The following is a 115343-nucleotide window of genomic DNA, read 5'->3' on the forward strand; positions in this document are numbered from 1 at the left end:
GACGGAAAGACCCCGTGAACCTTTACTATAGCTTGGCACTGAACATTGACCCTACATGTGTAGGATAGGTGGGAGACTTTGAAGCGGGAACGCCAGTTCTCGTGGAGTCAACCTTGAAATACCACCCTTGTAGTGTTGATGTTCTAACCTCGGTCCATGAATCTGGACTAGGGACAGTGCCTGGTGGGTAGTTTGACTGGGGCGGTCTCCTCCCAAAGAGTAACGGAGGAGCACGAAGGTTGGCTAAACACGGTCGGACATCGTGTGGTTAGTGTAATGGCACAAGCCAGCTTAACTGCGAGACAGACACGTCGAGCAGGTACGAAAGTAGGTCATAGTGATCCGGTGGTTCTGCATGGAAGGGCCATCGCTCAACGGATAAAAGGTACTCCGGGGATAACAGGCTGATACCGCCCAAGAGTTCATATCGACGGCGGTGTTTGGCACCTCGATGTCGGCTCATCACATCCTGGGGCTGAAGTCGGTCCCAAGGGTATGGCTGTTCGCCATTTAAAGTGGTACGCGAGCTGGGTTCAGAACGTCGTGAGACAGTTCGGTCCCTATCTGCCGTGGGCGTTGGAAGATTGAGGGGGGTTGCTCCTAGTACGAGAGGACCGGAGTGAACGAACCGCTGGTGTTCGGGTTGTCATGCCAATGGCATTGCCCGGTAGCTACGTTCGGAATCGATAACCGCTGAAAGCATCTAAGCGGGAAGCGAGCCCCAAGATGAGTCTTCCCTTGGACCTTGAGTCCACTGAAGAGCCGTCCGAGACCAGGACGTTGATAGGCAGGGTGTGTAAGCGTTGTGAGGCGTTGAGCTAACCTGTACTAATGACTCGTGCGGCTTAACCATACAACCCAGATGGGTTTCAGATGGTAGTAGATAGTCTTGAAGAGACCAGACTTGATTGAAGTGATAACTCAAGCTCGATAGAGCATCAGCTTTCTAAATTACCTGGTTCAGAATTGTATCAAGTACATCCATGTACTTGACCCTAACGGGCGCACTGAAGTGCGTGAAATTTTGTTCCGGACAAAATTTTGCTTGGTGACAATAGCGCTCTGGTCCCACCTGATCCCATTCCGAACTCAGTAGTGAAACGGAGCAGCGCCGATGGTAGTGTGGGGTCTCCCCATGTGAGAGTAGGTCATTGCCAAGCGCCTAATAAGACGAAGAGGCCACCCTAACGGGTGGCCTTTTTGCATTTGCTTTACCGCTCGATTATTTCAATTGCGTGCGGCAGTTGGCACTATTGCGGTTCAGAACTGAGTGAATTTGCTTTCATCGGTATAATCGGAGAAACGGAAGTGGAATGTCGTTTGGGTTGTGGTGCCTGCTGTATCGCCCCCTCTATCAGTAGCCCCATTCCGGGGATGCCTGATGGTAAGCCCGCTGGTGTGCGTTGTGTTCAGCTAAGCGATGACAACCTGTGCCTTATCTTCGGCCACGCCGACAGGCCTGACGTCTGTTGTGACTTTAAAGCCACGAGAGATGTATGTGGCAGCAACAATGCCGAAGCACTTTGGATTATTACTTCCCTCGAGACACAAACCAGCTGATTGTAGGTGAGCTAAATGCAACTGACCCGCTATACGGATTTTGGGATTCGCACCCTGATGTATATGGCTGTTCAACCTGAGCGGACAGCCCTGTTCCGGATTGCCGAGATCACTGAAGTATTTGATTTGTCGCCCAACCATGTATCCAAAATTATTCATCATCTGGGTAAAGCCGGTTATTTGCAGACCGTCAGGGGCAAGGCTGGCGGGTTTAGGCTTGCCAAGCCTGCAGCAGAGATAAACCTTGGTGCATTGGTGCGCGAGCTGGAGCATTCCTTAGCGCCGATCAATTGCAGCAAACCCGTTTGCAGATTGCTCCCAGCCTGCCAGTTAAAGGGAGTATTGGCGAATGCGGTGCAGGCATATCTGGCGGTGCTGGATCAGTACCAGTTGGCGGATATAGTGACAAACAGGGATGAACTGTTGGCGTTGTTGCCGGACTCGACTATTTCAATCTTACAGCTGGGCTAGTCCCTTGCTTCTGGGCGAGGCGATATGGCAGCAGCTCAGACGTAGGTACCAGATTTATCCCTTCATCCCGGAGCCGGTGTAGGTTGGCATTGAGGAATTTTACCGTTGCGGGATGAGGGTGAGCGATAGCCACTACAAATCCCTGCTGGTGAGCCTGCTCCATCATAAGTTTGAATTGCTTTTCCAGGCCGCGTTTACTGGTGTCATTATCGAGAAACACGTGGCGTTTAAGTAAAGGCACTCCCACCTGTTCGGCTTTAGCCCCGGCCTTGCTGTACCTGGTCGTTAAGCTGTCGACAAAATACAAATTGTTGTGTTTCAGCCGCTCCATCACCCACAGCATATGGCTGTCGAGCTGTGTCAACATGCTACCCATGTGGTTATTTGCCCCCTTGGCAAAGGGAATTCTCACCATGGCATCATCCACTTTGCGCTTGATTTCCTGTTCATCCATATCACTGGTAAGCCCGCCCTGACCCAAAGGTCTGGCGTTCAATGATTGCATGGGGAGGTGGAGCATGATCTCGTGGCCCCTTTGATGTCCTTTACTGGCAAGTTTGACGCCGAGGGGGCTCGATGGGATTACGGAAAGGGTAATATCTTTTGGAAGTGACAGGACATCCTCATCGGTATGACGATAACCGATATCGTCGATGATGATAGCCAGTTGTGCCCCATGGGCTGTAAACATACCTGCTGCAAGCAGCAAACCAATCAAATAGCGCACTAAGTTATCGTTATTATGTAGTTATTTTTGGTTTTCAATCCAGGCGATGGCCGATGCCAAGGTCTGATCTTCAAGTTGTGTTTTACGTTGTTCTGAGCCGATTATAGGCATATCACCCGCATCTTTAACAGTATTCTGAGCGGCAATTTTAATATCAGGCTCTATCCCTTTGGCATGAATATCATGGCCTTTTGGGGTGTTGTAATGGGCTATGGTCAACTTTATTGCACTGTCCATGTTAAGGGTGGGGATAAGACTTTGTACTGTGCCTTTGCCAAAGCTGGTCTCACCGATAAGCAGAGCCCTGCCATTTTCCTGCAGCGCCGCAGCAAGCACTTCCGAAGCCGAGGCAGACCCCTTATTGATAAGCACCATCATGGGCACATTGGTCATCAGGGTTTGGGGCGAGGCGAAGTAGTCAGAATTCGCATCGAAGTAGCGTCCTGAGGTTGAGACTATGCGCCCCTTTGCCAGAAACAGGTCCGCAATTCTGATGGCTTGGTCCAGCAGGCCACCCGGGTTATTGCGTAAATCCAGGATAAGTCCCTTGGGCGAATTCCATTGGCTGAGCTGCTTTACCAGATCTTCTGTGGTGTTGTCCTGGAAGCTGGTGAGCCGCACGTAGGCAATTTCACCCTCTAACCAACGTCCCTGAACTGACGCAACTGAAATGGTCGCAGGCCTCAGGGTGACCTGATAGCTGATTTTGTCACTGTGTTCCAGAGTCAGGGTTAGCGGCAGGTTATTCAGACTGTGGTAGCGGATTTCAGCGAGCACGGCATTGAGGTCCATGTCAGCCACTTGGTGCGAGTTGACGGCGATAATGGTATCGCCAGCGATAATGCCGGCTTTGTCAGCGGGAGAGTCGGAAAAAGGTGACACAATACGGATGAGGTTATCGTCAGACGCGATTTCGAAGCCGTAGCCGAAATATTCCCCCCGGTTTGTATCGCGGATATTGATCAGATCCTGATGAGACAGGTAGCCCGAGTAGGGGTCGAGCTTTTTGAACATGCCCTCGATGGCACCTTCGATAAGTTCATCCCTGCTTATCTGATTCACATAGTAGGTCTCAATGGTATCCATAATGTCTACCAGCAGAGGGTAGTCATATTGGCTGAGCACCGAGCGGGCGTTTTCCTGCCCGGAGAGGCTTACGGAAATGCCCAGCGCCAAACCGAACACCGTCGCGCCGAGATAACGGATGAACTGCTTCATAAAGGCCCCCTGTTCAGTGGGAGCCTGATATCAACGCCTGCAGTAGTTTGCCGGGTCGACAGCCTGCCCCTTGTGCCTTATTTCAAAGTATAGGCCAGGCTGAGTTTGACCACCGGAACGTCCTACCAGTGCGATGGTTTCGCCGCTGTTGACCGTGTCCCCAGGGCTTTTAAGCAGCGCCTGAGCATGGCCATAAAGGCTCATGTAGCCCTGGCCGTGATCAAGTACCAATACCATACCAAAACCTTTTAGCCAGTCGGCGTATATGACTTTTCCATCTGCAATTGCGTTTATGCTCTGTCCTTCCGGCGCAGAGAGCAGCACGCCTTTCCATTTGATTTGTCCCGAACGGGTATTGCCAAAGGCTTCACTTAAACGTCCCTTGGTTGGCCAGTTCAGTTTGCCACGCTGGTTACCCAGGCCTATCAGCTTAGGGCTCGCCTTAACTGCTTTTACAGCCTGTTCCAATACCCGTTTAAGGCTGGCCTCTTCTATTTGCAATTGCTCCAGTTCAGCGCCCCGAGAGCTTAAGGTTTTTTGCAGCTCTTTCAGTGTTGCCTGGCGCTGAGCCTGCTCTGACTCGAGCTTTTTCACCTGAGCTTGCTGCTCAATGGCCAGCTGACTGAGCTTTTCTTGCTCATCAAGCTGCTGTGCATGGTTTTGTCTCAGCTCATCCATGGTCTGTTTCAGCTCATTGATGGCCTTGATGCGGGCGTTATTGAGGTACTGGTAATAGGCCAGCATGCGCTCTATGGTGGCGGGGTTTTGCTGGCTCAGCAGCATCTTGGTGTAGTCGTGGTTCCCGGCAAGGTAGGCACTCGCCAGTTGTTTGGAGAGAGTCTCCTGCTGGGTGGCTTTCTGAGCGTTGAGGGTTTTACTGCGGCTCTTGAGGCCATCAAGCTTACCGTCGACGGCTTTGAGATTAGCTTGGGTGATTGCCATTGCCTTGGCGACGTTGGCGATGGCCTGCTCATCCTCTTTAAGCAGTCCCAGCAACTTTTCCCGCTGTTTACTGGTGTCTTTGAGTGCACTTTGTTGTTTGGCTATCTGACTTTGCAGTGATTTAAGCTCGGCCTGACGCCGCGCCAGATCATCGGCCTGGAGCGGCGGTGATAGCAAAAGAAAGCCAGCGATTACGCCGGCTTTCCACAGTAAGTGCTGTGACAAATGGCTTACTCTTTGATGGTGATGAGCACACGACCGGTCATTTCTGCCGGAATGTCCTGTCCCATAAGGTTCAGCATGGTGGGTGCGATGTCGCTCAGACGACCACCTTCGGCGATGCTGGCATCCCGTCCAACATAAATGAAGGGTACCAGTTCGCTGGTGTGGGCGGTATGTGCCTGGCCTGTCGATGGGTCACGCATCTGCTCGGCGTTACCGTGGTCGGCAGTAATAAGACACTCACCGCCTACTTTGGCCAGCGCGTCCACCACACGGCCTATACAGGTATCTACGGCTTCACAGGCTTTAACGGCGGCATCAAAATTACCTGTGTGTCCGACCATGTCCCCATTGGGATAGTTACAGATGATGACATCATACTTAGCAGATTCAATCGCTTCCACCAATTTATCCGTCAGCTCTGTTGAACTCATCTCGGGTTGCAAGTCATAGGTTGCTACCTTGGGAGAGTTAATGAGGATACGGTCTTCGCCGTCGAATGGCTGTTCTTTGCCGCCATTGAAAAAGAAGGTGACGTGGGCATATTTCTCTGTTTCGGAGATGCGCAGCTGCGTCTTGCCGCTGTTTTGCAGTACTTCACCCAGCGTGTTCACCAGGTCTTCCGATGGGAAGGCTATGTCGCCCTGAATGTCGCCGGCGTATTCGGTCAGCATCACAAAGTGCGTTTTTGGCGTTACGGCACGCTCGAATCCGGCAAAGGCAGGATCGGTAAAGCTGCGGCTGATTTGACGGGCACGGTCAGCACGGAAGTTCATGAAAATCAGCGCATCATTGTCGTTAAGGGATACGCTGTCACCATTGGCATCCACAATGGCTGTGGGCGCGACAAACTCATCGTTCTCGTCACGGGCGTAGGCCGCTTCCAGTGCATCGACGGCATTGGTGGCCGAGTGCTTGCCCTTACCCTGAGTGATGAGGTCATAGGCCTGCACGACGCGATCCCAACGGTTGTCTCTGTCCATAGCAAAGTAACGGCCAACGATAGAGGCAATACGGCCCGCGTTCAATGAGGCAAACAGTTCAGTGAAGTGCGCCAGGCTGCCTTTTGCACTGCGTGGTGGTGTGTCCCGGCCATCGAGGAAGGCATGCAGGTACACCTTGGTGGCGCCACGCTTGGCCGCCATGCGGATCATGGCTTCTATGTGTTCTTCGTGGCTGTGTACGCCACCGGGTGACAGTAGCCCCATGATGTGCACGGCGCCATTGGCGGCGATGGCAGCATCCACGGCTTTGCACAGGGCCGGATTGTCATCAAACTCACCATCTTCGATGGCTTTGCTGATGCGGGTCAGCTCCTGATACACGATTCGACCGGAGCCCAGATTGATGTGGCCTACTTCAGAATTACCCATCTGGCCGTCGGGCAGACCCACATCGTGGCCAGAGCCGGAGATCAAGCCGTTGGGGTAGTTGGCTTTCAGGTTATCCAGCACCGGAGTGTTGGCGTGGAAAATGGCATTGCTTTCCTGATCTTCACGATAGCCCCAGCCATCGAGGATCAGTAATGCCAGAGGACGTTTGGCTGTCATCTTGGAGTTAACCTCAAAATTGATAATTGGAAGAAGTGTTGGAATCGGAAAATTGTTCAAATATTACTACGACAGCTCCCGGGGGACAAAGGCATTTGCCCCGATTGCGACCATCGGCGGATTTTGTGAAAGAGTCGGGCTTATTGACTGACTGCCGGGGCGATTTGCTGCATTCTGGTGTCTTGATGGTATACTCACTGCCCACATTGTTTCAGGTATCCTTACAGACGGAATATCATGCAAGAATACATCGAGTTTTTCAGGGCAAACCCCATGCTCAGCCTGGCTTGGCTGGGTCTGTTTTTGGCTGTGGTGATTACAACCGTTAAGTCTATGACTTCCAAGGTGAAGCACATCAGCACCCAGGAGCTGGTTCAGCTGGTTAACAAACAAAATGCCAAGGTGGTAGACGTTCGCGGTAAAGAAGAATTCCGCAAAGGTCATATCGTCGATGCGATGAACATCAGCATGTCAGAAATCAAAAATAATCAGATTTCTGCCCTTGAAAGCGCCAAGAAGAGCCCCATTATATTGGTATGCAACGCTGGCATGACGTCTGCTCAGGCGGCGCAGTTGCTGGTTGCTCAAGGTTTTGAGCAGGTATACAGCCTCAAAGGCGGTATGGGTGACTGGCAAGCGGCCAACCTGCCGGTAAAGAAGCGCTAAGCACTGCACCACAGGTTGTTTGGGGAGCGACACTGACGTCGCTCTCGCGGGTACATCCGTTACCCTTTTAGTCGGCGAAGGCTTTTGAAGTTTTTTTAGCTGGCAAGATCTGAACCGGGACGGTACTGAGATCCTTTGCGGCCTCAAAAGCCCAGCCCATAACTATATGGCTTTCAATGAAAAAGCCGACTTAACAGATTGATTGATAGGTAGGAAATTATGGCTGAAGTAGCAAATAACGAACAACAAGCCCCACAGTTCAACATTCAACGTATTTACACCAAGGATGTGTCTTTTGAGACTCCAAACAGCCCGGCTGTATTCCAGAAAGAATGGAATCCAGAAGTGAAGCTGGATCTGGATACCCGCAGCACCAAGCTGGCTGATGACATCTTTGAAGTGGTTCTGTCTGTGACAGTGACTGCCAAAAACGGCGACGAAACCGCCTTCCTGTGTGAAGTACAACAAGCCGGTATTTTCCACATCGGTGGTTTGACCGAGCCGCAACTGGCGCATTCTCTGGGTGCATACTGCCCCAACATCCTGTTCCCATATGCCCGTGAATCTGTGGCCAGCATGGTTTCCCGCGGTACCTTCCCTCAGCTGAACCTGGCACCGGTAAACTTTGATGCTCTGTTTGCCCAGTACGTGCAACAGCGCGCCGCTGCTGCGCAGCCGACTGAAGAAGCCAACGCGTAACAAGCGATGAAAGACACTGCCGATATTACGGTACTGGGGGCGGGCTCTTATGGCACCGCCCTTGCCATTTCTTTGGCCAGTAACGGACACAAGACTTTGCTGTGGGGTCATGACCCCGAGCATATCGCCACTCTCAGCCGCGAGCGCTGCAACGCCGCCTTTTTGCCCGGAATAAGCTTCCCAGATTGTTTGGTGATGGAGGCCGATTTAGGCAAGGCGCTGGCCGCATCGCGCAACGTGTTGGTGGTGGTTCCGAGCCATGTGTTTGGTGATGTATTGCGTCAGGCCAAGTCTTTGCTCCGTGCCGATGCCCGTATCGTATGGGCCACGAAAGGCCTGGAGCCTGAAACTGGCCGCTTGCTGCAGGATGTCGCCCGCGATGCATTGGGTGATGCTTTCCCGCTGGCGGTTTTGTCTGGCCCCACCTTTGCCAAAGAGTTGGCCGCTGGCTTGCCAACAGCAATATCGGTTGCAGGCACAGATGCCGGCTTTACCGCAGATTTAGTGGAGTTACTCCATAGCCCCAAACGCCTTCGGGTGTATGCCAATGACGACTTTATCGGCTTGCAACTGGGAGGCGCAGTCAAAAACGTGATTGCCATCGGCGCCGGTATGAGTGACGGCATAGGCTTTGGTGCCAACGCCCGTACAGCGCTCATCACCCGTGGTTTGGTTGAACTCAGCCGCCTCGGCGAGGCTCTGGGTGCCCAGCAGGCGACCTTTATGGGGATGGCCGGTCTTGGGGATCTGGTGCTGACCTGTACCGACAACCAGTCGCGCAACCGTCGCTTTGGTTTGGCTCTGGGCAAGGGCTGTGATGTGAATACCGCCCAGAGCGAAATCGGTCAGGTGGTTGAAGGTTATCGCAACACCAAGGAAGTCTTCACTCTGGCGAAACGTCTTGGGGTTGAAATGCCCATCACAGAGCAAATCTACGCAGTACTTTACCAGGGCAAATCCCCGCTGGATGCCGCCAAAGAATTATTGGCCCGCGAGAAAAAATCCGAGACAGCTGCGGCCGATTAAAAGCCGTACTGAGGCCGAAAAAGGATGCTAGAATTGGCGTCCTTTTTTTATGTCCGGGAGTAGCAGGCGGATGTCGGAGTGCAAGCATCATCAGGTCATCATTATCGGCGCTGGAGCTGCGGGGCTTATGTGTGCCCTGACGGCAGGTTACCGTGGCCGGGATGTGCTGCTGCTGGACAACGCCAAGCAGCTTGGGCGTAAAATTCTTATCAGTGGCGGTGGGCGCTGTAACTTCACCAATCTGCAAACCCAGCCTTCGGCATATCTCTGTGCCAACCCACACTTTGTAAAATCGGCTCTGGCGCGCTTCACCCAGTGGGATTTTATTGCCATGGTGGAGCGCCACGGTATCGCCTATCACGAAAAGACCCTTGGGCAGCTGTTTTGCGATGAGTCGGCCAAAGAGATAGTGGAGATGCTGACCACGGAATGTGACTGGGCTGGCGTAAAGATTCAACTGCGCACCGAGGTGCTTACCGTGAGCAAAACGGAAACCGGCTTTGAACTGCACACCAGCGAAGGCCACTTCAGCTGCGAGTCTCTGGTGATTGCAACCGGCGGCTTGTCGATGCCAAAGCTTGGTGCGACCCCCTTCGGTTTCAAGCTGGCGCAGCAGTTTGGTTTGCGGGTGCTGCCTACGACCGCTGGCTTGGTGCCCTTTACCCTGCAGCCGGAAGACAAGAGCCACTTTGAGTGTCTGGCCGGGGTGAGTTTGCCGGTGACTGTTACCTCGGCTTCTGGCCAGTCCTTCTCAGAGGCGCTGCTATTTACTCACAGAGGGATTTCCGGGCCTGCCATATTGCAAATCTCTTCATACTGGAAACCGGGAGAAGCTGTGAGCATAGATCTGTTGCCCGGATTGAACTTTGTCGATTGGTACAAAACAATCAGTATTGAATCACCAAAATTGTCAATCAAGAATGCGCTATCTCGATTGCTGCCGAAACGGTTTGTGGAGCGGTTACAGGAAATAGGTGCCATTCCAGATAAGGCACTGAATCAGTTTTCCAAGGCGGAAGTGGAGGCCTTGGCGGACTATTTTGCCAACTGGTCCATCGCTCCAGGTGGCACTGAGGGTTATCGCACAGCCGAAGTGACTCTGGGGGGCGTCTGTACCGATGAACTCTCTTCCAAAACGCTGGAAGCCAAGGCCTGCAAGGGGCTCTATTTCATTGGGGAAGTGGTTGATGTTACCGGCTGGCTCGGCGGCTACAATTTTCAATGGGCGTGGAGCTCAGGTCATGCTGCAGGGGAGGCTGTTTAACAGTCTTCCGTTTTACGTTTTTACCTTTCCGGCCACTGGCAAGCTGCGAGGCCTCTCATAGGGTTGTGATGGCTTTGCGTTGTCTGTGTGTTGCCCACTGAGGCTTGAAGGTGCCCCTGCTGAATGGGGCCAAGCCCAACATGCTCACCTTAATCACCTCTGCCACAAGTGATTCAGCAAACTGATGAAAACAGGTAAGCGGTGTCGCGGGGCTTTGCTTTTTTCAATTCTTACCACCTGATTTACAACATTAAATTCTTTAGTTACTCCGCGCTGGCGGATTCAGTGAGGGCTGAATTCCTTGAAAGCTTAGGTGTGATTCCTCGTCTTCTGAAACTTACTCCCTATTGCTTCTGACTCTGCTCGGGCTGCTTTCCTTTTTACTGTTCTTCTGAGCGCTGGCGTTATATGACTATGCATTTAGCCATGCCTTCGCTGTGGTAATACGTCGGGAGTTGGCATTTTCCCAATAAAATAAAGGCGTTTACCCATAGGGTTCTGTATCTGCTGCTACACTTTTTCAGACAGGGAGTAACAGGGATGCAGCTCAGGAGCAGACAGTTGAGATGATGGAGCCTTACACAGTACTCGTCGTTGACGATGTTAAAACCAACCTGATGATAATGGGCCAAAGTCTCAAGGGACTTTACCAAATTCTCGAGGCAAGTAGCGGCGCCCAATGCCTGAAGCTCGCCCGCAGCGAGCCTCAGCCCGATCTGATTTTGTTGGACGTGGTAATGCCTGACCTCGATGGTTATGAGGTTTGCAGAGCGCTAAAGAGCGACCCCGCAACCGCTGAGATCCCCATCATTTTCGTGACCGGCAAAGACTCTGATGAAGATGAGCAGTATGGGCTGGAGCTCGGTGCCGTCGATTACATCACCAAGCCAATCAGACCGGCCATAGTGCGCGCCCGGGTCTGCGCCCACATACAGCTCAAGCAGCAGCGAGACAGGTTGCAGTCAATGGCGATGCACGACCAACTCACCGGGCTATATAACCGTCACTTTTTGATTGAATGCGCATCACAACGTTTGGCCAGGGTGGCACGCCATCGTAATCCCATGACGCTGGTGTTAATGGATGTGGACCATTTCAAGCGGGTAAACGATAACTATGGCCACCATGTTGGCGACAAGGTACTGATTGAGGTTGCCCGCTTGCTCAGCACCAACATGCGCCGGGAGGATGTCGTCGCCCGTTTAGGAGGGGAAGAGTTTGTGATGCTGATGGACTGTAGCCTCGATAATGCTGCTGCCAAGGTTGAGCATCTGAGACACCTGCTGGAGGCTTTAGAGCCAGACGGCATTAAAGTTACCGGCAGCTTTGGGTTGGTAGAGGCAAGCCCCTATAACGCTGACTTCTCCCATTTGTTGGTGTTGGCCGATGATGGGGTGTATCGCGCCAAAACACAGGGACGAAACTGTGTTGTGTGTCACCGGGCTGAGGCGCCGGCCCTGCGGGGCAAGGTCTCGACTGATTAACGGGGTGCCAAGGCATGGGAAGAATTTGTCTGTTGCTGATGATCGCTCTGCTGTTTTGTGGTTGCAGTGAGCCCAAGGAAAAAATCATCATCGCCATCAATCCCTGGCCGGGATACGAGGTGCTTTACCTGGCTCAGCAACAAGGCTTTTATGAGGCTGCGGGGCTCAATGTGGGATTTGTCCAGGTGGCGACTCTGTCTGATGCCCAGCGCGCCTATCTGTCCGGTAGGGTTGCTGGTTTTACCAGCACCATGATTGAGGCAGTCCAGGTTGAGGCGTTTGGAGGTAAACGGGTCAAAGTAGTATTGGCTGCAGACTACTCTGATGGTGGCGATGTGATACTCGCCAAAACAGAGTATGGCGATATTCCTTCTTTAAAAGGCAAAACCATAGGCTGTGAGGTGAGCTCGCTGGGAATTTTTATCCTCGCTAGGGCCCTGGCGGCCAATGGCCTGACATTGGATGACGTCACTGTGATGAATGTTGAGCAGGGTGATGGTCCCCGCCACTTGCAGCTTGGCCTTATCGACGCCATGGTTACCTATCCGCCTTATTCTCTGGCCGCCATGAAGCAAGAGGGGGTGCATCAGGTGTTTTCTACCAAGGAGATCCCCGGCGAGATACTCGATACTTTGTCGATTTCCGCCGAAACGCTTGCCCGTCACCCAGACTTTGTTCCCAAGCTCAGAGTGGTATGGCAGCAGGCACTGGACTACGTTCAAGAGCATCCCACTGAAGCGATAGCCATTATGGCACGGCGAGAAGGCATCCCCCCCGAAGAGTTCAGGCAAGTACTCAATGATATCCATTTGTTGAATACCAAAGAAAATCAGGTGATGTTCGATGACATTGCCGGATTGGAAAACATGGCAAGATCCGTGTGCACTACGTTAAGGAGGATTGATGTGCTGGAGAGTGATTGTAGCCACGTTATTGGAATGTTTGATATTGCCGGGAGCCGTTGATGAAGTGGCTTGGCGGCGGCAAGAGTTTGGGTTACAAGCTGAATATGGCTACGGCGTTACTTGCCATAGGCGTGTGTTTGCTGGTGGGACTCTATTATCAAAACGATGTCAGTGAACGAATTCGGGACGTTGCGCGACACGAGATGGCCGACTTGGTCAATAGTCTTAATCTGGCGCTTGAAACCAAAGCCAATCGCAGCGATGTGCAGCGTGTAATGGGAGCGTTATCAACCAAGGAGTCCATTCGCCGTATCAGTCTCATCGAAGGCGAAAAAATTACCGCCGATAATCACGCTCAACATATTGGCCGCACAGTGGCCGAAAGTTTTGGCAGCCAGGTTCAACAACTCATCCGTAACACTCGCACCAAAAACAGCGACGATCCCTTTTTGGAAAAAGACGGTGTAATCCACCAAACAGCACTCCTGTACCTTATCTCCCCCGAGCGTCAGCGACTGAGACCGTTTGTGCTTTATGTTGCTTATGATCCCGCCGCCCTTGAACAGGCCGCGCAAAAGGGATTTATGGAGTTCATCCTGATCCAGTCGTTGGGCTTTATGTTGTTGCTGTTCATCAACACCCTGGTGCAACAGAAGGTAGTACTCGGGCCCATTAATGCCATTCGGCGTCAGATAGAGGCCGATCCCCAATCGGAACTTGCGCTCAAAGCCGACGATGAGTTGGGCCTGCTGGTTGAAAGCTACAATGCCTCAATTCGTCAGCGCATAATGCAGGCCAAAGAGCTGGAGGATTCGCGCCGTTACATAGACACAGTCATTAATGTTATTCCGGTCCAACTGGCGTATGTGGATGCCTCACGCTGCTACCGTTTTATCAATCGTCGTTATTTGGTTTGGCTGGGCAAAAGTGAAGCTGAGGTTTTGGGCCGCTCAGTGACAGACGTGTTGCCCCCACCGGTCGAAGAGTTGATAGTGCCTTATCAATTGAGAGCGCTGCAGGGGAATCAGCAAGTATTCGATGCCGAGTTTGACGACAAATACTTTCAGGCAACCTATGTTCCGGATGTGACCAATGATGGCGAAGTGGTGGGATTTTTTGCCTGTGTGGAAGACCTGACGCCCATCAAAGCCAACGAGCGTAAAATTGAATCTTATGCGTTGGAGTTGGAGCATAAAAACGCCGATTTAGTCGAGGCACGGGAAAAAGCCGAGGCGGCATCCAGGATCAAAGCGGATTTTCTCGCGTGCATGAGCCATGAAATACGCACACCCATGAATGGCGTGCTTGGTATCCTCTCTTTGCTGGAGAAAACCGAGCTGTCGATTCAGCAAAAACATTATTTGGATGTGGCTTCTACCAGCGCCGAATCGTTACTGACCCTGCTCAACGATATTCTCGACTTTTCCAAGATCGAATCAGGTAAGTTTGAAATTGATGAGGTGCCATTCGATCTTATTCAGTTACTGGATGACTTTATCCAGCCCTTTGCGATTCGGGCCGAAGCCAAAGGGTTGAAGCTGTTGCTGGACATTTCCGGTATCCATCTGCGTTGGGTGCGAGGTGACCCCGGCAGGATCAGACAGGTGTTGGTCAATTTGGTGAGTAATGCCATTAAGTTTACTGAGGTCGGCTGGATAGCCGTGCGGGTGCAGGCGTCTGAAGATACTGCAAACGGCGTGTCACTGATGGTGAGTATTGAAGACACGGGGATTGGGATATCCAAGGACAAGCAGGAAGTACTGTTCTCGCCCTTTACCCAAGCCGACTCTACGACTACCCGCCATTTCGGTGGTACCGGACTTGGGCTTTCAATTGCCAAACGTTTGTGTGAACTCATGGATGGCGATATTCGGGTCATCAGTGCTGAAGATGCCGGCAGTACCTTCAAGTTCCATTTACGGCTTAAGTCCGAGGCGGCTTCAGGTGCCGAGTGGCCGCCTGCGCTGAATTGCCGCGCACCTTTGCTCGCGGGCGAGCTTGGTGCTTCTGAGCGAATGTTGTTCGAATTACTCGATTCATGGCAGTTAAGGCCAGCACTTCTGGAATCCAATACGGAGTTGGCACAAACGCCGGCGCTGGCGGCTGCGGATTGGCTCATTTATTCGGTACCAGAGCACCTGGTGTCTATCACACAAGAGCTGCAAAAGATGGCGGCATTCGCCACCGAAAAAGGGCTTAAGTTTTTAGCCATCATTTCCCACAGACAACAGATTGGATTGGCCCCCACAATCTTAAGCAGTTGCCACTATCTGTGTCGGCCTATGCAGGCACTTAAGCTGGTGGACATATTAAGCGATAGTGATGGCAACGACGTGGTGTTGCCGGATGACACACAAAGCCAGCTCAACGATTCAGCCCAGATACTGCTGGTGGAAGATAATAAGGTGAATCAGATGGTCGCTCTGGGCATGCTCAGAAACCTTGGGCTTAAGCATGTGGAAGTGGTCACCAACGGTTTGCAGGCACTTGCGGCACTGCAACATCGGCAATACGACCTTATTTTGATGGATTGCCTGATGCCGGAAATGGATGGCTATCAGGCCACCCAAGCAATTAGAAAAGGTGAGGCTGGACAGAAACATAAAGATATCAAAATCGTCGCTATGACAGCCAATGCCATGAAAGGCGACCGGGAAACCTGCCTTGAGGCAGGTATGAATGATTATATCGCCAAGCCACTACACCAAGCGGAGGTTGCCAGGGTGCTCGAGCGCTATATTCCCCTCGACAGCACATCCTGTGCACCGTCAAACCCTTTGTCGGCAGACACCTTATTGTTTGACCGTCACTGTGCCCTTGAGCTGATGTCTGGTGATAGCGAGCTGCTGGGTGATATCCTCAAGGTGTTTGCCGAAGAAATGGCCGTGTATCTCGAGGCGTTTGAGAGCGCCATGGGCCGCAGGGACTTCGCAGCGGTGCGCACTGCCGTACACGCCATCAAGGGGGCTGCGGGCAATCTGTGTATGTCGCCGTTGGCCGGGGTCGCCAAAGAAATGGAAATGGCCGCCCGCCGCCTGGATTGGGTGTACCTGGAGGCGCATCAGGCGGAATTTATCGACGTATTACGACGTACACTGGAACAAAGCCAATTGCCGACAGCATAATTTGACCATGGTCGTCTTATTTGGCGAAGAAACTTGGGTGTGCCGGTGAATATGTTATTTTAGGCAACTGTTAAGTTGCCGTACCGGCAGCCATTTCTCGCCAGAAGGAAGCTCTCATGGCCAAAGCCAAAATCGGGATTGTTACCGTCAGTGACCGCGCAAGCGCCGGCATTTACGAAGACCTGTCGGGTCACGCCATTATTGAAACCCTCAATGCCTATCTGACCAGCGAATGGGAAAGCCTGTATCGTGTGATACCGGACGAGCAGGCCGACATAGAGGCGACTCTGATTGACCTGGCAGACAATGAGGGTTGCTGCCTGATTGTCACCACCGGTGGAACCGGCCCCGCAAAACGGGATGTGACACCGGAGGCCACCGAGGCCGTGTGTCATCGCATGATGCCGGGTTTTGGTGAGCTGATGCGGGCCGAATCGCTGAAATTTGTACCCACAGCTATTTTGTCACGGCAAACGGCAGGTCTGCGGGATGACACGCTGATAGTGAATCTGCCCGGCAAGCCCAAGTCCATTCGTGAATGCCTGGATGCGGTGTTTCCGGCCATTCCTTACTGTATTGACTTGATGGACGGTCCTTTCCTGGAATGCGATGAGTCAGTTATCAAGCCATTCCGCCCTAAAAAGTAGGCGATTAGGGCAAATGAATACTGCCATGGTCAGGAGAGTCGCATGCATGCTGCTGGCCATGGTGGTGATTGGCTGCAGCTCCCGCCCCGAGCGAGCGCCGCCTGAGGCGATACAGGTAAGTCAGCCGCTGTCTCAAGCGCGGCTCCTCGCGTTCTACAGTGAATGGCAGGGCGTGCCTTATCGCCTTGGCGGCATGAATAAGCGCGGTATCGATTGCTCCGCTTTCAGCTTTTTGGTTTATCGTGACCTTGCCGGATTGAGTCTGCCCCGCACGGTCGAGGATCAACTGGCCCTGGGGCGCAGGGTATCAGAGGATGAGATACAAAGTGGCGACCTGGTGTTTTTTAAAACCGGCTGGACACTGTGGCACGTTGGGGTTTCTCTTGGGGACAGGCGCTTTGTGCATGCATCGACCAGCCAGGGCGTGATAATTTCCACCCTCGATAACGGCTACTGGCAGCAAAAATTCCGCCAGATACGTCGATATCATTGAGAAGAACCAACACAAGACCAATTCCTTGGTCCCGGGAGAGATATCAGGGCTGCGGAAAGCGGCAGCCAATGGCGAACGCCACCAAATCGCTTGGTGCCTCGGCGAGTAGATTCAGCGGCGTAGAGGAAATTATCAGCGGATGGTCGCTGCTCAGCTGGATGTCACCGATACTGACCTGGCCACTGCGCAGGAACACCCCGTAAACACTCGCGCCCGCTTCGGCAGCCTGATGCCAGCGCTGATGTTCAGCCAGTTGTTGCCGGCTTGCCAATTTCAGTCTTCCCTTGGGCACAAACAGGTTAAAGTCTTCCACCACAGCCGTTGTCAGTTCGGCATGCACACTCAAACCACCATCGAAGGCCCAGGGACTGCTATCGGCGTGCTGAACCCGGGCTTCGGACAGAGCGTTGCCACTCAACTTCATGGCACCTTCCAATACAAGTAGCAGGCGATCGTAACCACTGAAATCACTGAATTGACCGGATTGTTCAACCCGGGCACAGCTTAGACGGAATTCAAAGTCACGGGCAGCCAAACTGCTGCCTTTGGGGTGGATAAGCAGCTGAGTTGTGCTGCCACCGGCCCAATCATTGGTCACGAAATCTTTGGCTGCCACCAGATGTATCGGCATTGGGTTTCCTTCAACCGCATGTCTTAGAGGAATTTTTGAACGTACCAACAGCTGGCGTGAATGTCGAGCCCCTGCTTCCTGGCCCATTCCAGCCCGTAGCGGACCAGTTTTTCGGCCAGACCTTGCCCCCTGAGCTCAGGAGGAACGAAGGTGCGATTGAAGTCGATACAGTCACCCTGGCGGTGGTACTCCAGCCTGGCTTCCACGCCGTTGGCCGCTAATAAAAATACCTGATTGGTTTTATCGTGGATCACAGCATCCATGTTATGCCTTGTTATTACGCTCACGCTTGCGTTGTTCTTTATAAGTTTTGGCGGAGTCAGGCAGTGGGCTGACTTTACCGGTTTCGAGCCATTTTTTCAGGCGTCCGGCATCGCCGAGGTGGGTTTGTTTACCGAAAGAGTCGAGCACCACAAAGGCCACATCCCGTTTGGCCATCTTGGTCAACATCACCAGGCAGTGTCCGGCGGCATCGGTGAAACCGGTTTTGGTTAAGCGAATGTCCCAATTGTCTTTGTTGACCAGTCGGTTGGTGTTGTAAAACGCCAAACTGTATCTGGGTTTGCCAAAGGTTACCGACTTACTTGGTGTCGAAGAGAGCTGGCCCAGTAGAGGGTAATCCTGCGCGGCCTTGAGCAGCTTCACCAAATCGGCGGCGGTAGACACGTTGTGTACCGACAATCCTGTGGGCTCAACAAAGCGGGTGTTGGTCATACCCAATGCCTTGGCCTTGGCATTCATCGCCTTCACAAAGGCCTGATATCCTCCGGGGTAATGATGGGCAAGGGTGGTGGCGGCGCGGTTTTCCGACGACATCAGGGTGAGCAACATGGCTTCTTTACGGCTCAGGGTGCTGCCAAGCCGGATGCGGGAAACGACGTTTTTCATCTCGGGGTTGTCTTTGACTTCAACCGCGATTTTTTCCCCGAGCGGGAGCTTGGCATCCAGGGTCACCATGGCAGTCATCAGCTTGGAGATCGAGGCAATAGGAACAACCTGATGGGGGTTACTGGCATAGAGCACTTCGTTGGTTTTGGTATCGACCAGGAGTGCACTGTATGAAGCCAGTTCCTGAGTGGGTTTGGCGTCTGATTTTACCGCGCCCTGAGCACTGGTCGCCGAGAGCAGGCCGAGCATCAGCAGAGGGCTGATGTACTTGAACAATTTGGATTTCATGCGCAATGCCAATGATAAAGTGATTGTTTGCTTGCCGTCTGCGCGGCAATACCTCAAGTGTAATCAAGGGTGAGACAATCACAAGCCGTCAAGGTTCGCTTTTTGAAAGATTTTTCAGCGTTGCCAACATTTCTGACGGCATATCGGCTTTGCGTCCCAACTTGAAATCAAACATCACCGCAATGGAGCTGCCGGTGGTGGTGATGGCCTGTTGAGCCTCGCTGAATACCTCGTAGTGCAAGGTAAAGCGATCCGGGTGTATATCGCTCACCCGCACACCCACATGCAACACGTCCGGATAGGTCACGGGTCGCTTGTATCTGGCCTGGTTTTCGCTGATCACGGGGCCAAGACCATGGCGATACATGCTTTCCAGCGGGAAGTGCTGTTCAAAAAAGCCGATGCGGGCGGTTTCGAAGTAGCGGAAATAGGCTACGTTATTCACGTGCTGCAGGGCATCCATTTCGCCCCAGGCAACGGTGATTTTGCTGATGTGGGTACAGAGGTCTGAGACAGATTTCATAATTCAAACGATTGTTTAACAAAATTCGAGCTTAACAGGGGTCTGCCCGGTGCTCAAGAACAACAAAAACGCCCCGCTGTGCGGGGCGTTTTCAGAACCATGAACTTATTCGAAATTAAGTTCGCTGAAGCTCTGAATAATCCGGTACTTACCGGTGCGCTGAGAGGGTTCGCGCACCATTTGGCACGTGATCATGCCAGCGGCTTCGGCGGCTTTCAGCTCTTCAACCACATCGGAAACAAAGAGGATCTGCCTTGGTGTCAGGCTGATGGTGTTAACAATGTTGGCATAGGCCTGTTTGTCGAGCTTGTTGCCGGTGCGGGTATCGAAGTGGCCATTGAACAACTCGGTCAGATCGCCGCTGTCGCTGTGGCTGAACAGCAGCTTTTGGGCATCCACTGAGCCTGAAGAAAAGCTGTAGACCCGTAAACCCTGGGCACGATAGGTTTTTATGGCATCGATAAAGTCAGGGTAAATGTGTCCCTTGAACTCATCGTTGGCATAACCCTGCTTCCAAATCAGGCCCTGGAGGGTTTTCAGCGGCGTCACCTTACGGTCTTCGGCAATCCACTGCACCAAAATCTCGGCCACTCGATCGATGTCGGCATCGGTTTCGAGGGCGATATCACGCACATCGCCGATGCAATAGTCCACCAATGGATTGTGCTGATGTTCGCGCAGAAAATCGGCCATGACTTTGGCGGAGTAAGGGAACAGGGTTTGCTGAATAAAGTTGAGATCCGTGGTGGTGCCGGCGGTGTCTACGACTATGGCTCTGATACCCATGATATTGATACTCCACTAACTGCTGCCAAAAGACAGTGCCCAAGATGCAGGCAGATCCTAAAGTGAATTGCGCCCCTTTGCCAGAGAATTCGGTCAGTTGAACGGCTGAAATCCCTGTGGCGCTGGCCCCGATGCAGACTTTTCAGTTGCGATGCCCTGGCTGCTACTTTAGCTTGAACGCGGATAAGGATAAAAAAACGCCAATACAGGACATTCAATGAGAATAATCATCACTTTATTGCTTGGCAGCTTGCTGAGTGTTTGTGCTCTTTCGCCACAGGTTCAGGCGGCAGCACGCCTTTCGTCAGACTCGATTGAGATTCGCTCGCCGCTGCTGGGGGATGAGCCCGCCACCTTTACTATCACCTTGCCTGCAAACTATGGCGAAGATAACACCCAGAAATACGTGCTGATGCTCGACTGGCACCCCCGCGCACAGCCGCTGCTGGCAGGAATGCAGGACTGGATGAGTCACAATGGAGGCTGGCCGTGGGTGGAAACCATAGTGATCACTCCGCCCAATGGCCATCAAGGCTTGGGCAAGCTTAAATCGGCAGCCATTGAAACCGGTGATGAAGCTCTGCTGGATTTCGTTGAACGAGCACTGCTTCCCGCCATTGAGGCCAAATACCCAACCAATGGCTTTAAGATAGTCAGCGGCTTTACCGGCAATGGCGGCCTGGTGTTGCACGCATTGCTCAGGCGGCCTGCGCTGTTCAACGCTTATATCGCCATCAGCCCGGTGCTGAGTGAAGACTTTGCCAAGGTGTTGTCGCAGGCGAAAAACCGGCTTAAAGGCCTGGATAAATCCCTTGCCGGCAAGACCCGCTTTTTGCAACTCTCCACCAGTGACAGCGATTTTGAGCGTGGCGAGCTGGACGCCTTCGCCGAGCTGGAAGCTGTGCTCAAGGCCAATGCGCCAGCCAGCCTTAAGTGGCAAAGCCTCAGGTTCGATGGCAGCTATTACATGACTCAGCCGGTGCTGGGCGTGGCCCGTGGCATAGAGTTTGTGTTTGACGAGGTGCATAAGCCTCTGGCTGCCGACAGCGCCATCAGTCGGCAGGGTGTAGCCGCAATCCTTGCGCATTACCTGCGTCTGTCCAGGGAGGTTTATGGCTTTGATGTCTCAGCTGAGGGGGCCTTGATAGCGCTGGCCAAGGCCTCGTTGCCGGACGCACCGCAACGGGCGATGGCGGTGCTGACCGAGTCTGTTACAGCATTGCCGGGCAATCACAGCCTTAAGTTTGAGCTTGCCACCATCCAGGCATCCTTGGGGAAAAACAAGGATGCAGCCGGGCAGCTTGAGCAGGCGCTGACGCTGACCAATCATCCCTTCTGGCAGCGTCATTACCAGCGAATGCTGATTCAGCTCCGGGCAAGCAGGGAGGGCGAATCGGTTCGGCTGAGCTTGCGAGACTAATATAAAGCCCCGCAGAGCCGGGGCTTTCATCCTACCACCCTAAATCAGCCTTGCTGTGTGCCCTGTGTGGAATGGCGTGTTGAATGGGGCACGCTTGGGTTTGGATACAAACTCAGCAATATGGGTCAGGCAGGGGTGATTGAGATTTGGCACACTGGGGCCGTCGAAATGCAACCCCTTTTGGGGACGGGGGAATACAAGGGTGCCTGGAGAAGTGAGAAGCGAGCGCAGAAAGTGAAGTCACTACAGAAGTCATCAAGTTCAACTGTAACGCTTGAAAGTGCCCTGGCAGACACTGTGCCGACTGGACTGGACCCAAGACTTGCAAGGGTGTGTGACTACATCAGCCGCCATCTGGATGAAGAACTCAGCCTCGAGCGTTTGAGCCGGGTGGGACACTTGTCGCGATTTCACTTTCATCGGCTGTTTGCAGCCGGGCTTGGCATTCCGCTGGGGCGCTTTGTGCAGCTGCAACGGCTGAAACGGGCGTCGTTCCGCCTTGGGTTCGAGCATTCATTGCGGGTGCTCGATATCGCGTTGGAGGCCGGGTTCGATAGCGCCGAGGCCTTCAGCCGCGCTTTTAAGCGTGAGCTTGGTCTCAGCCCTTCGGCATTTCGACAAACACCTGACTGGGTGCTGTTGCACTCGGTGATGGAGCTTATCAAGGTGCCCCAGCGAGGGTTAACAGGAGCCAACATGGACATAAAATTGATTGAGATGCCGAGCCTGTCAGTGGCCTGGCTGGAACATCAGGGTAATCCGGCGCGGGTGCTGGATACCAGTGCCCGTTTTATCGAATGGCGCAAGCAAACCGGGCTGTCACCTATAGCCAGCTCGCGCACCTTTGGCATTCCCAATGGCGACCCGGCCACCATGCCGGCCCAGGATTTTCGCTTTAAGGTAGCGGGCAGTATTAATGTGCCCGTACCGGCAAATCCACAGGGCGTGGAAAATGGTGAAATCGCTGGTGGCCGCTACGCCGTTATCCGTCATCTTGGCAGCCAGGCGAATATGGATACCAGCATCTACAGCTTTTTCCGCGACTGGCTGCCCCACAGCGGTGAAAACGTACGGGAAGCGCCACTGTTTTTCGAATACCTGAACTTTGTGCACCAGGTAGACGAGTGCGACCTTATCACAGACATTTATGTGCCACTGAACTAAGACCAAGGCCGCTCTGCGTCGCGAGCGTTTCAGCATTGCTATGCAGAGCGAATTTCAGAATAGGCAAAAACCCCGCTACAGTGAGAAACCCTGAGCGGAGGGAATTTGCCGATAATCGGAGGAATGGGCGGTTAAAAGGTTAACCCCGTTTTTGCAGCACGAAGAACTGATAGCCAAACTGGCCGAGGAAGCGGCTGAAAATACCAAGCTCCCGCTGCACATTGGCTAACGCCTGCGAGCCTGCCAGCTGCTCTGAAACCTCATCCACCCGCGCTGCCAGTGGGCCGGTAAAGCTCTTCCAGGCCTCATTACTGAGGCTGAAGCTGTCAATAACCTCAAAACCCGCCGCCTGCATTTGCGCCATTCTCGCCTCGACTGAGGTCATGGCGGGGTAGTCCTGCTGCCAGAAGGCCACGGCCTCAGGTGCTTTGTCGTCTGTCAGCCACACCAGATCGCTGAGGACCAGCACGCCGTTATCGACCAGCAACTTACGCCATGACTTGAGCGCCTGCTCGACCCCCATGATATAAGCGCTGCCTTCGGCCCAAATAAGATCGGCGCTCGCCGCCGGTAGTGGTATGTCCGTCATGCTGGCGCACAGGGTGCTGACCCGGCTGGCCAGATTGCGGTGCTGAAGGTGCTGTTGCAGCTCAGTGAGGGCGTCTTCCTCGTTATCGATGGCGGTGATGCTGGCTTTCGTGTGCTTCGCCAGCATTCGGGTCGCAAGGCCTTTGCCGCAGCCTATGTCGAGAATCCGTGTTGGCGTCAGCGGCACGGATGCCAGCGCTTTTAAGGTGTCGGCCTCGCTGCCCGGCGCCCAGCGTGTCAGCGGGGAGAAAATCTGCATAAAGTCGGCCATAAATTTGTCGTGTTCGTTCATATCTTTAGATAGCCATGTCAGGTGCAGCGCTTCTTTTTCGCTGAAGCCCTGGGTTTGTAACCAATCCAGATGCGCCTCGGGCGCTTCCTTTGTGAGGGACTCGTGCCACGCCTTCAAATCGCCTTCGCCCAGAAGGGCTGCCAGCAAAGTCCGCGAAGCCTGCTTTTGGGCAATGTCGGCGTCCAGCTCGGCAAGCCGGGTTTGCAGCAGCGCTTTGTCAATGCGTGCATCGAGGCAGGCCAGGCACTCTTTTAAGGTGAGACCGCCCGCCTGCAGCTTTTGGATCAAGATCAGTCGCTGCAGGTCATTTTCGCTGTATACCCGATAGCCGTTATCCAATCGTCTGCCGCGGATAAGCCCCTGTTTCTCGTAATACAGCAGGGTCGATCGCGATAATCCGAACTTTTGTGCCAGTTGTGAAATACGCAGTGTCATCGGCTGCTTCCGTTTTTGTTGTTTGGGAACCGGCTATTGGAGGCTATGGTTCTCGTCGAGATACGAAAACTTAAACTATGAAGCTATAGACAGGTCAACAGCATGTGCGGCTTTTTTGATAATGAGCGGCGCGCTCGCCCCGGTGCGAAAATGCAACAGGTGTGTCGATAATCTATCCATCCTGTCTACCGCAGGCATTGCGGCAAAAGCGGAGGTGGATAATCATTAAGCGCATGATATTGATGAAAAAATGTGAGGCGTGAGTGTTTTTTTGAAGTCACTGGCTGTACCCTGCTTGCTGCTGTGTACTAGCGGTATGGCGTTCGCCTTACCTTTTTCAGGATATCTGGCTGCTCTTCCACGAAAATCTGCGTGCCGCGCCGCGCATCCAACTCTCGATGGACGCCTGCACCGCAAGCGTGATTTGATAGCAGGTCGCCTGACTTAGCCTGGTATTTGTTGGCACCTGAGTTACGCCTTTTCTAGCAGTACTCTGTCATTGGTTGGTGTTTTGTTTAATTTGTGTAAAATCATGGGCTCACTCAGTGGTAGCAGTGATTTATATATATGGTTCTGCTTAAGGACAAGCCGTTGATGTTGTTCGAGGTATAACCCTGACAGACGCTGGTTAAGGATGATGCTAGATGAAAGTGATGATGACCATAGTGCTATCGCTTATATGGATGTGGGTGAGCCCCACCGCCCACGCCTATACGCAATTAACAAAAGACGACTTTATCAGTGACCCTCTCATCTACGACGCCGAATTTTCACCGGATGGTCGTTATCTGGCGTTTATTCGCCAGGCAGGTAAGAGCCGCGATGTTGTCATCCGGGACTTTTCTCAGGAAGGGGCGCCTATCACCGGGATATTGCAGGATGAATTTATTCGCGCCGACTCTATTAGTTGGGCAAATAACACTCGGGTGATTGTGAATCTGATGGTGCCCTACGAGCGTATCTCCAAATTAAAAAAGAAGGCGGAGAAAGACCCGGAGTTCGACCTCGATGAGTACGATTACTTCAGGCGTTCCATTTCCATGGATGTGCACTGTCAGGATAGGGTGGTGCTGCTCAACCATAAAAAATACAGCCGCAAAAACTTAAACCTGTCCAGAGTCAGTAACCTGCTGGTGGATGACGAGCAGCATATTCTTATGCCCGCCTGGGGCCATAAAGGCCTCGAAATCATGAAAGTGAATGTGTACACGGGGAAGGGTGAAGTGGTGCTGGAGGGCGGAAGGCGCACCTACAACATTTTAACCGACAAACAGGGCCAGCCTACGTTCAGGCTGGACTATTACTATTACAGCCGCAGTGTGCAAGTGTACGAATACACTCAGGAAGGCGAATGGGTTCCCATCGACCGTATCTATTTCGAGCAAAATGAAGATGGCGAATTCGACTTTGAAGGCTTGGTAGGTATTGGTAAGGAAGGCGAGCTGATATACCGCAAGCGCAATGAAACGAGCGGCTATTATGAAATCGTCAAATATAAAAAAGGCAGCAAAGAGAAGCAGGTTGTCGCCTCGCTGCCTGAAGAAGATATTTACTCTCCCATGTTTGACGCCTTCACCGGCGAATATCTGGGTTACCAGGTGCAGCGGGACCTCATCCGTAATGTGTATTTGGATAAGAGTTATCAGGCCCACTACGACAAGGTGGCTGAAGACATAGGGCACAGCAACTTCTCTTTCTGGGCTTCGAGCACCAGTAAAAACCGTGTGGTGGTAAAAAGCAGCGGTGCAGACCATCTGGGCAAATTCTATGTTTACGACTACAAGACCCAGGCCCTGACATGGCTGGGGGATGTACATAATCAACTGGTGCCCGAGAATCTCGGGTTGCCCGCCAAGGTGAATTACAGTACCAGAGACGGGCAAAAGCTGCGTATGTACCTGCTATTCCCACCCAATTATGACGACACCAAAGCCTACCCTATGGTGGTGTTACCCCACGGCGGCCCACAATCCCGTGACAGTGCCAGCTTTGATTTCTTCGCCCAGTTCATTGCTACCCGGGGTTATATCGTCATACAGCCAAACTTCCGCGGTTCTACCGGTTATGGACTGGAATTTGAGAAAGCTGGCTACAAACAGTGGGGACAGCGGATGCAGGACGATGTGTCAGACGCCGTCACCTACATGACCCAAAATGGCTACGCGGATAAGTCCAGGGTGTGCATTGTGGGGGCCTCCTATGGTGGTTATGCCGCGCTGATGGGCGCCATTAAAACCCCTGAGCTGTACCGTTGCAGCATCAGTATTAACGGGGTGACCCACCTTAAAGATCAAATCGCGTTTGACGTGGATTCCGCAGAAATAAACGAAGACAGAATTGAAGAGATACTCTACGAACGCATTGGTCATCCCATCCGGGACGCCAAAATGTTGGATGACAATTCACCGGCGTTACTTGCATCAAAAGTGAGCTTACCACTGCTGATTATCGCCGGAGACAGCGATCAAATCGTGCCCTACACCCAGGCTGAAGTCATGGTTGAGGCACTGGCGAAGTCGAAGAAAGACTTTAAGTTTGTCGAACTGACAGACACAGGCCATAACCCCTTTATCCTGAAAGACAGCGCCGCCAAGGTGTATCAGGAAGTTGAGCAGTTCCTGAAAACTCACCTTGGGGAATAGGAGCTGCGGGCTGGGTTTTGTTTGAGTGGTGTGGATTAGCGTTTGTTTGAGGCTTGCCCACACCACTCAGATCAGGGCTTATTACCTGTGGATGCAGGCAACAGATACTTGAGTCCATGGGTAAAGCCGCGCGGTGCCACGCTCAGGTGATCTTCGTCGTTCAGCACATCCAACCTTAGCTGCAGCGACGGGTACCGGCGAGACATGAGCGTTTTCTCGAAATAGCGCGCATCCGTGACCATGTTGTAACGGGTGGCATATCGTGTATCGCCGGGCTTCATATCTTCATATTCCCCGACATACAGATACACCTTCGCGGATAAATCCTTGTTGGCTTTGGCGTAGCGCTGTTCGAAAGACCACATGACTTTGTTGTCATACCAAAATGACGGACTGCCAAGCACATACCCGGCAAACATCCTGGGATCAGTCAACAGCGCCTGTGCCCCCAAGAGTCCGCCGTAGGAGTGGCCGAGGAACAGCCGTTGTGCCTCATCGGTGCGGTATTTATCCGCTACGAAGGGAATTGCAACGTGCTTGAGGTACTCAAGATAGGTTTGTCCCTCTCCATGGACGCCCTTTGTGGCATCCGCCCCCGGGCCGTTGGGTGTGGGGGTGTAGTCGCGTCGGCGGCTTGGTACGCCATGGTCACCGACCGAATAAGACAGTCCTACCAAAATAAAGTCTTCAATGGCCGGACCGTGACCATTCAGACGCCTTGCTATCTGTTTCACCAAGGGAAAAGCATAATCCGCATCGGTGACGTAGAGCACTGGATAGCGCCGTGAAGGCTCCTTTTCATAGGATGCCGGCAGCGCCACAAATACCTGATAGTGTCGTCCGCTGCCGGGGTCCGGTACATCCCAAACCTGGGTATCCACTATTTCATAGAGCAGTCCATTGCCACGTTGCCCGCCAAGCTGGGAGGCAACATGCCTATCGACAGTTGTGTGTAGCTCATGCGAGTCAGCTGTGGCATCTGAGGCCGTTGTAGCATTTGCAAACTGAGCGCAGCAGGCGAGTAAGAGAGCACATATCCTTGTCATGCAAATCATCCTTTTATGGTGGGAGGTCGGCGTGGCGCTGTGTGGAATGTAATGCAGGCGTTTTTCAAGTTTCAACCATCCGCCTGTTGGAGGTGATGAGGTTATAAATGATTGAAATGGTTGTGGTGACAGTACCAACTAAGTTGAAGTTAATAGGGGAGCGCAAGATTAAAACGTGCCTTGGCTCCCGAAACAATTCCGGGCCCTTATTGATGAATTAGCCTGCCACCTTTCACCACATCCACCAGTGGATTTACGCCATAGGAGTATGCCAGCTCCGCCGGGGTGGAGATACGCCACAGGCAGAAGTCGGCCTCCATACCTTCACGTAACACGCCCACGCGCTGGTCACGGCCAAGGGCGCGGGCGGCGTTACGGGTTACGCCGGCAAGGGCCTCTTCCGGCGTCAGACGGAACAGGGTGCAGCCCATGTTCAGCATCAGCAGGGTCGAGCAGATAGGTGATGAACCGGGGTTAAAATCGCTGGCAAGCACCATGGGCACCTGATACTGACGCAAAAGGTCGATGGGAGGCAGCTTGGTTTCCCGCAGGAAGTAGAAGGCGCCCGGCAACAGCACGGCGCAGGTGCCGCTTTGGGCAATGGCCTTTACGCCGGCTTCGTCGAGGTATTCGATATGGTCAACCGACTTGGCGCCAAGACGCGCGGCCAGTTCACTGCCTCCGAGGTTGCTGAGCTGCTCGGCGTGCAGCTTGATATCCAGCCCCAAAGTTTTGGCGGCGCTCAGAACCCGCTCGGTTTGCTCTAGGTTAAAGGCGATGTTTTCGCAGAATACGTCGGCGGCATCGGCAAGGTTCTCGGCCACCACGGCGGGCAGCATTTCGTTGACCACCAGATCCACATAGGCATCGGTTCCGGCTTCGCCCAGGGTTTTGAACTCAGGGGGCACGGCATGGGCACCGAGGAAGGTGGTGACTACATCCACGTGGTGGTGCTGGCCAAGCTCGCGGGCAACCCGCAGTAGCTTAAGCTCGGTATCCAAATCCAGGCCGTAGCCTGATTTGATTTCCACCGTGGTAACCCCTTCCTTTGCCAACGCATTCAGGCGGCGACGGGCGAGGTCAAACAGCTCGGCTTCGTCGGCGTCGCGGCAGGCTTTTACTGTGCTGACAATGCCGCCGCCGGCGCGGGCGATTTCTTCGTAGCTTGCGCCCTGCAGACGCAGCTCAAATTCGTTGGCGCGATTACCGGCAAATACCAGGTGAGTGTGGGCATCAATCAGGCCGGGGGTCAGCCAGCCGCCATGGCCGCGGTGTACAGGGGTGGCCAGCACATCGAATTCGGGCAGGTCGCTGCGCTTGCCAAGCCAGGCTATTTTGCCGTCTTTTACCGCCAGCGCCGCATCGGTAATGGCGCCATAAGCCTCGTTCATGGATGGGTCCATGGTGGCAATATTGATATCAATCCAAACCTGATCCCAAGACATGCTGACTCCTGCTGTGGCTGTTATGTAGGCTTTTTGTGTACCGTCGTTATAAAAATAGGTCGCGGCAACTGACTAATCTATTGTTTCTATTGTTACGGCTTGATCTTCTGCCAATCAGCCAGTATCTACTTGTATATACAAGTTTGGATTATAGCCGACACTCAGGCGGGAAAGACAGCCGCAAACCGTTACCGGCGGAAATTAAGGGACCCAAATGGCCACAGCCAAGTTTGCCGAAATCAAAGAATACATACGGCGCCACATTGAAGCGGGCGAATGGGAAGAAAATACCCGGGTGCCCTCGGAGAACCAGCTCGCCGAGCAGTTTGGCTGCAGCCGTATGACCGCCCGCCGCGCGCTGACTGAATTGGTTGAGGCAGGGGTGTTGGAGCGCTCTCAGGGGCTAGGTACCTTTGTGGCGTCACTCAAGTCCCAGTCAAGCATGTTGTCTATTCGCAATATCGCTGATGAAATCAAGGGGCGCGGTCATGGCCACAGTGTGCAGGTGGTGGAATTGGCCGCTATCAATGCCATCCCCCCGATCGCTATTGCCCTTGGGCTGGAGGAGGGCACTGAAGTGTTTTACTCATTGCTGGTGCATTGCGAACAGGGAATACCCCTGCAACTGGAGGAGCGTTTTGTTAATCCCAGTCTGGCGCCCGGGTATCTTAGGCAGGATTTCAGCCAACTGACACCCCATGAGTATCTGTCGCACGTCGCCCCGCTGACGGAGGCGCGTCATACCATAGAGGCGATTATGCCTAAAGAGCAGATCCGGAACAGCCTGAATATACCCGAAGGCGAACCCTGCCTGCAGATCATCCGTCGTACCTGGTCCCGTCAGGGGGTAGTGAGTTTTGCCCGCTTGGTTCATCCCGGCAGTCGTTTTCGTCTTGGTGGCCACCTTACCTTTAAATAGAAGCTTTTTTGGCAATACTCTGGCATAGCAAAAGAGTCTCAGTGTGCGGTTTTGCGAAAAACACCGTTTCAGTCGAAGGTTGAACAAGCTTAAATCTTTTTGTATTTCATATTGTTAATTTGGCTATTTTTCCTCTGTCGATGAATGGTCTTTTGCCAAGATCCCGGATTGTGGATAGCATAGGGGTTCATTGGTTTTTGTTTGCTGGATAACGCTTTGCCAAGACTGCCGCGCCTGTCACTGGCCTTAATGGCACCTCTGTGTCTGATACTGCTCTACCTGAGTCTGGTAGGGGCAGAGTTTTACTATGAAAAATCTCTCAAGCAGGAGCAGGTGGCAGAAGCCCAGTTGGCGCAGGTCAGACAGCAAATGTTCCGCTTGCAGCACATCGTCTCAGAGGCCATGGCGTTACAGGATACCGACCGTATCGCTCAGGAGGTGTCACTGGCAGCGACTGACCTGGAGTTGATGGTGCTGGTACTGGTGGACCCGGGCAGCAACATTCGTTATGCCAACCATCTGGTGTGGCAGGGCAGTCGCGCCAGTCAGGTCATCGACGGTTATGAAACGGCGCGTCATCAGCAGACGGTGGCCGCCAAAAAGCCATGGGTACAGGTTAACTCCGACCGCCTATCGATTCAGGCTTACTACCCTGTTAACCACAGTGGTGTTCCCCGCTATAGCGAAATCAACCTAATCTATCTGGAATACGACCTCTCGGGTGCCTACAGCCGTGCCATAAGCGAATTGCAGCAACGCTTTTTGCAGATATGGGGTGGCGGCGCCTTACTGATCCTGATGTTTTTAACCGTGTTTCATTATGTGGGCGTCAGACCGCTTCGCAGTTTGCTGCGTTTGGCCCGCCTGAAGCAGGCGGAGCCTTTGGCGCAGACTGTGCCCATGGCCTCCAGCGAAGTCGCCAAATTGCAGCAGTACATGTACCAGACTGAACTCAAGCTCAAGCGCACCCTCAAGCAGCTGCGAGACTCGGAGCAGCGCTGGTTGTTTGCGGTGGAAGGTTCGCAAACCGGTATTTGGGATTGGCAGATAAGCAGTGGCGAACTGTTTTTGTCTGACCGCTGGAAAGAAATGCTGGGTTATGGCCCCACTGAGCTGAAAAACGAGTACAGCTCTTGGGAAGGCCGCTTGCACCCGGATGATAAAGCACGGGTGCTGGAGCGACTGCAAAGCTATCTCAAGGGCGAAGCCGATGTTTACGAGAGCCGCCATCGCCTGAAACACAGGCAGGGGCACTATATTTGGGTGCTCGATCGCGGCATGGTGGTGGAATGGCAAGAGGATGGTCGACCGGCACGGGTGATAGGCAGCCAGCGTGATGTATCGGAAGATATGCGTAATCAGCAGGCCATCGCCCATCAGGCCAACCACGACTCCCTGACCAACCTGGCCAACCGCCGGGCAGTGATGGACGCCCTGTTTGAGTTTCAGCAAGCGGGTCCCGGCAGCATGTTACGCTTGGGCGCCCTGCTACTGATTGATTTGGACAACTTTAAACTCGTCAACGATGCTCTGGGTCATCACCATGGCGACCGCCTGCTGATTCAGGCCGCAGCCAGACTGTCGGGCTTTTTCAGCGGTAATGCCCTTGTGGCACGGTTGGGCGGCGATGAGTTCGCGATTATGGTTCTCGACCTGGCGACCGACACTGAGCAGGCAGCTCATCAGGCGATGCAGCTGGGAGCCGAGCTGAAACAGCAGATTGCCCGCAGTTTTCAGCTCTCGGATCAGCAAATCAATGTCACCGCCTCCGTGGGCGTGTGCCTGTTTGATAATCATCATCCGGTTGAGCCGGCGCAGCTGCTTAAGCATGCAGATATGGCCATGTACGCGGCCAAAGACGGTGGCCGCAACGGTTGTGCCCTTTACAGTGACGAACTGGAAGATAAGGCAACAGAAAACCTGTGGCTGCAAAACGAGTTGCGGCATGCCATCGAGCGTGAACAATTGTCTTTGGTGTTTCAGCCCATCTTTAATCACGATGGTGAGCTGGTATGCTGTGAAGCCCTGTGCCGCTGGCATCATCCTGAACGCGGTCCTATTTCACCGGCACAATTTATTCCGGTGGCCGAAGATTCGGGTCTTATCATCGGCATTGGCCAATGGGTATTGCTGGAAGTATGTCGCACGCTAAAGGCCATGTCAGAAAAGGGCACCCCCATGCCGGCGGTGGCCGTGAACATCAGTGCGAGGCACTTCAACCAGATTGATTTTGTCGAACGCCTGCTGGCCCTGCTCAAAGCGCATCAGGTGTCGCCAGCACAGATTGAACTTGAGCTGACTGAATACGCGCTGTTGTCCAACCTCAATGCCATCAGCGAGCGGATGCAGCGACTGCGCAGCGCCGGGTTTTCCATCGCCATCGATGACTTTGGTACCGGCTATTCGTCACTGAGTTATCTGCAGAGTCTGCCGCTCTCCAGGCTGAAGCTGGACGCCGCCTTTGTCGGCCGTATCGGTACCGAAGCGGGTAATGCCATAGTGCGGGCCATTGTGGACATGGCCCACAGCCTCATGTTGAAGGTGGTGGCAGAAGGGGTAGAGACCGAGGCTCAGCAGGCCTATCTCTCAAGCCTGGAGTGTGACTTCTTCCAGGGGTATTTGCTTGGCAAACCTATGCCAGCCTCAGAGTTGGTTGCACGGCGTATCGCCCCCAGCGCCCAAAGCGCCAGTCGCCGTAGCTGACGCACCAAATCAAGGTTTGGCAAGACGCGGCCTGAAGATATCAGGCCTGCATATCAGCGCTGCTTGGCATGGCTGGCAAAAAAGCCCAGCATCGCCTCTATCGCCTTGGTGCGTGGGCCGTCGCATTCCATCAAAATCTCATGGCGGGCGTCGTTAATCTGCAAGCATTCGCACAGTCCACCCATGGCCCTGTTCTGGGCTTTGTTGTCAACTATGGTGTCTTCACTCGCCTGCAACACCAGCAAAGGGATTTTGCTCTCCCGCGCCGCCAATACCGCTTCGTCACAGGCATCCAATGCTTCCAGCAGCCAGCGGTTGGTGGGCGAGCCCAGTTGCAATTGCGGGTTTTGCTCATAGAGCTCGCGGTAGGCCTGATAACGGGCCTCGCTTTTGGTGAGGTCGTTTTTGGCAAAGGGGGCCGGATGATAGTCCTTGCCCCCGAGAATGTAGTTGGGTAGCCCTTTAGCGCTGGCATCCAGCTTTTGCGCCAGCCAGCGCACAAACACCTTGTTCATGGGCAGGCAGATGCCGTACATGGGGGCCGAGAAACAGGCGGCACTGAAGAGGCCCGAATGCGCCTGCAAATACAGGGTGCCTATGGCGCCGCCCATGGAGTGGCCAGCCAGAAACAGCGGCGCTTTGGCTCGGGGGCGCACAACCTGGTCTATAAAATGATTGAAGTCAGTGACATAGTCACTGAAGTGCGCCACATGGCCCATATGGCGGTTGGGCGTAAGACGGCTCGATAGACCCTGACCGCGATGGTCCAGTGCGTAGACACTGTAGCCAGCGTCATAAAAATCCTGGTACAGCTCCAGATACTTGAGAAAGGCCTCAACCCGGCCATTGGAAAAAACAATGCTGCCCTTAGGACTGGGGTGTTCCAGTGCCAGCCAGGCGATGTCGACGCCGGGGCTGGTGGCGAGGCTGCCCAGCTCACAGCGCTGATACAGCGCCTTAAGGGCAGGTGGAATTGTCAAAGATGTATTCAAAGCTGGTGTATGCATGCGATCTGATAAAAATGCCGGGGCCAGCGGCCCCGGACTGGGTTCAGGCCGCTTTGGCGGCGGCGATAAAGTCGTTGATTTGCTGCTCCAGCACCGACAGGGGCACGCTGCCATGGGCCAGCACGGCATCGTGGAAAGCGCGGATGTCGAATTTTTCACCCAACTCGGCTTCGGCCTTGGCCCGCAGACGCTTGATGGTGAGCTCGCCAATCTTGTACGACACCGCCTGGCCCGGCCAGGAGATGTAACGGTCGATTTCGGTATTCACGTTGTGCAGCGACAGCGCCGTGTTACCCGCCATAAAGTCGATGGCCTGCTGACGGCTCCATCCCTTGGCGTGCATCCCTGTGTCCACCACCAAACGGGCGGCGCGCCACATTTCATAGGTCAGGCGGCCAAAGTTGCTGTAGGGGTCAGTGTAGAATCCGCCTTCCAGTCCAAGGTATTCGCTGTACAGACCCCAACCTTCGCCGAAGGCTGAGATATAGCTGTAGCGGCGGAAGTTGGGCAGCTGGTCCAGTTCCTGATTGAGGGCAATTTGCAGGTGATGCCCAGGAACGGCCTCGTGCAGGGTCAGGGCTTCCATTTCATACAGTGGACGCTTGTCCAGCGCATAGGTGTTGACCCAGTAGTAACCGGCTTTGTCCGGTGCGGAGGAACCGGAATAGCGCCCCGTGGTGTACTTGGGGGCGATTTCGGCCGGTACCGGCTCTATGCCATAGGGCTGACGTGGCAGCTTGCCAAAGAACTTCGGCAGCATGGCGTCGGCCTTCTTGGCGATATAGGCGGCTTCTTTCAGCAGTTGCTCCGGCGTGGTTGCATAGAAGCGCGGATCGGTGCGCAGGAAGTGCAGGAACTCATCGAAGCTGCCCTTAAAGCCGGTGCTCTTGATGACGGCTTCCATTTCGGCGCGGATGCGGGCGACTTCTTTCAGACCAAGCTGATGTACTTCGTCTGAGGTCATGTCGAGGGTCGTGTAATAACGCACCCGGTTCTCGTAGAAGTCCTGGCCGTTTGGCATGTCGTAGGCGGCAATGGTTTCTCGGGCGTTTGGCATGTACTCGCCGGTCATAAAGTCATAGAAGGCCTGATACTGGGGCAGTACTTTCTCCGCCACGGCCTTGCGACCAGCTTGAGTCAGCTCTGCTTTTTCGGCGGCGCTGAAATGGGCCGGAAATTCCTTAAAGGGGGCGAAATAGGTGCTGTCTTCCACTGGCACCATAAAAGCGCTGATGCTGTCTTCAAAGCCCTTGAGGGTGACCTTGGGTGGGGTGATACCACTCGTCAACCCCTGACGCAGCCAGAACGTTTGCTGGGCAAAGTACTGAGGCAGGGCATTCAGCTTGGCGAGGTAATTGTCGTAGTCTTCGCGGGTCTTGAAGCTGCCCTTGGCCATGGAGGCAATGTAGGCGTGGAAGCCGCCTTCGGAGGAAATGGGCATGTAGTGGTCTTTAAACTGATACATGTCGACATCGTTCTGAATTTGCCCCTGAAGAATATCGGCATTGATGCGGTCTTCCTTGGACAGCTTGCTGCGATCCAGCGCCTTCAGCGAGGCCAGAAGGCTTTGGCGTTTCAGCTGAGTCTCGGCCAGACGTTCTGGTGACAGGTCAGCCAGCTTACCCGCCGCAGACTTATCGCCCTGGTCGTAGGCCAGTGAGGGGCTGATTTCCAAATCCAGCTGCCAGGCTTTATCGATAATGCTTTGCAGGTTTTTATCAAGAATGACCGGAGCGGCTTTGACCTCTGCAGCTTTGGGCTCTTCGGCAGCGGGGCGCTGCTGCGCACGATTGGCATCGTAAGAATACCTGTAGGCATCGCTGGCGGTGGTGTTGACGTTGCAACCGGCGAGGGTGCCGGCAAGAGCCAGAGCGAGCAGTGACGGTTTGAAGAGCTTGTGCATGCCGTTGTCCTTTTGATTTTGTGTTATCCAACGAGGGATTATGCCTGACTGTTGCCGCCTTGCCAGCCCGAAGCCTTAACTTTAGCCACTAAGTTTGTCAGAAATTGTTGATTTTGAGAGCAGATTGAACATTACTCAGATTTAAGCCTGCAATTGCGTGTTAAACTTCATCGCAGCCCAAGACCAGGAATAAAAACACAATTGGCGGGGCTTTCAAACAGGGGTTAACTATGATTGATAACAAGATTCCACTGGTGGACCTCCACCGGCATCTTGACGGCAATGTCAGGGTGCAAACCATTTGGGAGCTGGGTCATCAGCACGGTATCGCCTTACCGGCGGACTCGCTGGAGACGTTGGCGCCTTTCGTTCAAATTCAGGGTAAGGAAACCAGCCTGGTCGCGTTTTTGAAAAAGCTCGACTGGATGGTGGCCGTGCTCGCAGATCTGGATGCAGTGCAGCGGGTGGCCCGTGAAAACGTGGCCGATGCAGCGCTGTCAGGCCTCGATTATGCCGAGCTGCGTTTCAGCCCTTACTACATGGCGATGAACCACAAGCTGCCGATTGAAGGTGTGGTGGAGGCCGTGATTGACGGTGTGAATCAGGGATTGAAAGCGCATCCCCAGGTGAAGATTAACCTGATTGGCATCATGTCCCGCTCTTTTGGCGTGGATGCCTGCACCGCTGAGCTGAATGGCCTTTTGGCCCACCGCGACAAGCTGGTGGCCATCGACCTGGCCGGTGACGAACTGGGTTTCCCCGGCAGCCTGTTTAACGATCACTTCAAGCGGGTGCGTGACTCGGGGCTGAATATTACAGTACACGCAGGTGAAGCCGCTGGCGCCGAGAGCATGTGGCAGGCGATTCAGGAACTGGGTGCCACCCGTATCGGTCATGGCGTGAAGGCGGTACAGGATCCCAAGCTGATGGAGTATCTCGCCAAGCACCGCATTGGAATCGAGTCATGCCCCACTTCTAATCTGCAAACCTCCACCGTGAAGTCGCTGGCTGAGCATCCGCTGCGCACCTTCGTGGATGCCGGTGTGTTGGTGTGTCTGAATACCGACGACCCGGGCGTGAGCAATATCGACATCAAGCACGAGTACAGACTTGCCCATAACGAGATGGGTTTCAGTGCTGCCGAGCTTGCCAAACTGCAGGCCAATGGTGTGGAGATGGCATTTATCTCTGATTCAGACCGAAAAGCGCTTTACGCCGCCAAAGCCTGACTCAGCGAACATTGTAGATAAAAAAACCGGCCCAGTGGCCGGTTTTTTTGTTGGCTGAATCGGACTGGAACGCCCTTTTCCAAGCCTTAAATTACCCGTGAGAACTGCTGCTGACGGGCCTTCTCGCGGAAGTACACGTCAAAGCACATACAGATATTACGGATAAGCAGACGGCCGGTATCAGACACATGAATACGACGGTTCTCAATGGTCACCAGCTTGTCGTCGATAAAGGTCTGCAGCAGTTTCAAATCCTGAGCGAAGTAGTCTTCGAAGGTGAAGCCAAACTTCTCATCGATAACAGCCATATCCAGGTCGAAATGACAGATCAGCTGCTTGATGACCACCCGGCGGATTTCGTCGTCGTGGTTCAGTTTGCAACCCTTCCACAGCGCATGGCCATGGTCGTCTATGGCTTCGTAGTATGGGCGGATATCTTTCTGGTTTTGGGCGTAGCAATCGCCAATCTGGCTGATGGACGATACACCCAGACCCAGCAGGTCACATTCTTCCTGGGTAGTATAGCCTTGGAAGTTGCGGTGCAGCTTGCCTTCGCGTTGCAGGCGCGCCAGCTCGTCATCGGGCTTGGCGAAGTGATCCATGCCGATGTACTGATATCCGGCGTCCACCAGGGTCTCGATGGTCTGGTGCAGGATTTCCAGCTTCTGCTGCGGTGATGGCAGATCTTCGTCCTTGATCTTGCGCTGGGCGGCAAAGCGCGCAGGCAGGTGGGCGTAGTTGAACACCGACAGACGGTCAGGCGACAGGTCCAGAATGCGCTGGATGGTTTCAGCGAAGGTTTCCGGTGTCTGATGGGGCAGGCCGTAAATCAAATCCACGTTGGTGGACTCAAAGCCCATGGCCTTGGCCTTGCCAATCAGGTCGAAAATAAACTGCTCGTCCTGTGGACGGTTTACCGCTTCCTGAACCTGCTTGTTGAAGTCCTGCACCCCAATAGAAATACGGTTGAAACCGGCTTCCTTGAGGGTGTCGAGCATGGTCAGCTCAATTTCGCGCGGGTCAACTTCAATGGAGAATTCACCTTCATCGGCGAAGTTGAAGTTGTCCTTTAAAAGCTTGGTCAGCCGCAGAATTTGCTCAGGGCTCAGGAAAGTAGGGGTACCACCGCCCCAGTGCATCTGAGTAACCGTGTAGCCCTTGAACAGTGGGGCACGGTTTAAGATTTCACTCGCCAGATACTCAATGTACTGATCGGCCTTATGGGCGTGGCGGGTGATGACCTTGTTGCAGCCGCAGTAATAACAAAGCTTGGCACAGAAGGGGATGTGAATATAAAGTGACAACTTATCGCTCTTGCTGTGCTCAATGGCACTCAGCAAATCCTGCTCTGTAAAGCCGTCGTTGAACTCCAGCGCCGTCGGATAAGAGGTATAACGGGGACCGCTGTAGTTGTATTTCTCGATCATCGACTGATCCCAGCTGATTTGAGTTGGCTGCTTCAAGTCGTGTCCTCCGGTAATTTAGCAATGGGCGAAGTATGAAGGCTTTAAGATCAAATAACCTTGATCCAGGTTGTAAATTTCGTCACAGGAGAAGGAATATCCATGAAAAAGACGCTCTTGTCTGTCACTTTATGGGCTTTATGTGTGAATGCTCACGCGCTGACCCTCATCCATGCGGGAAGTATCATCGATGGTGAGGCTGCCAAACCGGTGCGGGAGGCAACACTGGTACTGGACGGAAATCGCATTCAGGGCATCGAAAAAGGCTACCGAGCCCCGGCAGAAGGCGACACAGTGATAGATTGGCGCGATGGCACCCTGATGCCGGGCTTTATCGATATGCATACCCACCTGACGTTTCAGGGCAGTAAAGACTCTTACCTTGAGCCCTATACTCTGAATCCTGCCGATGTTGCCCTGCGTGGTGTGATGTATGGCAAACGCACCCTGAATGCCGGTTTTACCACGGTGCGCGATCTGGGGGATGCCGGGCTCGGCTCTATTGCCCTTCGAAATGCAATCAACAAAGGCTGGGTACAGGGCCCCCGGATATTTACCGCCGGTACCAGCATTGGCACCACGGGCGGACATGCCGACAAGACAAACGGTCGCAACCAGGAGCTGGTGGGCGACCCCGGGCCAAAGGAAGGGGTAATCAACGGTCCTGCCGATGCCTACAAGGCGGTGCGCCAGCGCTATAAAGACGGATCCGACCTGATAAAGATTACCGCGACTGGTGGTGTGCTCTCCGTGGCCAAGAGCGGCGAAAATCCGCAATTTACTGATGAAGAGCTTAAGGCCATAGTGGCTGCAGCCAAGGATTACGGCTTTAAAGTGGCAGTGCATGCCCATGGCAAAGAGGGTATGAAAAGGGCAATTCTGGCCGGGGTGAACACCATAGAGCACGGCACCTACATGGATGAGGAATTGTTCCCCCTGATGAAAAAACACAATGTGGCGCTGGTGCCCACCCTGCTGGCGGGAGAGTTTGTGGCCGACAAAGCAAAAATTGACGGCTATTTCCCGGAAGTTGTCAGGCCCAAGGCGGCGGCAATCGGCCCCAAGATCCAGGGGACCTTTGCCAAGGCATACAAGGCCGGAGTGACCATCGCCTTCGGTACAGATGCCGGCGTGTATGAGCATGGACGTAACGGACGCGAGTTTACCCTGATGGTGGATGCCGGTATGCCACCCATGGCCGCCATCCAGTCGGCCACCTCCGTTGCCGCCAGAGTGCTTGGTCAGTCAGACCTGGGTACATTAAAAGCGGGCATGTTAGCCGATGTGACCGGAGTAAAAGGAAATCCACTGGAGAATATCGCCTTGTTGGAGGCCGTAGACCTGGTGATTAAAGACGGTACGCGGGTGAAGTAATCAGCAAGCAAAAAGGGCGCAAAGGCGCCCTTTTTGTTTGTGGAATCAGCCGAGTCTCAGTGACTGTTCGCCAGTTTGAAGTCCTTTAAACGCTTGGCATCTTCGAGAATATCCTCGGTCAGTTCGGCCTCAGACTTCATACGTTCAAAGTCCAGCTTCATGCGTTCTGGCTTGGGCAGGGCTTTACGCTGCTCCATAATCGGATGGTGGCGGATGCGCTCGAAATGGCGAAAGAGCGCTGGGTAGTCGCCACTGACGCGTTCAGACAGTGACAGCACTTCAAACAGTTTGGCAATACGCACAACGCCTTCAGAAATTTCGCATCTGTCTTCCAGCATCGCCAGAGCGATATAGCGGATGTCAGTGAATATTTCTTCACGGCGTTTATCGGCAGCAGCCTTTCGTTCTGCAATGGCCGCTTCTCGGGCCTGAGTTTGCTTTTTAAGCTTCCACAGCAGGCTTGCCGCATAGGCGGCGAGGACCAGTACAATCAGCGTACCCAAAACGATAAGCAAGGTTGGCATGGTCGCTCCTTTATTCTCAGTCTTTGTCCTGGTATTGCTTTAACACATCGGCGCCGGATTCGAATCGGGCCAACAGGGCATCATCGTCATCGCTGTCTTCGCCCTGAGCTTCGTCAATATCAGTGATACCCAGTTTTTCCATCAGGGCTTCAATTTTGGATAACTGCTCGTCGAGCCAGCGCTGATCCTCGGCGCCCAGGACCCGGCCTTCTTCCAGGCGATCGAGCAGCTCGTTAAGACGTGGGTCTTCTTCGAGTTTGAGCAGCAGTTGCTCATCGCTTAGTTTTGGCTGTTTTGGCTTGGGAGCCTTCACCTGAGGCTGAGTTTGCGGCGCCAGTTCCAATGCCACGGGCTTTTTACTGCCAAGACGTGGGTCCTGTTTGCCCTTGCCACTGCGGTTACCTTGCTTTTCGGTGCCTGGGTTCTGGCGGCTACCGGACTTATTACCGGTGTCGCGTTTTTTTGAAGTTGGCACTCGCTCGGACTTGGGGGTGCGAGGTGCCTGCTTGGGGGCTGTTCCGCCAGCTTTACGTGTCTTCTTGATACGGGTCATGGGTCTCTAACTCCGAAGTGCCTTGAACAGCCCGGCTCACAGGGCAGGGCATGAATTTGGGTCGCGTTTTATATCAGATCCCGATGGTTTTTGCATCAGGATGAAGTCATTTTCGGCAAATATTAGCCGAAAGCCACTGTCAGCAGCCAAATATTCGAAGGTTTCCCGACAGGGAAAGCTGACATGGGCAGGGTTATTTTTATGGTGCCATTTATCAAAGCGTGATGGGTTGGTCAGCATCCTGGTGCTGATGGCCAAAAAACCACCGGCTTTGAGTAAGCGGTTAAAGAGCTGCCATTCCCGGTGGGGGGCAGCAAAATGTTCGAACACCCTGAAACAGCATATAAAGTCGTATTGGCTTTGCAGGGCTTCGGGATCAGGCGCGGTAAAAGGGTCGTACTGGCTGAGCTCATGGCCAGCGGAATTAAGTTGCCAGTGACTCTCTGTATCCAATACCCGACCGTAGTTTAATCCCCGCACCTCTGTACCATGCAGGCTGGTGATTTGTTCAAGCAATGACAATAAAAACGGCGATAGCTGGCGCTGATTATCCTGGGTGCCACCGCGCCCGTAACGCTGACGAATCGCTTGAGGCGGCAAATGTGTTGCACCGTCGGCAAACACCATTCCACATGTGGCACAGTGATGGAAACTGCGTTTTTTGTCCTGATGAAATAACTGGGTGTCCAGCTTGAGGCACAGGGGGCAACGTCGCATTGAAAGGGTTCGCTTGAGGTTTACCAAGGCAGTGGCAGTATAACATGCACCAAAGAAAAAAGGCGGCAGTTAGACTGCCGCCTCAACACGGTGCCTTGGCACCTTATCCTGATTCCAAGTATCCATACTTGCTATGTGACTTTCCCGGTCAGATCCGTCTTTTTTTTACTGCTTTCCTTGCGGAAATTTCTCGTTTTCGGTCGTCCAGACACTTTCTAAACCTGTCGCCATCCTGACCACAGCTTCCGTAGATGGTCTTCATGACACATCTGCTATCCAACCCGTCTTCATTGACGCTAAGTAAACCATCCGTGTAGCAATTACCTTCCAGTGATTACAGCATCCAGCCGGCGCATCCAAAGCATTTTGCTTCCATTGCGTCTCTATGCAGAGCACAGAGTTCCATTTGGTTGAGTATCCCTGAACTTTTAAGGGGAGTGCTAAACAGCAAGATGCCAAACGCGGCGTTCCCTTATTTGATATCACCCGGATTTCATCACGAAATCACTACTCATTATTATTATTTGCGAGTGGGCTCAGTAATATTATTGTTATTGCTAGACTTTATTCTTGTATCTTGAATGTAAACAGTACCGAAACCTGTATGATGTTAGTATGATTTTTGCGCATACAGCTGGGTTCGCTTTGGTACGACGGACATTAAAGCGAAAACCGTGATCAGTGTCAAGTGAAAATGTAATCAGTTTACGTCAACGTAAACCTGAGGGCTAAAGAAAAGGGCGAACTCAGTCGCCCTTTATCTGAACCAAGACTTACTTCAGGTTAGCAAGGTACTTGGACAGTGCGTCGATATCGGCATCGCTCAGCTTTTTCGCTACATCCTGCATCATGCCGTTCAGGTCGTTGGTACGAGCCTTGTCGCGGAACTTGGTGAGCTGGATCTTGATGTAGTTGGCGTGCTGGCCAGAAACCATTGGGAAACCGGCTTGCTCGGTACCTTTACCTTCTGGACCGTGACAGGCGATACAGGCGGTGATGCCACGGGACATGTCGCCACCCTTGTACAGCTGCTCACCCAGAGCGGGTACATCGGCAACAGGTGAGTGGGTTTGGGTCTGACTGGCAAAGAAGGCAGCCAAATCAGCCATATCCTGTTCGTTCAGGGTCATTACCATCCCGCCCATGATAGGATCCATACGGCCTTCTTTGCCGCCGGTCTTCATGGCACTTTGGAATTCGTGCAGTTGCTTTTCCAGGTACTTAGCGTGTTGACCGGCCAGCTTGGGGTACATATCGATCATGCTGTTGCCATCGGCGCCGTGACAGGCAACGCACAGAGCCGCTTTGGATTGACCCGCCGCCGCATCACCTTCAGCCATAGCATTGGTAGACATAGCAGCGAAAACAGACAGCGCAAGAGCTAACTTTTTCATAGCGTTCCAACTTCTTGTTAAGATTATTGTCCCGAGCTTACCGGCCTGGCCCGCAAGCGTGGTAATATAGCGTATATGTGATCGGGGCAATATTTTACACGAAAACGTGCAAAAGTAAGCAATTCTTCGACAAATTCTGCCCCAGCCTGACAATTATCCGGAGTCCACAGTGAATCAAACCCGTATCGATTTTCGCCAAGCCAAATTTTTGATCAGTGCACCGGATATTGCCCATCTGGACAAGCATCTGCCGGGTGATGTTGGCGTAGAAATCGCCTTTGCTGGCCGTTCCAACGCCGGAAAGTCCAGTGCGCTCAATGCTCTGACAGAACAAAAAAGTCTGGCCCGCACCAGTAAAACCCCAGGTCGTACCCAGCTTATTAACGTATTTGAGCTTGATGCGCAGCGTCGCCTGGTGGACTTACCCGGTTATGGTTTTGCCAAGGTACCCCTTGAGATGAAGCATAAGTGGCAAAATGCCTTGGGTGAGTACCTGCAAAAAAGGGCCTGCCTGAGTGGGGTTGTGGTGTTGATGGACATTCGTCACCCACTGAAAGATCTCGACCGGCAAATGATTGAGTGGTCTGTTGCCAGCGAAATTCCGGTACTGGCACTGCTCACCAAGGCCGACAAGCTGGGCCAGAGTGAGAAGATGAAAACCGTCAATGCTGTGCGCAAAGAGCTGGCTGAGTTTGGCGATTGGGTGTCTGTAGAGCCTTTCTCTGCTTTGAAGGGTACAGGTAAGCCCAAGGTACTGGCGATTTTGGACGCCTGGTGTCATCCGGATTGGTTGGTGGAAGAATTGGAGCAAGCCGAAGATTGATTGATGCCATCTTCTTTGGAAAAACGTCGCAATCGCGGCGTTTTTTATTGCCTGTTATCTGAAGGCGACTTTTCTGGGCATAAAAAAACGCCGACGGACCAGCCATCGGCGCAAAGTCTTAGCTCTTTTGGGGAGAAGCTAAAAAATTCAACAAGACTCAAGTACCACCAAACTGCTTCGATGGCTCTCAATGAACACATCTTATCCGCTCTCTCTACAAAGTTAAAGTAAAAGCTCTAATATTTTTTCAGGGCATAAAAAAAGCCCCAGCATACGAGATGCTGGGGCGCCATTATTTGGCATCACTATCAAGTGAAATAAAGGTCTGAAAGATAGAACATCTTAACCTCTGTACCCTACGCCGAGAATAATACTGTAATTGGCGGAAATATGAAAACAGTTTTTTTGAAAAAGCGACAATAATGTGAGGTCGATCTCACGGCAATGCTCATTAAAGCAGCTTTATTTGATCTAATAATTACAAGATAGAGCCTAAAAACAGTGTCTTAGGTCAGAATAGGGTGTTTTTAAAAAATTCCTGATCAAATTGCTACATTAAGAGTATTTGCTCAAATGTTGGTTATTTTGCCGAATGTGGTGCGGATTGTTCGATACTTGGGACGCTTCAGACGGCTAAAACCGATGGAGAGGCAGGGTAATGCTCATAGAGGGAACGCCCACTATCTCATACTCGAACACGCAGAATCCGGGTAAGCAAGGTGGCATGGGCGCAGTATCGACTCTCTTTAGTGCTTTTAAATCAAGATATCAGGTGCTTATCGTCAGCGGATAGCTTTCGTTATCTTGCTGCGCCAGGTTTGATATAGATGCGGTATGGCTGGTGTGTCGAGCGGAGAAGTGGCATAACTCGAAGAGGCCGCTGACTGCAACCGTTTGCAGCCAGCGGATAAAGCTATGCTATCAGTGGGCCTGATCCCAGTTATCACCCAGACCGGCTTCGGCCAGCAATGGCACATCGAGGCTTGCCGCCGCAGCCATCAACTCGCATACCTTCTCTTTCAGGGCATCGGCCTTATCGGCATCCACCTCGAATACCAGTTCATCGTGCACCTGCATAATCATCTGGATTTCGCCCTGAGTCTCGGTCTTAATCCAATGCTGGATCGCAATCATCGCCTTCTTGATGATGTCTGCAGCCGTACCCTGCATGGGCGCGTTAATGGCGGCACGTTCTGCAGCCTGCCTGCGCATGGCATTACGGTCACGGATTTCCGGCAAATAGAGGCGACGGCCAAACAGGGTACTGACATAACCCTGCTCAGAAGCCATGGCGCGTGTCTCCTCCATGTATTTGAGTACGCCAGGGTAGCGCTTGAAGTAGGTATCGATATAGCTTTGGGCCTCGTTGCGGGGAATATCCAGCTGACGGGCCAGGCCGAAGGCCGACATGCCGTATATAAGGCCGAAGTTCACCGCTTTGGCGCGGCGGCGTTGCTCTGATGTCACTGTTTCAAATGCCACATCAAATACTTCGGCGGCAGTGGCGCGGTGAATGTCTTTGCCTTCGGCAAAAGCGCGCAGCAAGCCCTCATCCTGAGACAGATGCGCCATGATCCTGAGTTCAATCTGGGAATAGTCCGCCGCCAGAATGCGTTTGCCTTCGGGCGCCACAAAGGCTTGACGGATACGACGGCCTTCTTCGGTGCGAATCGGAATATTCTGCAGGTTCGGGTCGCTGGACGACAGGCGACCTGTAGCGGCATTGGCCTGATGGTAGCTGGTGTGCACACGACCGGTACGGCCATTGATCATCAGCGGCAATTTGTCGGTATAAGTGCTCTTGAGCTTGGTGAGACTGCGGTGCTCAAGGATGATTTTGGGCAGTGGGTAGTCAAGCGCCAATTCAACCAGCACTTCTTCGGCGGTGGAAGGGGCACCCTTGGGAGTTTTTTTAATGACCGGATAACCCAGCTTGGTGAAAAACAGCTCCTGCAACTGCTTGGTGGACGACAGGTTAAAGGGTTCACCGGCAATTTCGTGTGCGTGTTGTTCAAGCTCGTCAATCTTGCGCGCCAGTTCTTCACTCTGCTGCCCAAGCAGCATACTGTCAATGAGTACGCCGCGACGTTCAATATCTGACAGTACCTCAATCAGCGGCAGCTCGAGTTCGGTAAACACGGACTCGAGACCCTCTTCTTTGCTGAGGCGCGGCCATAGATGTTGATGCAGTCTTAAGGTGATATCGGCGTCTTCCGCCGCATAGGGGGCAGCTTGTTCAAGTGCGATTTGGTTGAAGGTGAGTTGTTTGGCACCTTTGCCGGCGATCTCTTCAAAGCTGATATTTTTATGCCCCAGATACTTGAGTGCCAGTCCGTCCATGTCGTGGCGGCTGGCCACTGAGTTGAATACGTAAGATTCAAGCATGGTATCGAAGGCGACGCCTTTCAGCTGGATACCAGCATTGGCCAGCACGCTCATATCGTACTTAAGGTTTTGACCAACTTTTTTAATGTCCGGATTTTCAAGCAGCGGCTTGAGCTTGGCGAGAGTCGCTTCGCGCGGCAATTGGGACGGTGCGCCGGGATAGTCGTGCCCCAATGGCAAGTAAGCGGCCTTACCGGCTTCGATGGCAAACGACAGCCCCACCAACTCGGCTTGCATATAGTCAAGACTGGTAGTTTCGGTATCCACAGCAATCAACTCGGCTTTACTCAGCTTATCGAGCCAGGCATCCAGTTCAGATTCGGTCAGCAGGGTGTGGTATTGGGTTTCGATGACGGCAGCGGCTGGTGATTCGGTAGTCTCCTGATTTGCCTGCGGCGCAGCTGCTTTGGTGCCCAAAGGCGACTTGTTGTCCAGCACTTCCGCCAGCCAGCGCTTGAACTCCATCTCACCGTAGCAGGCGATGAGCTCGTCGCGGTTCGGCTCGCTGAGAGACAACTGATGCCAATCCTGCTCAAGTGTCACATCCGTTTTAATGGTGGCGAGCTTGTAAGACAGCTCCAGCATTTCGGCATTGTCACGGATTTTGGCTGCCATGGTTTTGGCGCCGCGAAAGCCCAGGTCTGTAACGCAGTCCGGCTCGGCGAGCAGTTTAGCTACGCCACCGGCACCGGTCAGCATGGCGAGTGCGGTTTTCTCTCCCACTCCTGGCAGGCCTGGAATGTTATCTGCTTTATCGCCCATCATCGCCAGCAGATCGATAATCAACTCTGGCCCCACACCAAACTTAGTGGCCACTTCTTCTGGGCCAAGTATGGTGTCGGTCATGGTGTTAATAAGCGTGATGTGTTCATTAACCAGCTGCGCCATGTCTTTGTCGCCGGTGCTGATGAGCACGCTGCGGCCTTCGTTCCCGGCCTGAATGGCAATAGTACCAATCACGTCGTCGGCTTCTACGCCGGGAATGCTGATAAGGGGAATGCCCAGAGCCTTGATAATACGGTGCAGCGGCGCAATCTGGCTGCGCAGGTCGTCCGGCATGGGAGGGCGATGGGCTTTGTATTCCTGATACATTTCATTGCGGAATGTGGGGCCCTTGGCATCAAATACCACCGCCATTTGCGTTGGGCGGTAGCGGGACAGCAGACTGCGCAGCATGTTAACCACACCATAAACGGCACCAGTGGCTTCGCCCTTGGAATTGGTTAGATGTGGGGGTGCATAATAGGCGCGATAAAGATAGGAAGAACCATCCACAAGGATGAGCGGGTTGCTGGCAATATCAGGCATAGATTCGGCTTCAACAGTCCATGGATTCTTGGGGGGTTAGCATGCCACAGATACAGGAATTCGGCCACAGCAAGCGGCTCACGGCTTGTGGATAAGTCTGTGAGCTAAAAGAACAACAAGTTGGAGTGTTTTTCGATAAGGCTGAAGAACATGTTTTTATGTTGTTGATTATTATTAGTTAATTCTATTTCTGTGAAGTGTCTGGCAATTCCGTTAAATCATCCTGATCTGTGGATTTCTTTGTTGGTTGTTTTTATCACCCCGGCGAGCGATGCTACATCCTGTGCCATGCCAAAGCTGATGAAATAACTTAGCACGATTTTTAATCAGATCAACCAATATGTGATCGCATTGTTAAAACCAAATTACATAAGAGGGAATTTTTTATGAAAAATATCGCAGTACTCTTGGCGGGCTGTGGTGTCTTTGACGGCAGCGAAATTCATGAATCGGTACTGACCTTGTTGTCCCTGACCAAGGCCGGTGCCCGTTTTCAGTGTTTTGCACCGGATATTCCCCAGCTGCATGTGGTCAATCATCTGTCCGGTGAGGTGGCAAAAGACGAACATCGCAACGTGTTGGTTGAGGCTGCGCGCATTGCCCGGGGCGACATTAAGGCCACCACAGAGTTAAATGTGGCCGACTTCGATGCGTTGATTATCCCCGGTGGTTTTGGTGCGGCAAAAAACCTGTGCAATTTCGCTCTGGTAGGCGCGGATTGCGACGTGGCACCCGAGGTGCGTGACTTTATTGCTGAGTTCGCCCTGTCGAAAAAGCCGGTAGGCTTTATCTGTATTGCACCTGTGATGATCCCCAAGCTCTACGGTAAGGGCGCCATCGGTACTATTGGTCACGACAAGGGGACCAGTGAAGCTTTTTGTATCATGGGCGGTGATCATCGGGATGCGTCAGTACACGAGATTGTGGTGGACGAGGCTAACAAGATAGTGAGCACTCCGGCATATATGTTGGCAGGCAACATCGCCGAGGCGCATTCCGGCATCGAAAAGCTGGTCAACAAAGTACTGGCGATGGCCTGACGGGTCTGCAGTTGTCGCCGTCGAGCTGGAACCTTAGCGGCGGCGACTGTCCCATAACCCCTGCAGCAGACCCACTGCGAGTCCACCCAGGTGGGCGCCATTGGCCATGGAAAGTCCGAGAACATCAAAGAAGCCCAATATCAGCCAAACCAGCATAAAGCCCATATAGCTTGGTGGCAGATAGATACCGGCAGAGGGCTTTCTGATACCCATCACAAAGGTGTAGCCTGCGACGGCATACACAACACCGGACAAACCGCCAAAGTTAGGGCCCGAAACATAATACTGAATGAGGTTGGGCAGGGTGCCTGCCACAAGCAGCAATGTCATCAGCGGCCAGGAGCCGATACGGGTTTCAATCTTTCCGCCCAGATACCACCACCACAAGAGATTAAAGCTGATATGCATCAGCGAAAAATGCATCAGCGTCGGGGTGAAGATTCGCCACACTTCGGAGCTTTGGTCGGTGCCGTGGGCGCCAAAAAAACTCAGCAGTGAATATGTCTGTTCGGCAAAGCCCAGATTAAAAGCCGTATACACCAGAATACAGAATGCGAATACAGTGAGCGTAATGGGTCCGGCGGCAGTCACAAAGCGGCTCAGCAGCGCAAGTCCCGGTGAACCATAGTTAAATTGAGTTTCTGTATTGCCGGTTTCCCATGATGCCGCCAGGTATTTATCATCACCCGGATGACGCAGAAAGTAATCGAATTCGGCCTTGGCAGCAGCCAGATCCTGTGGCTTGACCACCGACAGGCTCACGCCCTCTGCTACCGGGCTGATTAGGCATTCTATCCCCCGGCTTTTGAGATAATCCGCCAGGGCCTGAGCTGCTCTGGCGTTGGGCAGTCGGCCGAACTCCATCAGAGATTGGCCATATGCCAGGCGCTATAACCGCCATCGAGGCTGAACACCTGATCGAAACCCTGCTCCACCAGATAGGCAGCGGCATTCTGGCTGCTGATACCGTGGTAGCACACGACGACAAGTGGCTTATCCATATCGGATTCGGCGATAAAACGGGCCAGGTTATCGTTGCTCAGGTTTACAGCGCCATCAATATGGCCGTTGGCAAAGCTTTGGGGATCGCGGATATCGGCAATTTGTACATCAGTACCTTGCTCGGTGCGCATATGAATGAGCTCGTTGACGCTCAGGTGCTTAAAAGCAGACATGAGATCCTCGGTAAATGGAAAAGAGACAGGGATAGTGTGCAACAGGGCACTGTAGTCTGTACAGCGCCCTGTTGGTATAGCCAAGCCGTGCAAACCTGTGGTGGCTTGCACGTGCTCACCGGGAGATTAATCCCAGCTGAGGATGACTTTACCGGACTGACCGGAACGCATGGCGTCGAAGCCTTGCTGGAAGTCGTCCACCTTGAAGTGGTGGGTAACAATGGGGGACAAGTCCAGGCCCGATTGCAGCAGGCTGGCCATCTTGTACCAGGTCTCAAACATTTCACGGCCGTAGATGCCCTTGATGATGAGTCCCTTGAAGATCACCTTGCTCCAGTCGATGGCCATTTCGCCGCCGGGAATACCCAGCATGGCGATTTTGCCGCCGTGGTTCATGGTATCCAGCATGGCATGGAAGGCGGCAGGTACGCCGGACATTTCCAGGCCAACGTCGAAGCCTTCGGTCATGCCGAGGTCTTTCATCACGTCTTTGAGGTTTTCCTTGGCCACGTTCACCGCACGGGTAGCACCCATCTTTCGAGCCAGTTCCAGACGATATTCGTTCACGTCGGTGATCACCACATGGCGGGCGCCCACGTGACGGCACACGGCAGCAGCCATGATACCGATGGGGCCGGCGCCTGTGATAAGCACGTCTTCCCCTACCAGGTCGAATGACAGCGCCGTGTGAACGGCATTACCGAATGGGTCAAAAATGGCAGCCAGATCGTCACTGATATCATCGGGGATTTTGAACGCGTTAAAGGCTGGGATCACCAGATACTCGGCGAATGAGCCTTCACGGTTTACACCCACGCCCGTGGTATTGCGGCACAGATGAGTGCGGCCGGCGCGGCAGTTACGGCAATGGCCACAGGTGATATGGCCTTCACCGGATACGCGGTCGCCAATCTTGAAGCCGCGGACTTCCTGGCCAATTCCCACCACTTCGCCGACATATTCGTGACCTACTACCATAGGCACGGGAATGGTTTTTTGCGACCACTCGTCCCAGTTGTAGATATGCACGTCGGTGCCACAAATGGCGGTTTTACGGATCTTAATCAGCAGATCGTTATGGCCCATTTCCGGCTTGGGGGCATCAACCATCCAAATGCCTTCTTCAGGCTTGAGTTTAGCAAGTGCTTTCATGTGCTTACTCCAAAATGGACATCAGATGATGCCCATTTCCTTACCAATACGGGTGAAGGCTTCAATGGCCTTGTCCAGCTGCGCACGGGTGTGGGCGGCAGACATCTGGGTGCGGATACGGGCCTGGCCCTTTGGCACCACAGGGAAGGAGAAACCAATCACGTAAATATCTTCTTTCAGCAGGCGGGCCGAGAAATCGGCAGCCAGCTTGGCATCGCCCAGCATAACCGGAACGATGGCATGGTCGGCACCGGCCAGGGTGAAACCGGCAGCAGACATTTTTTCACGGAAATAACGGCTGTTTTCCCATACGGCTTCACGCAGTGCCTGGCCATCTTTGAGCATGTCGAGCACGCGGATAGAGGCGGCCACAATGGACGGGGCCAGTGAGTTGGAGAACAGATAAGGGCGTGAGCGTTGACGCAGCCAGTCGATCACTTCTTTTTTACCCGAGGTGTAACCACCCGAGGCGCCGCCCAGAGCCTTGCCCAGTGTACCTGTGATGATGTCTACCCGGTCCATCACGTCACAGTACTCGTGAGTACCACGACCATTTTGGCCGATAAAGCCCACCGCGTGGGAGTCGTCTACCATCACCAGGGCGCCGTATTGGTCGGCAAGGTCACACACACCTTTTAGGTTGGCAATTACGCCATCCATGGAGAACACACCATCGGTGGCAATCAGGATATGACGGGCACCGGCCTCGCGGGCTGCTTTAAGCTGGGTTTCCAGATCGGCCATATCATTGTTGGCATAACGGAATCGCATGGCTTTACACAGGCGCACACCGTCGATGATAGAAGCGTGGTTCAGTGCATCGGAGACGATGGCATCTTCGGGGCCGAGCAGGGTTTCGAACAGGCCGGCATTGGCATCGAAGCAAGAGGAATACAGGATGGTATCTTCGGTGCCGAGGAATTCAGACAGTTTCGCTTCCAGCTGTTTGTGGATGTCCTGGGTGCCGCAGATAAAGCGCACTGAGGCCATACCAAAGCCGTGGTCGGCCAAACCTGCTTGAGCGGCTTTGACCAGCTCAGGATGGTTGGCCAGGCCCAAATAGTTGTTGGCGCAGAAGTTAATGACTTCATCGCCGCCCACCTTAATTGCAGCCTGTTGCGGTGAGACGATCACGCGTTCGCTTTTGTAGAGGCCTTCGGCCTTAACGTCGGCGAGTTGTTGTTTGATCTGCTCGTAGAATGAGGTTGATGCCACTGGTCTCTCCTTAGTTAACTTTATTCTGCTTTTGCTGGAGTGACGGCATTCTACCCCTAAACCTAATCGGCCCGCAGCTTATTTTTGATGCACCAATCGCCGCATAAATTGCACTAGGGCTGGTAGGGTTTTCACATAAAAAAAACTAATTTGTAACCTTGGGGAGTGCCGCGCGGATATTGTTTGATTGTAGTCCGGTGACACTGAAAATGTCACCGGAACATCGAGTGGGTCAGAGGAGAAGGGGGGTGGCCTGTATCAGTTGGATTGAGAGCGAAAATGCTGCTCGAGACGGTCGAAGTTGGCCAGTGAATCCGGGGTGGAGTAGGCCTTGAAAATCATCAGTACCCGTAACAGACCTTCGTAAAGCGATGCCTTGCTGATGGTGGCAATGCTGGATTGGGTCAGCTTGTAGCTGATCCAAAAGCCGATAATCATCTTGATGGTGTCGGCCAAATCGGCAATGCGCTCGTCTTCGATTTGTAAAATACCATCCTTTTTCAATTGATTGAGAACGGCAATCGACTGTTCCAGCACGGCTTGTTGTACCTTGAGATAACGTGCCTTGAGAGTGTCATCGCGGGCGAGAATGTCTGCCAGGTTGGCGTACATAAAACGGAACTGCCACATGGTGTAGAACATGGCATCGAAATAGCTCATCAGCAGTTCAAGGTCGACCTTTTGATCCGCATAGGGCTTAAAGCCCAGCAACAGGTGCTGTTCGTACTGGTCGAAGATGCAACGGATAATGTCTTCCTTGTTTCGGAAGTGGTAATAGAGGTTGCCGGGGCTGATATCCAGATGGGCAGCGATATGATTGGTCGTAATGGTGCGCTCGCCATGCTCGTTAAAGAGCTCCAGGCTGGCCTGAATGATTTTGTCGCGGGTTTTCATTGGTATCCTGTCTTTATTATGGCGCGCCGCTTCCTGGCTAATCGCTCTGTGCTTATTCCTGCTTCCCGGCTTATGTTAACATTGCCGTAATTCATCAGGCAAAACTCATACATCTCTTGGTACTTATGGCTCGATTGCTCTATTCAGTTCTCTTATACCTGCTGTCGCCACTCTTGGTACTTTATCTGGCCCAGCGTGCCATAAAGAGCCCGGATTATCGTGGTCGCTGGGGCGAGCGGTTTGGCCTTAAGGCGCTGATGCCTACCGACATACTGATCCATTCTGTCTCCATGGGCGAGACGCTCGCAGCCATACCACTCATTCGCGCTATCATGGCGGCCAGGCCAAATCTGCGGATCACGGTTACCACGTCAAGCCCCACGGGCTCGGCAGAAGTTATCAAGGCCTTTGGCGACCGGGTACAACATTGTTATTTACCCTTTGACCTGGGGTTTGCCGTTAACCGCTTTTTGAGCCAATTGGGCTGCGCCGAGCTTATCATCATGGAAACCGAGCTGTGGCCAAACCTCATTGCCGGGGCCAGGGCTCGGGGCATCAAGGTATCTTTGCTCAATGCCCGTTTGTCAGAAAAATCCGCCGCCAGTTATCAAAAGTTCGCATCCCTCACTGTGCCCATGCTCAGGTCGCTGGACCAGATTGCGGTGCAAACGACCAAAGAAGCAGAACGTTTTGTCGCACTTGGCGTGGATGCCTCGCGGGTACATGTGTGTGGTAGTTTGAAGTTTGATATCCAGATCCCCCCATCCCGCCGTGAATCGGCGCGGCAGTTGCGGCAGAGTTGGGGACGGGACGACCACTTGATATGGGTGGCGGGCAGCGTACATCCCGGTGAATTCGATACCATGCTCAGCGCCCATCACCAACTACTTGAGCAGTTTCCAGACGCGCTGCTGATTATGGTGCCAAGGCATCCTGAGCAGTTTGCCAACGCTGCACGGGCCATACGTGAGAGAGGCTTACAGCTGGCCGTTCGCAGTATGGGAGAGGCGCCGACAGTGGGCACGCAGGTGCTCCTTGGCGACACCATGGGCGAGCTCTTGACCTGGTACGGCGCTGCCGATCTGGCCTTTGTGGGCGGTACACTGGTGGTCAATGGCGGCCACAATCCGCTGGAGCCTGCGGCCATGGGGTTACCGGTTGCCATGGGACCCAACCATTGGGATTTTAAAGAAATTACCGAACTTCTGCAGCAGGCGGGTAATCTCACCCTGTGTGCTACCCCGGACGCCTTTAACGACTGGTTGTTGGCGACTGCACAGGATTCGGTTGGCCGCCTGACCGCCGGTGAGGCTGGGTTAAGAGTCGTGGAGAGCAATCGTGGGGCGCTGAGTCGTCAACTGGCGGTATTGGGTTACGCAGCAGCGTAACCCTCCAGTAGCCATTGCCAGCAGGACTCATCGAAGGCAAGCGAAGGAAGCTTGCCTTTTTCTTTATCAAAAGAGCGTCTCAGTCTGGACAGGTTGGCTTGCTGCCAGCTATTCGCGGGATTGCGGATTTCACCCCGGTCAAAGTCAATCAGCGCAAAACCCTGTGGCCCCTTGAGGATGTTCTTGGCGTTAAGATCGGCGTGGTAGACGCCGCGGTGATGGAAGCGGGCGATGCAAACGCCTAGGGCTTTCCACTCTGCCTCATCCAATGGACCTTGTTCCAGCCAGGCCAGCAGGTCGCGACATCCGGGCATCCGCTCAATCAGAATATCGGCGCTGTACCAGAGTGCATATCGACGTACCCTGGCACCCACGGGGCGGGGCACGGGAAAGCCCTCTGCATGGAGCTTTTCAAGCAAAGCCAGCTCTGCGATGGCGCGGGTATTCGCCATACCTGTATACAGATATCTATCTTTACTGAACTTTTCCATCAACCCTCCGCGCCAGTAGTGGCGCAGCACCCAGTCTTGATTAGCCTCGGGGTGGCGCACAAACCAGGTGGTATAACGCCCTTTCGAGGTGCCAGTCACGGCGGCGAGAGCCTGCCAATGTTCAGGGGTGAAATGGGACGGGTCCAGTGAGATGGACTCGCCCTGGGCAATGGCCAGGGTGTAGGGCGGATGGTTTTGTTGCTGCATCGCGGGAATTCTTGTCCAAAGCGTGGAACCTGCGGCCATTCTACATTAAGATCCGGGCTTTGCACCAAGGCCAGCCCAACCATGACATTTGATCCCAGCCTGATGAAATCCCTGTGTTTGCTCCGCCTCTCTGCCATCGGCGATGTGTGCCATGCCGTGGCCATGGTGCAGGCGATTCAACGCCGTTATCCCGACCTTGCCGTCACCTGGGTGATAGGCAAAGTGGAATATCAACTGCTTAAACATTTACCGGGCATCGAGTTTGTGATTTTCGATAAGTCGCAGGGTTTCAAGGCCTATGGCCAGCTGTGTCGTGCTCTCAAAGGGCGACATTTCGATGTTCTGCTGCATATGCAGGTGGCGCTCAGGGCCACCATAGCCTCCTTGATGATCCCGGCCAAAGTGCGTATTGGTTTTGACCGTGCCCGCGCCAAAGAAGGGCAGTGGCTGGTGACCAACGAGCGGGTCGAGGCCATGGCGACTCCCCATGTGTTGGAAGGCTTTATGGGCTTTGCCAGGAAACTGGGCGTGACCGAGCTGCCTCCCTCATGGGACATGCATATTCCTGCCGCAGACGAAGTGTTCGCGAAAGAGTTGGTTGCTGATGGCGAAAAGGTTCTGGCCATTTGCGCCGCCGCGAGTAAGGCTGAGCGCAACTGGCTGCCCGAGCGTTACGCCGCCGTGGCTGATTATGCTGTTTCCAAAGGATACAGGGTGCTGCTTTGCGGCGGCCCAGCACAGCTTGAAAAAGATCTGGCTGCGGCAATTGAGGCCAATTGTTCGTCTAAGCTAACCAATCTTGTTGGAAAAACCTCTTTGATTCAGCTTTTGGCGCTATTAAAGCGAGTTTCACTGGTGATTGCACCGGATACCGGTCCTGCCCACATGGCGGTGACTCAGGGCACGCCCGTGATTGGTCTCTACGCACACTCTAACCCAGGCCGAACCGGACCTTATTTCAGCCGCGAGCTGACAGTCAGTGTCTATGACCAGGTGATTGCCGAGCAGTATCCCAATCAGCAAATTCCCTGGGGTACCCGGGCCAAGGGCGACACTCTGATGGAAAAAATTGAAGTTGCTGACGTTTGTCGCATGTTCGACAGGGCCACGGACGTCGCCACCCAGGAGGTGTAAGGTTATGACTCAATCAATGGCCCCAAACTCCGTGGTCACGCAATCTATGGCTCCAAAATTTTTGTTTATCCCCGTCTCTTCTGCTGAAGGCATGGGGGAGTACATGCGCTCGCTGATAGTGGCAGATGAAGTGAAGCGCTGCTGGCCAGCTGCCGAGGTGTGTTTCATTCTCAGCAAGGAAGCACCTTACGCAGCCAGCTGCCCATATCCAGCCAAACTGCTGGACCGCACACCCACCAAAGAAGTGAAGGCCGTGAATGACATCATGGAGACATTTCGCCCCGATGTGGTGCTCTTTGATGCGTCCGGCCGCAAGTCTCAGCTGGCACGGGCCCATGCCCTGGGCGCCAAAGTTGTGTTTTTCAGCCAGCACAGGCGCAAGCGCAGCCGTGGTATGAAAATAGGCCGTGCCCGGGTGACGGATGCCCATCTGGTCGTACAGCCGGAATTTGTGATTGGTCCCGTTTCCGCTTTCGATGCTTTTAAGTTGAAATTGATTGGTAAGCCGCTGCCTGAGTGTATTGGGCCTGTGTTCAGCGCGCCGGATAAGGCAAGACAGCAGCAACTGCTCGCCCAATATGGTCTGGTCGACGGGGAGTTTGTGCTCTTTAACGCCGGCTCAGGTGGGCATAAGTTGGCCGGAGGCCTCGCAGCAGACCGTTTTTTTGAGGCAGCACAAGCCAGCTATGTCGCCAGTGGGCTCAAATCCGTCATGGTGTTTGGTCCCAATTATCCCAAGGCATTACCCGAGGCATCGGGAGTGATTTGTCTGAGCGCCCTGGCCAATAGTGACTTTATTAACTTGCTGGTGGCTGCCAAAGCGGCGGTGCTGAGCGGTGGTGATACCTTGCTGCAGGCTATCGCCTTGAAAAAGCTGGTACTGACGGCTCCGGTTTCCAAAGACCAGCCGCCGCGTATCGCTGTTTGTGCCGACAGAGGGCTGGTGCTGGCCTGTGAGCCAGAGCAGCTTGCCGCCAACATTCCTGCTCTGTTTTCCGATGAAACCACAGGGCCACTGCAGCAGGCACTGGCAGCCGAAGCCGATATGGACGGCCTGCAACTGACCATGAATAAAATTAAGCATTTGCTGGAGGTTCAGCCATGACAGGACGCAGAATTGCCATTGCCATCGACAGTTTGGCCGGTGGCGGCGCAGAAAAGGTGATGTTGACCCTGGCGTCCACCCTGGTGGAGCTGGGCCATGAGCCACATCTATTGGTGTTGCAGCAGGACTGCCACCATGAAATTCCCCCCGGCCTCCAGGTGCACTTTTGCTTTGGTGGTGATGAGCGCAATATCGACGGCTTTTGGCGCACCCGAGGTTCGGTACAGAAGTTACAACAGTGGATAACAGGGCTTGAGGAGCGTTTCGGCAAGTTTGAACTGTTCCTGTCCAATCTGGACAAAACCAATCTGCTGATGACCCGCACCGGCGTGGCACCGCTTTATTGCGTGGTTCACAATTCCATTGAAGAAGAGCTGCAACGCCAGCGTAAGTTGGGACCTTTTGCCTATCTGAGTATGTTGCGGGCGAAAAAATCACTCAATGGCCAGCACCTGATCACTGTATCCAAGGGCATTGCCAATGAGATTGCCGAGGTGGGCAGGGTGCAGCCCGCCTCTGTGCAAACCATTTATAATCCGTTCGAACTGGAAAAAATTCAGCACCAGGCCAGTCAAACAGCCGACGCATTGCCCAAGGGGGATTACATCATCCATGTTGGGCGGTTTGCACGCCAAAAACGCCATGATGTGCTCTTTGCGGCGTTGAAGCAGATGCGCAATCCCTTGCCGCTCGTGCTGCTTTGCAACAACAAGAAAAAGGCTATCAAGTCGGCCCGCAAGTTTGGGGTTGAAGACAGGGTGATTATTCCCGGATTCCAAACCAATCCCTATCCCTGGATAAAGGGTGCCAGGCTGCTGGCATTGAGTTCAGATTATGAAGGCTTGCCAACGGTGTTGATTGAATCGCTGGCAGTGGGCACTCCGGTAGTCAGTACCGACTGTCGCCATGGTCCCAAAGAAATTCTCACCGGGGCGTTGCGACGATTTTTGGTCCCAAGACGTGACCCTGCGGCTTTGGCGATGGCCATGGATGAAGCCCTGACCCACTATCCAGACTGCGACGATGCGGAAATTCTGACTCAGGTCGGCGCTGCTGCAGTCGCAGGCAAGTACCTGAAACTGCTGACAGCCTGAAACGTTTGATTCGACACAGATATAATAAAAAATCCCGGTATGGCCGGGATTTTTTTCAGGCTTTTTTACCCTGAGTCAGACGGAATTTGAGGTAACTCAACGGCATTTTAAGCAAGCGTCGCCAGCCCAAAGAGGTGAAGAGCTTTACAGCCGATGCGGGGTAAGTGGGATCGCAATAGCGGCGGTAAAGCAACAGCCAATCGAGGTGGCTCATTTCGTTGGGGCGCTTTGCCTTGGGAATAAACCGAGCAATCAAGCCGAGTCCCAATTGCTCCGGCTCCAACACCCGCAGGTTGGATGCCATAAACCTGTCCCATCGCTCTCCCTGATTTGCCGAAAACTGATGGCGGTGCGCTAAGGGCAAAAAGCCATCGTCAAGACGTCTGAGCCACAGGTCGCAATAGATTTGCTCGGCATGGGGGCAGGTAAGCGGCGCTCCATGGTACTGGGCTTTGCCGGCCTGAGCCGGGTCGAATGGGCGGTCCTCAAACAGAGGTAAGTCCCAGATTTTCAGCAAATCTTCCGTGCGCCCGAAATGGAAAAAATCGCTGGGATGCATGATGACCCGCTGACCTTCGGCATAACGCCGGAAGTAACTGGTATTTACTACCACGGGCTCGGTGAAGCGAATGTCCTGGTCACAGCGAGCGGGAAACTGCTCCAGTGCAGTAACAAACCCATGACCAGTCAGGTAGTTATCTGATCTCAACTTGACTGCATAGGGCGTCTCTACCCGCTTCAGGCCCTCACAGGTAGAGACTATCTGACGGTTAAAGTTGAGTTTTTGTGCTTCACCCTGAGCATTGTAGGCAACCACATTGGCACCGGGATCCGGGTGTTGCAGCAAGAGATCCGGAGCAAGCCCTGTGCAGTTCTGTCCTTCCCAGGTAGAGAGTATGATACGCGCACCCGGTAGATGGGTGCGGATGCTATCAAGGCAGACTTGGGTGATACCGGCTTGCTGATCCCGACCCTGATAGGCCTGAACCGGTCCCTGTACCACCACAGTAATATCACTGAATTTGATTGTCATAGGCTTAAAACCAGCGAGCTTGAGCCGTGCCGTAGCCCGGCTCGGCGATATCAATATTGGGCCAGCAGGGCCTGATATTCCTCTGGCACCCCACAGAAAATCACGTCACTGGCATCGATAAGGTGGTAGTGAATGTTCTTACCCCGGGCTATCAGGTGGTTGTAAAGCGGTGCTATATAAAGCTCCTGCTTTTGCCACTCGCTTGCAGGCCGCGCGGCTTCCGTTTCGTAGGCAAGGCGAAAATCGGCGGTTTGACGGAAATAATAAAGCCCTGTGCTGCAGAGGTCGGATATGGGTTGCTTTTCGGTTGTCTGCACGACGCGGGTGCTTTTGGCATCGGCGGGTTTGGCATAGGACCAGTTGCTGCCTTCACCTTTGAATACTTCCAGATAGCCATCGGCCGTATCGGCTATGGGGGGCAGGGTAAATCCGGGTCTGAAGGTATCTATATTGAAAATTGTCAGTGGCTCGGTGTCTGCTACATCCGTCAGTCCCAGGTACACGGTTTCAGCCTGTCCACGGGTTGGCTGCTCCAGGGCAACAATCTTGAAGTCTTTGATGCCCAGTGCCTTGCAGCGTGTTTTGACGAAGGCCGCTGTGTCATACAGGTCGCGCACAATAAACAAAAAAGGCGTAGTGCCGAAATAGGCCGCGAAGCTGAGCAGGGCGTGGTCAAACAGTGGCATGCCGCCAGCGTCGAGCATGTATTTGGGCTGGGTGTAGCCAGCGTTGAAAAAGCGGGAGCTTAGCCCCGCCATGGGGATCACTATCATGATGGATTTCCTGTGCAGGCAAGCAGCCTGTCATAGAGTCGATAGGCGTTACCTATGAATCCAAGCTGCCGGTCTGGTCTGTCACTGTGGAGTGGCAGCATGGAGAGGAACAACTGAATTTGCATGGCGTAAAGCTCGGCTTCGCTGACGGCGAACTCGCTGGCCATCAGCCGGACGAAGTCGGCCATGATTTGCTCGCGTCTGGGCGTAATGGCAATACTGAAGTCGAGGTTCTGCCCCAGCCGCTCGGCTTTAAAATAACCGGCAATAATGGCGTCATAGAGCCCCAATACCGAGTGTGCCAACTTGGCAATGTCGTATAAGCCATTGCCGTGGATGGTTTGCTTGTCGTTACCGTCCAGTCCTCGCGGGTCTATGACCTTGATATTACAGGTTCGAAAGTCATACAGAATATTGCTGAAACAAAAGTCACCGTGCAGCAGGTGTTGCCTGCCATTATCTTTGGGCAAATACTCGCGACTTATCCGGGCCAGCTCCAGCAAAGACGGCCGCAGGGCGCCATTGATACGGTTTTCCTGGGCCACAGATATGCCGCTTTGACTGGCGAAATCCTCAAGCCGGCTCAGGGTCTTATCCATAAAAAGCCCACTGAGGGTTTGGGCATCGGCCACTGAATAGCTGCTGGCGTCCTTGAGGAACTGGCAGCATGCTTTGAGTACCTTACGCCAGGCAAAGGCCGGCAACTGGCTGAAGACGTAGAGCTCATTCAAGGCTGTCAGGTGCAGATACTCTATGCTGTAGCCAAATAGCTCGGGGCTTTCATCACAGCCCAGCAGCTGTGGAATGTAGCCCCGCATTGGCCCTGGCAAACTTTGATACCAGTTGGCCTCGGCAGCGAGCTTATGTTTATTGCGGCTGAATTTCTTGACCACCTGCCCCTGAATTGCCATCCCGTTGAAGGCCCGCTGAGTCGTCATCCGGCTCTTGGATTGGTAATAGGTATGGCTGTGTCCAAAGTCGTACCAATGGGGCAAGGTTATCGGGGTCAGGCCCTTGTCATCAATGTAGCCATTCAGGCCAGCAATAAAGTCGCCCTTGGCCTGAGTGATGTACCTTATTAAGGTTCTTGGTGCGGAGAAACTAAAAAAGCCATTTGAAATCAATTCGCTGGAAGGTCTCAGCTCTGCATGGTAAGGACGCAGAGTGCCGCTTTGGGCATCAAACTCTGCCCAGTTGTAGTTGTCTTCAACCTGACTCAGGCCCAGACAATCGGTTTGACGTGGCAGGCTATCGAACAGGGTATCGCCGTGGAGAATATACAAGGGTTCATCGTCGGCAAACTCCAGCTGGATAAGGGCATAGACGATGGATTCACCCAAACTCAGGGTTGGCGGCAGGTACAATAGCTCAACACCATAGTCTTTGAGGCTTTGGCTGTCATAAGGACCGGGGGTAAAGCCCTCCGGCAGGGTAATGATGGTGCGTTCGCCGGCGGGAATTAAAGCCAGCTGATGATGGAACAGGCGTTTATTGCCCACCGGCAAAAAGCAGGGGGGCAGAGGTCCGAATTCAGACTGCAGCTCTGAGGCCACCATGGCGGCAGAAGTAATGAGATACATGCACGTCCTATGCTTTGTCGTCTTCGATAAGTTGCTCAATTTCGGCCCGGCTCATGCGGGCGAATTCAGACGGTCTGATGGCCCTGTCATCGATATAAAAGCCTTCATGGCCACACCAGGGTTTACCGACAAGAATTTCGTCGTAGGGTACCTGATGTTTGTCGAGCCAGGCGGTGATCACCGGCAACGTATGGATGTTTATCTTGCCCACATTACCTTCAAAGGTACGCATATTGCGTGCAGTTGAGATGACAATTTCAAAACCTTCTGCCTGATATTGTCTCAATCTGGCAATCACATCTTCCCGGGGCGACACGGCACTGTAATCTGTGTTGTCGGCCTTGGTGAGGGTGCCATCCAAATCTACTATGAGTCGTTTCATCTCTGTTCCACACAGATAAAAGGCTATTGTACTGTGCTGGTGGTGGTGCGGCCAGTTGCTTTCACTGGCTCATTGCGGCTTGCGCACAGGGTCAACAGTTCATGCTTGATGTCCCCTGTGAAGCGGGACAGTGAATGCACTTCTTTAATATAGGCAATGGCGTCTTTTGCGAGTTGGTGTCTGTGGTCATCATTTGTCAGCAGCTGGTTGATTCCGGCGACAAAGAGTTCCACCTTGTCGAAGCCATCACCCAACACCTTGCCGGTATACACGCCAAACTTGCTCGCCAGTTCATCGGGATTCTGGCAACTCACCAGCAGGGTGCCGTAGGACAGGGCCTCGAGGAAGGAAATCGGCAGGGCTTCATGAATAGAGGTATTAACCAACACCTTGGCCTCTTTCAGGAAACGATTCTTCTGCTCGCCTTCCACATGACCGACGAAATGCAGGTTGGGAATGGCCTGGTAGCCTGACATCACGGCATTGTTTTCATCCGCCTGTCTGTGTGCCTGACCCAACATATAAAACTGGCACTGCGGCATGGCCTTGGCGATTTCGGCGAACAGCCAACCCCGCTTTACGGACTCGATACGGCCAAGGAATATTATGCTGTTTTGCTTCGGGAAGCTGTCCAGGTCAAACGTCTCATCAATTTCGATTGGGTTCGGCAGGTAGTTGATGGACGTATTGGCAGGTAATCGATACAAGTCCCTGGCCTTTTGATCGAGACACTTTGCCTGACTGATAAAGCGTACGTTGCCACTCCGGGCGTATTGATTCACAAAATCGTAGATCTCTGCATCCCAGTAACTGGGCTCGGGAAAGAGCTTCACGGTCTGGATTTCATCCCACTCGTAGGTGGGTCTCGGGTCCTGGATCCAAAACAGCAGTTTTTTATTTTTCCCCGGGGCCTTGCTGAAGATGCGGTAGGAGTGGGTGGTCATTTCGATGGAAAGAAAAACATCATAGTTTTTCTGCCGCAGAAACAGGTTGTTTACCCAATCAAAGGCCCGTGCTGCCAGCTTGTATACCCTGATGCCATCGACCATAAAACACTTGGGCCAAAGACGCACTTTGCCGCAGTCTTTTTTCAGCAAAACGTCCACGTCGACCTGATCGTCAGGCAGGTGTTTGGCCACCAGATGTCTGGCCAAAAAGCCATATCCGCCATATTTGGTTTTGGCGCCGCCAAAATATTCATCGACCAGCAGTGCTACCTTAATTTTACTCATGAATGCTTTCTGGATTGCCCGTTTGCGGGCATTGTATTAACTCATCCGCCAATAGCAAAATAATTAATAAAATCATTATCTTAAATGTGTATTTATTGAAACGTTGGTTTTGTTTTTGTGTGACTGGTGAATGGTGTGTTACGTATTTGGTCCGGAGTTTTGAGGTTACCGGATGCAGGCTTGTAATTTGCCTGTTGTGAGGCCATGCACCTGAGGCGTACTTGTGGCAGAATGGGCAAACTTTCTTTGGGCTATCAACCCTTAACTCGATACGACACAGGTCTGTATATGCATACAAGAGCCATCTATCCCGGTACTTTCGATCCTGTCACCAATGGGCATGCGGATCTGATAGAGCGGGCCGCCAACCTGTTTAAGCATGTGGTAATAGGCGTGGCAGCCAGCCCGTCAAAACAGCCGAAGTTTTCATTGGAAAAACGGGTAGAGCTGCTGAAAAAGGTCACAGCTCATCTGGATAACGTGGAAGTGGTCGGATTTACCGGCTTGCTGGTGGACTTTGCCAAAGACCAGCAGGCCAGTGTACTGGTGCGGGGCCTGCGAGCCGTGTCGGACTTTGAGTATGAATTCCAACTGGCCAACATGAACCGTCGCTTAAGCCCGGATCTGGAAAGCGTGTTCCTGACGCCCGCAGAAGAAAACTCCTTTATCTCATCAACTCTGGTGAAAGAGGTGGCGCTTCATGGGGGCGATGTGAGCCAATTTGTACATCCTGACGTTGCCGCAGAATTATTGGCACTGCCGCGTAAGAAGTGAATGATTAAAAGGGATTTTATGAAGTACATGTCGTTATCTGCGCTGAGCTTGGCGCTGCTGTCTGCGTCAACTCTGGCGGCACCTTGGGTCGATGCATCCGATATTTATTTGCGGGCCGATATTCAAGCATTGGCCGATGCAGGTGTTATCACAATGCCAGTGAATACGTTTCCGCTGATGTGGTCGGGCATCGGGGTGGATTTGAACAAAGCCGAGCCCTCGTTACTGACGCCGGAAATGGCCGCCGCCTATGCGAGGGTGAACTACTACTATCGCCAGGCGGTTGAAAACCGGGGTAACACACGACTTAAAGCGGTTGGCGCAACCGATGAAGCCAGATTCCAACATTTCGGCAGTGACTACCGTGAGCAGGGTGAACTCAAAGCCTCCCACGAGTACATGGATAATCGTTTTGCGTTCAAGGTGTCTGCGACGGCAGCCTACGATGCCCAGGATGATAAAGATTTCCGTCTGGATGACTCCTGGATGTCGTTGGTATTGGGGAATTGGGTGTTTACCGCAGGTACTGTAGAACAGTGGTGGGGCCCGGGATTCGATACCGCGCTGCACAAGTCCAATAACGCCCGCCCCATGCCGTCACTGATGCTGAGCCGCAATAACGCCGCTGCCTTTGAAACGCCTTGGCTGTCGTGGATGGGTCCCTGGACGTTAACCACGGGGATCAGCTGGATGAATGATAACCGTGCCGTAGAGGACACCCTGCTGTGGAATTTTCGCGGAACCCTAAAGCCCGTTCAACAGCTGGAAATAGGTGCCTCCTGGACAGTGCAGATGTGCGGCGAAGGCCAGGACTGTGGTCTGGGCACCTTCTGGGACACGATCTCCGGTGGCGGTGAATGTGCCGATGGCAGCCTGGATTGTGATTCGGCTCAAAACTCGCGTTTGGGCAACCAGATGGCAGGTTGGGATATTCGCTACGCCGATACGTGGTTTAATGTGCCCGTTGGCCTCTATCTGGAGCGTACCTGCGAAGACTCAAGCGGCCCGATGCCATGGGACTTGGCTGATTGTGCCAAGCTGGCGGGTGTTGACACCCGATTTGGATTTAAAGATCACCAGTATAAGCTGTTTTTGGAATATACGGATACCTTAGTGGCTTGTGGCAGTGATGATAATGTATTTAACTGCTTCTATGAGCACACCACTTATCTTTCCGGTTCCCGCTATTATCGGCGTTCTTTGGGCTCAACCTACGACAGTGACGCCGAAACCTGGGTGCTGGGCCTGATAGGTCAGTTTGGTGACAGCAAAGGCATTAATGCCTATCTGCGGTATGCCCAGCTGAACAAAGACGGCAAAAACCACAGCAGCGAGTGGACACCACAGCCGGAGAAGGAAGACCTGCTGATGCTGGAAGTCTCTTACCGTCAACCAATGTTCAAAGGTATGGTCACTCTCGGAGGCACAGTCTCCCGCTCAGAGTTCGACACAAAAACCGATAATGATGCCACCCTCTATGGCAGTTATGAATATCGATTCTGAGTGTCCTGATTTCTGAACACAAAACGCGCCAACCGGCGCGTTTTGTCATTTTTACGACAACTGAGATGGGTATCCTTTCCGGCAGCCGTGCGATATGCTGGCAAGCGGGCTTTTGCCAAAAAGGAAAGTAGACTCAATGATTTCAGTGGTTATTCCTGCGAAAGATGAGACCGGAAACATAGGTAATCTGGTCAAAGAAATCGCGGCGGCGCTTGCCGGTCAATCAGATTTCGAAGTAGTGGTAGTTGATGACGGCAGTACGGACGCAACCGGAGAGGAAGTGCTGCAGGCTGCGGCCGATTGTGGTTGTAACGCCAGTGTAGTGCGTCACCGCAAGAGTACCGGCCAAAGTACAGCAGTACACTCGGGCGTACTGCATGCCAAAGGAGACTGGATTGTGACCCTCGATGCCGATGGTCAGAACGATCCCGCCGATATCCCGGCCATGATCGCCATTGCCCGCACCATCACAAATCCGCATTTTTGTATTGCCGGGTACCGTAAGAATCGCAAGGACACAGCCTGGAAACGTTTTCAGTCGAGAGTCGCCAATCGTATCCGCGATGCGCTGCTGCATGATGGGGTGCCGGACACCGGCTGCGGCCTGAAACTGTTTCCGCGGGAAACCTTTCTGCGCCTGCCCCATTTCAACCATATGCACAGATACCTGCCGGCACTGATCCGGCGCCTTGGCGGTGAAATCCGTATCAGTGAGGTCAATCACAGAGACAGGGGCGCAGGGGTATCCAAGTACAATGCCTGGAACCGCGCCTGGGTGGGCATTGTCGACCTGATGGGCGTCATGTGGCTTATCCGCAGAGGCAAGATAGCTGAGGTGGAGCGGGTAGACGGTTACAGTCATCCATGAAAACCCACCTGAAACGGCTCGGTAAATTATCCCTTACCCTGACAGTGCTGGTTCTATTGATGCTGGCCGCCAGGGAGGGATGGTTCGATCATCTCACCGACAGCAACTGGGTGGCCCGTTTTGTACAAGAGGGTGGTGTACAGGCATTGGTTGTATTACTGCTTGCCGGCAGCCTCTTTACGGCGGTGGGGGGGCCCAGACAGGCCATTGCTTTTGTGTGCGGCTTTGCCATGGGCGGACTCTATGGCGCACTTTTTTCGACTCTGGCCACTTTGCTTGGCTGCCTGACCAGCTTCTACTTTGCCAGACTCACGGTAAGAAGCAGTTTAAGCCGCCGCTTTGGCCACAGGTTGCAACGCTTTGAGGCACTACTGGCACAAAAGACCTGGCTAAAGGTGTTGATGATACGCCTGTTGCCGGTGGGCAGTAACTTGCTCACCAATCTCCTTGCCGGTACGACCCGGGTCGGTGTGGGGGGCTTTCTCCTTGGCAGTGCCCTGGGTTATTTGCCTCAAATGTTGATTTTCAGTTTTGCCGGCGCCGGCATTGGCCTTGCGGATCATATCCAGCTTGGCATCAGCGTGGTGCTCTTTATTCTCTCCAGCGCCATAGGGGCGTACCTGTACCGCAGTCATCTTAAGCGGCAGGTAGATGAAATTGCCGAAGAATCGTAAGGATACCCATGACAGCATTGTTCAGACTCTTTGCCGATGACGATAAGAAACGGGTGTTTTGGGCCCTCTTCAGTCTTACGCTGCTGGTGATGTTGATTGGCATTGGCATGCGATCTCCCTGGCCTGCCGATGAGCCACGTTTTGTGGAAGTAGCCCGGGAAATGGTGATGGGCGGTGAATGGTTGTTCCCCACCCGCGGTGGAGAATTCTATCCCGATAAACCCCCGGTATTTATGTGGGCCATCGCCGCTGTTTATTGGTTGATTGGCGACCTCAAACTGGCCTTTCTTATTCCCAACGCCCTCTGCGGATTGTTGACCGTCATGCTGGTTTACGACTTGGGTTGCCGTTTGTGGAGCGTCAGGGTCGGCCGTAATGCAGCCTTGTTGCTTTTGTTGGTGCCGCAATTTTTGATGCAGGCAAAGAATGCCCAGATAGATGCCATGGTAGCCTGTTGGATTACCTTGGGATGCTATGGTCTGGTGAGGCACTTTGTGCTCGGACCCCATTGGCGTTGGTTTTTTGCTTCCTGGGCCTTTATGGGGCTTGGGGTAATCACCAAGGGGGTGGGTTTTTTACCGCTGCTGATGTTATTGCCGCTGGCTTGGTATCGCTGGCAAATGGTCACCGGCAGGGCACTTTTGCCCAACCAGGCCTGGTCCTGGAAGGTAGCCCTTGGGCCACTGGCTATGTTGGGCGTTATTGCCCTGTGGCTGGTACCCATGTTGCTGGCAGTTTGGCTGGATGCCACCCCAGAGCACCAGGCCTATATGAACAACATCTTATTCAAGCAAACCGGTGAGCGTTACGTTAACGCCTGGCATCATATCAAACCCTGGTATTTCTTTATTTTCAGCGTCATTCCCTGGCTCTGGTTCCCGTTGCCCTTGTTGGCCATTGCCCACGGTAAACGTTTTGTAGCGCGCATCAAGCAAGATCCCGTGATTGCCATTTTGCTGCTTTGGGTTTTACTGGTGGTGGTGTTCTTCAGCCTGAGCCCGGGCAAGCGCAACGTATATATTTTGCCTGCTCTCCCTATGGCCAGCTTGGCGATGGCGGCGATTCTTGACGGTGAGCAGCCCAAACGCTGGTTTGAGCTGCTGGTGAAGGGGGGCTTGTGGGTCTTGGGCACACTATTGCTGCTTGTGGGGGTGCTGGCGCTTTTGCACCATCCCAAGCTTGCTGCCCGGCTTGCCGATTACACCGACGACTTAACGGGCATAGGCCTGATGCTGCTGGTGCTTGGCGGTTTGTGGCTTACCTGCTTGTGGTGGCTCAGAAAGCAAATCTCGCTGCTCAATGCCGGTGCCGTGACATTACTTGGCTGGCTAGTGGTTGGCACCTGGGGCTATATGCTGCTCGATAGCATGCGTACACCGCAGCAACTCATGCAGCATACGGCGCAAACCATAGGTGAAGATGCCGAGCTTGGGCTGATTAAGTTCAAGGAACAATTCATCCTGTTTTCACCTGTGTCTGTGACGCACTTCAGCTACCTGGCGAGTGTCGAGGAACAAGAGCGCAATGCCTGGGCCTGGATGAAAGAAGCAGGGATGATGAAAGGCAATGCCTCTGAACAGCAACGTTTCTTGCTGGTTCCCGAAGGCACAACACTGAACTGTTTTGAACTGTCCAGGGGCCGTAGCATGGGCATTGCCCACAGGGACAACTGGCTTTTGCTGGATGCAGACGCCATGTCAGTAAGCTGTGATGCACCCAAACGGGTCTACCGTTACCACACTGACCATCCGGGCCATTGGCTTACGGACTAGTTACCAAAGCCCCGCATGCGGGGCTTTTTTGTTCCTGTGTCAGTCATAAAACCTTTATCTCAATGACATCTCCCTGACGTCTTAATGACATTCAGCTGTGTTCCAGTATGGGCCGCTACCTGAGTAACTGAGTAGCACTCATATAATTCATAACCACAAACTGGAGATGCCTGGATGAGAAAGCATCATGCACTGCTAATTACCCTGATTTTTGCCCTGCAACCTCAAGCCTATGCCGAATCACTTAAAGTGATGGCGTACAACATTATGCAGCTCAATGTGCAGGATTGGGATCAAGCCAATCGTGCTGCGCGATTGCCTGCCGCACTGACACAACTGTCTGAACAGCCCGACGTCATTCTGGTGAGTGAAGCCTTTAACGATGAGGCTGAAACCGCGCTGAGTTCCCTTGCCAGTCTATACCCATATCAAACCGCCAATGTGGGTGAAAACTGCAGCGGCGCTGATTGGGATGCACTGACCGGAAGCTGCTCCAACTCCCCCATGGTGGTAAGGGGGGGCGTTGTTATCCTGTCTAAATACCCGATATTGGTGCGCAAGGCCCATGTGTTTAATCACAGTTTGCAGGGTAGCTGGGATGACTATGCCAACAAGGGGTTTGCCTATGTCGCCATCGAGAAAAACGGCGAGCGATTTCACCTGATTGGCACTCACTTGCAGGCAACCCACGACGATGACACAGCGCAAGAGCATCAGGTTCGTCTGGGGCAACTGGGCGAAATTCAGGCCTTTATCGAGGCTGAGCAGATCCCGGCAAATGAGGCTGTCATTATCGGCGGTGATATGAATGTGGAATGGAGCAAACAACAGGAAGTGACCGATATGCTGGCCACCGTCAATGCCGGGCTGAATTTTTCTACTCCGGTAACAGGGTCTTTCAGCGCCAGGGATAACTGGTTTACCAAGGCAAATGCCTACTACTTTGACTACAGCCTCGACTACAACGATACCCTCGACTACGTATTCTGGCATCAGGACCACAAGCAGCCGGCCAATAATCCGGAAATGGCTGTGCGTTATCCCAAGGCACAAATCAGTTGGTATTGGTGGTATCTGAAAGGCTATTGGAACTTGAGTTCGGGCCGGTATTATCACAATGGATATTACAATGAGCTGTCGGATCACTATCCGGTACAGGTGAACTTCGAGTTCAACTGAGACACCAAATGAAAAAGCCCCGACCAGGGGCTTTGATGGTGTGGCTACTGTCCTGTAAAGGAGAGCCTAATGGGCCAGTATCAGTACAGTGCCGGCCACCGTCATGATGGCGCCGAGCCAGGCGCCCGCCGCAGGGCTTTTGCGATACACCAGCCATAGCAGCGGTAACACCAGAATGGGGCTTACCGACGACAAAATCGCCACCAGGCCCGCATTGCCGTGTTTCAGTGCCTGCAATATCAGTGTCATGCCCAGTACCATTGACAGTGCAGCGTTGCCAATGGTGAGTGCCAACACCTTGGGGGTAGCGGGAGTTTTGGCCTTAGCAACGGAAAAGCCCAGTAGCAAAAGCGCGAAATGCAGCACAAAGGCTGTGCTCATGCGCACTGCCGAAGCCGCCACTGCATCTATATCGGTTTCCATCAGGGGTTTGAGCATCAGGGTGGATACCGCTTGGCACAGGGCTGACAAGAGTGCCAGTGCCATGCCTCGTTTGACCTGCAGATTACCGTTTTCCCAGGCATGTTCTTCGTTTTTCCGCTTCCCGAAAAAGATGGCCACCATCACGCCGCTGATGAGCAGGCTACTGCCAAACAGGGTCCAGCCCCACAGGGTTTCTCCGAGAAACAGATAGGCCAGCACAGCCGAAAACAGTGAGTGGGTGGCAAAGAGTACCCCGGCCCTTCTGGGCCCCAGGCGATTCATGGCAGCAAACAGCGCCGTATCGCCAATGAAAATCCCTATAAGCCCTGAGAGCGCCAACAAATAAAGACTGTCCAACGTCAGGCTGTGCCAGCTGCCAACGAACAGCGCCAGCAGCCAGAGCATAACGCTGGCACTGAGCATTCTGATGCGGGTGAAGGCAAAGGCGCCAAGGTGTGTGGCGGCGGTGGCCGACATCAGGCTGCCAACGGCCCAGCAGGCGGCGGCGAGTAACGCCAGGTATTCAAAGCTCAAGGATTCGCCTGTGAGTCAGTGGGATTCGGGGGCGCCATTATAGAGACTTGGCTATTAATGCTCCAGCGTTCGGTAACTGGCATTCTGTCACTACACAGTTATAGATGAATAAAAATAATTCAAAATATTCTCCATAACTAAATTTAATAAGAGTATGGATGAAATTATTTTGTCTGGCAGAGGCTGCAAAATACCGTAGTGCGCTGACCCAGGCGAATTTCACTCAGCAGGTGGCCGCACTCGGTGCAGGTCTCGCCGCCGCGGCCATACACATGTAATTTTTGAGCAAAGTAACCGGGCTTGCCGTCGGCATTGGTAAAGTCCTTGAGAGTGGTGCCGCCTTGTTTTATAGCCTGCGTCAGTATCGTCTTAACTTCAGCAGTGAGCAGGGTAAGGCGCTCGGCATCGACTTTGCCCGCCTCTGCCTCAGGGTGAATACCGGCGGCAAACAAGGCTTCATTGGCGTAGATATTCCCCACGCCCACCACGATGGCGTTGTCCATCAGGCACAGCTTGATGGCTTTCTTCTTACCTTTGAGTGCGGCTTGCAGGTAATCGGCATGGAAAGCGGCCGATAGCGGCTCAGGTCCCAGCTTTTCCAGCAGCGGGTGGGCCGCTTCCGGCAGTTCACTCCAGAGCCAAGCGCCGAAGCGGCGGGGATCGTTAAAACGCAATACCCGGCCATTTTGCATCACCAGATCAATGTGATCATGTTTCTCGACAGGGGTATTTTTTGGCAGCACCCTCAGGCTGCCGGACATGCCCAAATGCACAATAGTGGTGCCCGCCTGTGTATCTATCAGCAAATACTTGGCCCGGCGTCTGACACCCAAAATGGTTTGGCCAACAATGTTTTGTGCTAGTTCTGGCACTGGCCAGCGCAGGTTGGCATTACGCACAATCAGGGCTTCAACGCGGTTGCCTTCCAGGTGGGGCGCAATGCCCTGGCGGGTCACTTCAACTTCCGGTAATTCTGGCATGTTAGTCTCGTGCTGCGGATTATTGGGCTTAGTCTGACAAATGGGGCTCGAGTGCCTGACGCAGGCTGGGAGGAATAAGGTACCAGTGACCCTGGGGCGACTGCAAAAATCCGTCATCAAACAGCAACCAGGTTTGTGGTGGCAAATGGCCGATGAGAATAGTCAGCTCCCGCGGCCCCATGGGCTGGCCTGGGGCCTGTGACAGAGCTGAGACCTTAAGATTCAACCAGGCATTACCCCAATCATCACAGTTGCTGACCTGGCTGTCGCAGGCAAAGATGCCATCGGTGCGTTCCAGTGCGACACCGTCCAGTTGCAGTCCAGTCAGGGGCGTTGAGTCATCAAAGAGTGGCGCGGCATCTTCCGGCAGGCTGTTCATGCGCTGGTCGAGCAAGGTCAGCACCGAGACCATCAGGATGCAGGCGATGATAATGATGTTGTTCCAGGTACGGCGTTTAAGTCCCATGGGAAAAAATCAAGCGAAACCCTGGTGTTGAGTGTAACACGAGATGCCCCGGGTTGAAGATTCAGCCTCCGGTCGCATTCATAAAGCGCAATATTTGCACGGCACCTGTATCGAATTCGTGGGATTTGGGCTTTTGAGGCATAGCTGCAAGAATGGCGGATTTCAAGGCTTCGGTGTCGCCTGGATGGCTTCTGAGAATGGCCTTGAGGTCGACAGAGTGTTCGTTTCCGAGGCACAACAGTAAACGGCCCTCAACCGTGACCCTCACCCTGTTACATTCATGGCAAAAGTTATGGCTGTGGGGCGAGATAAAGCCGATATGTATCGGGCTGTCCGACATCTGATAATAACGCGCAGGCCCACCGGTTCGCTTGTCTGAAAGCGTCAGTGGATAACGGTTTTCGATGAGGGTGCGCACCTGGTCACTGGACAGGTGACGGGCCGTTTCGCGTTCGTCCATCAAACCTATGGGCATTTCTTCGATAAAGGCGATGTCGAGCTGGCGGCTGCGGCAAAAGTCCACCAGGTCCAACACTTCATCGTCGTTTCGTCCCTTGAGGATAACGGCATTGAGTTTAATGCGCTCGAAACCGGCCTGTTTGGCGGCATCGATGCCTGCTATTACCCTCTCAAGTTTGCCATTACGGGTGATCTGTTCAAAGCGCTCGGGGTTAAGGGTATCCAGGCTGATATTGAGGCGCCTGAGTCCGGCAGCCCTAAGGGCCGGTGCCAGTTTGGCCAGTCGCGAGCCGTTGGTGGTCATCGACAGCTCCTGCAGACCGGGCAGTTGCCCCAGTTGCGCCACCAGGTCCGTGCAATCGGTTCTGACCAGCGGCTCGCCGCCGGTGAGGCGAATCTTCTTCACCCCCAGCTCGGTAAAGGCTTTACCAATGAGCGCCAGTTCCTCAAAACTGAGCACCTGCTCCCGTGTAAGGAAGCAGGGGTCTTCTTCCATGCAATAGACACAGCGGAAATCACAGCGGTCTGTGACCGATAGCCTCAGGTACTCGACCTTGCGGCCAAAACTGTCGCACAGGGCAGACATGAACCGGCCTCAGAGTAAATCAGCAAAGGGCTGGATATAAACCCTGCTGCCGATGGCGAGCTGTTCATCCGGCTCTGCCAGCACAATCAGGCAGTTGCCTTTTACCATTGAGCTCAGCATGCCTGAACCCTGCGCCCCTGTGGTTTTCACATGGAGCTGACCATCGTCTCCCAGATGGTAAATACCCCGGAAAAACTCGGTGCGACCGATACGGCTCCTGAGCACCTCGTCGGTGATGGCAGGGATAAACCTGGGCTGGTACTGATTTTCACCGGCGAGTTTGCGCAGGGCAGGTTGCACAAATTGCAGGAAAGACACCATCACAGCCACAGGGTTACCGGGCAGGCCAAAAAACAGTGCCCGATTGATTTCCCCAAAAGCCAGCGGCCGCCCCGGGCGCATGTTGATGCGCCAGAAACCGATTTGACCAAGCTTTTCCAGCGCCGTTTTGATGTAGTCGGCATCGCCCACTGACACGCCCCCCGAACTTATCACCACATCGGCGCAGCTGGCACCCTGCTCGAGGGCCGCCATCAGGCTGGCCTCTGAGTCTTCGATGATGCCAAGGTCAATCACTTCACAGCCAAGACGTTTGGCCATGTTTTTGATAGTGAAACGGTTGGAGTCGTAGATACAGCTGGGTGCGAGGGGCTCTCCCGGTGCGCTCACCTCATCACCGGTGGAAAACACTGCTACACGTGGGCGGCGCTTTACCTGTACCTTGTCAAAGCCAAGCGACGCCAGCAGGCCGGTGGCGGCGGCATCGATGCGTTCACCGGCGCCAAGTGCCACTGCGCCTTTGGTTATGTCTTCTCCGGCCAGACGCACATGCTGGCCGACCTCCAGCTTGCCCTGCAGCGACACAGTATCGCCTCTGTCATCGGCAAGCTCCCGTGGCTGAACCGTGTCGGCGCCGGCGGGCAGCGGCGCGCCCGTCATGATACGTACCGCCTCACCGGGCTTGAGGGTGTCGGCAAACCCGTGTCCGGCAAATGAGGCACCAACAATGTTCAGCGCGTCCGGCATGGGGTCGGCAAAGCGGAAGGCAAATCCATCCATGGCCGAGTTGGTTTGCTGGGGCACGTCCACCGGCGAAATGGCGTCGCAGGCCAGCACCCGGCCATCGAGTTCGTCCAGCGGCGCTAAGTCGGTTTCGCTGACTGGGACGACTTTGGCGAGAATGGCGTCCATACCCTGACGGACCGACAGGGTCTTGCTCATGTCGGCCTCGCAGCCACAAGCCGGCGCCAGTGGCAATGACGGCGTGGCAGGGCACCAGTTGGCAATATACTGCTGCACAAAGTCGGCAATTTCGGCCACATTGTTGATATCGAGTCTTGGCAGGTCGGATGGTAACTGGGTGTCGTCACAGCATGCGACGGCGAGAATGTCCGGATCCTGGGTATGGATAAATGGCTTGCCGTGTGCAGCTCTGTGCAGCTCTATCTTCGGCAGCGAAAGCTTCTTAAAGCCCTCTACCAGCACAATATCCACCTTGTCGGCTTCGATTTGATTCAGCAGATGGGGCAGCTCGGGGTCTGAGTCGCGGGCGTCTTCTGTCATCAGTGCCCAACGCACGTGGGAGGCAACCAGCATCTGGCGGGCACCGGCCTTGCGCAGCTCATAGCTGTCCTTGCCGGGAATATCCACATCAAAGTCGTGGTGGGCATGTTTAACGACAGCCAGCTTTAATCCACGGCGGTTCAGCTCCGGGATGAGTTTCAACAGAAGGGTGGTTTTGCCAGTGCCACTGTAGGCACAAAATCCCAATACGGGCACGGGAAGGGGATTGCGAAAGGCTGTCGTCATGCTCACCTCAAAAAAATCACTGTGTCAGCGCCTTGGATAGTTGTTCTACTTGCTCTGGCGTGTTGACGTTTACGAAGGCATTGGGCTGGTCGGCAAAGGAAACCACTGCCACCTTGTGTTTGGCGTACCAAAAATCAATTTTGCGCTCGCCGGCCGCTAAAAAAGCCTTCATGGAATCGCGCAGTGATGGTTTGAGCAGCATCACCACCGGTTGTTCATACTCGCCATCGCTGGCAACGGCGAGGTCGGCCGCTTCGGCTTCCAGTGCTGCTGCCATCCTGGCAACCAAATCAGTGGGAAGGCAAGGGCAGTCACAGGGTACAACCAACAGCAGATCGGCCTGGGTTTTGCCCATGGCGGTTACCATGCCGGCAAGAGGTCCCAAAAAGCCGCTGTCTTCATCACCAAATACACAGTCAGCAAACTGAGCATACAGGTTTTGATTGCGGTTGGCGTTGATCAGGATCTCCTTAACCTGAGGTTGAATGCGCGTAATGGCATGTTCAATCATGGGTTTGCCAAGGAGCTCTACCAGCCCCTTATCCTGACCACCCATGCGGCGGGCCTGACCGCCGGCAAGGATGACGGCATCAATGCGCAAGGACATATTCGTTTTCCTGTGGTTGTGGCGTTTTGACTTCAAGGCGCCCCGTGAGGATGCGGCCGTCCTGGATAAGCCAATGATGTTGGCACAGTGCCGTTAAGCGGCCATGCTGGTGGCTGGCTATCAGCAAGCCGGTGCCGTCTGCCTTGAGCTGTTCTGTCATGTCGAGCACCAGCTCGCGGGAATCTTTATCCATATTGGATACAGGCTCATCGAGCATCAGCAACCTGGGCCTGAGCAACCAGGCACGGGCAATGGCCAGACGTTGTCGCTCACCCCCGGACAGATGGCTTGCCTGACTCTGTTGAAGGTGCCCCAGCTGTGCCATGTCCAATGCCCGTCCGATACGGGAGTCTTCCAGACATCCCAGTTTAAGGGCGAGGTTCAGATTTTCCAGAACTGTGCCTTCAAACAGGTACGGGTGCTGATGCAGGTAGACGGCGCAGCCGTGAAGCTTGTTCTTTTGCCACAGGCCACGGGGTGGAAAGCCCTGGGCAGTTACCGTGCCATGGGAAGGGGCCTGTAATCCGGCGAGGATTTTCATCAGGGTGGTTTTGCCACTGCCGTTGTCACCCATCAGGTAAATGCAATCCCCTTCGGCAAAGGTCAGATTAGCCGACTCAAATAATTGTCGTTGGCCGAAGCGAATGCCCAAATCATGGGCAAGGATCCTCGCCATCAGTGACTCCTTACCTGATTCTTGCCCCTGAGGTTCCCCAGGGCAAAGTTCATAATAATGGCCAAAAACAACAACACCAACCCGAGTGCTATGGCCTGAGCAAAGTCGCCCTTACTGGTTTCCAGCGCAATGGCGGTGGGAATATTACGGGTAACATACTCGATGTTGCCGCCAACCATCATGGAGCAGCCCACCTCGGTCACAATGCGGGAAAATGCGGCGATAACGGCCAGCAGCAAGGGGCCGCGCAGTTCACCACTGACCATGAGTATGGCCCTGGGCAGCGAGGCGCCAAGGGTAAGGGCAGTTTCCCATGCGCGCTTATCGGCGCTGGTAAAGGCCGCCTGGCTCATAGCAATGAGTACGGGCGCACAAATCAGCATTTGCCCGAGGATCATCCCCTGCTGGGTAAAGAGCCAGCGCAGGTCGCCCAACGGCCCCATGCGGGTCAGCAGTAAATACACCAGCAAGCCAATCACCACAGTGGGTATGGATTGCAGGGTTTGCACCAGATTCAGGACAAAGTGACGGCCGGGAAACTGCTTGAAGGCGAGCACAAAGCCCAGCAGCATCGAGGGGATGAGGGTGATCAGCAGGGCCGCGAGGGAAACGCCAAAAGACACCCAGATAATCGACCAGAGATCTTTGTCGAGGGAAAACAGCAGGCCCAGGGCCTGCTGTATCAGTTCAAACCAACTTTGACTCATTGACGATAAGTGGCCTTGAAGAGCTGCTCTCCCTGAACTTTAAAGTCATTGATCATCTTCTGTCCTTCGGCGCTGATCAGCCAGTCACTCAGGGCTTTGGCACCCTTGTGATTCAGATTGGGATATTTGGCGGAGTTAATCAGGATCACCTGATAGGGGTTAGCCAGAGTGGCGCCGCCTTCAAAGTCCACATCCAGATCCAGTTTGCCCTTGTACGCGATGTAAGTACCACGGTCAGTCAGGGTGTAGCCTTGCAGTTCGTTGGTCATCAGCAGGGTCTTACCCATGCCCTGACCCACTGAGGTGTACCCCTTGAACTCAGGCTTTACATTGGCGGCTTGCCAAATTTTCAGTTCTTTCTTGTGGGTGCCTGAATCATCGCCACGGGAAATAAAAGGTACGCCGGCGGCAGCAATTTTACCGAATGCTTCTTCGGCGCTGGCGCTGCCCTTGATTTTGGCCGGGTCGTTCTTGGGGCCGAGCACCACAAAATCGTTTTCCATAATGCCGCGAGGTTCGCTGCCGTAGCCTTCTTCAACAAACTTGGCTTCGGCGGCGGGGGCGTGGGTCATCACCAGGTCAACATCACCCTGACGTCCCAGCGCCAGCGCTTTACCGGTACCCGTAGCGATAACCTGTACCTTGTAGCCGCTTTGAGCTTCAAAGGTGGGCAGCAGCTCTTTGAGCAGGCCTGAGTTTTCGGTGCTGGTGGTTGTGGCCAGCTTAATCACTTCCTCGGCCTGTACCGGTGTAATACTCAGCAGGGTGGCCGTCAGGGCCGCGCCCAGAATATGTTTGGTGTTGAACATGCTTTCTCCTTGGCTTTATTTTGTCGCCTTGATATCGGGCCCGACAGACATTGCGGGCAATTAGCGCCATACCTATTAGCAATTTGAGTGCCAAAGAATATATAGCGATTTGCTTCACATTCCTTTCAGCAAAGTGTGAAGCAGCTCTCAAGTGCGACAAAAACCTTCAGACAAATTGTCCCAACTCACACTTTAGCTGGTCCATAGTGACCTATCGACCATTTTCCGGTGATAGAATGACCGCATTGTGCGTCAAAATGTCCAGAAGAAGACAAGATGAACCAGAACGAAGCCATTGCAAAACCTCTGCCTACTGCCGTGTCTGTGCTGATTGTTGATGATGAGCCGGGCATGCGTTCCTTTTTAAATAAGGCGCTGTCGAAAAAGTTCGCCCTGGTGGAAACCGCCGGCAGCGTGGAAGAAGCAGAACAGCTCAGAAGTCGCTGCCACTTCGATTTGATCATTGTCGATATTCGTTTGCCGGGGCGTTCCGGTATTGAATGGCATGAAGCCCTGTCGGACGAGGACAGACGCTCAGACATTATTTTCATGACCGGCTATGCCGATATGGAAGTGGCCATTCAGGCGCTGCGGGCCGGAGCTTCCGACTTCATCATGAAGCCGTTCCACCTGGAACAAATGCTAAAAGCGGTGGACAGGGCCATAGAGCGCAGGCTGCTCAAGCGGGAAAACCTGATGCTGCGCCGCGAAGTGTCTATCGGTTATTCCTCCAGCATCATTGGCAACAGTGCTGCCATGCAGGAAGTGAAAAACATCATTGCCCGGGTGGCGCCCACCAACGCCGTGGTGCTGATTGAAGGCGAGTCAGGCACGGGCAAAGAGCTGGTGGCCAGACAACTGCATCAACTCTCTGGCCGTCAGGGACCCTTCGTGCCGGTTAACTGTGGTGCCATCGCCCCTGAACTGCTGGAGAGTGAACTCTTTGGCCATGCAGCTGGCTCCTTTACCGGCGCCAAGGGTGCCCGTGAAGGGCTGTTCAGCTTTGCGTCGGGCGGCACCATCTTCCTCGATGAAATCGGTGAAATGCCGCTGAAGATGCAAACTGCGCTGCTTAGGGTGCTGGAGCAAAAAGCCATCCGTCCTGTCGGCAGTGAAAAAGAGGTCAGTATCGATGTGCGTGTGGTGGCTGCCACCAACCGCAAGCTGGCTGATGAAGTGGAAGCTGGACATTTCCGCCGCGATCTCTTCTATCGATTGAACGTGCTCGAAATTCAAATACCGCCCCTGAGAGACCGACCCGAAGATGTCGTCGAGTTGACCCATCACTTCACCCGGGTGCTCGGGGCTGAGCTGGGTGTGCGTGAGCTGGTGTGGAGCCACGAAGACTTAAGCCGCCTTCAGCAACACGACTGGCCGGGGAATATCCGCGAACTGCGCAACATGATTGAGCGCAGCATCCTCTTGGGTAAGCCCCCGGCGGAATACTGGAAAACTACCATCAAGGAAGTTGAACCGGGTCAGTTTGGGTTCCCGCTGGAGTGGCCACTCAAGGACGTGGAAAAACATCATGTACTGGCGGTGGTTGAGGCCCATGGTGGCAATAAGTCGGCAGCAGCCCGTGATTTGGGCGTATCCCGCAAGACCCTGGATCGAAAATTCAAAGAGTGGTTTGGCACTGACAGTGACGAGGAAGAATAACCATGTCCTTCTTCACCCAATTGTTTGGTGTTAACTGGCGCCAGATGCAGGCCAAGGTGCGCTACCGCATTCTTATTCTTACCTTGCTGCCAATTTTACTGACCCTGGTGAGCCTGGTATTTATCACCATCTACTGGAATATCAGCTACACCGGCCAGCAGTTGTTTATGAAGGTAAAAGCCGACCTCACTGTGGCCAACAACACCCTCGAACAGGTGCAGCGGCGGCAGGAAAAGGAGCTGGAGAACCTGCTCCGGTCGTGGGAGTTTCAAAACTTTTTCCGCGCTAACCACGGCGACAAACAGCAGCAGGCGGACGACTTCAACGCGTTTCTGGCCGAGCGCCGTATTGCCATGGATTTGGACTTTTTACGGCTGATTAATGTTGAGCGTGCCGCGGCCGATCCTGACTTGCGTCATCTGCTGACCAAAGTAAAGGGTGGAGAGCCATTTACCGGCCTGATGGTGCTCTCATCAAAACGCCTTGCCCGTCTGGATCCGGTATTGGCCGAGCGTGCCCGGTTGACACTCTTGCCCACTCCCCGCGCCGATGTGCCGGACAGGGACGCTGAAGACAGGGGCATGCTGAGCCGAAGTCTGATGCCGATAGTGGATAGCGAGGGCGAGGTAGCCTGGTATCTGGATGGCGGCACCCTGCTGAATCGGGATACCCGTATTGTCGATCACATCCGTGACCTGGTGTACGACAAGGGTACACTGCCTGAGCGCTCCATCGGCACTGTCACCATCTTTTTGGACAATGTGCGTATCAGCACCAACGTGCCGCTGCACTTCTTCCCCCGGGATGGCGAAGACAAGGGGCGGGCGCTGGGCAGCCTGGTATCTGAAGAGGTTAAACACAAGGTGCTGACACAGGGCCAGACCTGGGTCGACAGAGCGTTTGTGTACAACGACTGGTTTATCTCTGCCTACGCGCCTCTAACCGACGTGCGTGGTGAGCGTATCGGCATGATATACACAGGCTTTTCTGAAGCGCCCTTTATCCATAACTATCTGCTTAACATCATAGAGCTGGGCACCATACTCATGCTGGTGCTGCTGGTGTCCGGCATGCTGGTGTATCGGGGCGCTTACAGCCTGCTGCAGCCAATTGAACGGATCCATCATGTGGTAAAGGCGGTGCAGTCGGGCCGTAACGTACGCATCGGTGAATTGGGACTGGAGAAAGACAACGAGCTTGCCAATCTGGCTGAGCAGTTTGACCGCATGCTCGACCTGCTGCAAAGGCGCAATGCCCAGATCCAGTCCGCCGCCGAGCAGCTGGAATTAAAAGTGGAAGAGCGAACCCGCAGTCTGCAGGAAAAAACGGAAGAGCTGCAGCGTAACGTGTCGTTGCTGAACGAGACCCGAGCTCAGCTGGTGACCAATGAAAAGCTCACAGCATTGGGTGAGCTTACAGCGGGTATTGCCCACGAAATTAATAATCCTACGGCGGTGATCCTCGGCAATATGGAGCTGCTGCGCTCTGAGCTTGGTGATAAGGCAGGACAGGTGGAGGAGGAAATCGACCTGGTTATCCAACAAGTCGGCCGCATAAGCACCATTATTCGCAGCCTGCTGCAGTACAGCCGCCCCGGCGAATTTAACGCACCGCTTGAGATGCACCAGATAACCCCCATCATCGAAGAAATGCTGGTATTGGTGCGCCACTCCATCAAGAAGCAGGAAGTGGTTCTTCATCAGGAGCTTAATGCCAGTTGTCCGGTACAAATCAACCGACCGCAATTATTGCAGGTCTTGATTAACCTGGTGGTTAACGCGGCCCATGCAATGGATGGGAAGGGGCGGATTTGGATCCGTACCTACGACTGGGTGGTGCAGGATGAGCCGGTTGGGGTCAAGATTGAAATCGAAGACGAGGGTTGTGGTATCGCTCCCGAGCAGCTTGGCCGTATCTTTGACCCTTTTTACACCACGCGTCCGGATGGCACGGGTTTGGGATTGTCTTTGAGCTACGGCATCATCAAACGGATTGGCGGCACCATAGAAGTCACTTCCACCCTGGGCAAAGGCACCCTGTTTACCATTGGTCTGTACCATGAAGCACGGGAAGAGAGTGGCTTGAATCCCTACGAAGGTTTGATGCTGGGCGCCGGAGGTTTGGCTTAAAAACAATAGGGCAAAAAAAAGCCGGACGTTGGGTCCGGCCACAAAAGTGTGTGAGCAATGTCGTGCATGTTAACTCGGAGGCACCGACCCACTTGCAGAGCGGTGATGAGTTTGGAACGCATTTAAATAATAATCATTCTCATTTTTAATGCAAGCATTTTTGTGACTTTTTATCTGCGTTGCCTTGTGTGCGGCTTTTCTGTGTGTTCACACTCGTTTGCCATACTGTCAGCTTCACCAGCCACAGTTTGGATTCTTCAGTGCAGATGTGGGTACTTTTATCGACTCAACATGTATCACTCATTCCGCCTGTCTTGGGTTTTTTCCTTGGTGCCCGATTCTGCGCCAGCCGACTCATTCTCGCTCTAACCCAGTGTGAATTTTCCCGTAATATCAATCGGCATAGCGCTATTGCTGGTTCTCCCTGCCGCACCCATTTTCAGTTTTATCCGTCCGAGAGGCGTACACCCTTTGCCGGCAAGAGAGCATCGTGACCGCGTCCCGAACCCTCCAGGTTTCTTCTGCTGGTGAAACAGACTCCGGTAGCTGCAACTAAGAGGGGGCGTCAGCAATGTAAGGGGCAAGGAGGGGCGCATACTCATGTGGCTGGTATTGCCAAGGCGCAGGGCGATGTTGTTACAAATAACTGAAAAAATTGCCAAAATGGCAGATAAAAAAGAGCCGGGTCAAGGACCCGGCCACTAAATGAGTGTGTGAGCAATGTCGTGCTTTGCAAACTCAGGAACACCATAACCCGAAGAATTCGCTTCAGTTAAGGATGAGTTTTGGAACGCAAGTTAACGATAATCATTATCAATTGTGTTTGCAAGCTCTTTTTTCAGTCTTTACTCACACCAGCGATTTTTGCAGGCTGATCTTGCGCTCAGTCAGTGGTAATCCCGCACCATTGAGCTCTGTGATCTGATAGCGGTTTTGTACCAACATCGCCAGCATGGCACCAAAGCGGTTGAGGGTTTTTACGCTCAGCTCATTGTATCCCTGTTCGGTGGCCCAACGTTCCTGCACATCCAGCATTTGCTGTGCCAGTCCCAGTTTGCGATAGTCAGGCAAGACGCCGCCAAGCCAGCTGTAGAAGGCACCCGGTGCCTTTTGATAACCCAGTTTGAAACCCGCCAGCTCATCTTCAACATAGCAAAGCAGCAACAGGGCAGGTGCATCGCCAAGGCGTTCCAATAGGGCTTGTGCGCTGACTGGGGCATCAAATTCAGGGATCTGTTGCATCAGAGCGGCAGTGGTTTGGGCATCCGCCAGCGTCAGTTCGGTAACGGCCTGTATCTTAATGGAGTACATCTTTTTCTCCCGGGAAGATGCCGTCGCCCGGCGACGGCTGAACAAAAAAACGTCGCATTATAACAGGTCTGGCCAGTTGGGTCAGCAGGTTTGCTGCCCGGGTTCTGTTACCAGGATCCTGTCCTGCAGAACGCGCAGCAATACACCATAGGCGGGTAAGAAAAGTGCCAGGCTTACCAGCAACTTAAAGCCGTAATCGACCATGGCAATCTCAACCCAGTGTTCGGCCATAAAGGCATCGGTGGAGGCATAGAAGGCGACGCTGAAGAACACCAGGGTGTCCAGCAAGTTGCCTATCAGGGTGGATGCGGCTGGGGCCACCCACCAGCGGCGACTTTGGCGCAGGCGGTCAAATACCTTGATATCCATCAGTTGCCCTACGAAATAGGCCGCAAAGGAAGCAAAGGCAATACGGAAGACAAAGCTGTTGAATTCCAGTGCGGCCGCGCTGCCCTGCCACTGACCCTGATGGAAGAGTACGCCCATAAAATAGGAGATGAGCAGGGCCGGGATCATGGCGCGAAAAATAATGCCACGGGCGGCTTGCTGGCCAAAAATCCGGACCGTCAGATCGGTTGCAAGATACACAAAGGGAAAACTGAAGGCGCCCCAGGTAGTGTGAAAGCCAAACAGCTGAAAAGGAAGTTGAACCAGATAGTTACTGGCGCTGATAACCAGAATGTGGAATCCAGCCAACAGCAAGAGGGCGCGCCGGTACTGCGCGTGAGATAACTGCAACATATTGTGGCCTTTTTATTGGGTTAGGCGGGGTGAGGGAACCCGCAGTGGTAAAGGGTGACACCACGCTTTGACATGGTGCCTGTATAAGGTGCCTGCTGGTGGCCGAGTCTTTACTCAGTCGCCTGCCGGGCTGCGCATTATAAGAATGGTAGCCCGGAACGCAAGGAAAAAGCGCAGAAAATCGCCGCCTGGTCCTGCTTCCACTACACTTAATGCTCTGAGAACACCATTGGCGACGCCCGTATGCGGCGCGCTGTGGGCGTGGAGACTGGGGCATGGGGCTGAAATCTGTCTTGCTGGGGTGTGTGCTGTGGGTACTTGGTTTTACTGTGGCCGCGTCACCCGTTGAAATCCGAGTCGTCACGGCGGCCTGGATGGGTTATGCCAATGCCCAGGGAGAAGGATACTACTTTGAAATTCTGCGCCAGGCATTTCCCTCCCCTGAGTGGCAACTCAAGGTCACTGTCGTGCCGTTCGCCCGCAGTATTCAACTGCTGCAGCACGACAAGGCCGATATAGTGCTCGGTGTTTATCAGGGCGATTTACGCAAGGGACTTTACAGCGCGGCTGCCGTTGAAATGGATACCGTGGATGTGGCGCTGACGCCCGCTATGGCCCGTGATTGGCAAGGGCTGGAGAGTTTACATCTGCGCAAGGTACAGGCCTACATAGCCTATGGTTTCGACCGTCTCATTCCTTATCCCATGTACTATGAAGAAAGCAGCAGCCTGAGGGATATGTTGCAGCGGCTCAACGACGGGCGTATCGATGCGGTGCTCGATTACAGGCCGGGTATGGAAAATGCCGCCAGGTTATTGGAAAGCGAGCCCAATTTTGTGATTGTGGATGATGTCGTCAGTGCAGCGGTGTATTTCGGTTTTGTCGGTACCCGCTTTGGAGAGTCACTCAAACTCAGATTCGATGAGGCCCATAAGGAGGTGTTAGCCTCGGGGTTGCAGCAGCGTCTCTTTGAGGCTACCCAGCGCAAACTCGGCCTTATCCCATAGCGGGTCAGGCTTCAAGGCACGCAATCACAGCATGCAAACCTCTAGGTGATTTGTTAAGACGTCAGAGCTCCACCAGAATCGATAAGATGGTGGCGAGCTTATTGTCCAGCTCCTGCCATTCTGCTTCGGGGTCTGAACCTGCCACTATGCCGGCACCGGCAAACAGGTTAATTCGTCCCGGCTCAATCAGCGCACTGCGAATGGCCACGGAGAACTCACTCTCATGGCGATTCAGGTAACCGCATGCACCTGCGTACCACCCCCGGTTATATCCTTCCTGTTGGCGAATGAAGCTCAAGGCGCTGGGCCTTGGCAGACCGCCAACGGCTGGAGTGGGATGCAAAGCCAGCAATAGCTGAAAATCATTGATGCCGGGCTTCAGCTCGGCACGAATGGCACGGTGCAAATGCTGGATATGGGGCAGCTTAAAGATCCGTGGCGACTCTTCGGCACCCACATAGTGGCTCAGAGGGGACAGGTGCTCGACTATGTGCTGGCGAACCAGCTGATTCTCGTGACTGTTTTTACTGTCTTCCTGTAATTGTTTTGCAAGCAGAGCATCTTCTTCCTCGGTATGGCCGCGCAGCGTGGTGCCCGCCAGCGCCTCGGTGAAGAGCTCTTGTCCCCGCCTTAGATACAACCGCTCGGGCGAGCAGGAAATAAAGGTTCTGTCTTTGGAAAACTGAAATCCAAACTGGAAGCTGCTTGGACAGCGGCCCTGCCAGCAGGCCAGTACCATCCAGGGATCGACCGGGTCATTGATTTCCAGTTGTGACAACCGGGAGAGCACCACCTTGGGAGTGTGCCGGTTAAATTTATCCGCCGTCACCTGCTCCACCAACTGTTGCCAGCGGGGATATTCGGGATATTCACTGCGCCCCAGTAGATTTACCTTACCGGGTGGTGTCAGGGGCTTGGGACGCTTTAGCGAACTCAGCGCCTGCAGTGCGGCCTGACACTCTGCATGCCTGTCGTTGCCATCAAAATTCAGGTTAAGCAGCAGTTTGAATTCCTTGCCGCTGCGGCGCAGCTCAATACGGGGCAGTACAAAACGGGCACGGCCAAACTCCGGCCAGCCTTCTACCTCACGGTCAAAGGCTACACCACCGTAATAACGGAAATTTTGGTTATAGCTCAAAGCGCGCTGACGTTGATAAACCTCCGCCAACTGCTGATCAGCCACTTGGTCATCGAAGAAAAAATCACAGGTGCAGCCGATGGCAGCCACCTCTTCTTCTTTATCACGGCCATGCCAATAGATCCTGGGATACAGCTCCTGAGAAGCCAGCCAGGATATCAAGGGCAAGGCAGGGACTGCCTCTGTCAGCTGCACCAAGGGCTCACTGCCCTGGGTTGTACTGAGATGTTGAATCTTTGCCTCGAGTGACAGCAAGGCATCGGGCAGGGACATGACTGACAAAAAAGGGTCTCCGGTCGTAATACAACACACTGCTTTTATTGTTGTTACCCAACGTTAAATAGCATGAGTGCCGGTGTCAATCGTCCAGAACCCAAGCTGTGAATGACGCCAAAAAGCTATATGAGTCTTTACTGATTTTGTGCGGCACATTGCAAATTTACCGCGCTTTGTGATCTGCTTCCTTTTGACCCAGATTGTGAAAAACACTCAGACAAAATGTCCAATTGACCCAAGACGTCTTCGGAAATATTGCCAATAGGTCGATCGGGGGCAGATTTTGTCATTCTTTTGCTTGAGCCTGATTCGGCAGCTCTTTGAAATGACGCTATTCCTACGCCAAACGAAGAATCAGAATGACACTCAAACCACCCGCTTTCGCACTATCGCTCTTGTCTCTTTCCCTGCTTCCCTTGCTGGGGCATGCCAGCGAGACCCGTGATCCTCTGCTCAATATTGCCGATGTGATTGTGGTCCGCGGTGAAAAGCCCACCGCCGAAGCGCTGGCAACCACCCATTGGCGTATTGATGCCGAGGATATTCGCAACAGCGGTGCCCAAACGCTGGATCAGGTGCTGGCTACGGTGCCCGGCATCCATGTGCGTACCGGTGGGGAGGGTACGCCCCGAATTGATATCCGTGGTCTTAAAACCCGTCACGTTACCCTGCTGATTAACGGGGTGCCGGCCGCCAGTGCCGCAGATGGCCAGTTCGATCCCAGTGTGATCCCAACCAGCCAGATTGCCGCTGTCGATATCGCCGTGGGTCCTGCGTCCGTGCTCTATGGCCCGGGTGGTGCAGGTGGCGTAATCAACGTGATTACCCGCAGTGGTGACGAGGCTTCGGTATCCGGGAAGCTTGAGTTTGCCGGTTCGGATACCCTCAACGCTGACGTGGCATTGGGTGGCGGTGGCGACAACTGGCAGGGCTTTGTCAGCGCGGGTAAGCAAAAGCGCGAAAGCTGGCCGTTGTCGGATGATTACCAGGAAGCGCCCAATCAACCCGCAGGTGATCGCCTCAACGCCGACAGGGAAGTAGACAATTTTTATGGCCAGGGCAGCTACTGGCTGTCAGATGCCACTCAACTGACTGCCAACATTAATTTGCGCGAGGGCGACTGGGGTAAGCCGGGCCGTGACGGCAGCGGCTCAGGACGTGCCAAGTTTGAACGTGTGGATGACTACCGGAATATCAGCAGTCAATTGGGCCTGGCCCATCGCTTTGGCAACGGCATGACGCTCAGGGGCTATGGCTACTACAACCGTACCGAAACCCTGGAGTCTGCCTACACCGACATCAGTTTCAGTGACCTCGACAGCCAGCAGCGCGGCGAGTCCACGGTGCAGGGGCTGAATCTACAACTTGTCACAGAGCTTGGCCGTCACAGTCTCCTTACTCTGGGTGCTGGTGCCGAAGAACAGCGCTGGGATGAGCTGGCGACTCAATATTCGACCTCTGACTCAGGCTCGGGCAGTGGTTCAGGCGGTGGTTCAGGCGGTGGCTCTGGCAGTGGTACAGGCGGTGGTTCAGGCGGTGGCTCGGGCGGTGGTTCGGGCAGTGGCTCGGGCGGAGGTTCAGGCAGTGGCTCCGGCGGCGGCTCCAGCAGCGGTGTACCCACAGAGACAGGCTTTGACGACAGTGCCTGGGTGTACAGTCTTGCGGCCGAGTATCAATATCAACGGGATAACTGGGGTGCAACCCTTGGCGGTGCCTGGTATCAGCGTGATGGCGATACCTCGGTGGATGAGCCTTCGGCCATGGCCGCACTGTACTGGCAGGCGCTGTCTCAGACACGTCTGAGCGCTTCGGCGGCCCGCAAGGTGCGCTTCCCCTCCATGGAAAACCTGTATTCACTTTCTGCAGGCAATGGCGAACTGACCGCTGAGACTTCAGAGCATTGGGAGTTAGGTCTGGAGCAGGGCTTCGCCCTCGGCAGTTTCGAGGTTTATGGTTACGAGACCGGCGCCGATGATTACATCGCCAAGGGCACAGATGGTATCTACGCCAATCTGGGTGACTATCGATTCCGCGGTGTGGATGCGCGGCTGTTGATATCACCTTTGCAAGCGCTGGATGTCTCTCTGAGCTACAGCTTCCTCGACAGTGAAGATAAAACACCGGACAGCACCGAAGCGCTGCAATATCGCCCGCGCCATCAGTACGGCCTGACCCTGGATTATCGCTTCGACACCGATACCCGGGTGCACCTGTCCTGGCAGAAGGTGATGGATCAGATTTACTTTGAGCGCAGCGGCAAAACCATGGTCGAGCGTAACCTGCCGGACTACGACCTGCTTGACCTCAAGCTGTCGCAGTCGTTTTACGATGACAAGCTGGCGCTCTACATCAGGGCCACTAACCTGCTGGACGAAAACTACGCCGAGAGCGAGTCTCTGCCCCAGGCGGGTCGCCAGTGGTTTATCGGTATGGATTGGCGCTTGTGACACAGCCGCCGCTCGTCAGCCTCGAGGACCTCGGCTACGGCCATGGTCCCGGGCAACGGCTGTTTGATGGCCTGTCGCTGCATATTCATTCGGGCGAGTGCCATTGCATCTGTGGGCCCACGGGCAGCGGTAAATCAAGCCTTTTGGCACTGATTGCGGGTTTGAATGAACGCCCTTTCGCGGGTGTTCTGGAGTGCCAGTCAGGCGTGCAGGTGGCGCTGGTGATGCAAGACCCTCAGGTGCAGTTACTGCGTCGAACCCTGGGCGCCGAAGTGGCCTTTGGGCTGGAAAACCAAGGTGTTGCTGCAGACGATATGCCTGCGGCCGTGAAATCCGCCCTCATCAGAGTGGGGTTGGAGCTGCCGCTGGATACCTGCATAGATACGCTGTCGCTGGGGCAGAAATACCGGGTCATGTTGGCCTCGCAATTGGTGTTGAACCCGAGAGTCCTGTTGCTGGATGAACCCTGGGCCCAACTGGATGACGAGGGTGTCGGCCAATTGATGGTGACTTTGGCCCGCCTCAAAGCCGACGGCATGGCTCTGATTATTGCAGAGCATCATCCGGCTGCCTTTGCCGGATTGCTGGATTTTCATTGGTTGCTGGACCAAGGCCGTCTGCAACCGGCAGCGGCTGGCAAGGCGTCAGGAGCTCTGCGGGCAGACATCTTGTGCCGCTGGAATCCGAATGGCCTTGGGGGGCGAAAGTGCCTGACTCTGGCACCCTGTGACTTGGTACTCCCTACTCTGGCACAGGGCGGTAGAGGCCGTTCCGGCAGTAAAGGTTTTCTGTCTGCCAGGTTTGCGTCCGCGGCGCCCGAGGGGCGCTCTTTATTCAGGCTGGACACACCTCTGGTTCTCAGAACCGGTGACATCAGGTTGCTGCTCGGCGACAACGGCAGCGGCAAGAGCACGCTGCTCAAGGCCCTTGCCGGCCTGCAGGATGGGGTGAAATTACCGGTCAAACTCGATGGCCGTATTCCCAATACGGCTGCGGGAGAGGTGGCGCTGATGCTGCAGCGCCCCAGCCGGCAACTGTTTGAACTGACTGTAGTGGAAGAGCTGAGTTTCAGTATCAGGCGTCGTGGGCTGGATGAAGCTCAGGTCGCCTGGGTGCAGGCGTTTCTCGCCATTGAACATCTGGCGGCGGTGTCACCCCACAAGCTTTCCTGGGGGCAACAGCATCTGGTGTTGCTGGCGGCACTGGTGATTACCGAGCCCAGGTTGTTGCTGCTGGACGACCCCTTTGCCGGATTGGATGAACAGAGTCTGATGGCCTGCATCAAGCTGCTTAACTGGTACCTGTCACGGGGCGGTTGCTGTGTGCTGGCGTGCCACAGAGATGTGACCGGGTTTGAACAGGTGGCGCGCTGGCAGCTTAAGGATGGCCTTTTAACAGAAGTTGAAGCCAGTGGACAGGCGCTTGCAGCAAGGGATGGTGCCCAAACTAAGCCGTGGGAGCTGGCTGCCGGGGGAATGGGCCGGTGAGGCTACTATCTCCAACAAGCCGAAGAGCACGCAAGCCGTTGGTGGTAGATGGCCGATGTGGACTGGCCATCCTGGGTACCCTCGGCATGTCGATGCTGGCCCTGATGTCGCCTCCGGTTTGGCTGTGGTTACCCGGGCTTGCCGGGCTTGCCATGGCCATCGATGGCAGCCGCTTTGCCAGCCCCAGGCCCCTGGTACTGCTGTTTGTCTGGCAATGGCTGCTTACCAGTGCCCTTTATGGTCTGTTTTGGGGTAGCGAGCGTTTGGGTGAGGCGGCATGGGTGGCCCTGAGGCTGCTGCTGGCTTTTTTACCCCCCTGGTACCTGGCTATACGCTTTGCGCCTGAGCGTCTTGGCGCCTTCTTTGCGAACTGGCTTTCACCGCGCTGGGCCTTTGTGCTGTCGGCGTCGCTCAATGCCTTGCCGTTTGTGTTAACAGAAGCGCGGGAGATCTACCGGCTGCAGCGGCTCAGAGGCGCGCGAATTGGGGCGAAAGACCTGATTAATCCGCTGAATTGGCGAGAGCTGGTTCATACGGTGATAAGCCCCCTGCTGATTGAATTGTTGAAATTATCCCGGCGTCAGGCACTGGCTGCGAAGAGTCGCGGTTTTGGTCAGAGTGCCAATCCCAGTCACTGGCCCCATAGAGGAAAGCAATATGAAGACTGAATTGGGTTTACAACAGGCGCTGTTTATCGGCTTCTGTGCTGCCCTGATGATTGCCCTCAAGAGCATGTTGAGGCTCAAACTGGGGTTATCCGGTCACTCCATGCTGCTGATGAGCTTTTTCTACCTGCTTTGTCACCTGGTGGTGGCGCGTCCCGGCGCCATGCTGGCCTGCGGCATGCTGTCTGGGCTGCTCGCGATGATGCTGGGTGTGGGTAAATCGGGTGTGTTGCTGCTGGTGAAATTTGGCGCGCCTGCGGCGGCCATGGAGCTGATGGCGTTGATGTTGCCTGCCATCAAGCCCGGCAATCGCATGGCCGGGCTTTACCTGCGCCTTGGCCTGCTGGCGTTTGCCGGTGCGCTGGCCTGGGGCCTCAGGGATGTGGCGGGTACCTTGCTCGCGGGTATGGCGCTGCCTGCCGCCTTACTGGCCGGTGCCATGGAGTTTGCCGGTGGATTTGTGTTTGCCCTGCTGGGCGCAGCCCTTATTCCGCCGGTTATCCGGCGCCTCAAGGCCCATGATCTTATTGCTTCGTCGGAGGAACCCTGATGTCGACTTTGCCCCAATACCTCATTGCCATTGATGACACAGACGATATCGGCACCCGTGGCACGGGGGACATAGCCCAGCAGCTTGGAGAGATACTGGCGGCCGATTGCGGCGGTGTGGCTTCCCCGGTGACGCGTCACCAATTGCTGGTACACCCGGACATTCCCTACACCTCCCACAACAGCGCCATGTGTTTTGCGTTAAAAGGTGAAATATCGCCTCAGCGGCTAAAGCAGCTCGCGAGTGAGTTGCTTGAAACCGAGTCGGCCGCGGCGGCCGATCCCGGGCTGGCATTTTTATGTCTGTCTTCCTTTGCTTCACACGCAGCCTTGGTGGAATTTGGCGTCGCCGCCAAACGCCGGGTGCTGACCAAGGATGACGCCTACCAGCTGGCCGATACGCTTGGCGTCCACCTCAGTGAACACGGTGGCACCGGTCAGGGTGTGATAGGCGCGCTGGCCGGGCTGGGCCTGCGGCTCGAGGGTAATGATGGTCGTCTCAAGGGCCATTATGATGTGGGGCAGGGGGAGAATGAGCTCAGTCTGCCAGTTTCGGCCTTGCTGGCAAAAACCGGGGTGGCTGCAGTGATTGCCCTGGATGACACCGAGCTTGCCGCCGAGGTGCCGGTGCTGATCCGGGGTAAGCTTAAGGCGGTGTGGCGTCAGGGGCGCAGTGCCATTCTGGTCAGTTTCCGTGATGGTGCCTGGCGCAACGCCGGGAAACAGGATCTCAAGGAATATTGATGACCGACTTTTTTGAACGCCGGGGGGGCTACTGGTGGTATCGCCACGGCATGTCGCTGACCGAGGCACGCCTTGCGGCGGCTGCTTGTCCGGGATTTGTGCCGGATGATGAGGATGAGCAAGTCGACGATGAACCCTTATCTTGTGTGAACTGTGCCTGGCGGCGTTGGGAGCAGGGCAGTTTTCAGTGTCTGTATCTCAAACGCATTGATACCGGCAACTCAGTTTAATATTTGGACACAGCAGCCGGTGTCATTTTGCATAGAAATGCTACAAAAAGGATTCACCTAAATGCTGGAAAGGTGCTGCCTGCCGTCATACAATGCGTCTCCCGGGGGCTTGGCCACAAAATGTTAATGTGGTAGCCAGGGCGTCGGGTGGGCTGCGTTACTGTGGCTTAACATTATACTCAGGCTTTCATTGTTGATGTTGGGGGTGAGTGACATGGCCGATAGGGCATCTGAAGCCGAATTGATAAAGTTGCCTGTCAGCAAACTCACCCGAGGCATGTTTGTGGCGGCTATTGAAAATAACGGCAAGGTCGCCGTTGCCAATGCCGGGCAAATCAAGAGCCGGGAGACCATCGCCAAGCTGGTTAAAAGCGGTATTCATCATGTGTGGGTGGATGCAGAGCGCTCCTCCGACGAATCCGGTCTCAAACCCAAGTCTGCCCAGGGCAGTGCAGCGCCAGCTGCCGGTGCTGTTCGTCCTTCTCGCGCCAACCGCGACCTGCGTCAAACCCAGGCCAAGAAACTCCTCCATGAAGCCAAGGAACTTATCCGCAAGGTATTGTCCGAAACCTTCGAAGGCAAAGCCATTGAAGTAAAGCCTTTTGAGGCGCTGGCCGACAATATGATTGAGTCAATCATGCTTGATGATGATGCCCTCAAATGTGTGTCGGCGCTGCGTGACAAAGATGCCTATCTGCTTGAACATTCAGTGAATGTAGCCTTTCTGTTGGTCACCTTTGGCAAGTATTTGAAGCTCGATCGTGAAACCTTAAAGCAGATGGCGGTGGGCGGTGTGCTGCACGACATAGGTAAAATCAAGGTTGATAACAAGATTTTGCATAAGCCCGGCAAGCTGACACCGGAAGAATTTGAGCACATGAAACTGCACCAGTTTTATGCGATGGACATTATGTCCGAAGCCTCGGCGCTGTCGCAGATTTCAAAAGATGTATGCCTGATGCACCATGAAAAGCTCGATGGTCGCGGTTATCCCCGTGGTTTGAAGGGCGATGAAATCCCACTCCACGGCCGCATGTCCTGTATCGTGGATATTTTCGATGCCCTGACCGCCACCCGCTGCTACAAAGAGGCCATGAGCCCTGCGGCCGCCTTTAAGATCTTGCTGAGTTTGACGCCTTTCCATCTGGACACCGATCTGGTGTACGAATTTATCCGCTGTATCGGTGTCTATCCGGTGGGATCTCTGGTGGAGCTGTCCGACGGGCGTGTGGGCATTGTCTGGGAGTCCAAAGACAGGGATGCCCTGAGCCCGGTAGTGAAATGTTTTTATTCACTCAAGCACAAACGCTACACCGAAGTGAATTTTGTCGACCTGCTCAAGTCAGATCTGAACATAGAGCGGGGCGTCTCCCCATCCAGCCTGGATGTAGACCCCAAGCCATTTTACTGAGAATCGAAGCCGCCCAACCCAGAGTTTAAACTGTGGCACCACCGCAAACAGGGCAATTGGGCTGGCGTGGCAGTATCATCTGGCGCATCTCCATCGTCATGGCATCCACCATCAGCAGGCGCCCCAGCAAAGGTTTGCCCATGCCGGCAATCAATTTAATGGCCTCAACTGCCTGTAAGCACCCCATCAACCCCACCACCGGGGCCAGAATACCCGACTCAACACAGGTCAGCTGCTGCTCACCAAACAGGCTGGCGAAGCACTGATAACAGGGGCTGTCTCCGGCATAGTCAAACACGGTAATCATGCCTTCCATGCGAATCGCCGCGGCCGATACCAGCGGTACCTTATGGGCAAAGCATGCCCGGTTCAGTTGCTGACGCACCGCCACATTGTCGGTACAGTCCAGCACCAGGGAATGGTCTGCGACCAACGCATCCATTTCGGGGTCGTCCAGTACCCGGCCAATGGGATTTATCTGCACATGGGGATTAAGCTCATTGAGAGCCAGCCTGGCCGATTCCACCTTGAGCATGCCGATGCGATTGTCCCGGTGTAGCACCTGGCGTTGCAGGTTCGACAGCTCCACAGTGTCAAAGTCCACCAGAGTCATTGCACCAACACCGGCAACGCCCAGATACTGGGCGGCGGCGCAGCCAAGGCCGCCGGCGCCTATCACCAGCACCCGAGCCTGTTTGAGCTTTTCCTGACCCTCTATATCCATGGATTTTATGGAAATCTGGCGACTGTAGCGTAGCAGCTCTGTGTCAGAGAGTATGTCGTCGGTCATTGGGCTTAGTCCAAAATGCTATCGAAGGGTTCAACCAGAATAGTCTCGCCCGCTTCCAGGCTGCCCTGAAATTGAGGCAGATGGATAAAGCAGTTGGCGAGGCTCATGGAGGTCAGCATACCTGACCCCTGGCCACCTGTGGTGCGCACCATGAGGCCCTTGTCTTCCCGTGTCAGTATGCCACGCTGATATTCCACCCGACCGGGTTGGCGGCGAATGGCGCTCGCCAGTGTGGCCTCCACTAACAGCGCAGGACGCTGGGGCATGCCCTGCATCTTGCGCAGCATAGGCCACACCAGTTTCTGGAAGGTCACCATGGAGGACACTGGGTTGCCGGGCAAACCGCAAAACAGTGCCTGGCCGATGCGACCACAGGCGAAGGGTTTTCCGGGTTTGATGGCGAGTTTCCAGAAGGTGATTTGCCCTTCTTCGCTCAGAATCTGTTTGGTGAAGTCGGCCTCCCCCACAGACACGCCACCAGAGGTCAGCACAACGTCGGCGCGGCTTGCCGCCTCGCGAAATGCCTGACGAATGGCGTCGGGGCTATCGGGGATCACACCGAGATCCAGCCACTCAAAGCCGGACTTTTCCAGCAACCCACGAATGGAATATCTGTTCGAATCATAGATTTGTCCCGGTGCCAGCTCACTGCCGACGGGCCTGAGTTCGTCGCCCGTTGAGAAAAAGGCGACCTTGAGGGTACGAAATACCCTGATCTGGCTGATGCCAACGGTGGCCAGCACGCCAAGCTCGGCGGCACGAATGCGTACACCAGTGCAAAGCACGGTATCACCCGCCTTAAGTTCTTCGCCGCGGCGGCGCACATGCTCACCGGCGGCCTTGGGGGCCGTGATATGGATGTGCTCACCTTCGGCCCGGGTTGCCTCCTGCATCTGCACAGTGTCCAGACCGGCGGGAATCGGCGCCCCGGTCATAATGCGAACACAATCCCCGGCGGCCAGTTGGCCCTTAAAGGGATGGCCTGCGAAGGACTGGCCTTTGAGGGTCAGCACGCCATTGAATGCCTCGAGATCGGCAAAGCGGAAGGCGTATCCGTCCATGGCGGAATTATCGAATGGGGGCAAGTCCAGCTGACTGTTCAAGTCTTCGGCCAATACCCGTCCCAGGGCGTGGTTCAGTGTAACCATTTCGGTATCTGAAATGGGTTTCACCTGCTCGAGCAGTTTCTTGATGGCCTCATCCGGATGCATGAGTTCGGGTTTGCTGCATGGGTCTTGGCTGGGCATTCAGGCTCCCTGGGATTGGTTTGCTTGGATGTAAGGCCGCCATTATGCCATGGCATAGCGGGGTAACTGTATGATCCAGACAGGCAAAAATTGTGAATTGGCTCACCTTTGCCTGTCTGGGGTGACACAAAATGGGCTATTTGGCGCTGGCAGTGGCTTGGGCTGCGGCTTGCTGTACGGTGAGTTTCATGCCGTCGGTCAGGGTTTCTGCGCCGCGGATGACCAGGGTATCTCCGGCGTTAAGTTCGCCCCGCACCGCTATCCAGGGGCCTTCACCGTCGCCCAGGGTCACGGGAATACGCTCAGCGGTCTGCTCGGGGGTAACCCGAAACACACTGGCGCCACTGGAGCGCAGTACCAACGCGTCTCTTGGCACCAAGGTGGTTAAGGTGGCCGGTGCTATCGGCAGGGCCATGGACACCAGTTCACCTATGTTGATTTCCCGTGCCATGGCCTGTGGCAGGTCGAGGCGGGCTTCAAAGGTTTGGCTGCGTACATCCGACACGGGTATCAGGGTACGGATGCGGGCGCTGAATTCACCGTTGCTGTGATACACCTTGAGCTCGTCCCCGATATTCACCCTGCGACTGTGTTTCAGTGGGGCATGGAGTCTTATTTCCAGATGGTCGGGGTCTGTGATGGTTAGTACCGGCTCGGCGGGGCCCACATCTTCACCGGCCTGATGGCTGCGTGAGATAACAATGCCGCCAAAGGGGGCCTTGAGTTGGGTGCGAGCCAGATTATCGCGGATGATATCCAGCCTGACCCTGGCAAGCTCCAGGCTGCTTTTGGCCAGATCCCGCTCGGAGCGGGTATCGTCGATTTCTGTGCGGGAAATGCTTTGGCTGGCCGCCAGGCGTTCCAGCCGGGTCAGGTTTCGCTCAAGGCGTGCCAGAGCGATTTCTTCCCGATTGACCAGCGCCTGTTGTTCGGCCAGTTGCAGGGTTAATGGCGTCGCATCCAGCCTGGCAACCACCTCACCTGCGCTGACCCGGGTGCCCGCTTCCTGCACCCACTCCAGTTTACCGGCTACACCCGTGGTCAGCTGTGCCAGGCTGCGGCTGTGCACAGTGCCCACCACCATGAGTTTGGGTGACAGGGGGCGCTGTTCCACTGTGGCCACGCCGACGGAACGCTCATCAGCTGCCAGCACCTGACCGCCCATAATCAGCGCCAATGCCAGCAGGGGAGATTTAAAATAAGTCATTGAGTTACCTCTTGTGTCAGCGCTTTGGTGCTGAGAGCTCGGGTGGCTGTAAGGCGAAGTAGGCTGGGCATGAGAACGAGGGTGAAAAGGGCGCTGAACGTCATGCCGCCCACAATCACGGCGGCAAGACCACGATAGATTTCACTGCCCACGCCGGGCACCAGCATCAGGGGTAACATACCAAAAATACTGGTGAGGGTGCTCATGTACACAGGTCGGGCGCGGGTGGCCACCGCCTGATAAATAGCATCGTCCAGCAACAGACCATCGCGGCTGCCCTGACGGGTTTGATCCACCAGCAGGATGGCGTTATTGACCACCAGTCCCAGCAATATGATAAAGCCAATCATGGTGAGCAAATCCAGGCTCTGGAAGCTGAAGAGATTCAGCAATCGCAGGCTCATTACGCCACCGCAAATTGCCATGGGCATAGAGAGGATCACCAAAAGGCTGTCTTTTACAGATTTGAACAGGGCTGCCATCAACAAAAACAGGATCACCACCGCCATCAGGAAGTTGGTACCCATTTGCATGATGGTATGGCTTAAGCGGTCGGCGGTGCCTCGAAATGCCAGAGAGCCGTCGGCGGGCAGCAGGGCGCGGATCTCATCCAGAGTACCGCCGCTGAGTTGTTCCATGGCTTCATCCATGGACAGATTCTGGGGCGGTATCACCAGCAGCGAGATAGCCCGGCGCCCATTGACCCGTTGCAACTGGGTTGGTCCCACAGTGCGCTGAATGGTGGCCAGCTCACCTATGGTCTGCACGCCTGCCCCCGGGGTGTACACGGGGGTGGCCGCCAGCTGCTCCGGATATTGCCACTCTGGGCCCTTAAGCAGCACATCCATGCGCTCGTTCCCGTCGAAATACTCACCTACCCACAGGCCAGAGGTATAGGCGCGGATGGCGTTGGCGATTTGGGTGCGATCGGCTCCCGCCTGGGCGAGTCTGTGTTCATCGGGGATGAGTTGCAGTTCCGGTTGTGCCAGGCTCAGCCCCGGAATGGGGCGCACCACAGCGCCGGGCATGGCGTTGTTGATGAGCGGCATGGCGGCCGATGCCACCGACATCAGCTGCTCCATGTCCGGCCCTATTAAATCGATATTGATGGCGCGGCCACCGTTAAAGCCAAAATTGAGCAGGGTGCTGCGATTGGGGAACGCCTGGGTGTCCGGCAGGTCTTTGAGGATTTCGTTATTCAGCAGCCCCAACATCTCATCAATACGGGTTGGATCTTCCGGGTAGATAAAGAGCACGTTAAATGCGCCGAAAACCGAGAAGTTATAGCCCTTGATATATGGCTGTTTTTCTTTGTCGTAATAGGGTTTCAATCGGCTGATAAGGCGCGTACCCAGCTCGGTTTCCATGGCATCAATGTTGGCACCGGGGGGGAGGGAGAAAAAGGTAAAGATGCCATCGCCACTGGCCTGGGGCAAAAAATCGACTCGGGGCATCAGCAGCAAACTCAGGGCACTTGTGCCGACAATCAGCAGTGCACACCAAAATGCGGCGAGCTTGCGTGTGAGAGTCAGGCGCTTGACCCAGACGCTCAGCGGCTGCCAATAGTCTTTGCCGCTTTGCTGGGTGTCGGTTTTCAGCCACAGCATGTTCAGCATGGGGATAACGCTGATGGCGCTGACAAACGAAGAGACCACAGCGACCGAGAGAGTGAGAGCCAGATCTGAAAAGAGCTGCCCCTCAACGCCGGGCATAAAAAGCACCGGTAAAAAGATGGCCACTGTGGTGGCGGTGGAGGCCAGCAGCGCACCTTTCACCTGTGCCGTGCCCGTGAGTACCGCCTGTGTCAGCGCCATGCCCTGATGCCGCAGCCTGACGATGTTTTCCTGCACTATAATGGCGGCATCCAGCACCAGACCCACCGCAAACGCGAGTCCCGCCAGTGAGATGATATTCAGTGTTCTGCCCATGGCTTCGAGGGTGATAAAGGCTATCAGCAGTGCCAGGGGTATGGTGACCCCAATCATCAGGGTGGCGCGGATATCCCGCAAAAAGCCATACAAAATCAGCAGTGCAAGTAGCACCCCAATACCCAGATTACCTTTGACCAGCAGGATGGCACGTTTGATATGGACCGAGGCATCAAAGGACAACTCCAGCGTCAGTCCACGGGGATTGAGCACCTCCCGGTTGAGATCGTTGATGGCCTGGTTGACCCCGTCCAGTGCCTCGACCGTGTTGGCGTCGAAGGTGCCTTGCAGGGTGATGTAGTACGCAGGGTAGCCATTACGTTTGGTGAAGCCCCGCTGCTCGGCGGTGGTGACCCGAATGTCAGCCAGTTCATGCAGGTACACGGGGCGCCCGGCATTGTAGGCCACGATGAGTTGCCCCAGGGTCTCGGGGCGATACTGGCCGGCAAAGCGTACCGTGTATTCCCGTCGCCCTACCTTGGCGGTGCCGCCGGAGATGTCTGCTGCGCGGGAAATGGTGCTTCTGAGTTGATCTAGGGTGATGCCCAGAGCGGCCGCCCTAAAGGGGTCAAATTCAATGTGCAGTTCCTTGGGCAATTCACTCTGCAGTTGCACGGCGCCAATACCGGTTATCTGCCTGAGCCTGGGCTCAACCAAATCATCAATCAGCTTTTGGTATTGGGATAAATCGGTTTGTGGATTATCCGGCAGGGTGTAAATCAGCAGAGAGGCCAGGTTGGGGGTACCACCATTTCCGCCGCCCACATTGATAAAGGGCTCACCCGCATCCAGCGGTCTGGGCGGTGTTTGGTTGAGGGCGTTTATGACATTAATCATCGCCTCCTGCATATTGGTGCCCACCTCGAAGGTCAGCGTAATGCCTCCAAAACCCTGGGAGATATTGGATGTCATTTCCTGAACCCCGGGTACCTGCCTGAGCACGTTTTCCTGGGGTTCTATGATATTCGACTCCATTTCCTGGGGCGCCGCAGCACGCCAGTTATTGAACACGGAAATCTGGGGCTGCTCTATGTTGGGCAGCAGCTGTATTGGCAGTTTTGCGATGGCAAGCAGGCCAAACATCAGGATCAGCATCAGCGCCACTGTGGTGGCGGCCGGGTTTTGTGTGCTGGAATGGGTCAGGTTCATGTGGTGGCGCACTTGGCATAGTTATGCAAAGGAGCTTAGTGGCTATATGTAAACAGAACATGTTTGCTTGGTAAGCAAATGTAACTCGATTATCGGCAATAATGATAAGTGTTACTATTTAAAAGTCATTGATTTAGGTAAATTTTATTGATCTTTGATATCGCCTTGGTGACAATGCCGATTCATGAAAAAGACGTATAAAGGACGCAACAATGCTGGCTGCCACCATGATTGAAAAGCTCAACGAGCAGATTAACCTCGAATTTTTCTCTTCCAACCTGTATCTGCAAATGAGTGCCTGGTGCGAGGATAAGGGGTTTGAAGGGGCCGCCCACTTTATGCGTGCCCATGCAGACGAAGAAATGGGCCATATGCGCCGCCTGTTTACCTATGTCAGCGAAACCGGAGGCGTGCCGCTCATTGGTGCCATTGCCGCACCCAAAGCCGAGTTTACGTCTTTGTTGTCTCTGTTCGAGTATACCTACGAGCATGAGCAAACCATCACCCGTAAAATCAATGAATTGGCCCATGTTGCTTTTTCAACACAAGATTATTCCACCTTCCACTTCCTGCAGTGGTATGTGGCAGAGCAGCATGAAGAAGAAAAGCTGTTCAAGAGCATTGTCGATAAAATCCGCCTGGTTGGTGAAGATGGCAAGGCGCTGTTCTTTATCGATAAAGATTTGGCCATGTTGGCCACTCAAGAGGCGGAAAGCATCATGAAACCCTCAGCGCAGTAATGCTGCGCTGAAACGGAAAAAGCGGCCATTGGCCGCTTTTATTAACTGTTTTGATAGGCAAATCCATCCGGCTGGCTGTGCTGGTGGCGTTCAAGCCACGGCAGCAATTCCTCAAAGGGCAGAGGACGTGAGTAGAGGTAGCCCTGACCGAACTGACTGCCCAGCGCCTGCAAAAAGGCCTGTTGGTCTTTGGATTCGATTCCTTCTGCCACCAGCTTCATACCCAATGACTTACTCATGTTGACGATGGCGCGCACCAGGCTGGCATCCGACTCGCAGCCCGGCAGTTGCTCCACAAAGCTTTTATCGATTTTGATGGCCGAAATCGGGAATTTTTTCAGGTAGCTGAGGGACGAGTAACCGGTACCGAAATCGTCCAGATAGATGGCACAGCCCAGGTCACGAATATTGTTCAGGGTGTCCAGGCAGTGATGACTGTTGTCCAACAGCAAGCTCTCGGTAATTTCCACATGCAGATGGCGGGGCGCAATGCCATGACGGGACAGCGCACTTCTGAGTTGCTCGTCCAGACTCTGGCGTTTGCAGTGACATTGGCACGCCGACACGTTGATGGCCATGCTCAAACCAAACCCCAGAGTGTGGAGACGGGCCAAATCGGCCAGTGCTTTGTCCATCACCCACTGGCCCAGTTCACCCATCAATCCCATGTCTTCCGCCACCGGAATAAAGCGAACCGGTGAGACCAGGCCCTGCTCGGGATCCTGCCAGCGCAGCAAGGCCTCCAGTGAAGTGACCTCGCCGCTTTCCATGTCCACCACGGGTTGGTAGAACAAGCAAAACTCGTCGTTGGCCACGGCCCGGCGCAAGTCACGCTCCATACCCAGGCGTTCAATCAGTGCCAGATTCATTTCCTGGGTGAAGTATTTAAAGTGATTACGCCCTTCGTCCTTGGCGCCATACATGGCGGTTTCGGCATTACTGAGCAGGGTTTCCACATCCAGCCCATCCTGGGGATACAGGCCTATCCCCAGGCTGGCCGATACAGACATCGAACCCTGCTCGACTTTGAAGGGGTCACCCATGGATTGCAGCAACCGTTTGGCATATTGCTCTACTGCATGTTCCTGCGCCAGGCGGGGCAGTACTATCACAAATTCATCGCCACCGAGGCGGGCAATAAAGTCGGTGGAGCCCATGACTGTTTGCAGGCGCTTGGCGACGGCTTTTAGCAGCAGGTCACCGCAGTCGTGGCCCTGGGTATCATTGATATATTTGAATCTGTCGAGATCCAGCACCATCACCGCCAGTTTACGACCATCGTGTTCCGCCATTTTCAGCTCGTGGCCGAGTCGTTCTGACAGCAGTTTGCGGTTTGGCAGGTCTGTGAGGGTATCGAAATTGGCCTTGTACCAGATGTCCTGCTCGTATTGCTTGCGGCGGCTGATGTCCATAAAGAGACCGATGTGATGGACTATCTGCCCCTCATCATCACGCACCAAGGTAATGGCCAGATATTCGGGGTAGACCTCGCCATCTTTGCGGCGGTTCCAGATTTCGCCCTCCCATTTACCGGTGCTGCGCAGCGATTCCCACATGGCGTCGTAGAGATGCGGTGGATTGCGGTGCGAACTGAGAATGGAGGGGTTGCGGCCTTTCACTTCTTCAATGCTGTAGCCGGTAATCTGGCTGAAGGCGGGGTTGATAAGCTCAATGTGGTTATCGGCATCGGTCACCATGATGCCTTCGGCGGAATATTCAAACACGGCGGCGGCCCTGACCAGGGCCTGACGATACTTTTTACGCTCCTTGAGCATCTTGTTCATGGCCTCAGCCATGGCGGCAATCTCATCACTGCCCTTGGTTTTTATCGTCAGCTCCAGCTTGGGATCGTCGGCCATTTTTTGCATGTCCGAGGCAATGCTTTCGATTTTACCCATAAAGCTGGCGGTAATTTTACGCCCCAGCAGCAAAGAGAGTATCAGGGTAAACAGTGCCGACGCGGCATAAGTGCAGATATAGATGAGTGACATCCGCATTTGATATTGGCTCAGGCTTTCAATATGAGCTGCTACGCTGCGCGCCATGTCCTGCAGCATGGCGGTGCGTTCGTTGGCCAGTTCCCACCAAAGACGGGCATTCACCGGCGGGGCCGGGGATCTCAGGGTATCCAGGGCGCTTCGCAGCCGCGAGTCATCCACCCGTAATTGGGCATCAATGGTTTGAACCGGCAAACCGGCGGCTCTGAGCTGGCGGATTTTGGGAATGCCCATATGGTACTGCAGCAAGGTGTGTTTGATTTCGTCGATGGCACCTCGCTGCTCCGCGCTGAGATTGGGCAGCGCCTTGAGTTTGGCCAGCAACAGGCTCATGTCATCCCATTTTTGGTTAAATTGGCTGGCGTAGACCTCATCGCCCCGCAGCAGGAAATTTTTATAGCTGTGGATTAGTCCACCGTAACCCAGGCTGTCGGACATCTCCCAGGCCAACTGGCTTATGTTACGTTGCTGTGCCACCTGGGCGCGGATGTTTTCCACCTGTTGGCTCGGCAGCGCTGATTGCAGTTTTTGCAGCAGTACCCTGTGGTGTTCTTCAAAAGTATCCAACGCCAGATCTTCACCATGGGTCTGTTCTTTTATCAACGTTTCCAATTGGTTAAATGTAGATGGCTCCAGGGTATCGGCACTCAGCAGCCGCGTCATCAAGCCCCGTTCCCGCGCTGCCAGCTCCTGAATTCTCAGAATCAGCAAGAGATCGGAATAAGCCCGCGACTGGGCGGCATCATTGGTTTGGTGCTGCAACTGATTGATAAGCAGCAGGAGTTCATCATTGAAACGATTGAAGAAACCCGGCTCATCCCACTGATGTTGTTGCACCGCCTGACGCACCAGAGGCAGACGATTGGCACTGGTCTTGATGTTGCCCAGAACCTCGTTGAAGGTCTTGGCCTCGTCACTGGCCAGGTCCTGGCTGAATCTTGCGAGTGCGTGGCTTTGCAGCAAATGTCGATAGCTTAAGTCGGTTTTGGCTTGCTGCGCCTCGAGGTCTATTTCCGTGATGGTGGGTTTATCACTGAGATAATTCATGCTCAGGTTGCGCTCGTGCTGCAACGCGTACACGAGTTCGGCGGTTTCACCGCTGATTTGAATGGCGAGGGTATTGCGACTGGCGGTTTGAAATTCTTGATGCAGCCCCATTGCGCGAATGATGCCAAAGATAGCCAGGGTCAGAATAGGCAAAACTGCAAACAGGATAAGCTTCTGTCTGAGGCTGTAGTCGTGCAGCGAGGCCATTTGCAAAAGAACTCCATGGTGAATCGAGATAGTCCCCTACGTCTTCCATGCCGGGGGTATAGAGTCGCAAACAATTAACACAGCCTTTGGCCGAGGGGCGACCACTAGTTCATGGATTTCTAATCCACATCACAAAAGCCACGAAAAAACTGTGTGTTTCAGAGCAATAACTCGGTTATTTATCCGCTTGGGGGTGACGTGTTCCCAATAGTGTGCTCGGTGATGGCATAGGTATGCCACCTTAGTCTTTCAAAACAAAAGGCGACCCCTGGTCGCCTTTTGCATTAAGTGCCCAAGCTGTCGGGGACTTGATGGCCCAATGAGCGTCAGGCGCTTTGGCTCATCAGTGCCTCACGGTATTGCACCAGATCTTCAATGCTGAGCACCGGCATCTGGTGAGCCTGGCCGAAGGCGATGATTTCAGGCAGGCGTGCCATGGTGCCATCTGGGTTGGTCAGCTCGCACAGCACACCAAAGGGCTTCAGCCCCGCCAGACGCATCAGGTCTACAGTGCCTTCGGTATGACCACGGCGTCCAAGTACGCCTGCGGGGTGTGCCCGCAGCGGATAAACATGACCCGGACGGGCCAGATCACAGGGTTTGGCACCATCGGCAATGGCTGCCCTGATGGTGGTGACCCGGTCAGCGGCAGACACGCCTGTGGTGACGCCTTGTTTGGCTTCGATACTCACGGTAAATGCAGTACCGTATTGGCTGTTGTTTTGCGCCACCATGGGTGGCAACTCAAGCTGGCGCACCCGCTCATCGGTCAGGCACAGGCAAACGATGCCTGAACACTCACGGATAAGCATGGCCATCTGCGCATTGGTTAATGACTCGGCGGCAAAAATCAGGTCGCCTTCGTTTTCACGGTCTTCATCGTCGACCACAAGTACGCCATGGCCGCGCCGCAGTGCATCGAGGGCCGCATCGACCCGGGTAAGCGGATTGCCAAACTGCGCCAGCAGTGAAGGGGATGTTTGAATCTGATCCATAATAGTTCCTTAAATCACATAGGGTTATTGGATCAGGGCATAGCAGGATCCACCTGTGCCACACGGCAAGGTGTTAAGGTGCGAAAGCCGGTACTGACCGCAGTCGTCAGACAGCAGGCAGCGCGTTTCAGCCGGGGCTGAGACAGTGTCATCACCGGATATTCTCGACCATTCTCTCCCATCCGGACTGAGCCTGGCTGACAGGGATGAATTCCTGCACCAGGACAACACCGTCGGCTCCGGAATACCCGTTAACGGGATCACCGGATCTGCTGACCCTGCGCAAAACCATGCTCGCAGGCGCTCGCGGGCTTTGTGGCATCCAGAGATGCCTCTTCACCGCCGGTGGGGAATTTCACCCCGCCCTGAGAATGTAACTTCACCCGGTGTTTGCACCGGGCGGGCACATTGTCTGCTACCGATGCGCCGAATGCAAACCTTGTCCTTGCCTTGATGTGATGGGCCAAGGCACTATGGTCGGCATAATTTTGATGTTCCGCATAATGTTAATAACCGATGGATTTGGGTATGAAACGACAGGCGTTGGTGGCAGGAGTATGGTTAATGGTGTCCGCATGCAGTCACAATATCGATAAACATTCAGGAGCCCTTGCCCGGGAAGATGCGGCGCCTGTGGCCCCTGTCGCGGCCAAGGTGCCCTATGAAATGACTCACCATGGTGTCACCCGGGTGGATGACTACTATTGGCTGCGGGACGATGACCGCGCCGACGCGGATGTGATAGCCCATCTCAATGCCGAAAATGCTTACGCCGAAGCCCGAATGGCACCCTGGAAAGGGTTAAAAGAAAAACTCTTTGCCGAAATGACCGCCCGCATGGTGAAGGACGACAGCTCAGTGCCTTATCTGTGGCATGGCAAGTACTATTACCGCCGGGTGGAAGGCGACAAAGAGTACCCCATCATCGCGCGCAAAGCGTCCCTGAACGGGACTGAAGAAGTGTTGCTGGATGCCAATGAACGTGCTGCCGGGCAAGATTTTTATTCCCTTGGCAATGTCAGCGTCAGTGAAGATGGCAAGCTTATGGCCTTCGGGGAAGACCTGCTGAGCCGCCGGATTTACAAGATCTATTTCAAGGATTTGGCCAGCGGTAACTTGTTGGCCGATGTGCTGGACAACACCGAAGGCGAAGCTGTGTGGGCCAACGATGGCAAGCATGTGTTTTACATCGCCAAAGACCCTCAGACGCTGCTTGGCTATCAGGTGTATCGCCACCGTCTTGGGACGCCTCAAAGCGAAGATGTGCTGGTGTATGAAGAGGCCGACGACAGCTTCTATATCGGCCTTGGCAAGACCCTTGATGGCAGCCGGATTTTACTCTTCCATGAAAGTACCACGACCACCGAAGTGCAGCTGTTGGATGCCAACCAGCCGCTGGGCAATTTCACCTCTTTTCTGCCGAGGGAAGAGGGTCATGAATATGCCATCACCAAGCTGGGGGATGAGTACTATGTGCTTACCAACTGGCAGGCCACCAATTTCCGTCTGATGAAAGTCAATGGCACTGACACCGCCGACAAATCCCGCTGGCAGGAAGTTGTGCCCTATAACGAGCAGGTGCGTATTGAAGATATGCTGCTGCTCAAAGACGCCCTGGTGCTGCAAACCCGGGAAGCGGGTGCTACCCACATACGGGTCTACGATCCGGATGGCAGCCAGAGCCGGGAAATCCATTTCGATGAAGCCGCGTACGTGACCTGGCTTGGCACCAACCGAGACCAGAGCGCGAACACAGTACGTTTTGGCTATTCCAGCCTGACCACCCCAGATGCTACCTACGAATACGACATTCACACCGGTGAGCGTAAGTTGCTTAAGCAGCTTAAGGTGCCGGGGTTTGAAGCAGGCGCCTATCAGAGCGAACGTTTGATGCTGCCCGCCCGGGATGGCGTGTTGGTGCCCGTGTCTGTGGTGTATCGCAAAGATAAATTCAAAAAAGATGGCACCAATCCGCTCTACCAATATGGCTATGGTGCCTATGGCAGCGTGGTCGATCCGGACTTTTCCCTGTCGGCGCTGAGCCTGCTGGACAGAGGCGTGGTGTATGCCATCGCCCACGTACGGGGCGGCGAGATGCTGGGCAGGCCCTGGTATGATGCCGGTCGCATGTTCGACAAGAAGAACTCCTTCACCGACTTTATTGATGTGACCGACGCACTGGTCAATGCCGGTTACGGTGCCAGAGACAAGGTTGTGGCCAGTGGTGCCAGTGCCGGCGGACTGCTTGTGGGCGCCGTGGCCAATATGGCGCCCGACAGGTACCTGGCCATCCATGCCGGTGTGCCCTTTGTGGATGTGGTCACCACTATGCTGGATGAGTCGATTCCACTGACCACCAACGAGTACGACGAGTGGGGCAACCCCAACGAGAAGCCGAGCTTTGACTATATGCTCAGCTACTCGCCCTATGACAACGTGACCCGTCAGCCATATCCCCATCTGTTGGTCACCACAGGCCTGCACGACTCACAGGTTCAGTACTTTGAGCCGGCCAAGTGGGTCGCTAAATTGCGTGAGCTTAAAACCGATAACAACGAACTGCTGCTGGTGACGGATATGGAAGCAGGCCATGGTGGCAAGTCGGGCCGCTATAGCCAGTTTGAGGATATGGCGTTGGAATACGCATTTTTCCTGCACCTGTGGGGCATAGAGTGAGCCCTATCTGGCAGCTTTATATTATCCGCTGCGCCACTGGCGAGCTGTACACCGGCGTGACAACCAACGTGGCTCGCCGTTTCGATGAGCATCAGTGCGGCGGTGCCAGGGCCGCCAAATATTTGCGTGGTCGTGGCCCGCTTACTCTGGTGTATCAGGAGAATGTCGGCAGCCGTGGCGATGCGCTGCGCCGAGAGCTGGCGGTCAAGAAGCTTTCAAAGGCCGCCAAGGAAGCCCTCATCAGCCCAGTGGCTCCGGGGAACCCGGCGCCGGGAAAGTTATCTAATCCGAAAAAGGCGGTTGAGGTTTTTGGGTGAAAATTCTGCTGGTTGAAGACAACACGGACATAGCCGCATCTCTGGCTGAAGAGTTATCAGATAACGATTGGGACTTTGCTATCAATGGCTTGCAGGGATTCCGATTGGCTCAGACGCACCATTATGATTTGATTTTGCTGGATCTTAATCTGCCCGGGATGGATGGTCTGGTGCTGTGCAGTCGCCTGCGCGAGGCCGGGGTCAATACCCCCATCATCATACTGACGGCCCGGGATACCCGTGAAGACCTGCTTGCCGGGCTCAGCGCCGGCGCTGATGATTACCTGGTTAAGCCCTTCGATTTGGATGAACTGCGCTTACGCATCGGCGCCGTGGTGCGCCGCTGCTCGGGTCAGGGCTTTTCCCAAGCCTTAACCTATAAAGACATAAAGCTGGATTTGCGCAGCCACAAGGTCTTCAGGTCTGGTGTAGAGCTGCTGTTGCCCCCGGTGTGTTTTGCATTGCTCACCTGCCTGATGCGCCATCCGGGCAAGTTACTTGGCCGCGAAGAGCTGGAACGTGTGCTCTGGCCAGAGGGGCCGCCTGATGACGATATTCTGCGCAAACACATTTACCTGCTCAGGCAAAAACTCGACAAACCCTTTCCCGAGAAACGCATCCATACCCAGGCCCGCAAAGGATATCGTTTGTTGTGAATCCCGGTATTGAGCAGAAGATCAATCGCAGTTTTATGATTGGCGCAGCGGTGCTCCTTGGCTGTTACGCGCTCTTGATTGAATTCGGCATTCATGCGCTCGAAAACCACCTCAGTGGCGCTTTTCTGCAAACCGTGGCTCCCCAGCTGGTGGATGCCTACGAACATGGAGCTCTGTCATCCCCGGATGAGGCTCAAATTCAGGTGTTGCCATCGTTACCGGCAGAGCTGGCTGCCCAGCTGCCGTCCCGGGAACCCGGACTCTACAATCTACGTCACCCCAATATTGATTTTGAATTCAACGTCTTGGTTGTTGACCGTGACGGCAGACTCTTGTATCTGGTGCAGCGCCCCGATCTGTTTGAGCTGGAAGGCTGGCAGGACTTTTTGCTGGATACCTTGCTGATAGGTGGCGGCGCCAGCTTACTGCTGTTTTCAAGCCTGTATATCCGCAGCACGGCGAGGCGTATCGGTAAGCCCTTCGATTCCCTTGCCCGTCACTTGGACGCCGATGCCCGGGCGCTGGAACCCATCACGCTGAAAGATGACACCCGGGAATATGTGGCCCTGGTGAATGCCCTCAATCAAAGCCACGCCCGGGTGAAGGAAGCGTTGGCCAGAGAAAAGAAGTTTACCCATTACGTGAGCCATGAGTTTCGCACACCCTTGACCGTCCTTAAGCTGGCACTGAGCAAAATGGGAGACGCAGAGGCGCCAGCCATGCAGCGGGCGATGCGTGCTGTGTGGGAAATGGAAAATCTCACTGGTGTCCTTCTGCTGCTTGCGCGCCGAACCGAACAGGATGATGGTCATTGTCTGCTTGATGAGGCCTTGCTGGCCCCTTTACTTGAGCGGCTGGCTATCCGCAGGAAGAGCAGCGCCGCAGAGTTTTCCATGCATGTTAGCCCTTGCCAGCTGCCGGCACACCCGCTTTTGCTCGGTTGCCTGATTGAAAACCTGCTGGCCAATGCCTTTATCCACAGTGTGGGCGCCCGTGTGTATTTACGCACCGATGCCAGTGGTATTCAAATCTCCAACCTCGGCGGGGAGGCCATAGAGCATGGTGAGAGCCACGGTATCGGTCTCATTCTGGTGGAAGATATTTGCAAGCGTTATGGCTGGCACTTTTCCATGGTTGTGGCACCCGAGGGTGTGGTAGCCCAGGTTGTGTTCAACCAAAGTATGATGAATGAGGACACTTCATTGACATAAGTGGCGATATGATGCTCCCCAAAAGATTACAATAAAACAACATTGGGGCAGCTGATGAAGCTGGGTAACACTGATATTTCCGGGGCGCAGGCCGTTTTTTTGGCCTTGGGTTCGTTGGCCATTTTTTTCAGTCAGGTGCCTTCGGCCAGCCAGCAGTTGTTTCTCTTTATTAATCAGGCGGGAAGGCTTGTGCCCGACACCCCGTTGGCCCTTGTCACAGATTGGGGGAATGGCATTGCTGCGGCCTGTATCTGGTTGACTATCCTATGTTTTCGCCCATCCATTTTCTGGAAATCTCTTACCGCTATCGCGGTTGCGGCCTTGTTGATCAATGCCCTGAAGCAAGGCTTTGATGTGATGCGCCCTGCCGCAGTACTGGAGCATATCCGCATTGTCGGCGCGATGCGCCTCAACCACAGTTTCCCATCGGCCCACACGGGCACAGTGTTTGTCATTGCGGGCATGGCCTGGACTCTCTGCCGTCGCACTGATATCAAGACACTGATTTTATTGTTAGCCCTGATGGTAGGCCTAAGCCGCATCACCAATGGCGCGCATTGGCCACTGGATGTGGTGATGGGCGCCTGGCTTGGATGGGGTTCTGCCCGACTTGCGGCCCATTGGGTTCCCGAGTGCCAGCTGAGTTCAAAGCATATACTGCTGATAATGAGCATTTTTTACGGCATTGTATTGGTCTCGGCTCTGCAAGCCCGCGTACCATTCCCGAACCTGCCGCTGGTGGGCATCCAGCTGAACCTGCTGTTGCTATTGCCCCTGGCTGGGCTTGCACGACTCTATCGGCAAATGCGTGCCCAACAGTCCGCCAGCGAGAGCAAGGTTTCCCTCGCCGGTTGAGCGTCTCCGGTTAAGCGCTGATAGAGTGCCTTACAATCAGTGTTGGTGGCTTTTTGTATTCACCGGTAATGATGTTTAATGGCTTTCGTGAGCGACTTTTTCATCGTAAATCAGCATGTTTGGAACAAGCGCAATGACCTGCATTCGCCCCCCGGCTTTTTCCGTCTGCCTGGCTTGGTAGCGGGTAACCCCAGACTTAGTGCTTTTGGGGATATTTCCTGTGACCGGGCTGGACTGCACGTGGGCCACTGAGCCGAGCGAGGGCTTGTTTACCACTCCCTTGAAGAGTGCTGAGGTGCCGCATTTCAAACACGCTGGCCCTGAGCTTTTTACTTGAAACTCCCCCATTTCCCGTCTTTCTGTGAAGCGTTTTTATTGGCGCCCTTCATGGCCCATCACTATGCTCAGAGTGAACCCGGAAGCTTGCCGGAGAATGTAGCGATTTCAGGACGATGGAATGAAGCACTATTGGCTGCCCTTATTGTTTTGTTTGAGCATGACCCAAGCCTGGTCGGCACCTGAAACGACCAGCCAGATTGTATGGGTGGAGTCACAGCGTTCGGCACGCAATGCCAGCCATGAATTCTATGTGGATTTGCTGCAACTGGTGCTGGATAACAGTCGTGAGCAGTGGGGCGAGGCCAGGGTCGAAGAAGTGAATGGAGATTTTTCCCAATTCCGGGCCTTTGCTGCGCTAAACAGCGGCATGTTACATGTCTTTTGGGCCGGCACCACTAAACAACGGCAAGAAAAATTCAAGGCCGTAGAGGTGCCCTTGTTTGCAGGCTTGCTGGGGATCAGAGTGCCGGTGATCCGCCGCGACAGGTTAGAAGAGTTTCGAGGCTATAAAACCTTGGCTGATTGGCGAAGACTAATGGCATGTCAGGGGGCTCAGTGGCCGGATTCGGACATATTGGAGGTGAATGGTTTCAGGGTCGCCCGGATAGCCAAATTCGAACTTATGTACACTATGCTTAAGCAGGGACGCTGTGACTATTTTCCCCGCGGGCTTAATGAGGTCGGTGCAGAATTGGCGGCCGACGGCCAGCAGGACCTGGTTGCCTATGAAGGTGTGCTGATTACCTATCCCTTTCCCATGTACTTTTTTGTGGGCAAGAATAACAACGCTTTGTACCAACGTCTGAGTACCACGCTGGAGGCCATGGCTGTGAGTGGTGAGTTGCGTCAATTTCTGTTCAATCACCCCACCACTGCCGGGCTGTTCCCTTTGGAACGCTTTGACAACAGTCTCAGGTTCAGATTAACCAATTCCCTGTTGCCGGCCTCGACGCCTTTGCAGCGTTCGGAACTCTGGCTGCCACTGACTCGCCCCTAAGGTGCGCGCACGTTACTCCCGACGGTGATTTCCCCCCTTTATTTGATAGCGTGCTTGGACTCAAAATACACTCATTAACGGGGGCCTTCCTGTTATAGGGTCTGAACCTGCGCGACGCAGTGATCCCCTGTTTGCAATGTTTACGTGGTAGCAGACGGCGAGGGCAAAGTGTATCTCGCAGGCAGAGTGTTGGCCCCAGAGTGCTGATAGGACGCAGTGCAAATCAAAGCTGGTGTTGAGCAGCCAAGGGGCTTATGGTTGACAGCACATATCGCTTACCAGCTTTGATTACTTATCATGGACGACTTCCTCACTATCAATCAGCACGCTTGGGATAACCGTACCGAGCTGCATCTCGAGTCCGACTTTTACGATATGCCCGGTTTTATGGCGGGTAACACCAGCTTGCGCGAAATTGAACTTGCCGAGCTGGATGTGCGAGGTAAAAGTTTGCTCCACCTGCAGTGTCACTTCGGTCAGGATACCCTGTCATGGGCCCGTGAAGGCGCCGCTTCGGTCACTGGTCTGGACCTGTCTCCCAAGGCCATTGCCGCCGCAACCCAAATTGCAGATACGCTCGATATCGAGGCGAAATTGGGTGTACCCGTGCAGTTTGTGTGTGGCAATGTGCTGGATGCCCGCAATCTCGTTGAGGGCGATTTCGACCTGGTCTATGCCTCCTACGGCGTGCTTTGCTGGCTGCCGGATTTAACTGTCTGGGCCAATACCATTGCTTCCTGCCTCAAGCCCGGGGGCTATTTTTATCTCGCGGAGTTTCATCCCATCAAGGCGCTGCTCGATGGTTATGATTACTTCTATACCGGCAAGGCTGATGTGGAGCAAGAGGGCAGTTACACAGAAAACAGCCGTGACGCCGAAAACACCATGGTCAGTTGGTCGCACGATCTGGGGCAGGTGGTATCGGCACTGATTAACGCTGGATTGGTGATAGAGTCGCTGCGGGAATATGACTTCAGCCCCTATAACTGCTTCGAAAACCTCGAAGAAGAGGAGCCCGGCCGTTTTCGCCAGCGTATCGATGGCAAACCCATTCCACTGGTGTTTTCCATCAAGGCCCGTAAGCCCTGAGCCGTTCGGGGCTGGTTACTGCCCATTGCCCGAGATTGTATTTCAGTACGGCGCCGGGCTTCGTTTGATTCAGCCCATCCTTTCCCAGCAATAAGCACTCCTTCGCCATGGTTTTCTCCTGTTCCACCCGGCTCGAAGCCACACCGCCAGACAGAGGCCTGATACGGTTTGCGACAATTCGGGACAAACTGGGACAGTCATAACATCCATAAAACAAGACAATCACAACTGGGTGTTTTTCGTCCTGCTGTGGGTCTGTGACTCGATGAAGCTCACCTTGAAACCTCGTATCCATTACAAAAATAATCCAATGGAAAGGAACAATGAGCAAACTAACTCACGTCTCTCTGATGGTTGCCAGTGCGCTGTACGCCGGTGCCGGTGCGGCCAGTGGTGGCAATGGTACTGATGCCCCGCAGTGGAATGCACCACCGGCCGATTACGCACCCCAGCCGATTTCTACACCCGAATACGCGGGCATTGCGAATCAGCAAGTTAAAAAGCAACACAGAATCTTTACCCCCGAGCAGGACATCTCTGGTATTCAAACCTATATCGTCCAGCTTGAAGACATGCCTGCCGCCGTGTACGACGGTTCGCTGCAACAGTTTGCGGCCACCAACACTCAGGTGCAGCGCCAGCTGATGGGTAGCAAACCCCTCTCGATCAACGAAGGGGCTTTGGGTCAGTACACCCGTTACCTGGTGCAAAAACGCGAGCAGCTGCTGTCCAATGCCTTGACACAGCAAGGGCTGAATATTCAGGTCGAACAAACCTTTGCCATGACACTGAACGGTTTCAGCACCAGAATGACTCAGGATGATGCTTTACGCTTGGCAAAAGTACCTGGCATTAAACACATTTCCCGCGCCAAAACCCGTCAGCTGTTTACCCATAACACCGCCAGCCAAACCGGCGCCGATCAGGTCTGGACCAATGCCAGCAATGGCCTTGCGTCCAACATGGGTGAAGGCATGATAGTGGGGATTATCGACACCGGCATTAACACCGACCACCCATCCTTTGCCGCCGTTGGTGGTGATGGCTATCGCCACATTAATCCCCTGGGAGACAAGTACCTCGGTGACTGTGCAACCTTCGAGGGCCTCTGTAACGACAAGTTGATTGGTGTGTACTCCTTCCCCGAAGTGACAGATGCCTACAGTGATCCTGTTTTTGCGGAATCCCGCCCACCTGTAGGTGAGGATTATCACAGCCATGGCTCACATGTGGCTGGGACCGCTGCCGGTAACATCATTAAGAACCAGCCTTTTGTGATTGCAGAAGGCAAGCCTCAGTCTGAGGGGATCCACACCAACTTTGTTTTCCCACAGGTCTCCGGCATGGCACCACACGCCAATATCATCTCCTATCAGGTGTGTCTGCCCGGCAGTTCAGGCGACCCTTATGCAGGTTGTCCTGAGGTGGCGATCCTCAAGGCGGTGGAGCAATCGGTCATCGATAACGTTGATGTGATTAACCTGTCTTTGGGTGGCATTGAAGAAGACCCCTGGCTCGACCCTATGGAGCAGGCCTTCCTGCACGCCGCTAAATCAGGCATCTTTGTGGTGACTGCCGCGGGTAACAATGGTGACAGGCTCTATACTGCCGACCACTCCTCACCCTGGCTGACCAATGTGGGCGCCCATACGCCAGCTGCAGTGACCGAATATCAGGATAAATATCTGCAGGATATGCGCGGCGGTGCAACTGCCGCACCTGAGGCCATGAGCGGTCGTTCGGTGACCTTTGAAGAAGTCAGTGGTCTTATCGTGCGGGCGCAGGATTATCCCAACCCCAACGAAACCTATGCGTTTAACTGGGCCAACTGCGACAAGCCTTATCCCGCGGGCACCTTCGATTTGGCAGACAATCCCGATACTGCGGATGTGGATGAAAGTCAGGAGAAGGTGATAGTGCTGTGTAAGCGCA

Annotated in this window: 97 protein-coding genes, 2 rRNA genes, 1 pseudogene and 1 riboswitch (2 of these 101 only partly in view); of the genes and pseudogenes, 51 read left to right on the plus strand and 49 right to left on the minus strand. The window is 54.2% G+C overall.

Annotation, left to right across the window (positions count from 1 at the left end; genetic code table 11):
- The 4 genes from SAMA_RS00275 to SAMA_RS00285 all read left to right on the plus strand — a co-directional run.
- Window positions 1-853, plus strand: a 23S ribosomal RNA gene (locus SAMA_RS00275) (it extends 2041 nt beyond the left edge of the window).
- 191 nt (window positions 854-1044) lie between these two features.
- Window positions 1045-1160: ribosomal RNA gene (rrf, locus tag SAMA_RS00280) — 5S ribosomal RNA — on the plus strand.
- Between the two features lie 148 nt (window positions 1161-1308).
- The gene (locus tag SAMA_RS19025; protein ID WP_011758178.1) at window positions 1309-1560 is read left to right on the plus strand and encodes a YkgJ family cysteine cluster protein; all 252 of its coding nucleotides are present in this window, start codon (window positions 1309-1311) and stop codon (window positions 1558-1560) included.
- 15 nt (window positions 1561-1575) lie between these two features.
- Window positions 1576-2031: an Rrf2 family transcriptional regulator gene (locus tag SAMA_RS00285; protein ID WP_011758179.1), complete on the plus strand. Its 456-nt coding sequence runs from the start codon at window positions 1576-1578 to the stop codon at window positions 2029-2031.
- On the opposite strand, the gene SAMA_RS00290 is transcribed toward SAMA_RS00285, so the two are convergent.
- The 4 genes from SAMA_RS00290 to gpmM are packed head-to-tail and all read right to left on the minus strand — an operon-like array spanning window position 2006 to window position 6690.
- Entirely contained in the window at window positions 2006-2758 is a 753-nt protein-coding gene (locus SAMA_RS00290) for a divergent polysaccharide deacetylase family protein (RefSeq protein WP_011758180.1), read from the minus strand. The genes SAMA_RS00285 and SAMA_RS00290 overlap by 26 nt on opposite strands.
- A 21-nt stretch (window positions 2759-2779) precedes the next feature.
- On the minus strand, window positions 2780-3976 hold the full coding sequence (locus SAMA_RS00295; protein WP_011758181.1) for a S41 family peptidase: 1197 nt from the start codon (window positions 3974-3976) through the stop codon (window positions 2780-2782).
- Between the two features lie 30 nt (window positions 3977-4006).
- On the minus strand, window positions 4007-5143 hold the full coding sequence (locus SAMA_RS00300; RefSeq protein WP_011758182.1) for a murein hydrolase activator EnvC family protein: 1137 nt from the start codon (window positions 5141-5143) through the stop codon (window positions 4007-4009).
- Between the two features lie 5 nt (window positions 5144-5148).
- Window positions 5149-6690 carry a 2,3-bisphosphoglycerate-independent phosphoglycerate mutase gene (gene gpmM / locus SAMA_RS00305; protein WP_011758183.1) on the minus strand — a complete coding sequence of 514 codons (1542 nt, stop codon included), beginning with the start codon at window positions 6688-6690 and terminating at the stop codon, window positions 5149-5151.
- Between the two features lie 237 nt (window positions 6691-6927).
- Here gpmM and SAMA_RS00310 point away from each other — a divergent pair, with 237 nt between their 5' ends.
- The 9 genes from SAMA_RS00310 (at window position 6928) to SAMA_RS00350 (ending at window position 16999) form a co-directional block, all read left to right on the plus strand.
- Window positions 6928-7356, plus strand: coding sequence for a rhodanese-like domain-containing protein (locus SAMA_RS00310; protein ID WP_041409561.1), 429 nt, complete (start codon window positions 6928-6930; stop codon window positions 7354-7356).
- 219 nt (window positions 7357-7575) lie between these two features.
- On the plus strand, window positions 7576-8055 hold the full coding sequence (gene secB, locus SAMA_RS00315; protein ID WP_011758185.1) for a protein-export chaperone SecB: 480 nt from the start codon (window positions 7576-7578) through the stop codon (window positions 8053-8055).
- A 6-nt stretch (window positions 8056-8061) separates the two neighbouring features.
- On the plus strand, window positions 8062-9081 hold the full coding sequence (gpsA, locus tag SAMA_RS00320; RefSeq protein ID WP_011758186.1) for an NAD(P)H-dependent glycerol-3-phosphate dehydrogenase: 1020 nt from the start codon (window positions 8062-8064) through the stop codon (window positions 9079-9081).
- Between the two features lie 70 nt (window positions 9082-9151).
- Window positions 9152-10345 (plus strand): BaiN/RdsA family NAD(P)/FAD-dependent oxidoreductase, encoded by a 1194-nt coding sequence (locus SAMA_RS00325; protein WP_011758187.1) that lies wholly within the window; start codon window positions 9152-9154, stop codon window positions 10343-10345.
- 566 nt (window positions 10346-10911) lie between these two features.
- Entirely contained in the window at window positions 10912-11829 is a 918-nt protein-coding gene (locus SAMA_RS00330) for a GGDEF domain-containing response regulator (protein ID WP_011758188.1), read from the plus strand.
- Between the two features lie 14 nt (window positions 11830-11843).
- A complete protein-coding gene (locus SAMA_RS00335) occupies window positions 11844-12794 on the plus strand; it encodes an ABC transporter substrate-binding protein (RefSeq protein ID WP_011758189.1) in 951 nt (316 codons plus the stop codon).
- On the plus strand, window positions 12794-15859 hold the full coding sequence (locus tag SAMA_RS00340) for an ATP-binding protein (RefSeq protein WP_011758190.1): 3066 nt from the start codon (window positions 12794-12796) through the stop codon (window positions 15857-15859). Before SAMA_RS00335 ends, SAMA_RS00340 begins: the two co-directional genes overlap by 1 nt.
- A 116-nt stretch (window positions 15860-15975) precedes the next feature.
- Window positions 15976-16506 carry a molybdopterin adenylyltransferase gene (gene mog / locus SAMA_RS00345; RefSeq protein ID WP_011758191.1) on the plus strand — a complete coding sequence of 177 codons (531 nt, stop codon included), beginning with the start codon at window positions 15976-15978 and terminating at the stop codon, window positions 16504-16506.
- Between the two features lie 13 nt (window positions 16507-16519).
- A complete protein-coding gene (locus SAMA_RS00350; RefSeq protein ID WP_041409564.1) occupies window positions 16520-16999 on the plus strand; it encodes an NlpC/P60 family protein in 480 nt (159 codons plus the stop codon).
- A gap of 43 nt (window positions 17000-17042) precedes the next feature.
- Here SAMA_RS00350 and SAMA_RS19030 read toward each other — a convergent pair whose 3' ends face one another.
- From SAMA_RS19030 to mtnC, 5 genes are all read right to left on the minus strand, one after another.
- Window positions 17043-17630, minus strand: coding sequence for a HutD family protein (locus SAMA_RS19030; RefSeq protein ID WP_011758193.1), 588 nt, complete (start codon window positions 17628-17630; stop codon window positions 17043-17045).
- A 23-nt stretch (window positions 17631-17653) separates the two neighbouring features.
- The gene (locus SAMA_RS00360) at window positions 17654-17893 is read right to left on the minus strand and encodes a GNAT family N-acetyltransferase (RefSeq protein ID WP_011758194.1); all 240 of its coding nucleotides are present in this window, start codon (window positions 17891-17893) and stop codon (window positions 17654-17656) included.
- 1 nt (window position 17894) lies between these two features.
- Window positions 17895-18806, minus strand: a complete 912-nt coding sequence (gene pbpG, locus SAMA_RS00365) for a D-alanyl-D-alanine endopeptidase (protein ID WP_011758195.1) — start codon at window positions 18804-18806, stop codon at window positions 17895-17897.
- Window positions 18807-18894: 88 nt separating this feature from the next.
- Window positions 18895-19329: an acyl-CoA thioesterase gene (locus tag SAMA_RS00370; RefSeq protein ID WP_011758196.1), complete on the minus strand. Its 435-nt coding sequence runs from the start codon at window positions 19327-19329 to the stop codon at window positions 18895-18897.
- Window positions 19330-19434: 105 nt separating this feature from the next.
- Complete coding sequence (gene mtnC, locus SAMA_RS00375; RefSeq protein ID WP_011758197.1) at window positions 19435-20115, minus strand: acireductone synthase; 681 nt, start codon at window positions 20113-20115, stop codon at window positions 19435-19437.
- Window positions 20116-20332: 217 nt separating this feature from the next.
- On the opposite strand from mtnC, the gene SAMA_RS00380 reads away from it, so the two are divergent.
- A complete protein-coding gene (locus tag SAMA_RS00380) occupies window positions 20333-21535 on the plus strand; it encodes an alpha/beta hydrolase-fold protein (RefSeq protein ID WP_011758198.1) in 1203 nt (400 codons plus the stop codon).
- A gap of 297 nt (window positions 21536-21832) precedes the next feature.
- Complete coding sequence (locus tag SAMA_RS00385; RefSeq protein ID WP_011758199.1) at window positions 21833-22699, plus strand: AraC family transcriptional regulator; 867 nt, start codon at window positions 21833-21835, stop codon at window positions 22697-22699.
- Window positions 22700-22838: 139 nt separating this feature from the next.
- On the opposite strand, the gene SAMA_RS00390 is transcribed toward SAMA_RS00385, so the two are convergent.
- Window positions 22839-24014 carry a MerR family transcriptional regulator gene (locus tag SAMA_RS00390; RefSeq protein ID WP_011758200.1) on the minus strand — a complete coding sequence of 392 codons (1176 nt, stop codon included), beginning with the start codon at window positions 24012-24014 and terminating at the stop codon, window positions 22839-22841.
- Between the two features lie 644 nt (window positions 24015-24658).
- On the opposite strand from SAMA_RS00390, the gene SAMA_RS19035 reads away from it, so the two are divergent.
- A complete protein-coding gene (locus tag SAMA_RS19035) occupies window positions 24659-26656 on the plus strand; it encodes an alpha/beta hydrolase family protein (protein WP_011758201.1) in 1998 nt (665 codons plus the stop codon).
- Window positions 26657-26727: 71 nt separating this feature from the next.
- Here the strand turns inward: SAMA_RS19035 and SAMA_RS00400 are convergent, their stop codons facing one another.
- Together SAMA_RS00400 and hutI are read right to left on the minus strand one after the other, a co-directional pair.
- Window positions 26728-27537 carry an alpha/beta hydrolase gene (locus tag SAMA_RS00400; RefSeq protein WP_198134290.1) on the minus strand — a complete coding sequence of 270 codons (810 nt, stop codon included), beginning with the start codon at window positions 27535-27537 and terminating at the stop codon, window positions 26728-26730.
- 371 nt (window positions 27538-27908) lie between these two features.
- Complete coding sequence (hutI, locus tag SAMA_RS00405) at window positions 27909-29147, minus strand: imidazolonepropionase (RefSeq protein ID WP_011758203.1); 1239 nt, start codon at window positions 29145-29147, stop codon at window positions 27909-27911.
- A 214-nt stretch (window positions 29148-29361) separates the two neighbouring features.
- On the opposite strand from hutI, the gene hutC reads away from it, so the two are divergent.
- Together hutC and SAMA_RS00415 are read left to right on the plus strand one after the other, a co-directional pair.
- Window positions 29362-30066, plus strand: coding sequence for a histidine utilization repressor (gene hutC, locus SAMA_RS00410; RefSeq protein ID WP_011758204.1), 705 nt, complete (start codon window positions 29362-29364; stop codon window positions 30064-30066).
- 216 nt (window positions 30067-30282) lie between these two features.
- Window positions 30283-32769, plus strand: coding sequence for a putative bifunctional diguanylate cyclase/phosphodiesterase (locus SAMA_RS00415; protein ID WP_232280505.1), 2487 nt, complete (start codon window positions 30283-30285; stop codon window positions 32767-32769).
- 53 nt (window positions 32770-32822) lie between these two features.
- Here SAMA_RS00415 and SAMA_RS00420 read toward each other — a convergent pair whose 3' ends face one another.
- Window positions 32823-33776 (minus strand): alpha/beta fold hydrolase, encoded by a 954-nt coding sequence (locus SAMA_RS00420; RefSeq protein ID WP_011758206.1) that lies wholly within the window; start codon window positions 33774-33776, stop codon window positions 32823-32825.
- 43 nt (window positions 33777-33819) lie between these two features.
- Complete coding sequence (locus SAMA_RS00425) at window positions 33820-35679, minus strand: DUF885 domain-containing protein (protein ID WP_011758207.1); 1860 nt, start codon at window positions 35677-35679, stop codon at window positions 33820-33822.
- A 230-nt stretch (window positions 35680-35909) separates the two neighbouring features.
- Here SAMA_RS00425 and add point away from each other — a divergent pair, with 230 nt between their 5' ends.
- Window positions 35910-36908, plus strand: a complete 999-nt coding sequence (gene add / locus SAMA_RS00430; protein ID WP_011758208.1) for an adenosine deaminase — start codon at window positions 35910-35912, stop codon at window positions 36906-36908.
- Between the two features lie 86 nt (window positions 36909-36994).
- Here the strand turns inward: add and hemN are convergent, their stop codons facing one another.
- A complete protein-coding gene (hemN, locus tag SAMA_RS00435) occupies window positions 36995-38371 on the minus strand; it encodes an oxygen-independent coproporphyrinogen III oxidase (RefSeq protein ID WP_083766385.1) in 1377 nt (458 codons plus the stop codon).
- Window positions 38372-38473: 102 nt separating this feature from the next.
- Between hemN and SAMA_RS00440 the strand changes: the two genes are divergently transcribed.
- A complete protein-coding gene (locus SAMA_RS00440; protein WP_011758210.1) occupies window positions 38474-39745 on the plus strand; it encodes a metal-dependent hydrolase family protein in 1272 nt (423 codons plus the stop codon).
- A gap of 56 nt (window positions 39746-39801) precedes the next feature.
- Here the strand turns inward: SAMA_RS00440 and SAMA_RS00445 are convergent, their stop codons facing one another.
- From SAMA_RS00445 to SAMA_RS00460, 4 genes are all read right to left on the minus strand, one after another.
- Complete coding sequence (locus tag SAMA_RS00445; RefSeq protein ID WP_011758211.1) at window positions 39802-40269, minus strand: DUF2489 domain-containing protein; 468 nt, start codon at window positions 40267-40269, stop codon at window positions 39802-39804.
- 16 nt (window positions 40270-40285) lie between these two features.
- Complete coding sequence (yihI, locus tag SAMA_RS00450; protein WP_011758212.1) at window positions 40286-40822, minus strand: Der GTPase-activating protein YihI; 537 nt, start codon at window positions 40820-40822, stop codon at window positions 40286-40288.
- Window positions 40823-40858: 36 nt separating this feature from the next.
- Window positions 40859-41539: a methyltransferase domain-containing protein gene (locus tag SAMA_RS00455; protein WP_011758213.1), complete on the minus strand. Its 681-nt coding sequence runs from the start codon at window positions 41537-41539 to the stop codon at window positions 40859-40861.
- Between the two features lie 773 nt (window positions 41540-42312).
- Window positions 42313-42933: a c-type cytochrome gene (locus SAMA_RS00460; protein ID WP_011758214.1), complete on the minus strand. Its 621-nt coding sequence runs from the start codon at window positions 42931-42933 to the stop codon at window positions 42313-42315.
- A gap of 169 nt (window positions 42934-43102) precedes the next feature.
- Here SAMA_RS00460 and yihA point away from each other — a divergent pair, with 169 nt between their 5' ends.
- Window positions 43103-43756, plus strand: coding sequence for a ribosome biogenesis GTP-binding protein YihA/YsxC (yihA, locus tag SAMA_RS00465; RefSeq protein WP_011758215.1), 654 nt, complete (start codon window positions 43103-43105; stop codon window positions 43754-43756).
- 921 nt (window positions 43757-44677) lie between these two features.
- Here the strand turns inward: yihA and polA are convergent.
- A complete protein-coding gene (gene polA, locus SAMA_RS00470) occupies window positions 44678-47449 on the minus strand; it encodes a DNA polymerase I (RefSeq protein ID WP_011758216.1) in 2772 nt (923 codons plus the stop codon).
- Between the two features lie 386 nt (window positions 47450-47835).
- Here polA and elbB point away from each other — a divergent pair, with 386 nt between their 5' ends.
- Window positions 47836-48489, plus strand: a complete 654-nt coding sequence (elbB, locus tag SAMA_RS00475; RefSeq protein WP_011758217.1) for an isoprenoid biosynthesis glyoxalase ElbB — start codon at window positions 47836-47838, stop codon at window positions 48487-48489.
- A gap of 33 nt (window positions 48490-48522) precedes the next feature.
- Here the strand turns inward: elbB and glpG are convergent, their stop codons facing one another.
- The 5 genes from glpG to SAMA_RS00500 all read right to left on the minus strand — a co-directional run bounded on the left by glpG (window position 48523) and on the right by SAMA_RS00500 (window position 52925).
- A complete protein-coding gene (gene glpG / locus SAMA_RS00480; RefSeq protein WP_041409568.1) occupies window positions 48523-49356 on the minus strand; it encodes a rhomboid family intramembrane serine protease GlpG in 834 nt (277 codons plus the stop codon).
- Window positions 49353-49664, minus strand: a complete 312-nt coding sequence (glpE, locus tag SAMA_RS00485; protein ID WP_011758219.1) for a thiosulfate sulfurtransferase GlpE — start codon at window positions 49662-49664, stop codon at window positions 49353-49355. Before glpE ends, glpG begins: the two co-directional genes overlap by 4 nt.
- A 126-nt stretch (window positions 49665-49790) precedes the next feature.
- Window positions 49791-50816, minus strand: a complete 1026-nt coding sequence (gene tdh, locus SAMA_RS00490) for an L-threonine 3-dehydrogenase (RefSeq protein ID WP_011758220.1) — start codon at window positions 50814-50816, stop codon at window positions 49791-49793.
- A 21-nt stretch (window positions 50817-50837) separates the two neighbouring features.
- On the minus strand, window positions 50838-52031 hold the full coding sequence (locus tag SAMA_RS00495; RefSeq protein WP_011758221.1) for a glycine C-acetyltransferase: 1194 nt from the start codon (window positions 52029-52031) through the stop codon (window positions 50838-50840).
- Window positions 52032-52289: 258 nt separating this feature from the next.
- Window positions 52290-52925: a TetR/AcrR family transcriptional regulator gene (locus tag SAMA_RS00500; RefSeq protein WP_011758222.1), complete on the minus strand. Its 636-nt coding sequence runs from the start codon at window positions 52923-52925 to the stop codon at window positions 52290-52292.
- 125 nt (window positions 52926-53050) lie between these two features.
- Here SAMA_RS00500 and waaA point away from each other — a divergent pair, with 125 nt between their 5' ends.
- On the plus strand, window positions 53051-54313 hold the full coding sequence (gene waaA, locus SAMA_RS00505) for a lipid IV(A) 3-deoxy-D-manno-octulosonic acid transferase (RefSeq protein ID WP_011758223.1): 1263 nt from the start codon (window positions 53051-53053) through the stop codon (window positions 54311-54313).
- Here the strand turns inward: waaA and SAMA_RS00510 are convergent.
- Window positions 54298-55011 (minus strand): 3-deoxy-D-manno-octulosonic acid kinase, encoded by a 714-nt coding sequence (locus tag SAMA_RS00510; RefSeq protein ID WP_041409570.1) that lies wholly within the window; start codon window positions 55009-55011, stop codon window positions 54298-54300. The genes waaA and SAMA_RS00510 overlap by 16 nt on opposite strands.
- A gap of 81 nt (window positions 55012-55092) precedes the next feature.
- On the opposite strand from SAMA_RS00510, the gene SAMA_RS00515 reads away from it, so the two are divergent.
- Genes SAMA_RS00515 through SAMA_RS00525 form a run of 3 tightly spaced genes read left to right on the plus strand, consistent with a single transcriptional unit; the run spans window position 55093 to window position 58344 of the window.
- Entirely contained in the window at window positions 55093-56145 is a 1053-nt protein-coding gene (locus tag SAMA_RS00515) for a glycosyltransferase family 9 protein (protein ID WP_011758225.1), read from the plus strand.
- Between the two features lie 46 nt (window positions 56146-56191).
- On the plus strand, window positions 56192-57250 hold the full coding sequence (locus SAMA_RS00520) for a hypothetical protein (RefSeq protein ID WP_157608286.1): 1059 nt from the start codon (window positions 56192-56194) through the stop codon (window positions 57248-57250).
- A complete protein-coding gene (locus SAMA_RS00525) occupies window positions 57247-58344 on the plus strand; it encodes a glycosyltransferase (protein ID WP_011758227.1) in 1098 nt (365 codons plus the stop codon). The genes SAMA_RS00520 and SAMA_RS00525 overlap by 4 nt, the downstream gene beginning before the upstream one ends.
- Before the next feature lie 55 nt (window positions 58345-58399).
- Here SAMA_RS00525 and SAMA_RS00530 read toward each other — a convergent pair whose 3' ends face one another.
- Genes SAMA_RS00530 through SAMA_RS00550 form a run of 5 tightly spaced genes read right to left on the minus strand, consistent with a single transcriptional unit; the run spans window position 58400 to window position 63344 of the window.
- Entirely contained in the window at window positions 58400-59377 is a 978-nt protein-coding gene (locus tag SAMA_RS00530) for a WavE lipopolysaccharide synthesis family protein (RefSeq protein WP_011758228.1), read from the minus strand.
- Window positions 59378-59427: 50 nt separating this feature from the next.
- Complete coding sequence (locus tag SAMA_RS00535; RefSeq protein WP_011758229.1) at window positions 59428-60150, minus strand: glycosyltransferase family 2 protein; 723 nt, start codon at window positions 60148-60150, stop codon at window positions 59428-59430.
- The gene (locus tag SAMA_RS00540) at window positions 60147-61730 is read right to left on the minus strand and encodes a hypothetical protein (protein WP_011758230.1); all 1584 of its coding nucleotides are present in this window, start codon (window positions 61728-61730) and stop codon (window positions 60147-60149) included. The genes SAMA_RS00535 and SAMA_RS00540 overlap by 4 nt, the downstream gene beginning before the upstream one ends.
- A gap of 7 nt (window positions 61731-61737) precedes the next feature.
- Window positions 61738-62112, minus strand: a complete 375-nt coding sequence (locus SAMA_RS00545; RefSeq protein ID WP_011758231.1) for an HAD hydrolase family protein — start codon at window positions 62110-62112, stop codon at window positions 61738-61740.
- Window positions 62113-62135: 23 nt separating this feature from the next.
- On the minus strand, window positions 62136-63344 hold the full coding sequence (locus tag SAMA_RS00550) for a glycosyltransferase family 4 protein (protein ID WP_011758232.1): 1209 nt from the start codon (window positions 63342-63344) through the stop codon (window positions 62136-62138).
- Between the two features lie 288 nt (window positions 63345-63632).
- On the opposite strand from SAMA_RS00550, the gene coaD reads away from it, so the two are divergent.
- The 6 genes from coaD to SAMA_RS00580 all read left to right on the plus strand — a co-directional run bounded on the left by coaD (window position 63633) and on the right by SAMA_RS00580 (window position 70114).
- Complete coding sequence (gene coaD / locus SAMA_RS00555; RefSeq protein ID WP_041409577.1) at window positions 63633-64118, plus strand: pantetheine-phosphate adenylyltransferase; 486 nt, start codon at window positions 63633-63635, stop codon at window positions 64116-64118.
- An 18-nt stretch (window positions 64119-64136) separates the two neighbouring features.
- The gene (locus SAMA_RS00560) at window positions 64137-65621 is read left to right on the plus strand and encodes a capsule assembly Wzi family protein (protein WP_011758234.1); all 1485 of its coding nucleotides are present in this window, start codon (window positions 64137-64139) and stop codon (window positions 65619-65621) included.
- Window positions 65622-65757: 136 nt separating this feature from the next.
- Window positions 65758-66489 (plus strand): glycosyltransferase family 2 protein, encoded by a 732-nt coding sequence (locus SAMA_RS00565; RefSeq protein ID WP_011758235.1) that lies wholly within the window; start codon window positions 65758-65760, stop codon window positions 66487-66489.
- Entirely contained in the window at window positions 66486-67163 is a 678-nt protein-coding gene (locus tag SAMA_RS00570; protein ID WP_011758236.1) for a TVP38/TMEM64 family protein, read from the plus strand. The genes SAMA_RS00565 and SAMA_RS00570 overlap by 4 nt, the downstream gene beginning before the upstream one ends.
- A gap of 8 nt (window positions 67164-67171) precedes the next feature.
- Window positions 67172-68935 carry an ArnT family glycosyltransferase gene (locus SAMA_RS00575; protein WP_011758237.1) on the plus strand — a complete coding sequence of 588 codons (1764 nt, stop codon included), beginning with the start codon at window positions 67172-67174 and terminating at the stop codon, window positions 68933-68935.
- Window positions 68936-69109: 174 nt separating this feature from the next.
- Window positions 69110-70114, plus strand: a complete 1005-nt coding sequence (locus SAMA_RS00580) for a sphingomyelin phosphodiesterase (protein WP_011758238.1) — start codon at window positions 69110-69112, stop codon at window positions 70112-70114.
- Window positions 70115-70180: 66 nt separating this feature from the next.
- Here the strand turns inward: SAMA_RS00580 and SAMA_RS00585 are convergent, their stop codons facing one another.
- From SAMA_RS00585 to SAMA_RS00625, 9 genes are all read right to left on the minus strand, one after another.
- Window positions 70181-71071, minus strand: coding sequence for a DMT family transporter (locus tag SAMA_RS00585; protein WP_011758239.1), 891 nt, complete (start codon window positions 71069-71071; stop codon window positions 70181-70183).
- Between the two features lie 164 nt (window positions 71072-71235).
- A complete protein-coding gene (gene mutM, locus SAMA_RS00590; RefSeq protein ID WP_011758240.1) occupies window positions 71236-72051 on the minus strand; it encodes a bifunctional DNA-formamidopyrimidine glycosylase/DNA-(apurinic or apyrimidinic site) lyase in 816 nt (271 codons plus the stop codon).
- Window positions 72052-72079: 28 nt separating this feature from the next.
- On the minus strand, window positions 72080-72517 hold the full coding sequence (locus tag SAMA_RS00595; RefSeq protein WP_011758241.1) for a hypothetical protein: 438 nt from the start codon (window positions 72515-72517) through the stop codon (window positions 72080-72082).
- Window positions 72518-72578: 61 nt separating this feature from the next.
- Window positions 72579-73562, minus strand: coding sequence for a GTP 3',8-cyclase MoaA (gene moaA, locus SAMA_RS00600; RefSeq protein ID WP_011758242.1), 984 nt, complete (start codon window positions 73560-73562; stop codon window positions 72579-72581).
- A 9-nt stretch (window positions 73563-73571) separates the two neighbouring features.
- Entirely contained in the window at window positions 73572-75371 is a 1800-nt protein-coding gene (locus SAMA_RS00605; RefSeq protein ID WP_011758243.1) for a bifunctional molybdopterin-guanine dinucleotide biosynthesis adaptor protein MobB/molybdopterin molybdotransferase MoeA, read from the minus strand.
- A gap of 16 nt (window positions 75372-75387) precedes the next feature.
- Entirely contained in the window at window positions 75388-75978 is a 591-nt protein-coding gene (gene mobA, locus SAMA_RS00610; protein ID WP_011758244.1) for a molybdenum cofactor guanylyltransferase MobA, read from the minus strand.
- Window positions 75962-76654 carry an ABC transporter ATP-binding protein gene (locus SAMA_RS00615; protein WP_011758245.1) on the minus strand — a complete coding sequence of 231 codons (693 nt, stop codon included), beginning with the start codon at window positions 76652-76654 and terminating at the stop codon, window positions 75962-75964. Before SAMA_RS00615 ends, mobA begins: the two co-directional genes overlap by 17 nt.
- Window positions 76654-77361 (minus strand): ABC transporter permease, encoded by a 708-nt coding sequence (locus SAMA_RS00620; RefSeq protein WP_011758246.1) that lies wholly within the window; start codon window positions 77359-77361, stop codon window positions 76654-76656. Before SAMA_RS00620 ends, SAMA_RS00615 begins: the two co-directional genes overlap by 1 nt.
- On the minus strand, window positions 77358-78170 hold the full coding sequence (locus SAMA_RS00625; protein WP_011758247.1) for a substrate-binding domain-containing protein: 813 nt from the start codon (window positions 78168-78170) through the stop codon (window positions 77358-77360). Before SAMA_RS00625 ends, SAMA_RS00620 begins: the two co-directional genes overlap by 4 nt.
- A 276-nt stretch (window positions 78171-78446) precedes the next feature.
- Here SAMA_RS00625 and SAMA_RS00630 point away from each other — a divergent pair, with 276 nt between their 5' ends.
- Together SAMA_RS00630 and SAMA_RS00635 are read left to right on the plus strand one after the other, a co-directional pair.
- Window positions 78447-79829 carry a sigma-54-dependent transcriptional regulator gene (locus tag SAMA_RS00630; RefSeq protein WP_011758248.1) on the plus strand — a complete coding sequence of 461 codons (1383 nt, stop codon included), beginning with the start codon at window positions 78447-78449 and terminating at the stop codon, window positions 79827-79829.
- Between the two features lie 2 nt (window positions 79830-79831).
- A complete protein-coding gene (locus SAMA_RS00635; RefSeq protein WP_011758249.1) occupies window positions 79832-81958 on the plus strand; it encodes a sensor histidine kinase in 2127 nt (708 codons plus the stop codon).
- 849 nt (window positions 81959-82807) lie between these two features.
- Here SAMA_RS00635 and SAMA_RS00640 read toward each other — a convergent pair.
- Window positions 82808-83269 (minus strand): GNAT family N-acetyltransferase, encoded by a 462-nt coding sequence (locus tag SAMA_RS00640; RefSeq protein ID WP_011758250.1) that lies wholly within the window; start codon window positions 83267-83269, stop codon window positions 82808-82810.
- Between the two features lie 81 nt (window positions 83270-83350).
- The gene (locus SAMA_RS00645; protein ID WP_011758251.1) at window positions 83351-84010 is read right to left on the minus strand and encodes a 7-cyano-7-deazaguanine/7-aminomethyl-7-deazaguanine transporter; all 660 of its coding nucleotides are present in this window, start codon (window positions 84008-84010) and stop codon (window positions 83351-83353) included.
- 275 nt (window positions 84011-84285) lie between these two features.
- Here SAMA_RS00645 and SAMA_RS00650 point away from each other — a divergent pair, with 275 nt between their 5' ends.
- On the plus strand, window positions 84286-85017 hold the full coding sequence (locus SAMA_RS00650) for a substrate-binding periplasmic protein (protein WP_011758252.1): 732 nt from the start codon (window positions 84286-84288) through the stop codon (window positions 85015-85017).
- Between the two features lie 61 nt (window positions 85018-85078).
- Here the strand turns inward: SAMA_RS00650 and SAMA_RS00655 are convergent, their stop codons facing one another.
- A complete protein-coding gene (locus SAMA_RS00655) occupies window positions 85079-86437 on the minus strand; it encodes an isochorismate synthase (RefSeq protein WP_011758253.1) in 1359 nt (452 codons plus the stop codon).
- Between the two features lie 353 nt (window positions 86438-86790).
- Between SAMA_RS00655 and SAMA_RS00660 the strand changes: the two genes are divergently transcribed.
- The 7 genes from SAMA_RS00660 to SAMA_RS00690 all read left to right on the plus strand — a co-directional run bounded on the left by SAMA_RS00660 (window position 86791) and on the right by SAMA_RS00690 (window position 93964).
- Window positions 86791-88878 (plus strand): TonB-dependent receptor plug domain-containing protein, encoded by a 2088-nt coding sequence (locus SAMA_RS00660; RefSeq protein WP_011758254.1) that lies wholly within the window; start codon window positions 86791-86793, stop codon window positions 88876-88878.
- Window positions 88875-90365 (plus strand): ATP-binding cassette domain-containing protein, encoded by a 1491-nt coding sequence (locus tag SAMA_RS00665; protein ID WP_011758255.1) that lies wholly within the window; start codon window positions 88875-88877, stop codon window positions 90363-90365. The genes SAMA_RS00660 and SAMA_RS00665 overlap by 4 nt, the downstream gene beginning before the upstream one ends.
- On the plus strand, window positions 90362-91033 hold the full coding sequence (locus SAMA_RS00670) for an energy-coupling factor transporter transmembrane component T (RefSeq protein ID WP_011758256.1): 672 nt from the start codon (window positions 90362-90364) through the stop codon (window positions 91031-91033). Before SAMA_RS00665 ends, SAMA_RS00670 begins: the two co-directional genes overlap by 4 nt.
- Window positions 91023-91580 (plus strand): hypothetical protein, encoded by a 558-nt coding sequence (locus tag SAMA_RS00675; protein ID WP_011758257.1) that lies wholly within the window; start codon window positions 91023-91025, stop codon window positions 91578-91580. Before SAMA_RS00670 ends, SAMA_RS00675 begins: the two co-directional genes overlap by 11 nt.
- 8 nt (window positions 91581-91588) lie before the next feature.
- A complete protein-coding gene (locus SAMA_RS00680) occupies window positions 91589-92323 on the plus strand; it encodes a DNA-binding protein (RefSeq protein ID WP_157608370.1) in 735 nt (244 codons plus the stop codon).
- Window positions 92323-92553, plus strand: coding sequence for a hypothetical protein (locus SAMA_RS00685; protein WP_041409583.1), 231 nt, complete (start codon window positions 92323-92325; stop codon window positions 92551-92553). Before SAMA_RS00680 ends, SAMA_RS00685 begins: the two co-directional genes overlap by 1 nt.
- A gap of 214 nt (window positions 92554-92767) precedes the next feature.
- A complete protein-coding gene (locus tag SAMA_RS00690; protein ID WP_011758259.1) occupies window positions 92768-93964 on the plus strand; it encodes an HD-GYP domain-containing protein in 1197 nt (398 codons plus the stop codon).
- A 25-nt stretch (window positions 93965-93989) separates the two neighbouring features.
- Here SAMA_RS00690 and moeB read toward each other — a convergent pair whose 3' ends face one another.
- The 4 genes from moeB to SAMA_RS00710 all read right to left on the minus strand — a co-directional run bounded on the left by moeB (window position 93990) and on the right by SAMA_RS00710 (window position 100285).
- Window positions 93990-94754, minus strand: a complete 765-nt coding sequence (moeB, locus tag SAMA_RS00695) for a molybdopterin-synthase adenylyltransferase MoeB (protein ID WP_011758260.1) — start codon at window positions 94752-94754, stop codon at window positions 93990-93992.
- A 5-nt stretch (window positions 94755-94759) separates the two neighbouring features.
- Window positions 94760-96001: a molybdopterin molybdotransferase MoeA gene (gene moeA / locus SAMA_RS00700; RefSeq protein WP_011758261.1), complete on the minus strand. Its 1242-nt coding sequence runs from the start codon at window positions 95999-96001 to the stop codon at window positions 94760-94762.
- Window positions 96002-96137: 136 nt separating this feature from the next.
- Window positions 96138-97208: an efflux RND transporter periplasmic adaptor subunit gene (locus SAMA_RS00705; RefSeq protein ID WP_011758262.1), complete on the minus strand. Its 1071-nt coding sequence runs from the start codon at window positions 97206-97208 to the stop codon at window positions 96138-96140.
- A complete protein-coding gene (locus tag SAMA_RS00710; RefSeq protein ID WP_011758263.1) occupies window positions 97205-100285 on the minus strand; it encodes an efflux RND transporter permease subunit in 3081 nt (1026 codons plus the stop codon). The genes SAMA_RS00705 and SAMA_RS00710 overlap by 4 nt, the downstream gene beginning before the upstream one ends.
- A gap of 212 nt (window positions 100286-100497) precedes the next feature.
- Here SAMA_RS00710 and ftnA point away from each other — a divergent pair, with 212 nt between their 5' ends.
- Complete coding sequence (gene ftnA, locus SAMA_RS00715; RefSeq protein WP_011758264.1) at window positions 100498-101025, plus strand: non-heme ferritin; 528 nt, start codon at window positions 100498-100500, stop codon at window positions 101023-101025.
- Between the two features lie 41 nt (window positions 101026-101066).
- Here ftnA and SAMA_RS00720 read toward each other — a convergent pair whose 3' ends face one another.
- Together SAMA_RS00720 and ribB are read right to left on the minus strand one after the other, a co-directional pair.
- Complete coding sequence (locus SAMA_RS00720) at window positions 101067-104276, minus strand: EAL domain-containing protein (protein WP_011758265.1); 3210 nt, start codon at window positions 104274-104276, stop codon at window positions 101067-101069.
- Window positions 104277-104602: 326 nt separating this feature from the next.
- The gene (ribB, locus tag SAMA_RS00725) at window positions 104603-105271 is read right to left on the minus strand and encodes a 3,4-dihydroxy-2-butanone-4-phosphate synthase (RefSeq protein ID WP_011758266.1); all 669 of its coding nucleotides are present in this window, start codon (window positions 105269-105271) and stop codon (window positions 104603-104605) included.
- Between the two features lie 166 nt (window positions 105272-105437).
- Window positions 105438-105648: riboswitch (FMN riboswitch) on the minus strand.
- A 151-nt stretch (window positions 105649-105799) separates the two neighbouring features.
- Between ribB and SAMA_RS00730 the strand changes: the two genes are divergently transcribed.
- The 8 genes and pseudogenes from SAMA_RS00730 to SAMA_RS19830 form a co-directional block, all read left to right on the plus strand.
- Window positions 105800-107947 carry a S9 family peptidase gene (locus SAMA_RS00730; RefSeq protein ID WP_041409587.1) on the plus strand — a complete coding sequence of 716 codons (2148 nt, stop codon included), beginning with the start codon at window positions 105800-105802 and terminating at the stop codon, window positions 107945-107947.
- A 5-nt stretch (window positions 107948-107952) separates the two neighbouring features.
- A pseudogene (locus SAMA_RS00735) lies at window positions 107953-108264 on the plus strand (GIY-YIG nuclease family protein); the annotation flags it as partial.
- Complete coding sequence (locus SAMA_RS00740; RefSeq protein ID WP_011758269.1) at window positions 108261-108920, plus strand: response regulator transcription factor; 660 nt, start codon at window positions 108261-108263, stop codon at window positions 108918-108920. The pseudogene SAMA_RS00735 and the gene SAMA_RS00740, both read left to right, overlap by 4 nt.
- On the plus strand, window positions 108917-110131 hold the full coding sequence (locus SAMA_RS00745; protein WP_011758270.1) for a sensor histidine kinase: 1215 nt from the start codon (window positions 108917-108919) through the stop codon (window positions 110129-110131). The genes SAMA_RS00740 and SAMA_RS00745 overlap by 4 nt, the downstream gene beginning before the upstream one ends.
- Window positions 110132-110185: 54 nt before the next feature.
- On the plus strand, window positions 110186-110986 hold the full coding sequence (locus SAMA_RS00750; protein WP_011758271.1) for a phosphatase PAP2 family protein: 801 nt from the start codon (window positions 110186-110188) through the stop codon (window positions 110984-110986).
- A 457-nt stretch (window positions 110987-111443) separates the two neighbouring features.
- On the plus strand, window positions 111444-112322 hold the full coding sequence (locus SAMA_RS00760) for a substrate-binding periplasmic protein (protein ID WP_011758272.1): 879 nt from the start codon (window positions 111444-111446) through the stop codon (window positions 112320-112322).
- Between the two features lie 297 nt (window positions 112323-112619).
- Entirely contained in the window at window positions 112620-113411 is a 792-nt protein-coding gene (locus SAMA_RS00765; protein ID WP_011758273.1) for a class I SAM-dependent methyltransferase, read from the plus strand.
- Between the two features lie 323 nt (window positions 113412-113734).
- Window positions 113735-115343, plus strand: partial view of a S8 family serine peptidase gene (locus SAMA_RS19830; RefSeq protein WP_011758274.1) — the start only. The gene runs 3308 nt beyond the window's last position; 1609 of the gene's 4917 nt are visible here — the first part of the coding sequence; the start codon lies at window positions 113735-113737; its stop codon lies off the right edge, out of view.

Origin of the sequence: Shewanella amazonensis SB2B (assembly GCF_000015245.1) — a bacterium.
GTDB lineage: Bacteria > Pseudomonadota > Gammaproteobacteria > Enterobacterales > Shewanellaceae > Shewanella > Shewanella amazonensis.

Bases quoted from the DNA above. Each gene is read 5' to 3' on its own strand.
- SAMA_RS00285 (WP_011758179.1), top strand. From the start codon at position 1,576: ATGCAACTGACCCGCTATACGGATTTTGGGATTCGCACCCTGATGTAT.
- SAMA_RS00295 (WP_011758181.1), bottom strand. From the start codon at position 3,976: ATGAAGCAGTTCATCCGTTATCTCGGCGCGACGGTGTTCGGTTTGGCG.
- gpmM (WP_011758183.1), bottom strand. From the start codon at position 6,690: ATGACAGCCAAACGTCCTCTGGCATTACTGATCCTCGATGGCTGGGGC.
- SAMA_RS00310 (WP_041409561.1), top strand. From the start codon at position 6,928: ATGCAAGAATACATCGAGTTTTTCAGGGCAAACCCCATGCTCAGCCTG.
- secB (WP_011758185.1), top strand. From the start codon at position 7,576: ATGGCTGAAGTAGCAAATAACGAACAACAAGCCCCACAGTTCAACATT.
- gpsA (WP_011758186.1), top strand. From the start codon at position 8,062: ATGAAAGACACTGCCGATATTACGGTACTGGGGGCGGGCTCTTATGGC.
- SAMA_RS00325 (WP_011758187.1), top strand. From the start codon at position 9,152: ATGTCGGAGTGCAAGCATCATCAGGTCATCATTATCGGCGCTGGAGCT.
- SAMA_RS00330 (WP_011758188.1), top strand. From the start codon at position 10,912: ATGATGGAGCCTTACACAGTACTCGTCGTTGACGATGTTAAAACCAAC.
- SAMA_RS00335 (WP_011758189.1), top strand. From the start codon at position 11,844: ATGGGAAGAATTTGTCTGTTGCTGATGATCGCTCTGCTGTTTTGTGGT.
- SAMA_RS00340 (WP_011758190.1), top strand. From the start codon at position 12,794: ATGAAGTGGCTTGGCGGCGGCAAGAGTTTGGGTTACAAGCTGAATATG.
- mog (WP_011758191.1), top strand. From the start codon at position 15,976: ATGGCCAAAGCCAAAATCGGGATTGTTACCGTCAGTGACCGCGCAAGC.
- SAMA_RS00350 (WP_041409564.1), top strand. From the start codon at position 16,520: ATGAATACTGCCATGGTCAGGAGAGTCGCATGCATGCTGCTGGCCATG.
- SAMA_RS19030 (WP_011758193.1), bottom strand. From the start codon at position 17,630: ATGCCGATACATCTGGTGGCAGCCAAAGATTTCGTGACCAATGATTGG.
- SAMA_RS00360 (WP_011758194.1), bottom strand. From the start codon at position 17,893: ATGGATGCTGTGATCCACGATAAAACCAATCAGGTATTTTTATTAGCG.
- pbpG (WP_011758195.1), bottom strand. From the start codon at position 18,806: ATGAAATCCAAATTGTTCAAGTACATCAGCCCTCTGCTGATGCTCGGC.
- SAMA_RS00370 (WP_011758196.1), bottom strand. From the start codon at position 19,329: ATGAAATCTGTCTCAGACCTCTGTACCCACATCAGCAAAATCACCGTT.
- mtnC (WP_011758197.1), bottom strand. From the start codon at position 20,115: ATGGGTATCAGAGCCATAGTCGTAGACACCGCCGGCACCACCACGGAT.
- SAMA_RS00380 (WP_011758198.1), top strand. From the start codon at position 20,333: ATGAGAATAATCATCACTTTATTGCTTGGCAGCTTGCTGAGTGTTTGT.
- SAMA_RS00390 (WP_011758200.1), bottom strand. From the start codon at position 24,014: ATGACACTGCGTATTTCACAACTGGCACAAAAGTTCGGATTATCGCGA.
- SAMA_RS19035 (WP_011758201.1), top strand. From the start codon at position 24,659: ATGAAAGTGATGATGACCATAGTGCTATCGCTTATATGGATGTGGGTG.
- hutI (WP_011758203.1), bottom strand. From the start codon at position 29,147: ATGTCTTGGGATCAGGTTTGGATTGATATCAATATTGCCACCATGGAC.
- hutC (WP_011758204.1), top strand. From the start codon at position 29,362: ATGGCCACAGCCAAGTTTGCCGAAATCAAAGAATACATACGGCGCCAC.
- SAMA_RS00420 (WP_011758206.1), bottom strand. From the start codon at position 33,776: ATGCATACACCAGCTTTGAATACATCTTTGACAATTCCACCTGCCCTT.
- SAMA_RS00425 (WP_011758207.1), bottom strand. From the start codon at position 35,679: ATGCACAAGCTCTTCAAACCGTCACTGCTCGCTCTGGCTCTTGCCGGC.
- add (WP_011758208.1), top strand. From the start codon at position 35,910: ATGATTGATAACAAGATTCCACTGGTGGACCTCCACCGGCATCTTGAC.
- SAMA_RS00440 (WP_011758210.1), top strand. From the start codon at position 38,474: ATGAAAAAGACGCTCTTGTCTGTCACTTTATGGGCTTTATGTGTGAAT.
- SAMA_RS00445 (WP_011758211.1), bottom strand. From the start codon at position 40,269: ATGCCAACCTTGCTTATCGTTTTGGGTACGCTGATTGTACTGGTCCTC.
- yihI (WP_011758212.1), bottom strand. From the start codon at position 40,822: ATGACCCGTATCAAGAAGACACGTAAAGCTGGCGGAACAGCCCCCAAG.
- SAMA_RS00455 (WP_011758213.1), bottom strand. From the start codon at position 41,539: ATGCGACGTTGCCCCCTGTGCCTCAAGCTGGACACCCAGTTATTTCAT.
- SAMA_RS00460 (WP_011758214.1), bottom strand. From the start codon at position 42,933: ATGAAAAAGTTAGCTCTTGCGCTGTCTGTTTTCGCTGCTATGTCTACC.
- polA (WP_011758216.1), bottom strand. From the start codon at position 47,449: ATGCCTGATATTGCCAGCAACCCGCTCATCCTTGTGGATGGTTCTTCC.
- elbB (WP_011758217.1), top strand. From the start codon at position 47,836: ATGAAAAATATCGCAGTACTCTTGGCGGGCTGTGGTGTCTTTGACGGC.
- glpE (WP_011758219.1), bottom strand. From the start codon at position 49,664: ATGTCTGCTTTTAAGCACCTGAGCGTCAACGAGCTCATTCATATGCGC.
- tdh (WP_011758220.1), bottom strand. From the start codon at position 50,816: ATGAAAGCACTTGCTAAACTCAAGCCTGAAGAAGGCATTTGGATGGTT.
- SAMA_RS00500 (WP_011758222.1), bottom strand. From the start codon at position 52,925: ATGAAAACCCGCGACAAAATCATTCAGGCCAGCCTGGAGCTCTTTAAC.
- waaA (WP_011758223.1), top strand. From the start codon at position 53,051: ATGGCTCGATTGCTCTATTCAGTTCTCTTATACCTGCTGTCGCCACTC.
- SAMA_RS00510 (WP_041409570.1), bottom strand. From the start codon at position 55,011: ATGCAGCAACAAAACCATCCGCCCTACACCCTGGCCATTGCCCAGGGC.
- SAMA_RS00515 (WP_011758225.1), top strand. From the start codon at position 55,093: ATGACATTTGATCCCAGCCTGATGAAATCCCTGTGTTTGCTCCGCCTC.
- SAMA_RS00520 (WP_157608286.1), top strand. From the start codon at position 56,192: ATGGCTCCAAAATTTTTGTTTATCCCCGTCTCTTCTGCTGAAGGCATG.
- SAMA_RS00525 (WP_011758227.1), top strand. From the start codon at position 57,247: ATGACAGGACGCAGAATTGCCATTGCCATCGACAGTTTGGCCGGTGGC.
- SAMA_RS00530 (WP_011758228.1), bottom strand. From the start codon at position 59,377: ATGACAATCAAATTCAGTGATATTACTGTGGTGGTACAGGGACCGGTT.
- SAMA_RS00535 (WP_011758229.1), bottom strand. From the start codon at position 60,150: ATGATAGTGATCCCCATGGCGGGGCTAAGCTCCCGCTTTTTCAACGCT.
- SAMA_RS00540 (WP_011758230.1), bottom strand. From the start codon at position 61,730: ATGTATCTCATTACTTCTGCCGCCATGGTGGCCTCAGAGCTGCAGTCT.
- SAMA_RS00545 (WP_011758231.1), bottom strand. From the start codon at position 62,112: ATGAAACGACTCATAGTAGATTTGGATGGCACCCTCACCAAGGCCGAC.
- SAMA_RS00550 (WP_011758232.1), bottom strand. From the start codon at position 63,344: ATGAGTAAAATTAAGGTAGCACTGCTGGTCGATGAATATTTTGGCGGC.
- coaD (WP_041409577.1), top strand. From the start codon at position 63,633: ATGCATACAAGAGCCATCTATCCCGGTACTTTCGATCCTGTCACCAAT.
- SAMA_RS00560 (WP_011758234.1), top strand. From the start codon at position 64,137: ATGAAGTACATGTCGTTATCTGCGCTGAGCTTGGCGCTGCTGTCTGCG.
- SAMA_RS00565 (WP_011758235.1), top strand. From the start codon at position 65,758: ATGATTTCAGTGGTTATTCCTGCGAAAGATGAGACCGGAAACATAGGT.
- SAMA_RS00570 (WP_011758236.1), top strand. From the start codon at position 66,486: ATGAAAACCCACCTGAAACGGCTCGGTAAATTATCCCTTACCCTGACA.
- SAMA_RS00575 (WP_011758237.1), top strand. From the start codon at position 67,172: ATGACAGCATTGTTCAGACTCTTTGCCGATGACGATAAGAAACGGGTG.
- SAMA_RS00580 (WP_011758238.1), top strand. From the start codon at position 69,110: ATGAGAAAGCATCATGCACTGCTAATTACCCTGATTTTTGCCCTGCAA.
- mutM (WP_011758240.1), bottom strand. From the start codon at position 72,051: ATGCCAGAATTACCGGAAGTTGAAGTGACCCGCCAGGGCATTGCGCCC.
- SAMA_RS00595 (WP_011758241.1), bottom strand. From the start codon at position 72,517: ATGGGACTTAAACGCCGTACCTGGAACAACATCATTATCATCGCCTGC.
- moaA (WP_011758242.1), bottom strand. From the start codon at position 73,562: ATGTCTGCCCTGTGCGACAGTTTTGGCCGCAAGGTCGAGTACCTGAGG.
- SAMA_RS00605 (WP_011758243.1), bottom strand. From the start codon at position 75,371: ATGACGACAGCCTTTCGCAATCCCCTTCCCGTGCCCGTATTGGGATTT.
- mobA (WP_011758244.1), bottom strand. From the start codon at position 75,978: ATGTCCTTGCGCATTGATGCCGTCATCCTTGCCGGCGGTCAGGCCCGC.
- SAMA_RS00615 (WP_011758245.1), bottom strand. From the start codon at position 76,654: ATGGCGAGGATCCTTGCCCATGATTTGGGCATTCGCTTCGGCCAACGA.
- SAMA_RS00620 (WP_011758246.1), bottom strand. From the start codon at position 77,361: ATGAGTCAAAGTTGGTTTGAACTGATACAGCAGGCCCTGGGCCTGCTG.
- SAMA_RS00625 (WP_011758247.1), bottom strand. From the start codon at position 78,170: ATGTTCAACACCAAACATATTCTGGGCGCGGCCCTGACGGCCACCCTG.
- SAMA_RS00630 (WP_011758248.1), top strand. From the start codon at position 78,447: ATGAACCAGAACGAAGCCATTGCAAAACCTCTGCCTACTGCCGTGTCT.
- SAMA_RS00635 (WP_011758249.1), top strand. From the start codon at position 79,832: ATGTCCTTCTTCACCCAATTGTTTGGTGTTAACTGGCGCCAGATGCAG.
- SAMA_RS00640 (WP_011758250.1), bottom strand. From the start codon at position 83,269: ATGTACTCCATTAAGATACAGGCCGTTACCGAACTGACGCTGGCGGAT.
- SAMA_RS00645 (WP_011758251.1), bottom strand. From the start codon at position 84,010: ATGTTGCAGTTATCTCACGCGCAGTACCGGCGCGCCCTCTTGCTGTTG.
- SAMA_RS00650 (WP_011758252.1), top strand. From the start codon at position 84,286: ATGGGGCTGAAATCTGTCTTGCTGGGGTGTGTGCTGTGGGTACTTGGT.
- SAMA_RS00660 (WP_011758254.1), top strand. From the start codon at position 86,791: ATGACACTCAAACCACCCGCTTTCGCACTATCGCTCTTGTCTCTTTCC.
- SAMA_RS00675 (WP_011758257.1), top strand. From the start codon at position 91,023: ATGAAGACTGAATTGGGTTTACAACAGGCGCTGTTTATCGGCTTCTGT.
- SAMA_RS00685 (WP_041409583.1), top strand. From the start codon at position 92,323: ATGACCGACTTTTTTGAACGCCGGGGGGGCTACTGGTGGTATCGCCAC.
- SAMA_RS00690 (WP_011758259.1), top strand. From the start codon at position 92,768: ATGGCCGATAGGGCATCTGAAGCCGAATTGATAAAGTTGCCTGTCAGC.
- moeB (WP_011758260.1), bottom strand. From the start codon at position 94,754: ATGACCGACGACATACTCTCTGACACAGAGCTGCTACGCTACAGTCGC.
- moeA (WP_011758261.1), bottom strand. From the start codon at position 96,001: ATGCCCAGCCAAGACCCATGCAGCAAACCCGAACTCATGCATCCGGAT.
- SAMA_RS00705 (WP_011758262.1), bottom strand. From the start codon at position 97,208: ATGACTTATTTTAAATCTCCCCTGCTGGCATTGGCGCTGATTATGGGC.
- SAMA_RS00710 (WP_011758263.1), bottom strand. From the start codon at position 100,285: ATGAACCTGACCCATTCCAGCACACAAAACCCGGCCGCCACCACAGTG.
- ftnA (WP_011758264.1), top strand. From the start codon at position 100,498: ATGCTGGCTGCCACCATGATTGAAAAGCTCAACGAGCAGATTAACCTC.
- SAMA_RS00720 (WP_011758265.1), bottom strand. From the start codon at position 104,276: ATGGCCTCGCTGCACGACTACAGCCTCAGACAGAAGCTTATCCTGTTT.
- ribB (WP_011758266.1), bottom strand. From the start codon at position 105,271: ATGGATCAGATTCAAACATCCCCTTCACTGCTGGCGCAGTTTGGCAAT.
- SAMA_RS00730 (WP_041409587.1), top strand. From the start codon at position 105,800: ATGAAACGACAGGCGTTGGTGGCAGGAGTATGGTTAATGGTGTCCGCA.
- SAMA_RS00750 (WP_011758271.1), top strand. From the start codon at position 110,186: ATGAAGCTGGGTAACACTGATATTTCCGGGGCGCAGGCCGTTTTTTTG.
- SAMA_RS00760 (WP_011758272.1), top strand. From the start codon at position 111,444: ATGAAGCACTATTGGCTGCCCTTATTGTTTTGTTTGAGCATGACCCAA.
- SAMA_RS00765 (WP_011758273.1), top strand. From the start codon at position 112,620: ATGGACGACTTCCTCACTATCAATCAGCACGCTTGGGATAACCGTACC.